Below are 115,343 nucleotides of genomic sequence, written 5' to 3'. Positions count from 1 at the left end.
GAGGTTGTCCGTTACCTGCAGCCCGAGCCGCCTTCCTTTGCGACGGTGGGCGTTATCAGGGGCGTGGAGCGTGTGACCTACGACGTGCCGCGAGTGAACTGAGGGGCAAGAACCGCAAAGCCGGTTCGTGAATTGAGGCAGGGCCGCAAGGCCGCGGGGGGACTGACACATTATGTTGCGATTTGGCCTGAGATATCTGGTTGCGCTCTTGAGCCTGGCTGCGTTGCCCGTGCTCTCGATGCACCCGGCCGCTGCGGCCGACCGGCGCATAGACGTCTCCAGCCCGGGCGTTCACCGCATCTTCCTGCCGGTCTCACGGTCGGTGACGATCCAGGTGAATCAGAACCTGGGCGACATGGTCGTCGCCGACAGCAAGATCGCTGACGCTCAGCCGATGACCGACCGGACGCTCTACGTCATCGGCAAGGCTCCTGGCACCACCTCGATCAATCTGTTCTCGGACAAGCGGCAGTCGCTCGGCGTCATCGAGATCGAGGTGGGCGTCGATCTCGACGACCTGTCCGCGGCCATCAGGCAGGTGGCGCCGCGGTCGCGGGTGACCATCGGCTCGGTCAACGGCCGAGTGCGGCTTGGCGGCCGGGTCAAGGATGGCGCCCAACTTGCGGAAATCCTCAAGGTCGCCCAGCAATATGGGCCGGAGGCGATTATCAACTCGATCGAGGTCGAGGACAGCCAGCAGGTCAATCTGGAGGTGCGCGTGCTGGAAGTGTCGCGCAATGCCGGGCGGGAGCTGGGCGTATCAATTCGAGCAAAGGACGCGGACAACCCGAAGTCGGTGAGCGGTTTCGCTTCCGGTCCTGCGGAGGTTCTCGCCCCGTTCGCCACCGGCAATGTGCCATTTGCATCCCTCATCGCCCGCGTGATCGATTCCGGCATCAATGTCGATGTCATGGTCAGGGCGCTCGAGGACAAGCGCCTCGCGCGCCGGCTTGCCGAGCCAAACCTGACCACGCTTTCGGGAGAAGAGGCCAGCTTCCTCGCCGGCGGCGAAGTGCCGATCCCTGTGGCAGGAGAGACCAACAGCAACGGCATCCAGACCACCATCCAGTTCAAGGAATTCGGCGTCAAGCTGCGCTTCATTCCGATCGTTCTGGACAATGGCAAGATCAATCTGCGCCTCAACCCGGAGGTCAGCGAGGTCGATCCGACGACTTCCATCAATGCCAATGGCCTCGAAATTCCCGGCTTCAGCACGCGCAGGGCCTCGACGGTGGTCGAGCTGCGCGACGGCCAGAGCTTTGCGATCGCCGGCCTGCTGCAATCGACCAATCGCAAGCTGCAGAGCCAGGTGCCGTGGATCGGCCAGCTGCCGATCATCGGCGCCCTGTTTCGTTCGTCGAGCTACATCAAGAACGAAACTGATCTTGTGATCATCGTCACGCCGCGCCTTGTGAGGCCGGCGACGCCGGGACAGCAAGTGGCCACGCCGCTCGACAAGACCCGCCCGACCAACGATCCCGAATACTTCCTGCTGGGCGAGCTTGAAGTCAGCAAGAACATGATCCGTACCTATGAAACCGGACAAGGCGTAGTTGGCCCGTACGGCCACATGCTCGACCTCAAATCCAAGGATCAGCTTGTCTATGTCAAGAAATAGCGCACTAATCATCGTGGCCGCGGCCGCCGCATTGCTTTCCGGCTGCGCGGATTATCTGAACCATTACGACACGGTAACACTCGCCGCCGGCGATGCGCAGAAATACAACATGCTTCTTCACACAGCCGACCCGTTCAACCCGGCCGCGCGCGACAACCATTTCACGACCAGCGGCAGGAAGGTCGAGGCTGTTCTGCTTGGCCCCCCGCGGCCGCTGGCGGCGGCACCGGCGGCGGACGCCGGGGCCAATGGGGACGCGGGAGCGGGGGGCTCATAAGGAAATAGAGGCTGCGAAAGGCGCGCGCGGACGAGGCGCGAGGGGCGTCAGGTTTAGGAAAGAGCTGTCGTCATGCTGCAGACACTTCGAGCGTTTTGGCAAGATCAAAGAGGGATAGCGCTGATCCTGGTGGCAATTATGCTGCCGGTCATCATCGGCTTTTCGCTGCTCGTCATCGACATGAGCCGGGCCAATACCCTGCACAACGACCTGCAAAAGGCGGCCGACGCCTTTGCGCTCGCCGCGGCGGCGGAGCTGGATAGATCGTCCGGTTCCTGGGCCCGGGCCGAGCGGGCCATGGCAACACTGGTAGAGAACCAGATGTATTTTTCCACCGCCAACGAGCCAGCGCCGACGCTGAAAGCAGGCGAGCCAGGCGGAACGGCAAACCAGAATCGGGCCGGCAACATCTCGTGGCGCTTCCTGAAGACACTGCCAGCAAGTGACAGCACTGCGATTGGCAACACCTACTTGGCGAATGCAGACTGGTCCCAAGGAGAGGCAGAGACGCAGTTCATCGAGGTGACGGTCACTCCTACCTCATTTCGCAGTATTTTCCCCGCTTCCTTCCTGACCGGAAGCGCCGCAAGCAACAGTTTCAGTGTCGGCGCTCAGGCTGTGGCCGGCTTCAGATCCAGCGTGTGCGACTACACGCCGGTGTTCATGTGCAATCCCTATGAGGACACGAGCATCACCGGCGGGGTGACGCTCGAACAGGCGGCACAGACAAGAGAATATCGGCGGCGTCAGATCATACTGCGCGGCGACGGCTCTTACGCGCCCGGCAACTTCGCCTTCCTCACTGCGCCCGATGGCAATGGCGCCAACGCCTTGGAAAACATGCTGGCGAGTTCCAAGCCGCTGGCCTGCTATTCGCGAAACGGCGTCGACACCGAACCAGGCCAGAATGCCGGGCCGGTCAAGAATGGGTTGAATACGCGTTTCGGCATCAACACAGGCTATACCGGAGCTGACTACGGTCCGGCGGTCAACGTCCGAAAAGGCGCCAAGAACGGCAACAAATGCGTCAAGGACAACAAGGTTCAGTACGAGACTGACGTCAACAAGGGCGTCGGCTTGGAACGCGACAGCTGCCATATTTCCGGCAATTGCATGATGATGGGCGGGCGTATGGGTGCAGGGGACTGGAACAGTTCACGCTACTGGACGGTCAACCACCCCAAGCGCGGTGTGCTTCCCACGGAACTGATTGGGGCAACCCGCTACGAGATGTACCGCTACGAGATAGACAAGAACATCTATCAGGATGCGGCCGTGGGCGGCGAGACCGGAATCCCGGCTTGTGGCACGCCGGTGACCAAGGTGGACAGGCGGATCCTCTACGGCGCCATCCTCGACTGCAAAGCGCTCCAGGCCTCCGGCGTCAAGTTCAGCGGCCGCTCCACGGGCCTGCCTGTCCGCGCCTTCGGCAGCTTCTTCGTCACCGAACCGATCAAGGATGGCAAGGACATCTATGTCGAGCTTGTCGACATCACCGGCAAGGGCGGGCGCGGCACGCTCGACAACTTCCTGCGCGACGAAGCGCAACTGTACCGGTGATGGCCATGTTTGGTGCGCTCAGGCATATCGCAGGCTGCTTCAACCGCGACAAGCGAGGCACGGCGCTGGTCGAAATGGCGCTCGTGGCGCCGCTGATGATCATCCTATCGGCGGGCGTGTTCGAGTTCGGCAACATGCTGCATCAGAAGCTATTGATGCAGGCGGGGTTGAACGACGCGGCGCGCTTCGCAGCGCGCTGCAACAGCCAGATGTATACGGACTACAACCTGCCCGCGATCAATTGTGCCAACATCGCAAAGAACATCGCCGTATACGGCGTAACTGGTGATCCAACACCAGCGAGCCAGCCCAGGGTCGCCGGATGGTCCAAGAATGACGTAACGGTAGAGATCGCCAGTCCGTTGGGATGCCATGACGCGATCGTTGCTGGCGTCACGAAGTATCGCTCCGTCACAGCGCAGGTCTGTATCGTTAGGGTCACCAACAGCAAGGTCTATCGCGACCTCGGGATGCTTTCGGTCATCAACATTGGTCCGATCACGTTGGGCGGCACCCATGAAGAGCGGCTGATCAGGTTCTGACCATGTTCAAGCGCTTCGCCAAATCGCAGGACGGCGCAACGATGGTGGAAGCGGCCATCGTGATGACGCTGCTTCTTGTGCTGACGCTCGGCTTCGTCGACTTCGGCAATGCGCTCTATCAATGGAATTCCGCCAACAAGGCTGTGCAAGTCGGAGCGCGCCTCGCCTCTATTTCCGACCCGGTGGCGAAGGGGCTCGCAACCGCTGCACCAACGGACACCCCGGGTGCGCCCGTCCGAGCCGGCGCCTATTCCTTCGAATGCGGATATGTCGCGGGCGCGCTTTCGTGCACCAGTGGAGCTGCCGATGCGAACGGGTTCAGTCGAATCTTCCGCGGCGACACAGCTGTAACCAACAACGATGCCTGCCCAGCCCCCACCGGAAGCCAGCGCCCCGGCATGTGCCACTTCTACCCCTTCCTGAAGCGTGAGAACGTGGTGGTGCGGTATGAGGCCACCGGGCTGGGCTTCCAAGGGCGCGGCAATGTTCAAGGCGTCACGGTCCCCGTGCCGACCATCACGGTGAGCCTGCGCAACGTCACCTTCCACTTCTTCTTCCTTCAGGGGCTGATGAACTTCGCCAATATCACCATGTCCTCCATGTCGAGCACGGTAACCGGTGAAGACCTGAAAAGCGGAGCACCAACATAATGAACGCGATCGATTCCACGGTTCTGCCGACCCGCCGGAAGCAGATTGCCGTGTATTCCAGCGATCAGAACCTGAGGCATGAAACAGCCGCCCGGCTCGAGGCTTTGGCAATCTATGATGTCCAGATCGCGGAGCCCGACGCGTTCCTGAAGGGGGCTGCGGCAGGGGGGCGCCCAAACATCATCATCCTTGACCTCGCCCAGGGCGAAATCCTGGATAGCCCAGGACTGATGGAGGCGCGGGCGGCGTGGTCGCAGGTACCGCTGATCGCCATCTCCGGCGAACTGCGACCCGACCAGATGCGCAATCTCATCCGCCTTAACGCTTCGGATTGGCTACATAGGCCGCTCGACGGTAAGGAACTGCTCAATGCCGTGACCTTCCACGATAGCGGAAACCAGGCGAACAAGAGCCGAATTATCACCTTCATCGGGGCAAGCGGCGGTACTGGCGCGACAACGCTTGCCTTGGCCGCCGCAGAGTATCTGGCGGCAAAGTCGCCGGATCGTGCAGCCTCCACCTGCCTCGTTGACCTAGATTTCCAAAGCGCCAATTGCGGGGCCTATCTCAACCTGTTCAACCAGTTCGACCTCGGTGGCATCGTCGCGCAACCCGATCGGCTGGATGTCGAACTGATGGATGTCATCAAGCTTTCGCGACCGCACGGTTTGACGATCTATTCCTTCGAGCGGCCGCAACTGCCGTTCGAGCCGCGTGGAAGCGAATTCGTGTTCAAGCTGCTTGATCTGGCAGCTTACCGATTCAGCGACATTGTCATCGACCTGCCCAACCTCGAAACGGCCTGGCAAAGCCCGGTGCTTTCGACCAGCGACGAGGTCTTCATCGTCTTCGAACTCAATCTGGCAGCTTTGCGCCAGGCCAAACGTCTCTACGGAAGGATTCGCGAATTGCGTGGTAACGCCGCCAGCATCACGCTGGTTGCCAACAAGCAGCACCGCAAATGGTTCGGCAATCATTTTTCCCGCAAGGATTTGGAGAAGGTGTTCAAGGTCTCCAACATCAGGTCGATCAGCTTCGACCAGACGCTGCTGACGGAATCTCTCAATCGCGCCATCCTGCCCACCGAAGTGGACGCTCGCGCCCGCTTTAACAAGGACGTCAAGGCATTGCTTCGCGACAGGCTCGACGGCAATGCAAGCTAGGCGAGGTGCCACGGGGGCGTTGCTGGGAGCTTCCCTTGGAGGGCTTCTTGTTCTGTCCACGACGGTCCTTGAAGCCCAGGGCGAGAGCCGAAAGAATCGCCCGCCGCTGCCGGCGATGGGCCCGAGCTTGCGCAACTCGGTGGCTTTTCAATCCGGCGAATCCGTCGGCACGATCGTCATCCGCAAGAACGAGAAGGCTCTCTATCTCGTCGTCGCCCCAGATCAGGCCCTGCGCTACCGCATCAGTGTCGGTCGCGAAGGGTTTGCCTGGACGGGAACGGTGCGCGTGGGAGACAAGAAGGAGTGGCCGGAATGGCGCCCGCCGGCTGAAATGCGCGGTCGCCAGCATGACCTTCCCGAGTTCGTCCCGGCCGGCCCCTACAACCCTTTGGGTGCGCGTGCGCTCTATCTCTATGACGGTGGCCGAGACACGCTTTACCGGATCCATGGAACGAATGATCCAAAAGGCGTCGGCTTTGACGGCACCTCCGGCTGTTTCAGGCTGACCAATACTGATGTGGTCGACCTCTTCCGGCGCGTTCCAGTCGGCACAAAGGTGATTGTCGAATGACCACGATCATTGATCCTGAGGCACGTCCCGCCGCCAGCGCAGACTCGGTGTTCGATCGCAAGATCACTACTGCTCGGCTGGTCACATGTGTTTGCGCGGCAGCTGCGGTGATGACCGGCATCAATCTCGCCGCCGCGGTCTATTTCTTTCGCGGCATTGCGGAACTGCGCACGGCAGAGGAGCGTCTGCAGGGGCTGTCCGAATTCGAGGCGCGGATCATCGCAAAAATGGACAAGGTGAATGTCGGCCTGCAGACCCGCTTCGAGGACCTCGACCGCAGCCTGCAGGGCCGGTTCAGCGAAATCAATGAGCACTTCGACAAGTTGGAGCGCTTCAGCCCGCTGGGCAAAATGGAAACAAGCTTGCTTCCGCCAGCCGATGATGCGTCGGACGATACCGCGCCGCTCGAAAAAACCACGCCGGAGTTCCAGGTGGCTGTCGAGCCGACGGCTACGCCATCTCCCCAGCAGCAGTCCGTGCCGGCACCGAGTTCGGCCTATCAACGGCTCGAAACCCCCGACGGCAAGGTCTACTATCGCAAGGTGAAGTAGAGGCCGGGGTTCGGGATCTGATCAGAGATCCCGTTCGATCGCCAGCAATGCCAATCTCGTGTCGCGCGCCCGTTGCCTGGCCGCACTGAGGAACAAGAAATGGCAATGGCAGCAAGCGCAGAGACCCATGATCAGCACCATGGCCGTCACGCCGTTCGTCTCGATTGCGACAGGCAGGCGGAAGCCCTCAAGCACCGGAACGCGATCGAAGACGCTAGCGACCATCGATTGCTGGCCGGCAAGCACCATCGCGCCGAACGCGACCAGGGCGGCGTGATTTGCGAGAAATCGGACCGCCACGGGTCTGGCTGCCGAAAGGAGTTTCCAGATGGCGAGGGTTGCAGCTCCAACGGCCGCAATTTCCCAAAAGACGGAAACCGCCACAAGATGATCGATCATAACCCAGAAATTTCTAGACGCTTGGTGGAGAGCTAGCCACACTTGCCACAATTCTGGGCTGTCGGGAAACGTTCCCAGCAACAGCATTGCAAGGCGTTCTGCAGCAATAACAACCGTGACGGTGATAGGAAATGCGACGTCAAGTATTTTGCGTGTAAGCATTGCAAGCCTCCCTGAAATAGAGTGACCTGCGAAATCTACAATTTATACAATTTACAAATATTTAATCACGTCACGGAGATTTTGAACGATAGAGCTAAATGGCAGCGCACGTGCATGACATCCTGATTTCGAGGCCGGTGTTACATTTGTTCGGGCGAACGACAGCTTTGGGAGACGTGCGAAGCTGGTGAGAGACCGCTCAGGGTCAGTTTACGTCAGTGCATCGAGGTGGCCTGCCCCTATGAGGTGGTCCCTCAAGAACGCGAACTCCTGGCGAGGGTCCTGGGGGAGCGGGCCAACGGTACGGGGTATGGTCACGGATATACTCGGGTTGTTACGTGAACCGATAGATAAGGGAGCCTACCCTCCCGGCGCAAGCAGTGGCGCCAGAGGACCTGCCGGCGCTGAGTGTCTGACGCTGCTGCAATGCCGCTCCCTTGAGCAATCACGTCTCACGGCGGGAAAGTCGAACGTTAATGAGCCAGTAGGAGCACCGACCTTGGGCGAATGGACAAGCCAGTTTACCCTAGGCATCGTTGGGTGCGTCACCGCCTTCAGGCAAGCATAACCTTTAGCGGCAACAAGAGACCCGGAGCCATTCACGCTCCCGCGCCCAAAGGCTTCGAGTCTCAACCGGCCATCTAATCGCTAAACCACCATAAACCAGCCCGACCGTCCATTACTGCCTGGTGAGGACGCGCAAGCCGTTCTCGGTTCGGCCTTCCTGATCGGCACCTGATGTGGCTTACAGATGCCGAGTTTGCGGTGGTTGCCGGGAAATTCAGACCGACTGAGGCAGAGCGAATTTGCACGCAGGTCTTGCTATGGCTCGACTTGATGGGCTGAATAGGCGTCCATCACACGTGCCGAATAAATAAGCGCCGCACCGGCATTCACTGCAACAGCCACACCGAGCGCTTCGGCGATCTCTTCGCGTGTGGCGCCATGCTTTATGGCCGCGTCCGTGTGGACAGCGATGCACCCATCGCACTGTCGTGTGACTGCGACCGCGAGCGAGATCAATTCACGAATCTTCGGGTCGAGTAAGCCGGTCTTGGAGCCTGCATCACCGAGCGCTCGATAGCCACGGATTGTCTCGGGGCTAATTCTTCCGATCTCGGCGATCCTCGTCCCAACCTGTTTGCGATAGTCGTTCCAGTCGAACATCATTTGCTTGATCCTCCTGGTGGCAAATCAGGATGACATGCATGCAGGCTGCGGAAAAGCGCCTTGAGTGGCTGATCGTTGGGCTTCCCGGTTTCGTCCTTTGCGTGGTGATGAACCGACCATGAAGATTATGGGCTGGTTCAGCCACTGCCGCTGCCACCGCTAGCAGTATCCAGCCCGCCTCGGTCTCCGGGGCGAGCTTTATTTTCCTAACCTGGCTCTGATCTTCGGCCGGCTTGATGCGACGAAACTGAGCTAGGACCAGCAAGTGATTTTGGCGCCGAGGACAAGGAGCGGTCACGCTCGAAGTGACGCCCCAAATAGCAGCCCTGCCAAGGTGGGGCTGATCGCAGCAGCGAGACTGCGTGGCACTCACGTGATGCCAGCGGATGGGATGTGCGTGAACACCATAGTATTGATGAGCCCTATACGTTGCGAAAGCCAGGCGGCAACGGGATAGGAGGCCGCCGAAAGCAGCCCGGACCAGAAGAAGAATGTGCCCGCTTGCGGGAGCGATAGATTGAACGTTTCGAATGGCCACAGCGCCAGCAGGGATCACAAAGATATTGCATCTCGATCGGCGTATCTGGTGTCGCGTTGAGGAGCGTGGTCATGCGCAAGTATCTCTCCCGCCACCCTGAACAAGGTGGACCTCACTACCCCGAGGAACTGGACAAACTCGACGACCTGGTCCAGCGCGCGGTCAAAGCGTTGCATATCGTCAACGCAGACGAGCGGAATGAGGTCGCAGCAAGGATCATGTCGCTTTACTCGATGGGCAACCGCAGCCTGGAAGAAATTCTGGAGGTTGCGATTCACCTCCATAGGAACGGCTCCGCCATACTGACGCCGAAGCGGAACCGAGCGCCAGCGTAGGATGGAGTGGCCGGCGCGATCATTGCCCCATGCGCGCCGGCCTAGGCAGCCGTACAGCCGCCTGATCCTTCTACGATGCCATCCATCCGCCGATAGGGCCGCGTCTAGGACCACCGAGGCCGCTGACGCAACCTGGCACTCATCGTATTCCCAGGCGGGACAGCGCCCAGCCGTCCCGGGCCTCCGCGCACCAGTAGTTGTTGAAGACCTTGTCTATCGTAATCTGATCCGGCGGGTCCATTGGCGGCGGCAACTCGCGCCGCTCCGCCGGCTTGGCGAGGCCGATGATCACTTGCTCGAAGCCTGCCGGCGTATAGCCGTTGAGCGCCCGGCATAATGGGCTCGTTACCTTGAATCGGTGCACCGTGCCGCGCGGAATCCACAAGGAATCGCCGGCGCGTCCGATGATCGTCTGGTCGCCCAACTCGAGGGTCATCTCCCCTTCCATCACGTAGAACCACTCATCGATCGGGTGGATGTGGGGCACGGGCGGTCCGGAGCCTTGCCGCATCCACTGCTCCATGACGCTGAACGCCCCGCCGGTCTCGTGGCCGTCGACCAGCACAAGCCAGAGGAGGTCGAGTATCCAGTAGGCCGGGGCCGTCTCCCGGTTCCGGGTGAAGCCGACCGCGGGGGCAAACGGCAAGGTGGGTTGGGGCCGCTTCATGACATTTGGCTCCTTCGGGAAATCGATCGTCGCTGCCGCCTAGAAGCGATATAGGGCATCCTGCACTGAGGGTAAGTCGGATCGCCTTTTGGGAATCATCCGACGTGCGGACTTCTGGAGTCCTGGCCTAGGCGAACTGTTGCTGCGGGATGATTGCGTGCCGTGCCATGACATCGATCCACGCTTTCGATCTCGAGCTGGCGAAATCGCCATAAATGCGCCGGACGCTGGCCTCACCAATCTTCGCGATCTCATCGAAAAGACCGTCGATGATCTTCGCGGACGCGTTGTCTGCGTCAATCAGTACAGCAAGGCGCGGGGAGCGATTATCGATAGCCATCACCGGAAGACCTTTCATCCGGGAGTTATTTGCCTCCTATCACGCGTTTCGTTGAACAGCGATGCCTTAAGGTCGGTTCAATCGAGATTCTGCGTTTTGGGGCAGGCCAATGGTGTACGGATGCGCAGTCCAAGCTGTAAAGTTGTCCACTGTCTCCTGGCTCTGTCGCAACGACTGAATGAGACCGCAAAGAGGACCTCATGCGAGGTCAATCACGCGGCGAAGGTATCGAACTGTTCGGCCAGCGATGGTTTCGGATTAAAGCCCTGACGCGGGGTTTCCGAACTGCAGAGTTCAACCATTAGCAAATAGCGTCAGCCCGAGGTAATCGGCCACGACGGCTACAAGGGTAACTCCAGCCCAAAAGGCGACAAAGCCGGTAATGGCCCAAGTCCAACGACGAGCTTGAAACAGGTATATTGCCAATCCGAGCGGAGGTAACAGGGCGGTTGCGAGGCTAGCCGCTCTGCTTCGCGAGAAGCCATGCGCCTCAGCGTCCTCTATCTGCCACCAAGCTATCAGGCAGACGATGCCGACGATCTGGATGAGATCGTTCAAGGATAGCGGCGGGGGATTCAGTCCCCAAAAGTACCTATCGATCAGAATTCCGGCCGCGACAAAGGCAAGAAGACCCGTGTAGATCGTCTCTCGCTTCTTCATCTGTCGTCAGCCGCCTTTCGTGAAATACACTCGAAGGAAACCACAGGTGGCGTTCACCGACAAGGAGAGGTTGCGCTGCTGTGGAATCCCCGATGCAGAAGCGTAGCAAGGGACCGCGTTCAGTTCGCCAGAGCGTTGATCAATGTTTTGTGCTGCGGCCTGGCGGCCGCCCCCACCATTTCGCGGGTCGCGAAATTCTACGGCAGCTTCAACGGGAGAACATCCATCTGGAGGTGGAGGCCACAGGTTCGAATCCTGTCGGATGCGCCATTTCCATCAAAGACTGCGAAACACCCGACTTTTTCGTCTTCTTCCCGGCGACAGGCCGCTCGATCACGCCCCTTGAGCGTATGCTCGAGGCGTTCAAACCATGCTCTGGCACACCGGCAGGAAGCGACTAGCGTATTCGAAGTCCATCGTCTTCAATGTTCCGGTCAGCCCGCCATTGGTGGCAATCCACTGCCTTACCCAGGAAGGGTACTTGCGCATCAGAAAATGCGTGGCTGCCGCGACAGTTTCCGGAGACCCCGCGGATGGCCTGTGAAACCGAAAGTAGGCGCCGGGCTGCACACAGAGTTTGGCGCGCGGCAACCCCAAATACATCGTGCAAGCTGAATCACAGCGGCCTGCAACGCGCACTCGCTTATCGCTACGGGCAAGTCGTTCAACTGTCATTGCGTAAGCAACAACATAGCCACCGCTGTCGTTCTTAACTACGATTTCATTTTTTAACGCACGCGAAATGATGTTGCTCCTGAGCGTACTTGTAAGAGGCTCAGAGATTGCTGAGCAACATCCGATAGCGACCAGCAAAACCGCTACAATAACACGTATCATAATTCCCCCAAACAACTTGAGTTATTGGGCGAAATACTCATGTGAGTTAATTAACTTATCGATAAATGAGAAAATCCAATTGATCAGATATGCCATTTCGACAAGTAGCGCGCGATATATACTTAACGCGCATTATCAAATGTCGGTCCAATTTTACCCATCTCCGGCCCGACACCTTACCATATGTTCTCAGAAAGAACGCCATTAAGGTTACTGCAATATCTGGGCAGCGCTTGCGACAATACCAGTAGACTTTCCGGTTAATAAGGTGTTAACGAGAAGGTGTGTGGGTACATTCTATAGGCTGCGGCGAGGAGTAATCTCCGCGCAGCTCAGATTGATAGGGGTATATTATGTCCAAAATCGGCTTGACTGCCGGAATGGGAGCGTTTGCGGCTGCGATAATGTATGGCGCGACGGTGATCGTGCCGATCCATGCTTTAGCGAATACGGTAAAGCCGGGTGAGCCGAGCCAGGAACAGCTTGCAAGTCTGTGCGCTTCAATCCTTGATTCCGGTTCCGCACAAGCACTCGCGCGTTTCCAACAGCAGTTTCCAAACGCAGATACCATCTGCAATGCGACAGCGTCGACTACTGTCGCTGCTAACCCGTCTTCAGGCGGTGGCGATCACAGCAACAACGGCAACGCAAATCGCAACGCCAACGGCAATGCCAACGGCAACGCCAACGGCAACGCCAACGGCAATGCCAACGGCAACGCCAACGGCAATGCCAACGGCAACGCCAACGGCAACGCCAACGGCAATGCCAACGGCAATGCCAACGGCAATGCCAACGGCAATGCCAACGGCAATGCCAACGGCAACGCCAACGGCAACGCCAACGGCAACGCCAACGGCAACGCCAACGGCAACGCCAACGGCAACGCCAACGGCAACGCCAACGGCAACGCCAACGGCAACGCCAACGGCAACGCCAACGGCAATGCCAACGGCAACGCCAACGGCAACGCCAACGGCAACGCCAACGGCAATGCCAACGGCAATGCCAACGGCAACGCCAACGGCAATGCCAACGGCAACGCCAACGGCAATGCCAACGGCAACGCCAACGGCAACGCCAACGGCAATGCCAACGGCAACGCCAACGGCAATGCCAACGGCAATGCCAACGGCAACGCCAACGGCAATGCCAACGGCAACGCCAACGGCAACGCCAACGGCAACGCCAACGGCAACGCCAACGGCAAATAAGGTGGAGTGGCGCTACACCGAAACGGTGTAGCGCCGTCACGCTCATGCTTTCGAGCCGCCAGAAACGTCTGGGCGCTTTCTTCCAAATCGGAATGTGAGAGAGCTAATGCGATCAATTTCCTCCACGGCGTTGGCGCGAGGGCGACCGGTGCGCACTAACGCAAGGCGACAGGCCGTTCTGCTGGTTGGCTTCCTCAGCCTTCTGCTTCTCTTTGCTTCTGTGCTGACAAACTCCCTTTCCCGGTCCCCGAACATATGTGGCGCCGAAAAGTTCGGAGAGCGGGTCATATGGGGACGCTGGTCCTCGGAGGCGTCCGCGCCGGTCGATCTCGTCGATAAGGCGTCCTGTTCCTGAGAGAGCGTCATGGGTATGCTGCAATCCACACTCGGTGTATCCGCACCGAGCGAGCGGGCCGTCGCGCGTCCCGCGAGCGACAGTTCGCCGGTCACGGTCGGCGCGGGGCTGCTTGCGGTCGCCTTTACATGGTGGCTGTGCGGGCCTTGGGCGATCTCGCCCCTCTACACCTTGGCGCTGTTTGTCGGCGTCCCGGCGCTCGCGATGATCGTCGTAGACGTCGCCGTCGTTCGGGTCCATCGGCGGGCGAGCACCGGTCTCGATTTCAGCCGCTTTTGCCGAGGCGAAACAACGCTGTCGCGCGTCGCCATCAAGGTCCTGTCATTCTATGTAGTCTGGGCCGGCATCGCCCTCGTCTACTGGCTGCTCAAGGAATATGCCCCGTATCGCAGCGGCTACATGCTGACCCTCGCAATTGGGCTCGCCACGGCAGCGGCGGTGCTGACGCCGGTCTATGTCGCGCTCGTCGACCGGCTCCAGGTCGATCCCCACGACGAGGCCTGGCATTTCGGGCAATGGCTGCTGGGACGTCCGCACGATGCCCATCTGGCCCGCATTCATGTCCTGGCGACGGGGCTGCGGGCCTTTTTCCTGCCATTCCTGCTCGGCTCGATCTCGGAACTCTACTTGAACTCGGAAGCGATCGGCTTCGCCGAGGCGAGCCAATCCGCCCACCGGATGCTCTACTACTATCTCGATAAACTGTGGCTGCTCGATTCCATTTTCAGCAGCATCGGCTATCTCATTGCCTCACGACTGCTCGACACCCACATCCGGGACGTCTATCGGCGACCCACGTCGTGGCTCGTAACCTGTGTGTGCTATGCGCCCTACAACACTGTCTTTTTTACCGGCACAGGCTTCTACCAGGTCCGCTACTGGGACTCGGTGATGGCGGTCGACGGCTTGGCTGGCCTCGTCTGGATGACGCTCATCGCAATTACCTGCACGATCTATGTCGGAGCCAACATCTCATTCGGCCTTCGCTTCGCGAATCTGAGCAAGCGCGGCATCATCACGACTGGCCCCTACGCGCTAATGAAACACCCGGCTTATTTCTTCAAAAACATAAGCTGGTGGCTGATGTATGTGCCGTTTGCCGTCATCGGCAGTCCGCTTGAGGCGGTTCGAGCCAGTCTCCTGATGGCACTGGCAAGCGGCGTCTACTATCTGCGCGCGCGCCACGAGGAGATCGAGCTTGCTGCCGATCCGAAATACCAGGACTACTGCGAGTATATCCGCCGCCACGGTCTGCTGGCCCGCCTGCGGCGAGCGGGAAGGGGTTGGCGTGCCGGCAATGGCGACACCATTTCCGGCAAGGAAATAGAGTCCGTCGTAGGCCCCTATCTGGAAGAAGCGCATGCGCTTTTGAAACGAAAAGACAGCATCCGCACAGAGGCGGAATCGCTGGAAGAAGCCCGACAGCGCCCGGATGCAGACTTGGCGGATATCAAAGAGCGGTGACATAGCCAATGGCTAGGGCCTGACCCGCAATAGCGTACAGCCGCGAACCCACCGTGGCGCGTCTGGGAGGCGATGAATTCGCCATCATCCTGCGGTGTGTGCGAATCGCCATGATCGATACAAACGAAATCCGCGCGCCAATCCTGAAGCCCCACTAACGAATCTCTCATTCGTCCACTCAAAGGAGAGTCCCTTGGCGCAGGTCTCCGACGCGATGACCGGTCTTCTCGAGAGTTCTTCGGCTTCGTGAAGCGAACCTCGGAGACTGATCTCAGTCAAGCCGGGGCGACATCACTGATCGGCAGAAGCGCAGGCTCCGGACCACCTCATAGGGGCAGGCCAGTCGAGCGTGCCGGGCTTGCAGGAAAACAGCTCGATCATGAAGGGGAAGCTCTGGTCCGAAGGCTTGTGGAAGCGGTAGAATTCCTTTTCCCCGGTGCTGCGAAAAAATCCTAAGAAAAAATTCCTGTCCTGTTCTCTTCTCCCATCCCGTTGATCGGCCTTGCAGAATCCCGTCGCGGGGCCGGTCAAAGGCGACTTCATGGTCGGAAACGCCCTTTGGGGTGGATTGACTCGTCGACACGCCAGGAACAAAAAAGGAACATATCAGCTTGAAGAGCCGCTGGAAACCCGAGAAGGGAGTGCCATTTCTGTCGTGTCGAAGCCTGCCCTTAATCCTGTGCTTGCCGAGCTTCGAGCGCGCATCGGTCAGCTCGAAGGCGGCGCGGCTCGCACCCAATCCGTGCTGCCGTTTGCGGTTCCGGAGATGGACCGTGCGTTGCCGGGCGGCGGGCTCGCCTTTGGCGCGTTGCACGAGATCGCCGGCGGCGGGGGCGGGACGGTCGACGGCGCGGCAGCCGCGCTGTTCGTGGCCGGCATCGCCGCCCGGACGCGGGGCAAGGTGCTCTGGTGCATGACCCGCCCCGACCTGTTCTTTCCGGCGATCTCGCAGGCGGGACTTCATCCCGACCGTGTCGTCTGGTGCGAGAGTGACAAGGAGGAAGAGGTTCTGTCGGCGATGGAGGCGGGGCTGTCGTTCGGCGGCCTCTCGGCGGTGGTCGGCGAACTGGTCCGTCTGCCGATGAACGCGTCGCGGCGCCTGCAGTTGGCGGCGGAGAAGAGCGGCAGCATGGGCATCGTGCTGCGACGGTGGCGCCGACAGAGCGAGGCGTCGGACTATGGACAGCCGACGGCCTCGGCGACGCGGTGGCGCATCAGCACCCTGCCGTCGGAACGGTTGCCGGTGGCGGGCGTCGGGAGGGCCCGGTGGCTGGCGGAACTGATGCGCGTCAAGGCGGGCGAGTGCGCCGAGTTCGAAATTGGAGCCCCCGATGCCAAGGGTCGTGTCTGTCTACTTCCCGTTTCTGGCGGTCGACCGGATCAGGCGGCGCACTTGCGACGCCTTGCCGGCTGACAAGCCTCTGGTGGTGATCGCCCGCAGTGGCTCGAAGCGCTGGATATCCGCTGCGGACCCGACTGCGCTCAAGCTGGGTCTGAGAGTGGGCATGCCTGCCAGCAAGGCGCAGGCCATGGTCGCTGATCTCCTGGTTATCGACGCGGGGCCGACCGACGACGCGTCGGCGCTGTGGCGGTTGGCGCTTTGGACGCTGCGCCACTACAGCCCTGTCGTTGCGGTGGACGGCGTCGACGGTCTGGTCATGGACACCGACGGGGCAGACCACCTTCACGGCGGCGAGGAGCTTCTCCTGTCCGGTCTCGTCAATCGGATGCGCAGCCACGGTCTGACGGCGCGGGCGGCCATCGCTGACACCTGGGGCGCGGCGCATGCGCTCGCCCGGCTACGGGCAGCGGAGACAACCATCGTGCCCGGGGGCGACGTTACCAAGGCGGTCATCGATCTGCCCATCGTCGCCCTGCGGCTTGCTGCGGAGACCATCCAGGGTCTGCGGGTGCTCGGCATCGACACGGTCGGCCAGCTCGCGGCCATGCCACGCGCGCCGCTGGCGCTGCGGTTCGGTCCGGAACCGGCCCGCCGCCTCGACCAGATGTTCGGCCGGGTCGCCGAGCCGATCGAGCCGATCCGAACCCCGGACCTTGTGGAGGTTTCGAAGAACTTCGCCGAGCCCATCGGTGCGCCGGAAACCATCGCCAGATACGTCCACCGGCTGGTCGAGCAGCTCGCCGCCCGGCTCGCGCAAGAAGGCCTCGGCGCGCTGCGTTGCGACCTCATCATCCATCGCGTCGACAACACGCGCCAGCATCTGCGCGCCGGCCTCGCCAAGCCGGTCCGCGATCCGGCGCGCCTGTCGAAACTGCTCTGCGACCGCATCGAGAGCATCGCGCCGGGCTTCGGCATCGAGAAGCTGGCCGTCGTCGCCATCTTGACCGAGCCGCTGGCGGAGAGGCAGGTCGCGTCCTCGCTGATCGAGGAAGCCGTCGCCGACATCACACCGCTCGTCGATATTCTTGGCAATCGCGGCCATCGGCTCTTCCGGGTCGCACCCGTCGCCTCCGATGTGCCGGAACGGTCGGTCCGACGCATCTCAGCCGCGGCGCCGGACATCGGGCAGGCCTGGGCCGCCAAGTGGCCGCGGCCGTCGCGCCTCCTCGCCAACCCCGAGCGCATCGAGGTCATTGCGCTGCTTCCGGATCAACCGCCTGCGGTCTTCACCTGGCGCGGCAAGCGACGCAAGGTCATGCGCGCCGACGGGCCGGAACGCATCTTTGGCGAATGGTGGCTGCGCCCGCGCGAATTTCAGGCGGTGCGGGACTATTTCGTCGTCGAGGACGAGCTAGGCGAGCGTTACTGGGTCTACCGCGCCGGCGATGGGGTCGACCCGGAAACCGGCTCACATCTCTGGTTCCTGCATGGGGTGTTCGGATGATGCGCTATGCCGAGCTGCAGATCACGACGCACTTCTCCTTTCTGCGCGGCGCGTCGAGCGCCGACGAGCTGTTCGCCACCGCGGCCGCGCTCGGCATCGACACGCTCGGCGTTGTTGACCGCAATAGCCTCGCCGGTATCGTGCGCGCCTGGGAGGCGGCCAAGGCCACCGACGTGCGGCTGGTGGTCGGTTGCCGCCTCGATCTGACGGACGGCATGTCGATCCTCGTCTACCCCATGGACCGCTCGGCCTATGCGCGCCTGACCCGGCTGCTGTCCCTTGGCAAGGCCCGTGGCGGCAAGGGCAATTGCCTGCTCGAATTCGCGGACCTTGCCGAACACGCCGCCGGGATGATCGGAGTGCTCGTGCCCGATGAGGCCGACGAGGCGTGTGGCGTGCAGCTTCGCAAGCTGGCCGAGCTGTTCGGCGACCGCGCCTATGTCAGCCTATGCCTGCGCCGGCGGCCGAACGATCGCCTGCGCCTGCACGGCATCGCCAGCCTGGCCGCCCGGTTCAAAGTCAGAACGATCGTCACCAACGATGTGCTGTTCCATGAACCCGGCCGGCGGCAGCTTCAGGATGTCGTGACCTGCATCCGTACCCGCACCACCATGGACGATGTCGGTTTCGACCGCGAGCGCCACGCCGACCGCTACCTGAAGGCGCCAGAGGAGATGCAGCGGCTCTTCGCCGACTATCCCGAAGCGCTTGCCCGCACGCGCGAGATCATCGAGCGGTGCAGCTTCGATCTCGCCGAGCTGCAATACCAGTATCCAGAAGAGGCGATCGTGCCGGGCCTCGATGCGCAGCAGTCGCTGGTCAAGTTCACCTGGGAGGGCGCCGCTGGCCGCTATCCCGAGGGTGTGCCGGAGAAGGTGCGAAAGGCCTTGCTGCATGAGCTGGAACTGATCCGCGTCATGAACTACGCGCCCTATTTCCTGACGGTCTATTCGATCGTGCGGTTTGCACGGTCGAGGGGCATCCTGTGTCAGGGCAGGGGCTCGGCCGCAAACTCGGCCGTCTGCTACTGCCTGGGCGTGACCTCCATCGATCCGGAGACGAACGACCTGTTGTTCGAGCGTTTCGTCTCCCGGGAACGCGACGAGCCGCCGGATATCGACGTCGATTTCGAACACGAGCGCCGCGAGGAGGTTATTCAGTGGATTTATGACACCTACGGCCGGAGCAAGGCCGCGCTCTGTTCGACAGTGACCCGCTACCGCGCCAAGGGCGCGCTGCGCGACGTCGGCAAGGCGCTCGGCCTGCCGGAGGACATGATCGGGCAGTTGGTCTCGGGGGTGTGGGGCTGGTCGGAAGCGGTGTCCGAACGCCAGCTCCAGGAGAACAACCTCAATGTCGCCGACTATCGGCTGAAGCTGACGCTGGAGCTGGCGCAGCAGCTCATGGGCGCGCCGCGCCATCTCGGCCAGCACCCGGGCGGCTTCGTCCTCACCCATGACCGGCTCGACGATCTCGTGCCGATCGAGCCGGCGCGTATGGACGACCGCCAGGTCATCGAATGGGACAAGGATGACATCGAGGCTTTGAAGTTCATGAAGGTCGACGTGCTGGCGCTTGGCATGCTCACCTGCATGTCGAAGGCCTTCGCGCTGATGGCCGAGCACAAGGGCGATGTTCGCGACCTTGCTTCCATTCCGGCAGAAGACCCTAAGACCTACGCGATGATCCGCAAGGCCGATACGCTCGGCACCTTCCAGATCGAAAGCCGCGCGCAGATGTCGATGCTGCCACGCCTGAAGCCGCGCACCTTCTACGACCTCGTCATCCAGGTTGCCATCGTCCGGCCCGGCCCGATCCAGGGCGACATGGTGCATCCCTATCTTCGACGGCGGGAAGGAAAGGAGCCCGTCAACTACCCGACGCCGGAACTGGAGGCGGTGTTGTCGAAGACCCTCGGCATCCCGCTGTTCCAGGAGAGCGCCATGAAGGTGGCGATGGTCTGCGCCGGTTTCACCGGCGGCGAGGCCGACCAGCTCCGCAAATCCATGGCGACCTTTAAGTTCACCGGCGGAGTCTCGAAGTTCAAGGACAAGCTCGTCTCCGGCATGGTCAAGAACGGCTATTCGGTAGAGTTCGCCGAGCGCACCTTCAGCCAGCTCGAGGGCTTCGGCTCTTACGGCTTTCCGGAAAGCCACGCCGCCAGCTTCGCCCTCATCGCTTACGCCTCCAACTGGGTGAAGTGCCATCACCCGGACGCCTTCTGCGCCGCACTCCTGAACTCGCAGCCGATGGGCTTCTATGCGCCGGCGCAGATCGTGCGCGATGCCTGTCAGCATGGTGTCGAGGTGCGGCCGGTCTGCGTGAACGCCTCACGTTGGGACTGCACGCTCGAGGATGCGGGCGAGGGCGGCATGAAGGCGGTCCGCCTCGGTATGCGGCTGGTGAAGGGGCTCGCCACCGCGGACGCCGCCCGGATCGTCGCGGCCCGCGCCGACGAGCCGTTTGCCTCGGCCGACGATCTCTGGCGGCGGTCCGGGGTGCCGACGGCGGCGCTGGTGAAGCTCGCCGAGGCCGACGCGTTTTGCCCGGCGCTGAGGCTTCAGCGTCGCGACGCGCTGTGGGCGATCAAGGCGCTGCGCGACGAGCCGCTGGCGCTTTGGGCGGCCGCTGCCGCACGCGAAGCCCGCCAGGTCGCGGAAGTGCAGGAGCCGGAAGTTGCCTTGCCGTCGATGCGGGCCGGGCATGAGGTCGTCGAAGACTACGCCCATGTCGGCCTGACACTACGCCAACATCCGGTCGCGTTCCTGCGCCAGGACCTGCAGCGACGGCGCGTCGTCACCTGCGCCGAGGCAATGGCCGCACGCGATGGTCGCTGGCTGATGACGGGCGGCCTTGTCCTCGTTCGCCAACGGCCGGGATCGGCGAAGGGGGTGATGTTCATGACGCTTGAGGACGAAACCGGCATCGTCAACGCGGTCGTCTGGCCAAAGCTGTTCGAACGGCAGCGTCGGCTCGTGCTGTCGAGCGCGTTGTTGGCGATCAACGGCAAGATCCAGCGGGAAGGCGATGTCGTTCATCTCGTCGCCCAGCGGCTGTTCGACCTGTCGGAAGACCTCGGCCGGCTCGGCGAGCGGGATGCTCAGTTTCCGCTGCCGCATGGGCGCGGCGACGAATTCGCGCGCGGCAATGGCGCGCCCGATCCCCGCGAGCGGCCGCAAGCGGTCGCGCCAGCGCGGGACATCTTCATACCCGACCTGCATATCGATCGGCTCAAGGTGAAAAGTCGGAATTTTCATTGAGCCGTGGCCGCAGTGCCTGACGGCTTCGCGCCGATAGCTGCGATGATCAGGAGGTTGTTGGCTTTGTGCCCTCCCCCCGCGATGATATGCCGGTGATCAGTACCGCAATGACACCTGTCAGGAAAACGGCATCGAAGGTTCCCGCTCCACCGAGCGATAAGATGGGAGCACCGAGATCGGCGAGCTTCCCATAATTCAGCAAATCCCCCCCGATCAACGCGCCCAGCGACCCGGCGATGTAAGCAAGCGGTGCGGCGCTCTGGCGTGACAGCAGCAGGGCCAAAACGGTCGCTACTATCGCCGGGATGAATACCGGTACGGCTATCCCCATCCCCGGAATGGCGGACGAGAACCAGTAACAGATCGCAGCCACCACGGCCGTCGCCAACAGCCCTGCCGACCAGAGCTGCCATCGAATGAGTAGGAACACCGACATGACCACCGGAATGATCGCTCCGCCCACATTTATCGCAAGAACGGTGCCGCCCCAGTCGGTTGCTGGCGGGATTGGGTAGCGCATGCCGAAGAACTCGACCATTTGATCCGCCATGACGGAATTCGTCGAAATCACCGTGACGGGAATGTTGATGAAGCTTCCGATCAAGGAACCGATCAGCAAAAACATGGCTTGGGCCGGGGTCAGGCCCAGTTGCAGGTAAGCGCGCCTTATCAGGCAAAAAGCCAATACAAGGAAACAAACCGCAACGAGCACGAAGAAGAATACGGGCGCGACCGGAAGGTAGAAAAACTGAGCGATTTGCATTGGAGCCTCGGCGACAAAGCCTCGTGAGTGGGCTCCGCCAATATTCACGCAGAACGCGAAGAGACACAACACCGCGTCCCGCCAGCTCGAACCCACGCAAGGGATACTGAGCCATGCGCATTGTTATCGCTCTCGACGGCCAGGCCGTGAACCCATAAAGTGCGCGCCGTCGGTCAGGCATTGGTGCTGACCTCGATCACTGTCATCACGACGGCCGGCATTGCGTCCAGCGAGGCAGGCGCGGCTTCCGGCCTGACGAACATGCTGCGCAATCTCGGCGGCGCGGTGGGCACGGCCACGCTGGCGACAGTGTTGACCAAGCGCGAGCAGTTCCATTCGAACATCATCGGCCAGTCCGTCACGGTCTATCGGGATGAGGTACGCGACAGGATCGGCCAGTTCACGCAGTACTTCATGGACCACGGCGTGACCGACCCTGCCGTCGCGCAGCACAAGGCGATTGCCGCGATCGGCGCGAGCGTCCGTCGCCAGGCGCTGGTCCTGGGCTTCAGCGACACATTCGCCGTGATCGGCACAGTGCTTGCGCTCGCCGCCATTGCGCTGCTCTTTACCAAGAAGATCCAGGTCGGTGGTGGAGGCGCAAGCGCCCATTGATCAGCCGGACCGTGGCCTGTGTCGAAACGAGATGGATCAAAGAGGCAGCAATGAGCAACCCCGCACCGACTGATGGTCTCTGTCTCGACGACCTTCATGTCGGACAGCGCTTCAAGAGCGCGACCCACACGATCGACGAGGCGCAGATCAAGGCGTTCGCCACCCAGTTCGATCCGCAGCTCTTCCACACCGACGAGGAGAGAGCCACAAGAGCCTGGCCGAGAGCGGATAGCCCACCGCCGCCATTACCACGCGCCTACCTGCCGCTGGCAGGTGGACTGATCGGGCGGAGGAGAGATCACCTGGCCAGTCCCGACGTCGCTCACCACGTGCTGTATGTCGCCAGGGCGCCTATATTATCGGGGAAACCTAGAACTCGAGGAGATTGTCATGAATGTCGCAAGTGAACGCGCAGTGCTTGCCGGTGGCTGCTTCTGGGGAATGCAGGACCTGATCCGGCGCTATCCTGGTGTGATCTCGACCCGCGTCGGCTACACCGGCGGGCGCGTGCGCAATGCCACCTATCGCAACCATGATGGCCATGCCGAGGCAATCGAGATCGTATTCGATCCGACCAGGACCAGCTACCGCGACCTCCTGGAGCTTTTTTTCCAGATTCACGATCCGACGACGCGCAATCGCCAAGGCAATGATGTTGGCACGAGTTACCGCTCGGCAATCTTCTATCTGAACGACGAGCAGAAGCGCGTCGCGGAAGAGACGATTGCCGACGTCGATGCCTCGGGACTGTGGCCAGGCAAGGTTGTCACCGAGGTGACACCGGCGAGCGATTTCTGGGAAGCCGAGCCGGAGCATCAGGACTATCTCGAGCGCTATCCCAACGGCTACACCTGCCATTTCCCGCGACCGAATTGGAAGCTGCCAAAGCGCGAGGAGGCCCGTCGCGTCTGATAGGCGATCGGTCACAGCGTTGCTGGTCGATCTTCCCAAGAACCCGTGTCGAAGCCGATGCGTGTTCTTGCCATATTGTTTCCCTGATCGCGCAAGCAGTGGCGAGTGAGAGGCAAGTGGAAACGCGGTTCTGGGCCTGCGCTTGAGTTGGGGCGATTCGAAAAGCGCAAGATTCCTTTGCTTGGGCGTTGCCACGGTGTACCGCGGCATTCATTGCCCAGGCGACATGCCCGTCGTCTCACCCGAGGCGGCGGCATTTCTTCTTCCAGCGCATCTAAGTCTCGATGCCGAAGCCGACCGACAATCCCGGTTGTTGGGTACCGCGAGCGAGGAATCGTCAGGCAGTCGTCCGCTTGCGCGCCAATGCCATGAGCGTCCAGCCCAGTCCCATCCGTTCCTTAAGCCTATCAACCGTGTTGCCCATTAGGGTGCGAATTAGCCAATTCAGCTTATGGGAGTTGACTAGTCGCATCACGCCGCGATTGACCCTTGGCGACACCGAAAAGATCTCTTGCACCTCGAACTCCGTTTCAAGCAATTCTTTCAGTTCGTGTCGGTCTACACAGCGACGAAGTTGCCCTGGCGCAGGTGATGGAATGTTATTGAACTTCTCAAGAACGAACCGGTTCTGCGTTGCCATTTCGCCTTTTGCCGCTAGATGGATGGCGCTGTGAGGGCTAACAAAAAAAGCCCCGGCAGAAGCCGGGGCAGCAGAGAACCGAATTAGGTATCTTTCTTCGTGACCATCTTCCTGCTGGATGGCTCGAACTTGACCATCAACGCAAACGAAACGGTAAACCTATCCCCTCCGACCTCGGGACCTTATGCAGGCATCACCATCTTTCAGGGACGGGACAATACTCAGGAACTGAAGATCAACGGTGGCGCGGCATCCAAGCTTAGTGGCTTCGTCTACGCACCGAACGCCCACATCTTCTTTGCCGGAAACTCCGCCTCCGGTTCTTCCGACTGCCTTCGCCTGGTCGGTGACACCATCGAGATGACCGGAAGCTCGGCCATCCAGTCCGATTGCAAGGCGCAGCTTGGCGGGCGAACGATGACTGCAGGCCGATACTTGGCGCTGGTTCAGTAAGGGTGCCAACCAGCGTTCACGGTCACCGCCTCAAACGAGGCTGGCGTCGCTTCTCGCCAGCCTCATTGCCTCGCTCGCAAACTGCCTCGGAACACCCTGCTCCTTAAGCCAGGCGCCGAAGTGGCCACGCGGTAGCTCGGCCTTCTTGTCGAGCAGCTGGTGGCCGATAGCGGCCTTCTCTGCGTCGGTCCGATGGATGCCCATTCGGAACGTCGCCGGCGTCGCTGGTCCATCCCATTGTTCCCGCAACTGATCGATCTGGGCGCGATCGTCCGTGATCCGCAGATAGGCCCGGTGGACGGCCATGCGCAGTTCCTGGGGCAACCGGTTGAATTCAGCCAAGGTACGGCCACATGCGCAGCCCGCCCGGAAGATATCCGCATCGGCGTCGCTTCGCTTGGCGAAGTCGGCTTCAAGGCGACGGTGTACGATGTGTCCTTTGTCGGCGCGCTGGAGCGCATTGCGCTCGGCTTGCCGACTGGTGAGCAGATCGTTGCGGCCTTGCATCCCGATACGGCCGCGGTGATGCCCGGACAGCTGTTGGGCTGCAGGATCGCGCTGTCCGCTATCGATGTCCTTCCCGCCTCCAGACTTCTCCAAATCGCAACTGACGGGTCGACCCGGCCTGTTCAACCCGCTGGACAAGAAATGCCCATTGCCCTTCGTCCCGTAACGGTTCCCGATTTCGGCCTGCCGCTGGAACAGCCGGCCATACCGGCCGCATACGCCGATTAGAAAGGGTTCCGACGAGGCCATCCCATCCGGGGCGCATTATCAGGTCGACATTAGCCCGGCGCCGCTGCCGGAAGGTTCGGCGCTGGTTTGCATCGACAGCATCGCGTTTGCCGACACCGCATTACGCGAAGAATTGAGCAGTCGGCACCCGGCGGTCCATGCTCGCGTGCAGGCGCGACGTGCATTCATGCGCAACGAGATTGGCGTCGATATTGCCGAGAGCGTCTTGCCGCTTTCGTCGGCGCCGCTCTGTCTCCCGCCGTTTTGGCTCACACCAGAAATGCTGCTGACAGAAGACTAGCGGCCGGCTGGTGGAAGCAAGGGCCTAGGCTTCACGGAGCGCCATACCGGCCTTCGAAAAGAAATCGTCGCATCGTCTGATCCGCCTGTCCAACCACCCACCGATTGCTAAGCCTACAGACGCGCCGATCAAAACGAAGCGGCGTTGAGCTCGGCAACGAAGTAGTTCGCCAGGCCTGGTCTGAACGCGGCCTGCCTTCTCCCCGGATGACAGCAGAATGGCATCCGGCTCGACGACACTGCCGCTCGGGAGCGGCAGTGTTCCAACCAATAGGAGGACTCTTGGCGCAGTTCGTGTTTTCGTAGTCAGTGACTGCCGAGCGCTTTTTCTCTTCTCTTGCGAGTTGGCTAACGGCCTTGTCGGCTATTGGAAGAAGGCGCGTCCTTGCTGTGTGCCGCCAGCTTCCTGATGAAATCCTGCATGATGGAATTGCGGTTTATCGATCCGACATAGCGCATCAAATGGCGCGAACGGTCGGTGCTATAGCGCATCTCATTGGTCAGCACAGGTGTCGGCATCGGTACGCTGGGCGCCCAGTCGGGATCCAGCGCCCAGCCCACGGCACCCATGTCCCATATTTCCTTCGCCCAGCCAATGTGGTCGTCGGCGTAGCCCTTAAAGCGCATGGCAAGAAACTTACCGATTTCCCCGAACGGTTCGACATAGCGTTCGATCTCCGGCACCGTGCTATGGAGGATGGACGTGACGCCCTCGCAAGGAACCAGCACCAGAGGCACTCCGCAATCGAAGAGAACCTGGGTCCCGCCCACATCCTGCTGGAGGTTGAATTCCACCTGATGCTGCCAGTCGATCGCATGCCCGCCCAGCCAGACGACCACGATGCGATCGATGATGTCGGGCGCCGCCAGCAGCGCCGACGCGACATTGCTGATGGCGCCGATGGCGATGACATAGAGCGGGTTAGCCGGCGAACCCTTGCGCGCTCGCGCGACGAGATCGTCGATGGCGGGTGCCTTCACGGCGATCTTGTCAGGCCCGACATAGTTCGTGGCGCCACGATGAACGAGACCCTGATGCGGAATGCCGAGGCGCTCGAGAAGCGCGAGGATTTCCTGGTAGCTTAGTTCCATGCCCCGACCGGGATCGGAGCAGGTTTCGTTCATGAAGGGGGCGGCATAGATCGCCTCGACCTCCATTCGCTCCGGCGACAAAAGCGCGTGCACGAGCGCGAACTGGTCGTCGATTTCATTATAGGTATCGGTATCGATCACCACTCGAAGCTTGCCCTTGCGCGGCGTCAGCAATGCCAGTCGGTCGCATTCGGATAAATGCACTTTGCTTTCCTTCATTTGTCTTGGTCAGGCGTTGCGCAGCGCTCGGCGGCGGCGCGCAGCATGCGGTCGAGATTGATGGCGGTGAGGCAGAAGACGATACCGGCGGTGATGCCCAGGCCCGCATCGGCCTTGCCAAGCGAGATATAGATCTGCTGGCCAAGCTCGGCTGTGCCGACGGTGGCTGCGATCGGCAGCATGGTGATCGCGGCCATCACGGTCTGGTTGAGACCCAGAAGCAGCGCCGGACGCGCCAGCGGAACTTGTACGAGCAGGTTGCTCTGCGCCGGCGTACAGCCGAGTTGCCTTGCCGTTTCGAGAATGGTTGCTGGAACGGCCCTCAAGCCGGCTTCGGTGTAGCGGATGGCCGGCACGATCGCATAAAGCGATATGGCGATCAGACCTGCGAACTCGCCAACCTTGAAGAACATCAGCGCCGGAATCAGAAAGACGAACTGCGGCATGGTCTGGAGGGCGTCGTTGATCGGCCGCAGGCCGGCGGAAAGCCAGCTGTTGTGTGCCGCGAGCATGCCCAGAAGGCCGCCGACCAGCGCGCAGAGCGCGACCGAAACGCCGACGAGATAGAGCGACTTCACGAACGGTATCCAGAGTCCGCTCAACAGCGCGAACCCAAGGCTCGCACCGGCAAAGAACGCGAATTTCGGCCCAGAAACACGCAACGCACACCACATCACGAGCAGGATTGCTGCGGGCCATGGGAACCCGACCAGGCCAATGAAGAGCAAGATTGCCAGGGACAGCGTGCCGGCCGCGCCGCCCGGGTTGCCTTTCGCCCATTGGCGGATTGCGAGAAGCAACGCCACGGCGGCATAGAAGGCCGTGACCGGCGGTGTCATCGCAAAGCCCCAGGTGGTGGGAAGCACCGCGCCTGAAAGCCCAAGCCGCAAAGGCAGCACGAGATAATAGAGGATGCCGCTCTTGAGCGCGTCCAGTATGTGGCCGTAACGGCCGACGAAACCGAGCACGGCGCTGTTGACTACGCTGAGGTCGATCACACCCCTTGTCTCGTTCAGGCCTTGCACGAGATCCGGGGCGGCCCACCGCGAAAGCGCGCCCATGCCGAGAATGGCTGCAGCGGCAAGCAGAACCGGGGCCGTTCCCCAGCGCATATGCCAACCGTTCTGTGCGCGTCGCCCTGCGAAAATTCCCGCGGTAATCCGATCCGTGATGATCGAAATCAGCACGATCACGAGACCGGAGAGCAAGCTCTTGCCCAAGTCGGCCTGACGAAGCCCGCTGAGGACCGCCCAGCCGATGTCATCGAAGCCGCCGATGATCGAGGCGGTGATGACCATGCTGAGTGCGGCCATCGTCGTCTGGTTGATGCCGATCATCATCATCGGCTTCGCGCTCGGCAATTCGACCCAGAGCAGACGCTGCAATGGGGTGCACCCGGTCATGTCTCCGACCTCAACGAGTTCTCGCGGAACCTGGGTGAGGCCGCTCAGCATGCAGCGCGCCATCGGCGGTATGGCATAGATGGCGGTGGCAACCAGGCCTGCAATGGGCCCGAAACCGAACAGCAGGAGCAGCGGGATCAGATAGGCGAAGGCCGGGAAGGTCTGCATAAAGTCGAACAGCAGTTCGATTGGGCGTCGGACCCATGGCAGCAGGAAGGCACCGAGGCCCAGCAGGAAGCCGCCCAGCACCGAGATCGGCACCGCAAGGATCACGAGCGAGAGGGTCGCCATGCTTTGGCGCCAGAAGCCGGCAAGGACGATATAGGACAGCGCGCAAAGGCAAAGCGCGAGAAGGCGTAGCCCGCCGGCCTTGAACCCGATCAGCATGACGGCGAGCACTACCGCGGGCCATGGCAGGAATTGCAGGGTGGCGACCAGTGAGCCGAGCATCGTGCCGAGCGCATGGCTGACCGTGGACGTTAGCGGCAGGATGTTGGGAATGATCGAGTTCAGGATCACGTTGATCCCGGCCGCGACAGGCAGTGTCCAGTCGTCCGGAAACTGTGCAATCCAGTTCCACTTGGCGCCCGCCACGACGCAAAGAAGGATCGCGCCGGGAACGGCAAGCGCGCGAATGGCCGCTGGCGAAAACAAGTTCGCGATGTGAGACTTCATGACCGCCTAGTCCCGGCCTTGCCTGGCAAGTTCGGCGATTTCCGCCGCGGTGACCTGGCCGACGATCGCCCCGGCTTCGTCCTGCACGCCGACCAAGGGGGTACCGTTCAGGACAAGCGGCACGATTTCCTCAAGCACTGCGGAGCCTGAAACGACGTGAGCCGGCGACGTGTCCGCCGCCAGTGGCCTCATAACGTCGGCCGCCTTGATGACCCTCAAGGTGGGAATGTCTCGCAGGAATTCGGCGATATAGGCATTGGCGGGCGCGAGCGCGATCTCAGCCGGCGTTCCCATCTGGACGATCGACCCATGCCGCATGATTGCGATGCGATCGGCCAGCCTGAAGGCCTCCTGGACATCGTGCGTGACGAAAACGATGGTCTTGCGCAGCATTTTCTGCAGGCGGATGAACTCGTCCTGCATCTGCCTGCGGATCAGCGGATCGAGCGCCGAAAACGGCTCATCCAGGAACCAGATCTGCGGTCCGACGGCCAGGGATCTGGCAATGCCCACGCGCTGCTGCTGGCCGCCCGAGAGCTGGCTCGGAAAGTGCCCCTCCAGTCCTCGCAAGCCCACAAGCTCGATCATCTCCCGCGCTCGGGCGTAACGCTTGCTCGCCTCAATGCCCTGCACGCGAAGCGGAAACGCGACATTGTCGAGTACGGTGAGGTGCGGCAGCAGACCGAAGTTCTGAAACACCATGCCCATGGCGTGGCGGCGAAGCTCGACCATGCGGTGGCGGCTTGCGGCAAGCAGATCCTCGCCGTCCAGCAACACCTTGCCGCTGGTCGGCTCTATGAGCCGTGTAAGGCATCGCAGCAGCGTCGATTTCCCGGAGCCGGACAGCCCCATGAGCACGAATATTTCCGCCTCGTGCACCTCCAGGCTGGCACCGGCAACTGCCGCGACGTGTCCGCTCCCCGCGAGTTCGGACCGCAGTCGATCCTTGTCCTCGACAAGGGGCATGGCCGCGGCCATCGCATCCCGGGGACGCGCCCCATAGAGTTTCCATAAATCTCGGCAGGCGAGTTTAACTTGCCGCGGCGAAGCGAGCGAGGGCGCTGAACTCATCGGAATTTCCCGTCACAGATCGACAATTGAAGAGGGCTTATTTCTTCGCGTCTTCGATCCAGGGGTTCCATTTCGCAGCATTGTCGGCCACCCACCGGCTGACGACGCTGCCGATTTCCCTGTGGTTCTGGTCGATCTCCATCATCATCACCTGCTGATCTTCCGCGCTCAGCTGGTATTGCTTCATGAAGGAGTAGGCGGCCGGCCATTTGTCGCCGAAGCCCGCGCGGACGACCTTGATGACGGGCGAAGGCAGAACGCAGCGCGCGCCATCGTTTGGATCACAAGGAGGCATCTCAACCCAGTTGAGTTTTGCCTGCGCAAGCAGCCAGTGCGGTGCCCAGAAGCGTAGAAGGAGCGGCTTCTCGGCAGCGATGGCAGACTGCAACTCTGCCACCAAGGCTCCCTCCGACCCGGCCGGCACGGCAGTGAGCGGCAGCTTGAAATCCTCGATCTCATTGGCGGAGGCGGTTCCCCAATCGGCCGGGTAGTCGACAAGACGGCCATTCGGCAGCGTCTCGGCCGTTGCCAGGGCTGCAGCGCAAGACGGCTCCAGCAGCGCCTTCCAATCGGGCAGGCCGGGGCAGATGGCAAGGGTCGCGTCGGTGTAGGCCCAGCCGTCACGGGCGTTGAGCCCGAGGTCGCCCACCGGCTCGACCTTCTTTTCCGCCAGAAGCTTCGGATAGATGTCGCCGAGATTGTTTGTCCACAGTTCCGGCGTCATGTCGAGCGAGCCGTCTTGCATCCCGATCCATTGGGGGAAACTGCCGGCGGTCACGTATTGGACCCGGTAGCCGAGCTTTTCCAGAAGCTGTCCTGCGACGCGAGCAGTGATGTTCTGTCCGGTCCATTCATTAAGCGCGATCTTGATCGGCTCGGAACTGTCGCCCAGGGGAGCCGACAGGGCGGCCGCACAAGGCCAGCTGAGCAATGCGGTGACGCTCAAGCCTGCGGCCAGGTAGATCGATCGGACACGGCGCATGTCATTCTCCTCCTATGACTTCTGCCCAGTTCGCGGTGACCTATATTCCAAACCGTCCAGCCGGTCCATAACAAAAACCGTCCGGTCGGTCGGAAAAATTGTTGCAATCCTGGGTTTTTCGGGGAAGGGTCGGATAGAGGCGGAGTCTTATGAATCAATGATGGCCGAAAAGCCGGTACGCAAAAGAAGAAAGAGCGGCGACGAGATCAGGACGACGATCGTCAATGCGGCAACGCGGATCGTCATGGAGCAGGGCGCCGCGCGCATGACGCTGGCCGACGTCGCCAAGGCCGCGGGCATCAGCAAGGGCGGGCTGCTGCACTATTTTGCCTCGAAGGATGCCTTGATCCGCGCAATGATCACGGCCGGCCTCGATTCATTCGAGGAAAAGACCACGGCAATGATTGCGAGCGACCCGACGCCAGGTTCCTATCTGCGCGCCTACATCACCACCAGTTTTCCTGCCGAGCGGGCCGATGACATAGCGGCTGCGATGATCGCTGGAATTGCCACCGATCCAGACCTTCTGGCCGACTATGCCGTCGAAAGCACGAAGTGGTCCGATCGATTGAGAGACGACGGATTGGATTATCTGCACGCCGAAGTCATCAGGCTTGCAGTCGATGGGCTCTACTTCAACGAGGCGATCGGCTTACCGCCACTTAGCCTCCCCGATCGCGCGGAGTTCTTGAAACGGCTTATTGCGATGACCCGCGTTTCAGCGGAGGTCCAGCGCTAGGCCGGCTCTCGAAGCGCTACATGATAATGAACTTGGCGGCCAGGCCATAAAGCTGCAGCGCAATGGTCACCAGCAGCGTGGCCGAGATGGGCACACCAAAGGGGACGACCCGCTGGCGGTCCAGGTGTTGATATAGGCGCGGAATGCAGGCAACGGCAGCAACATCGCCACGTCCAACCGCGATGCGCAAGCAGGCCGACCTGCTTTGAAAGGGGCCGAATACCAATTCGTTCCGGAAGTCAGTCTAGTTGAGCTCCGGCATTGGGGGACTGTTGCGGCGAACGCTTCTTCTCTGGCGCGCCTTCCGATAACGGGATCAAACACTTATGGTGCCGGCATCAAAGACTTAAATCGTGCCGAGTTCAGCGTAGCTGTCGTGCAGAGCCCGGTCCCCGGGGCCGAAACGGTCGCTGGCGAAATTGTGCTGGTGCCAATAGGGGTAGAGGTAGGGCGGGCGACTGACCCTGTTCAGCGTGTCCAGTTCGTCTTCGGTGAGTTTCAGGTCGACGGCTCCGATATTGTCGCGGAATTGGTCTGCGTTGAGGCCGCCAACCACGAGGCTCGCGATCGCAGGGCGTGACAGGGTCCAGGCAAGCGACACCTGCGCCACGGTGACGTCGCGAGCTTTGGCGATGAGCTCAAGTGCATCGACGATCGTCCACAGGCGCTCTTGGTCGCGGATCGGCGGTTCGCTCCAGCCGGCGGCCTGGCGGGAATTGGCCGGCGTCTTGTCGCGGCCGAAGGCACCTGACAGCAGGCCGGCGGCGAGCGGGCTCCAGACCATCACGCCAAGGCCCTGATCTACGGAAATCGGCAGAAGCTCGTACTCCGCTTCGCGCGCTTCCAGCGTGTAGTGGATCTGCTGGGTGACGAAGCGCGGCAGGTTCTTCGCCTCCGCCACGCCCAGCGCCTTCATGATGTGCCAGCCCGAATAGTTGGAGCAGCCGATATAGCGGATCTTGCCCTGCTGGCGCAGCGTATCGAGTGCCGACAGCATCTCCTCGACCGGCGTCACCCCGTCCCATTCGTGCATGAAGTAGATGTCGATATGGTCAGTCTTGAGCCGCTTGAGGCTGTTTTCGCATTCGCGGATGAGGTGGTAACGCGACGTGCCCTCATCGTTCGGCCCATCACCGATGCGCATGCGAGCCTTTGAGGAGATCAGCACCTTGTTGCGCTTCTCGCCCAGCGCTTCGCCGAGAATCTCCTCCGAACGGCCAAGCGAGTACATGTTGGCGGTGTCGAAGAGATTGACGCCACCGTCGATGCAGCAATCGATCAGACGGCGCGCCTCCGCAACGCCCTGGGTGGCGACCCGCGAAAAGGCGCCAACGCCGCCGAAGGAGAAGGTGCCCATGGCTATGGCCGAAACCTTCAGGCCGGTGCGGCCGAGTGTCCTGTACTCCATGGTCTTGCTCCTGCGGGATTACTCTGCCGGTTGCTGCATCGTGCGTGGCGGGCGGTCGCGCGCCGTCTTTGCGGCGCCGCGTTCATGGCTGGCGCGCAGCACCAGATCGGCGCCGACGAGAATCTTGACCGGCGGCTGCGGCTCGGCTGCACCGATCAGGTCGTTGAGGATGGTGACGGCGAGATAACCGATCTTGCGCTTCGACACGTCGATCGTCGTCAGGCGCGGCTCCATCGTCGCGCTCTGGGGGAGATTGTCGAAGCCGATTATCGAGACGTCGTCCGGTATGGCGATGCCGTGCTCGCGCAGTGCACGGATGAAGCCGTAGGCGATGATGTCATTCGTGCAGAAATAGCATTCCGCAAGATCGAGGCCGTTGGTCAGCAGCTCACGCGTGTCGAGATACGCACCATCATAGGTCGATTCCACCGAGAGGATGTCGGCTTGGTTTACCGACAGGCCGAGGCGCGCCATGTTTTTGAAGAAGGCGTCGCGGCGCAGACGGAAGTTCGTTGTCTCGACATGGGAGGCGACGAGCCCGATGCGCCGGAAACCCTGTTTCTGGAAGTGGGACAGCACCTTGTAGACGGCATCCTCGTTATTCATGTCGACGAAATTGGCGTCGAGGACGTCGTAGAACGTATCGATGAAGACGGTCGGGAGGCCGAGGCCCTGGATCAACCGGATATCGGCTTCAGTCAACTCCGTGCCGAGTGCGATGACGCCGGAAATGGGAGCGCCTGCAAGGGACTCGGCCACGGAACTGATCAGCTGCCCCTCGAAGCTTACAACTTCGAGCGTGTAGTTGCGTCGCGTCGCCTCGGCCGACATGCCGTCGATATAGTCGGAGATGAACACGCTGTGGTCGCGATTGACCGTGTGGCCATGCTTCGCGATCTTGAGGAAGCGCAGTGTTTCGCCGGGTTCCGTGCTGTTGCGCGTCGCGCGCGGCACGTAGTTCAAACTTGCCACGGCTTCCAGCACGCGCGCTCGCGTCACACCGGAAATTTCTCCTTTGCCGTTCAATACGAGCGAAACCGTCGCGGGCGATACGCCCGCCGCCTCAGCGATGTCCCTGATGGTCGGTTTTCCCGGATTTTTCATGCGGAGGTAAGGCGCCTTTTGTGCTGCGACTGCGAATAAATTTACTAAACGATTTAGACGACGCCTGCGAGACGTAAGGCAATTCTGCGCCTTTCGCAACCGATGTGTCGCACAGGCAGGGCTTGCCAGCCTAAAAATCCTTTGCTAGCGTTTTAGTGAATCGTGCGATTGTTTACTAAACGTCGGAGGGGGTAATGCGTAAAACCGGCGGGCAGCTGGCGATGCTGGTCGTCATAAACGGCGTATTGCTTGTTGCGGGCGCCCTGATCTCCGGCGGCTCGTTTCTGTCCATTTTCAATCTTCAGTCCATGGCGAGCCAGGTGCCGGAAATCGGCCTTCTGGCGATCGGCGTCATGCTGGCGATGTGCGCCGGCAATGGCGGCATCGACCTGTCGGGTATCGCTCTTGCGAACCTTTCGGGCGTTCTCTCGGCGGTGATCGTCTCGTCCTTCCTGTCGGCAACCGACAGCGGCACGGCCTTCAGCCTCGTCTTCATCGCGGGCGCGATCCTCACCGGCTTTACTGGCGGGCTGATCAACGGCCTTCTCATTTCGCGGCTTAACATCACGCCGATCCTCTGCACGCTCGGCACGCAGATGGCTTTCATGGGGCTTGCCGTCGTCGTCTCGGGCGGAAAGGCGGTCACAGTCGGCAGCCCGGAGCTCCTTTCCAGCCTCGGCAACGACATGCTGTTCGAGGTCCCGTTCAGCTTCCTTGTCTTCATGGTCGTCGCGGCGGTCGTGGCCGCGGTCCTGAAGTTCACGCCCTACGGCCTTTGGCTGATGCTGATCGGAACCAATCCCAAGGCGGCCGTCTATGCAGGCTTTCCGAGGAACTGGGTGCTGATCGCTACCTACGCCCTCTCCGGCACGCTTTCAGGCCTTGCCGGCGTCATCATCGCGGCGCGCAACGTCAATGTGAAGTTCGATTACGGCAGTTCCTATCTGCTGATCGCCATCCTGATCGCCGTCATGGCAGGGGTGAAGCCGGAAGGTGGATACGGCCGCGTCATTTGCGTCGTGCTCAGCGCCATCGCGCTCCAGCTGATGTCCAGTCTGCTCAATTTCGGCGGCCTTTCCAATTTCGTGCGCGATTTTGCCTGGGGCCTGCTGTTGCTCACCTTCCTGGCCGTCGGCCGCTACGACATCGCCGGCTTCCTGCTCCCGGGGCGCCATTTGCAAACCCCTTCGGTGCCTGTCCCTCAAGCGCCGAAGTGAAACTGGAGGGAAATTCGTGGAGGTAAACATGAAGTCGTTTTCGAAAAAGCTATTGGCTGGAACCACGGTTGCAGCTGTCGCGCTCGCAGGTACGATGGGTGCGCTGGTGGCACAGGAGAAGCCTGTGATCGCCACCGTGGTCAAGATAAGCGGTATTCCGTGGTTTGACCGCATGAACACCGGCGTCGTCGCCTATCAGGAAGCCCACCCGGACGTCGTTGCGAGCCAGAGCGGCCCGGCGACCGCCGACTCGGCCCAGCAGTTGCAGATTGTCAACGACCTCGTCGCCAAGGGCGTCAACGCGCTTGCCGTCGTGCCGATGGATCCGGCTGTCCTGGAAGGCACGTTCAAGCGCGCCATGGACCGTGGCATCGTCGTCGTCACCCATGAGGCCGACAACCAGATTAACACCAATGCGGACGTCGAAGCCTTCGACAACTCCGACTACGGCGCGGCGCTGAACGAGCGTCTGGCCGAGTGCATGGGCAAGGAAGGCAAGTGGACGACGTTCGTCGGCTCGCTCGGCAGCCGCACGCACATGCAGTGGGTCGGCGCTGCCGAGGAGAATGCCAAGAAGTATGCCGGCATGGAGCTCGTAGATCCGAACAACGAATCCTTCGACGACGCCAACGGCACCTATGAAAAGGCCAAGGAAATCCTGCGCAAGCACCCCGACCTCAAGGGCTTCCAGACCTCCGCCGGCAACGACGTTCTCGGCGTCGGCCGCGCCATCGACGAAGCGGGCCTGAGCGGCAAGGTGTGCTTGGTCGGCACCGGCCTGCCGAACCCGTCGGCCGACCTGCTCGAGTCCGGCGCGATCACGGCAATCGGCTTCTGGGATCCGCAGAAGGCCGGCATGGCGATGAACGCCGTCGCCAAGCTTCTGCTGGAGAAGAAGGAAGTGACCGACGGCATGGACCTCGGCGTCGAGGGCTACAACAAGGTCTCGGTCAAGCAGGGTCCCGGCAAGGGCCTGCTCATCCTCGGCAACGGCATGGTTCTCGCCGACAAGGCGACCTATAAGGAACACCTGTTCTAATCCGTCAAACCGTCAGCCGGCCGGAAGCTTAACCTTCCGGCCGGAACCGTCCGGCGTGGCAACTCGCCGGTCAGCATGAGGACAATTTCCGTGGCGGCACAAGCACATAGCGCGAAGCAATCGGCGTCGCTCCTTGAACTCAGGAACATCCAGAAATGGTTCGGCGGCGTCCATGCCCTGCGCGGCATCGACCTGACGCTCCAGCCGGGCGAGGCCTACCATCTGCTCGGCGAGAATGGCTGCGGCAAAAGCACCGTCATCAAGATCATGTCGGGCGCCCATGCGCCGACCTCGGGCGAGATCGTGCTCGACGGCGAGACCTTCTCGTCGCTGACGCCGATCCAGTCGCTCGCCGCCGGCATCGAGACTGTCTACCAGGACCTGTCGCTGCTGCCCAACCTCACGGTCGCCGAAAATGTCGCACTGAGCGAGCAGCTGGTGAACGCAGGTGGCCGCCTCGCGCTCCTCTTCGACCGCAAGCGACTGAAGGAGACGGCCGAAAGGGCGCTTGCCGCCGCGGGCCTGCCGACCGACCGCGCCTTTCTCAACACCATAGTTTCCGACCTGCCGCTCGCTTCCAGGCAGCTCGTCGCCATTGCACGGGCGATCGCGACCCGCGCCAAGCTCGTCATCATGGACGAGCCGACCACGTCGCTGACGCGCCGCGAGGTGGACAACCTCATCCGCGTGGTGGAGCGGCTGCGCTCCGAAAACGTCGCGGTGCTTTTCGTCACGCACAAGCTGGATGAATGCTACCGCATAGGCGGGTATGCGGTGGTGTTCCGCGACGGCCAGTGCGTGGCCCAGGGCCCGATCGAGACCTACAGCAAGAAGGAACTCGCCGAACTGATGACCGGCCGCTCCATCGACGCGCAGCGCTATCGCACGGGCAAGCCGTCCGACGCCGAGCTCCTCAAGGTCGACCGCCTCGTCGCCGAGGGCGTGCGCGAGATGAGCTTCTCCCTGAAGAAGGGCGAAATCCTCGGCATTACCGGCCTTGCCGATTCCGGCCGCAACGAACTCGCAATGGCCCTGGCCGGCGTCGCGCCGGCGACCGGCGGCGTGGTGACACTCGACGGCAAGACCGTTTCCATGCGCTCCCCCGCCGAGGCGATCGCGCGCGGCATCGGTTACGTGCCGGAGGACCGGCTTGCCGAGGGCCTTTTCCTCGACAAGTCGATCTTCGAGAACGAGATCGCGCTCATAGTCTCGCGCCTTGCCAATTCGCTCGGCGTCGTTGACCGGGAGGAGGGGCGCAAGATCGCAGCCCGTCTCTCAGAGGAGATGCGGCTGAACACAAAAGACCTCAACCTGCCGGTTGGAGCGCTTTCGGGCGGTAACCAGCAGCGCGTGCTGATCGGCCGCTGGCTGAGCATCGCGCCCAAGCTCCTGGTGCTGCACGGACCCACCGTCGGCGTCGACGTCGGCTCCAAGGACACGATCTATCGGGTCATCCAAGCGCTTGCCGAAGCGGGCATGGGCCTGGTCATCGTCAGCGACGACCTGCCCGAGCTCCTGCAGAACGCAGATCGCATTCTCGTCATGAACAACGGCCGTGTGGTTGCCGAAATGGACGCCGGGCGGGCGACCGAGGACGAGCTTTACAAGGCAATGCTGACGACCGCGACGGAGAGCGCGCAATGAGTGCTTCACGTACCGAAGACCTTCACGGCGCCGCCGCCCCGGCGCGTGCTCCCTTCAGCCTCGGTGAACTCGTGCGCCGGCGCCCGGAGAGCATCACTTTCGCGCTGCTGGTGGCGATCTGCGTGATCGTTGCCATCGCCAACCCCGCCTTCCTGCAGCCCTCGACCCTCATCGACATCGGCCGCGCCAGCGTCGTCATGGGCCTGTTTGCGCTTGGCGTCTTCGTCATCCTGGCGGCCGGCGGCATCGACGTCTCGTTCACCGCGATCGCAGCGTTCGCCATGTATTCGATGACCGTGCTGGTTCAGAGCTATCTGCCAGGCCTGCCGATAGTCGTCATCATACTCATGGCGACGCTTGGCGGCGCGCTGCTCGGCATAATCAACGGCCTGCTCGTCCATCACCTGAAGGTGCCGTCGCTGATCGTCACCATCGGCACCCAGTATCTGTTCCGCGGCTTCCTGCTGTCCTTCATCGGCACGGTCTGGATCATGTCGCTGCCGCCGCAGATGGGCGCCTTCGGCCGCATGCCGCTCGTCCAGTTCGAGTCCGCAAATGGCGCGCTTATCACGCTGCCGTTCTACTTCCTCGTCTTGCCGGTCGCGGCGTTCGTGACCTGGTGGATCCTCAACCGCACCCTGATGGGCCGCGCCATCTTCGCGGTCGGCGGCAATGCCGACATTGCGAGCCGCCTCGGCTACAGCCTGCGCACCGTGCACGTCTTCCTGTTTGGCTATGCGGGCGCGCTGGCGGGCCTTGCCGGCATCATCCATGTCTGCGCCAACCGACAGGCAAACCCCTTCGATCTGGTGGGCACCGAGATCAGCGTCATCGCCGCCGTCGTGCTCGGCGGCGCGCGCATCACCGGCGGAACGGGCACGGTCCTCGGCACCCTTCTGGGCGTGCTTTTGATCGTCGTGCTCAACAGCGTGCTCGTCCTGGTAGGCATTCCCAGCACCTGGCAGCGGCTCGTCGTCGGCAGCTTCATCCTGCTGGCCGCCGCCTTCTTCGTCACGCGCCAGCGCAAGAAATAACCCCACATCCCGAGGAAACCCATGAAGAAGTTCCTGAACGATTCCGTCAACTTCGTCGACGAGATGCTGGAAGGCATCTACAAGGCACATCCCGCTGTCACCTATACGGCAGACGACCTGCGCTGCCTCGTCACGGCCAGGACCAAGCCCGGCAAGGTCGGCATCGCGACCGGCGGCGGCTCCGGCCACCTGCCGACCTTCCTCGGCTTCGTCGGCGACGGAATGCTTGATGGCGCGGCTGTCGGCGGCGTCTTCCAGTCGCCCAGCGCCGAGCAGATGTACCAGGTGACCAAGCACATCGATCAGGGCGCCGGCGTCCTTTACATCTACGGCAACTATTCCGGCGACATTATCAACTTCGACATGGCGGCCGAGCTTGCCGATCTCGATGGCATCGCTGTCAAGCAGGTCGTCGGCAATGACGACGTTGCCTCGTCGGTCGTCGGCGAAGAGCACAAGCGCCGCGGCGTCGCCGGTATCTTCTTCATCTACAAGGCCGCCGGTGCGGCCGCTGCCGAAGGTCTTTCCCTCGATGAGGTGACACGGCTTGCCGACAAGGCGCGCCTGCGCACGCGCACCATGGGCGTTGCCCTTTCGAGCTGCGTCGTTCCGGAAATCGGCCATGCCACCTTCTCCATCGGCGAGGACGAAATGGAAATCGGCATGGGCATTCATGGCGAGCCCGGCATTAGCCGCAAGAAACTCGCGCCAGCCGATGCCGTCGTCGACGAGATGATGGACCGCATCTTTGCGGAAACGGACTACAAGCAGGGCGACAACGTTGCCGTGCTGATGAACGGCCTTGGTGGCACGCCGCTGGAAGAACTCTATATCCTCTTCCGCCGCGTCTCGCAGCTTCTGGAAGGCCGCGGCGTGACCGCGAAATATGTTTGGGTCGGCGAGTTCGCCACCTCGATGGAAATGGCCGGCGCCTCGATCTCGATCCTGCACCTCGATGAGGAACTCGACCGCCTCATCGCCGCCCCGGCCAACACGCCGTTCTTCCAGCATGTCGCGGGGTGATGGCATGGCCATGCAGACATTGAACACAGCCGGCCTGATCGACCTCTTCAAGAGCTGGAAGGAACTCTTTGCCGAACAGCGCGAGTTCCTCATCGCGCTCGACGGCAAGGTCGGCGACAGCGACCTCGGCATCACCATGAGCAAGTCCTTCGCCGCTGCGGCGGAGGCGCTCGACGCGGAAGGCGAGGCGGCTGGCATGGCCAAGCTGCTGCGCACCGCCGGGGCAACCATGGCGCGTACTGCGCCGTCCACCATGGGCACGCTGACGGCCACCGGCTTTCTCAGGGCGAGCAAGGCCGTCGAGGGCAAGGACACGCTCGGCACGGCCGAAGTGGCCGCCTTCTGGCGCGCCTATCGCGATGGTGTCGCCGAACGCGGCAAGGCAAAGCTCGGCGACAAGACCCTGCTCGACGTGCTCGACCCGATTGCGGCGACGCTCGAGGCGCAGGCTTCCGCCGGTGCTTCCCTGTCCGTGGCGCTGAATGCAACGGCGGCGGTCGCGGAGCAGGCGCTGGAAGCCACCAAGTCCATGCTCGCCCAGCACGGCAAGGCGGCCGCATTCCAGGAAAAGACCGTCGGCTTGCAGGATGCCGGCGCGACGGTGGGCTATTTCCTGATCCGCTGCATGGCGGAAATGGTGGCGGGCCGATAGAGCCTTCGACAATCCTGCAATATCTGTAACACCTTCGTGCACAGCCCTCTCGAACCTGAGTGTTTTAGTGAGGAATTAGAACGCAACTGGTGGTAAATGGCCACATTCGCCACCAGTTCGTTATGAGAGCCTTTCCCGCGGCGCCAAGTGACGAGCCATGAGGTGTATCGTTCGCGGCCCAGTCTCAGAGGAGATTGAGATCGAATTTCATGTACCTTTCGCGATCTAAGCCAGCTTGCTTGATCGGAGCCGTCCAGCCATTCTTCGGGCGTATGACTGCGCCCTTTCTCTCCAGCGAGGGAAGGTGGTTCCCATAGAGGGAGCTTGAATAGCCCCTAGATTTGTGAACGCCTTCTTCCCTAATTTTGAGGCAAGGAGGCCATGATGGGGACCGGCAATTTCAGTGATGATTTCAAACGTGATGCTGTGGCTCAGATCACCGAGCGGGGCTATCCGGTAGCGGAGGTTTCGCAGCGTCTGGGCGTGAGCCAGCATTCGCTCTATGCGTGGAAGAAGAAGCTCTCGAGGCCTTCAGGCTCGGGCGACGCGGATCAGGCTGCCGAGATCCGGCGGCTGAAGACGGAGCTGGCGCGCGTCACCGAGGAGCGCGACATCTTAAAAAGAGCCACCGCGTATTTCGCCAAGGATGCAAAGTGAGATACGCGTTTGTTGCCGAGCATCGCCCGCTGTTTTCGGTGCGGGCGATGTGTCGTTGCCTGCGCATCCAACCCAGCGGCTTCTATGCGTGGCTGAAGAGCCCGTTGAGCAAACGCGCCCGGGAAGGCGCGCGCCAGACCGAACTCATCGAGACGGCGTGGAAGGACAGCGGCAGGGTCTACGGCTACCGCAAGCTGCACGATGACCTTCTGGAGCAGGGCGAGATGAGTTGCCCAAACCGTGTTGCTCGCCTTGCAAGGCTTGCCGGCATCAAGGCCCAGATCGGCTACAAGCGTCGGCCCGGCTCCCATGGCGGCAAGCCATCGGTGGTCGTCGACAACACGCTGGCCCGGCAGTTCGATGTCGAAGCCCCGGACAGGGCGTGGGTGACCGACATCACCTACATCCGGACCATGGAAGGCTTTGCCTATCTGGCGGTCGTGATCGATCTGTTCTCTCGCCGGGTCGTCGGCTGGTCCATGCAGAGCCGCCAGACCACAGACGTCGTGTTGCAGGCTTTGCTCATGGCGGTGTGGAGGAGAAAGCCGACGTCCAGGGTGCTCATCCATTCCGACCAAGGCTCCCAGTTCACCAGCATGGACTGGTCGTCTTTTCTGAAGCACCACACCAGATATCAAGCTGAGCTTCGATGTTCACGCGTCTCGCCGGGGCGACCATCAAAAGTTGCCACAGCTGCAAAATTGGTAACGTTTTGTGCAAAACCGCCGAGGCTACCCGAGGCTACCAACGCAAAGCTCGATCAGCAGACCTGTCTGGGTATTGGCTGACAGAAGCAGCGTCGTCGGCTCGTCGATATCGGGTCTTTTATCCGGCGGGCAGAAAAAAGCCCCGGGCAGAGCCGGGGCCAAAAGTCACTGCGGGAGTGCAGATCAGAACTTGTAGGCGACGCCAATGCGGATGTCGTTTGTCCGCAGCTTGATCCTGCCCTCGTCTTCGAACCACAGGCCGTGGAAGGTCTTGCTGCCGAAATCAGTGTAGCGGTATTCCGCCCGCAGGATCACGTTATCCGTTGCCGCGTATTCGATGCCGGCGCCGATGTTCCAGCCGGTCATCGTGGCCTTCTCGGAAAATTTGACGTCACCGTAGTTTTTGTGGATGAGGTCGAACTTGAGTTCTCCGAACGAAACGCCGCCGGCGATGTAGGGCAGGACGCGATCATAAGCATATCCAACTCGCGCGCGCACCGCACCGTTCCAATTCATCTTCGATGAGGGTGAAACGTAGTCATATACCGAGCCGTCAGTGTAATCGTAATAATCGCCGCCATTGCGCTTAATATCGGCAGCGTTGATATCAGCATCAACGCCAAGAACAATGTTGTTGCTCAGCTGCTGGTTGTAGCCACCGTACACGCCGCCAAAGAAGCCACGGGGGTCGAAATCCGTTCCCTCGACGTAATCGTCTGAACGGTTTCTAAAGGGAGACTTGCCCCAAGCATATCCAACTTGCGCACCAACATAGAAGCCCGACCAGTTGTATGCGGCGACCGGCTCTTGTACGACCACGTCGGCAGCAACGGCGCTCCCTGTCAGAGTAAAAACAGCCAATCCGGCTAATAGGATCGATTTCATCAATGGCCCCTCTTTGTTGCCTGCTAGTGATCAACTGGAAAAGGGCCTGCGCCGCAAAAAGCTAACGCCGAGATCTGACAATATGAGCCCGCCACGGATGTCGCCACCCGCGTCCAGGCCCAGGCCGGATGAACTACCTCATCCGGATGAGGTCCACGTACATCTGAGCGGTGAAAGCCTTTTGCGATCTTGGCCGGATTGTCAACGGAGCTCGCCGGACCAGGTGCCAGTTGGAATTGGGTTGACGCAGAAAGGCAACACCACTGCTCGGCCAGGTCTCTGTTGAAGCATGTCAGCCCGTCGTCTCACCCGAGGCGGCGGGCTCTTATTTGCATTTCATGACATGCTCAGGGTCAGGGTCGTTGGGGAGCCTTTTGCCTCGCCCTTTCGGCAATCACGAACCATTCGGGCGCCAACCCACTGTCCCCGCCGGTTCTGAGCGAGGCAAGGGGAGGAGCTCCGATCAACCGGAGATATCGAGGAATTCCGGCAATACCCGCTTACCCTAACGGCAGGTGTGAGCTTCTGTTGATGGAGACCATTGCAGTCGCTCTAACTGGTTAAGATTGATGACGGCGCTCGTACGATGCCGGCAGGCAAGAGCGCCGGCAAGAACACGAGCGCACTGATGGCAAACAAATCCGTGTTTGCGACGATAGCATCGGCTGCTGTCCGGCTTGACAGCTAAAGGCACCGGCGCCGCCCTATCCCCCTTCGAGCGTCCACCGGGCCTCATTTCCACGGCGCCAAACTGGCCACCTACCCGCGAGAGTTGCACTAAATGCGGATCGGTAGCATCATCTTCAGACAAGCGAGTGGGGTGCGGTAATGGCTGAGACGGCAGGGCTAAGGGCTAAGGTCCTGGAAGCTGTAAAGGCTCGGGGGCCGATCAGCGTCGTTCAAATTTGCAAAGTCGTCGCGGCGGAAGACAAGCCGATAAGGACTGCGATCGATGCGCTGCGCGGGGGCGGCGAGCCAATTTGGCTGGATACGAAATTAGGCTTTTGGTGGCGCGACGATCAACAGCCGTCGCCAGTTCCTGGAAATGATCGCTGGAAGCGGCCCCATTCGCCAGCCTCCTGAGAGGGGACGAAGCTGAAGACGGTATTGCCGTCGCCAGCTTCCATGTTGATTGCGGTCTATGCGCAGGCGTCGGGATTTCCAACTCTACAACGGCAGCAGACGACGGCGCAGGCTTCCGCATGCGGTGCGCCGGCATGTTGCTCCCCTGGCGATCGTCCTTGGAGTGTTCGCCGTCCAGCAAATCAGCCATGGTGGTGCTGGCATTAGCCGCTTCGTCGAGAGCCTGCGCTCACTTTGGCCGCGCGCTGCCGCTGAACCCATCGAAGGCCGAGCGTCCGTGATTGATGGCGACACGATCGAGATTGCCGGCCAGCGCATCTGCTTCAACGGCATCGATGCGCCAGAGAACTCGTAATACTGCGAGGATGCCGAGGGCTTTGAATACCCATGCGGCCGCGTTGCCGCGAATGCCTTGGACGATGTGCCTCTACCAATCGGCAACGATCATCGTCAGGGAGTTGGCGCGAGAGAATGGCGACGGACCTTGATTTGAAGCACTGCGCGACGAAATCAGAGCGACCATCAAAGATTCCGTGCCTGCCGCACCTAAGTCGGAAGGCGAGACAGCTGCCCTTCTCGCGGGAATGACAGCAGTGCATGCCGTGTCGACTGCGTTGCATCGAGTGAGCAGATGGCGAAGCTGAAGTTTAGAAACGGCGACCTTGTCAACGCAGGCAAGGCAGAATGTAGTGACTCGATGAGCCGGCGCTTATCAATTTCCCTGAACATCCACCTGGAAGTATTGCGATCTTAAGCTTGGCTTGTAAGCTGGGGCCAATAAGATTTGGGTGGGGGACCTAATTGTGAAATCGTGGTCGGATTTTTCCGCGACCCGCGTTGGTGTCGTGGCTCTTAGCCTTTGTGTTGCGACAACTAGCCCGGCGCTGTCTCAGAACATCAACGGCATCTTCGACCTGATGGGTCGCGTTATCGAGAACGATATGCGGCGTCAGGAATTTGAGCGGCAGCGTCGCCATGAAGAGAGCCAAAGGGCGCTGGAGCAAAAGCGGCTGCGGGCAGAAGAGCAGGCCCGCAAGGACGCCGAAAGGGAACGCGAGATTGCGCTTACAAAACGCATGCAGGCGGCTCTGAACTCGCTCGGCTTCTACAATTCCAAGATTGACGGCGATCGCGGGCCAGGCACGCGGGCGGCAGAGATGGCGTTCGCCGCGGCTTTTGGCATAACATCGTTGTCTCTTACTGACACCGATGTCGAAGAACTCGAACATATTGCGGAGCTCGGTTTTCGCAGTCGCGATGAGATGAACCGCGCCGTGCGAGGCGGATTCCAGTCGAGGCAGGAGTTTCTTGATGCAGAGGCGGGTGGGTTCACCAATGCGTCCGAAATGGCTGCGGCGCATCGGGTGGGCTTTGACACAGCCGCATCCTATGCCGCTTTTCAGAGTTCCAATTTCGAAAATCCGGACGAGTTCCGGGCCGCGGCGCGGGGCGGCTTCCCCGAGCCAACCGAATTCGCCGCTGCCAGAGCAGCCGGCTTTGCCGAGCGCGATGAATACCGCGAGTTCGTGAAGTCGGGACTACCCGATCGCGCCGCGTTTGAAGCACATCAGCGCGCCGTCGCAGCCGCTGAAGAGGCAGGCGAAGCCTGCACCAACCACAGCGGCGATATGATTGCGGGACTGGATTCATGTCTGCTTGCCATTTCGCTGGGCGCACGTGGCCCTGACGTGGCCGCTGCGTTCGACACGATCGGCCGTCGGCTCCAGACGCATAGGGCCGAACTGGCCGCGGGCAATCCCGGAACGGAAGTGGCCAGCACTGAAGGAGCGCCTAGCGCCGGTACATTCCTGCAGGAACTTGCTCTCGTCGACGCGGCGATCAAGCGACATGGTTGCGGCATGGATGTGCTCCGTTCCGCGTGGTCCGACGCGGAGGTAAGCTGTAAGCAGACCGATACCGCAGCGGATAGAGTGGTCGCCGCCCTCAATTCCGTTGCCACAGAGGAGGCGGAGGCCAAACGCGTAGCCGCAGAGTCGGAGCGCAATCGCCTTGCCTTGGAGACTGCACGAGCGCGCGTTGCAACCCTGGTCGAGAACCTGACGGCCTTCATGGAAGCCAAGCGTGAGCTCACACAGCCACTCGAGGTTGCCAAGGCATTCGTTGCGCTGAAGAAGCAGCAGGAGGCGACGGACTTCCGCCCGATCGAGCAAGCATTGACGCATCTGGACGAACTCTTGGGTGCAGAGGCGGATTTTCAGAAGTTCCTGGAAGAGAAGCGTCTCTCCGAGGCCGTTGCAAAAACGAACGCCCGGGCCACCGCCGAAGCCGAGATTCGCCGGATGGAAGCCTTCGTCGAGCAGTATGTTGCGAGCAACCTCCTCGACGACAATGTGGCGGAGTTGCTCGCCCTGAAGTCCACTTTGACCGACGCGCGGGTCTCGGGCCAGGATTCGAGGATCCTGAACAGCCAAAAGGAGGCCAAGTCGGCCCTTGAGCGGCTGGGCCTTTCCGAGACGCTGGCCGCCTTCGTTCCCGCAAGCGATGAGAAGAAGCCCAGCGGTGTCCAGCAGGCCGGCAACGGCCTCGCACTCACTGACGAGAATCGGCTACTGCTGGAGGGCGCGCCTAAGGACATTCTGCTCTTGGGCAATTTCAGTCCAAAAGCTCCGCATCTCATCCTCAATCTGGTCGGCAAGGTTGCGTTCGATGGCGCGGTCGCAAACTATTGCTGGCAGGGCGGTGCTCCGGCCTCGCCCGACGGCGAAATCCGTGTCGTGCAGGCACTTCGGCGAATTGGTGCTGAGACCTTCAATTTGGCACCGAATTGCGGCGCTACTGCCATGGTGAGTCAAGATGTCATCGTCCTTGAGCGCGGTCGGTTCCTGCAGAGCGATATTATCGAAGCGTCAGCACTGGTCGAAGCGTTCGAAAAGCAGGACCTGAAGCTGCTCGAATCGATCGCTTGGGCAGACGTGGGAAAGGAGTCAGAGCGGGACACACAAACCGCGGAGACCATCAGAAAGGAGGTTATTGCCGGTCTGAGGACAGGATACGGCTTCGTGCAGTTGGACAACGACGCTAATGGCATATGCCTGGCGGTGGAGGAGGAAACGCTTCCTCTGCATCGATACCTCTTCGACTCCAACAACACAGCGCTGACAAAGTACCTTCCAAGGGAAGGGGCCACTTCCGTCATGTCGCTGGAAAGAGCCTTCGTCGGCATTCAGAAGCAGGATTGCGGTGTGGTCTATGCCGAGGCGGCCGATCTACAGCAACTCCTGCAAGGCCTTGGCAAGGCCCAAATTTCTTACACGATGTTGCCCGTCTGGATGGATACGCAAGTCGTAGCTGCCGCCCAGACCGCCCTTACAGATGCCGACACAGCCCAACAGCGCGAAATTGCCGCCAAACAGCAGGAACAGGAAGCGCAACGGACACTCGCCGCAAAGCAGGCAGCGGATGCGGAAACTGTACGTGCAAAGGCTGAAGTCGACTTGCGCGCGCGCTACTCGCAAGAAGCCAAGGCTGCGTTCAATCGCCTGTCTAACCTGGGCGATGCATATATTCGAAGCAAAGAGATCAGTGGTGACTTTGCCACGCTGTTCCCCAGCATAGCCCAATGGAAGCAGGAGCGCCTGCAGGGTGGCTGGGAAGTGGACGATTATGACGGGACATTGCTGGACTACGGAACCGCAGACTGGCACGGGCGACGCGCCGAGGCCGTGTTCGTGGAGATTGTTGCGAAATCCAAAAATGCGCTTCGCGGGGAGTATGCTCAGCACTGTTTCGCGGTCGGTTACCTCATCGACGATGAGTTCAACATGCTGCGGGACCCCATTGCCACCACCTGCGATAAGTCCTCGGAGCAAGTATCTGCGTGGCAGGTCAGCCGAGCCTTCGAAAGCCGCTGGATCGTGCGGTAATGTATGCAGGGCTCCAGATGCACCCGGGGGATGGATCAACACCCGCCACGTGGTCGAGATTGCACGCGAAGAGATCGATCGAATGGCCGACTTCGTTGGCAGTTTCGATACGCAGCAGCGGCCTGCCCCGCAAAACATGTTCGCCCGTACAGCCGGCGCCGCGAAGAAGTTCGAGTTCTACCGTTCGCCGGCGCCACGACGCATGAGAAAAGCGTCATCAACGTAGACGGTCGCTAAATCCGTTCGATCGTTACGCTAAGGTTTTCTGGTCAGAAACAATGGCATCTGTACGCATCAATCGCTGATTGGAAATGTTGTGAGATAATTGGGCACGAAATCGACTTGAGGGGTATCAGCGATGACCCAGGGCTACATCTACATCTTGTTCAACCCGACATACCGAGCTAATCAATTCAAGATCGGAAGAACCACCAAGAAGCCTGAGTGGCGGGCGCGCGAAATATCGTCAGGCACAGGTGTCCTGGGGCAATTCGAGGTCCTGTACGAAGAACGAGTTGTTGATTGCCATCACGCGGAGCGTCTTATTCACCAACTTTTGAGCGCACATCGCATCTCAACAAACCGGGAGTTCTTTGAGCTCCCGCTGAAGGACGCCATTCGCATCGTCAGCGACGTAGCCGCAGAAGTGGGACGGATTTCGGCGCCTGAAGAAAATGAGCTTCAGGAAGACTTGACCATTCCTGATCGGGCCTCATTGCTCGACAGCATCGAAGTAAGTTCAATTGAACGACACGTGCACACACTGGTGCGGAAAAGAAAAACGTCCGTCACTTTTGATGATCATGCTGCTTACACTGATGAACCCCGACGCAAGATCTTTCACGATCTCCGCAAAACCATACTGCGCCTTGATGAACGCTTGGCCAATGGCGAAACCTGCACTCCCGGCAACCGAGTAGCATACAAGCTTCCAGGCGGAAGGACATTCCTTGAGGTGAAGGTCCAGCGTAGTGCTATCGTCCTTCATTTGGTCGAGTCGGGTGTACCCAATCCTGACCACTTTGCGCAGGCAATCCCCGAAAGCCATGGCTGGCGACATCTGAAACTGCGTATCAAGATCACGAACGTCGAAGACGCGGATCGAGCTCGTCCTTTCATAGAAGGCGCATTCGCAGCCGCCTAAGAGTTCAGATTATCCCGCTGCTGTATGCCTGGCCTCCGGCACGCGAATTTGCCATGCACTTGGTCGTGCGCTGGCGCGTGACGTCAATGCCGACCGCGCAAACCGTGTCGGATCTCTCAAATCTGCTGAGAGCATGGACTAGTTGAGGGCATAATGAATCCGATACTTTCTCGCTACAACCCAATCCTCCCCTTCTCTGTGCAGGAGCGCGACATCGACTTGCTCCTGATTGAGCAACTGCATGTGTCTCGGGCTTTCGCCAAGTGGCTGACTGGGCGTCTAGATTTGTCGGGTGCCACCGTCGAAACAGCGCGCCACAGCGTCTACCGGGAGTATGGCGAAACGGATGTGCTGGTGATTATCCGCTTCGGGAACGAAAGTATCGCCGTAATGATCGAAGACAAGATTGGCGCTCCGATGCAGCCTGATCAATGCGAGCGTTATCATCTAAGGGGCAATATCCTTTGCGAGGAGCGTGCCGTCGATCGTTACACAACGGTTCTTTGTGCACCGGGAGGGTATCTCGCCGGCGTGCCCAAGGACCAGCGCTGGGATCACCGCGTTTCTCTCGAAGAAATAGCCCAGAGCTTGGAAAGTGCAGCGTATCCCGGCTGGGAGTGGCGGCACGCGATTCTCATCGCTGCGGCCTCGCGTCAGACTCGAGCGCGCGAGGCCGACAATCGAGCCAATCACGCTTACGATTCGGTCATCGCGCCTCTCAAGAAGGCCTATCGCGACTTTGTGAAGACGAGGTATCCGCAATTGCAAGCTTCGCGCCAGGAGGGCAGAGACCGCGAATACTATCTTAAGGCAGCAGGGCTACCGGGTGGCATCAGATTCAAGCACGCCTTCTTTCGGGGTGAGGTCAGTTTGATCTTCGAAAGGGCCTGGACTCCGGTCGCTGAGCGTCACTTGCAGGGAAATTTACCGGAGGCTGCATGGACTGTTCAACATGGCGGCGAGCTTCATGTCCGCATGGCAGTTGAAGTCATGGACCCGCTACTTCCGTTCGAGAAGCAAGAAGAAATCGCGGCCAAGGCTCTCGACCAGATTTGCGCGATGATGAGCTTGGCGCAGGCCATCGCGAAAGCTCATCCGTGATCCACTCCTATTCGATCACGGGGTAAAATGGCTTGCCCCAGTCGTTGGTCGGATGATCCATCATCAGATCGACAAACACCGGCATCAGGAAACCGAGGATGGACGCGCCATCGCGCACCTGCGCCCGGTTCACGCCGCTGTTCCAGGTTGATCCGCCATGGACCAGCTGGTTCCGAAGCACATAGAGCCGGTCGAAGACGAAGCTCAACACCCGCGCGGTGTCACCGCCCTGAAATGCTTGGGCGAAGGCGCGCGCCGAGGTCTTGAAACGATCCTCCCAGTCCTCGAACCCATCGATCCCATTGTGGTGCTGCCAGAACGGATTAAAGACATAGCGGTTTTCCATTAGGAGCCGAAGCGGCCCCGAAAACCGCTGCCAGATCGCCCTGTAGATGCGCCGGTCCTTGTCCAGTGCGACTAAGCGGCCGAAGAAATCAAGGAAGGCTGCCCGCTCGCCCTGTGGAAAGGCCTGAAACTCGCGCTCGTCGGCATAGGCCGCGTTGAACGCGATCCATAGAAAGATGAAACGGGCGTCATCATCCTCGTCACAAGCTTCGGCCCGACCGATCCAACTGATTGCCCGGTGCGCGCGCAGGCCCATGGTTTGGGGAAAACCTACACGGATCGCCCGCTGCTTCTCCTTCAAGGCACTGAAGCTGAGAACATCCTTCACCGACTCCCCCTCCCTCTCAAGAATACGTCACGGCAGCGCATCGAAATCGGCCCGGCGGTGCCCTTCGACCAGCGCGCGCAAACCGTTTGGCGCCAACACCTCGACCTTGTCGCCCCATTGATAAAGGTGCCAAGCCATCTCCAGCCAGCCTGCCGCGTGAAACCGAACGATCAGGCTTCCGTCGTCTTGGGGTAACACAACCTGTGTCGGGTGAAAGCGGAACTCGGCGGCACGAGCGGCGGCTTCGGGCGCGAAGCGCCAGATCACCTCGCCATATTGTGCCGGATCCTGCCAGACGCCAAAGGCCTGTGCCGCATAATCCTCCAGCGAAAACCCGGACGCGAAGGCAAAGCTCTGGTCAATTGTTTCGGCTGCATAGATGCGGTCCATCCGGAAATTCAGAATCGTGTCACTGCGCGCAGGCTGACGGGCGACCAGATAGGTGCGGTGCCCCATCAGCACGCCATGCGGTTCCAGGATGCGCTCTGCTGCATCCGGGCTGCCGTAGCGAACCCGCAGCCGGAAGGGGCCCCGCAGAGATTCGATGATGGCATCCAGGACAGCGGGCTGCAGGTTTACCTTTGGGCCGGGGCGTGTGACCTGGCCCATCGCCGTCAGGACAGCCTCTGCATCGGCCTCTGTCCGAAGTGCGTCCTTGGGCACCAGGCGCGCGAGCAGGCCGTCGCGCAGGTCGTTCAACGCTCGCAGATGGCGCAGTCGCCCGTCAGCCTGCGCTGCGCGTGCAGCAATGTCCAATGCCTCTACCGCCGTCTCCTGACGGTGCTGGAGACGATCGAGCAGAGGATCGGTAAGCCACCACCGACGTTTGCGGTCAGGTCCGTCCACGGCCTCGACATTGGCGAAGCTCGTCTCCAGCGCATCGGTCATGCGCTGCGCCGTCCGGTGGGCGGTCCCGAATTCATCGCAGATTTCCTCGAGGCTGATCCCGCCGCGCCGGGTGGCGGCCAGTCTTGCTAGGCGGATTAGATCCTGCGCCTTCGAAAAGGACATGCGGGCCCCTTGATGCACTATGTGACAGGGTTTGACACCCTTTCAGGCTATTGAGGCTTTTGCGACCTGTCGAGGCGATTCGCATCGAGATAAGCGGCCGTCGCGTCTGATCGCATCAAGGAGGCCTCGTTCGGGCTACGAGCCTTGGCGTCGCAAATATCAGGGGGTGAAATGACGGGGAAGGTTATCAGGATCGAAAGGATTGCGCCGCGCGATGGCGCAATCGAAGAACCCGAGCTGACCGCGAAAGGCTACTGCTTGGGTGATCCGAAATTCGGGGCACAGAAGCATCACGCCAAGAACGCTGTCTATGTGAAAACCTTGGACGAGGCAGCAGAGCTTGTGTTGCAAGGTTTTTCGCTGCGGATGGTCGGTAAGGGTAAGAGGGCATCGCTTGTAGCGCCAAGGAGCCTTAGTCTTGTCCGTGCCTGATGTGGCAACTCTTGCGGGCAAGCGAGCCTAGAGGCGCGCCGCTATCCAACAGCTCATCTTGCCAATAGCGAATTCAAATGGGGGCAATTCCGCCCCCATTTTTTCGCTTGTCGTCAAACCGTCGGTCGGCAACGCCAATATATGTCAAGTATTGACACCCTTATAAGCTATTGATGAACATGCAACCAGTCGAGGCGTGTCCCGTGCGGGTTGCGTTTGGATCAATTGGGCGCAAGCATGCGGGATATTGGCGGAGATATTCTTTTTTCGGCATCGGATCTGATGCGGTTCATGGGCTGTCCCCGTGCGACCACGCTCGATCTGGCGCATCTTCGAGGCGAAGGCCCCGAGCCGGGCGAGGACAGCGAGGATGCGGCGCTCTTGCAGAAACAGGGGGACGCCCATGAGGCCGCCCATCTGGCACGGCTGAATGCGGCGGGCCGCGGAGTGGTCGAGATCGCGCGCGGCGATCTGGCGACCAATGCCGAGACGACCCGCGCGGCGCTGGCGACCGGTCCAGAGGTGGTGTTTCAGGGAGCGTTTCTTTCGGGCAACTGGGGCGGTTGGTCGGATTTTCTGGAACGGGTTGACCGCCCATCGGCACTTGGGAATTTCAGCTACGAGGTTGCCGACACCAAGCTCAAGCGCCGCCCGCACCCGAAGCATGTGCTGCAGCTCGTGCTCTATTCCGACTTGCTGACCGATATTCAGGGCGTGGCCCCGGAATATGCGCATGTCGAACTTGGCACTGGCGAACGCGCGACGCTGCGGCTGGCAGACTACGCGCACTACGCCCGGGCGGCGCGGGCGCGGCTGGAGCAGTTCGTGGCCGACCCGCAGCCGACGCGCCCCATCCCCTGCGCCGATTGCGGGCTGTGCCGTTGGGCGGCGCATTGCGACAGCATCTGGCAGGCCGAGGACAGCCTGTTCAACGTCGCGAACATCAGTCGGGGTCAGGTGAAGAAGCTGGAAGCCGCCGGGATCACGACAATGGTGGCGCTGGCGGACCTTGACCGACCCGTGCGGGGCATGGCCGAAGGCACCCGCCTTCGGCTGGTGACGCAAGCCCGGCTGCAGCACGCCCGCAAGACCGGGGCGCCCGCCTTCGAACTCCGCGACCCGGAACCGGGCAAGGGCTTTGACCTCCTGCCCGCGCCGCAGCCGGGCGACATCTTCTACGACATCGAGGGCGACCCGCATTACGAGGGCGGCCTCGAATACCTGCACGGCATATGGTGCGACGGGCATTTCCGGGCCTTCTGGGCGCACGACCATGCGGCCGAGGCGCGTGCGCTCATTGATCTGTTGGAGTTCTTCCGTACGCGGCTCGCAGCCTATCAGGACGCACGAATCTACCACTACGCCGCCTATGAGATCACAGCGCTGCGGCGGCTGACCACGAAATACGGGATCGGCGAGGCCTTCCTTGACCGCCTGCTGCGCGAGCGGCGCTTTGTCGATCTGTTCGCCGTGGTCCGTGGCGGGCTGATCGGGTCCGAACCGAACTATTCCATCAAGTCGATGGAGGCCTTCTATGGCCGCAAGCGCGACGGGGAGGTGAAGACCGCGGGTGGGTCTGTTGTCGCCTATGAACAATGGCGCGAGACGGGCGACCAGCACATCCTGGACGAGATCGAGGATTACAACCGCATCGATTGCATCTCGACCGAAGAATTGCGCGACTGGCTAGTGAGCATCCGGCCCGCAGGCGCCTGGCCGCAGCCCGGCCAGGATGCCGGCGAGAAGGAGGTCGAGGAGGATGCCGGGACGCAAGCGCTGCGCGCCAGCCTCGCTGCGTCGAGTCTGCCCGAGGACGGGCAGGCGATGCTGTTCAACCTTGGCCTATTCCACAGGCGCGAGGCCAAGCCCGCTCAATGGGCGGTGTTCGACTCGGTATCCAAGGACGAGGACGACCTGATCGACGACCTTGACGCGCTGGCGGGGCTGGAAGCGATCGGCCCGGTGGAACCTGTCAAGCGATCCTTCGCGCGCAGCTACCGCTTTCCCTCGCAGGAGACCAAGCTTCGGGGCGGCAAGAAGGCTACGGTGCCGGTCTTTGATGGTCCGCCGGTGACGGTCAGCATCGAGGAGATGGACCGCAGAGCGCGGCAGATCACTGTCAAGGCCGGGCCAGGCAAGGACTACCTGCTGGCCGACCGGCTGACATTGCACCCCGACTGGCCGCTGAAGACCGACGTGATCGCCGTAGCACTGCGCGACGTGATTGCCGACCAATGCGGCCCACGCGTCTATCGGGCCGTCGATGACCTTCTGTCCCGTTCAGCGCCCCGCCTGACCGCCGGTCCTCTGGGGCCCGTCGCCGATCCGGTCGCAGGCACCATTGACGCTGTGGGCGCCATGGATGAAACGGTGCTGCCGATCCAGGGGCCGCCAGGCACCGGCAAGACCTACGTCACCGCGCGGGCGATCCTGTCGCTGGTGCGGAAGGGCGCGCGCGTGGGTGTCACCTCGAACAGCCATGAGGCCATCCGCAACGTGCTGATGGGCTGCCTGAGCGCGCTTGAGGATGACGATCCCGACCTGACGCTGGACCTGGTCCACAAGACCTCGGGCGAGGATGACGGCTATCCCGAGGATTGCCCCGTCCGCCGCACCACCAGCAATGACGAGGCCGCGGACGGCATGCATGTGGTCGGCGCCACCGCGTGGTTCTTCACCCGTGACGAGAACGTACAGGCCTTCGACTGGCTCTTCGTGGACGAGGCAGGCCAGGTGGGTCTCGCCAACATGGCGGCGATGGGTCGGGCCGCGCGCAACATCGTGCTGGTGGGCGACCCACGCCAGTTGCCGCAGGTCATACAGGGTGCGCACCCGGACCCAGCAAACCTCTCCTGCCTCGACTGGATGCTGGGCGACCACGCCACAGTGCCGCCGGACCGTGGCATCTTCCTGCCCGTCTCACGGCGCATGCACCCCGAGGTCTGCCGCTTCATCTCGGATCAGGTCTATGAGGGGCGGCTGATTAGCCATCCCGACACCGCGCGCCAGGTCGTCCGCGGCACAAGGTTCCCCGAGGCCGGGGCCTTCTGGGTGCCGGTGCCACACGAAAGCAATGCGCAGGTGGCGGCAGAAGAAGTGGAGGCTATCCGCACGGTCTGCGGCGATTTGCTGGCGGGCCGGTGGACCGACAAGGAGGGCAGCACCCGTCCAATTCAGGAGAGCGATATCATCGTCGTCGCCCCCTACAACGCGCAGGTAAACGCGCTCCGTGAGGCGCTCCCCGAAGCGATCCGCGTCGGCACCGTGGACAAATTCCAGGGACAGGAAGCGCCCATCTGCCTCGTGTCGATGACCGCCTCCTCGACCGAGGAAACCTCGCGGGGCATGGAATTCCTGTTCTCGCTCAACCGTATTAACGTGGCGGTCTCGCGAGCAAAGGGGCTTGCAGTGGTCTTCGGTGCACCGCGGCTGCACGAGGCCAAATGCGAGACGGTTGAACAGATGCGGCTTGTGAACACGCTTTGCGCGCTGCCGGTATGGAATGTGGACTGAATGTAGGCGGAAATTGAGGAGCACTTTGCCGAGAATTAAGAGCAAGAATGCCGTGTCCTCGGCGTCATGTCCTGATGAAAGCTAACCACGAGAGCGGCCTGAGCCTATGTTGTCGGGTCCACCTTCTGGGACACGGCCCCCCAAGCTCGCGCTACTCACCTTGGGCTTCGTCAACTGTACTCCCGATCTCAAGCTCGGCAGAACTGCTGACGAGCCAGTCGGCCAGAAGGAGGGCACTCGTTTCGACCTGCTCCGGTTTCCTGAGTGCACATTCCCACACCGTCGCTACGCGCCATCCGCCTTTCAGAAGCGTCGTGCGAACGACGCTGTCCCGAGCAACGTTCGCCTCGAACTTCGCCCGCCAGAACTCCGGGCGTGTAGATGGGGTGCTGGTGTAGCGACAGCCCTCATGGCGATGCCAGAAGCAGCCATGTACGAAGACGACGGCGCGATGCTTTGGAAGCACAAGGTCCGGCCGCCCGTGAACCTTTTTGGAATGTAGCCGGAAGCGAAAGCCGCGCGCATGCAGTTCCCGCCGAAGTGCCAGTTCGGGCTTCGTATTCTTTCCCCCTATTCCCGCCATCATCCGGGAACGGGTCTGCTGGTCCACGATATCGGTCACGCGCGCCCTGGTTTTCGTCCTGAAACTTGGTATACACCAGCTGAATGGATTTCGTCAGGAGCCTGATTTGCCTGCTACTTTCGGCATTGTCGATCTGTTTGCTGGTCCGGGCGGACTTGGCGAGGGCTTCGCCTCGCTCGTCGAGGACGGGCATGTGCCGTTCCGGATCGGCATCTCGGTCGAGAAGGAGGCATCGGCCCATCGCACCCTCACGCTGCGTGCGTTCCTGCGCGAATACCGGGTGCGTCACGACACCTTACCCAACCAGTTCATCGATTTCCATGCAGGGCTTGTCCCCGAGCCGGATTGGTCAACTGTCGACGCCGAAGCGTGGCGGCTTGCCATCGACGAAGCTCGTGCGCTCGAGCTCGGCACCGAGGCGGCTGCGACCGCGATCGATGGCGCCATCGTGAAGCTGCGAGACAGTTACCACGACACGATCCTGATCGGTGGTCCGCCCTGTCAGGCCTATTCCCTCGTGGGCCGCGCCCGGGCCAAGGGCAAGGTCGGCTATGTTCCCGAAGAGGATGAGCGGCACTACCTTTTCCGCGAGTACATCCGGGTGCTCGACAGGCTTCGACCGGCCGCCTTCGTCATGGAAAACGTCAAAGGCATGCTGTCCTCCACCATCGAGAGCCGACTTGTCTTCGAAATGCTGATGGAGGACCTGTCCTCGCTCGGCACGGGCCATGGTCACCATTACGAGCTTCGGGCGATCCGGGTGGAGGATGGAAAGGCCAGCCTGCAAGAGGCGGCCCAGCCGCCTGATTTCATCGTGCGCGCCGAAGAATTCGGAGTCCCGCAGCGTCGCCACAGGGTAATCATCGTCGGTATCCGCTCCGACCTCGCAGGCAATGCCACCGGCGCCCAGGTCGCCGTTTCCGGCAGGGCGCGGGTGGTCAGCGATGCCATCGGGACGATGCCCGCTCTCCGTAGCGGTATCAGCTCCGGTCGAGATGATGCATTGGCGTGGCGGCGCGAGGTTGTCGAAGCGGCCAAACAGCTGGTTGGCATCTACAAGGGGAAGGACGACGGCTCGCTTGGGGATGCGTTCGCGTCCGTTGCCAAGCGACTGGAAGACGGAACAGCGAGCCTTCGCGCGGCGTCGTGTCTGCCGGAAGGCTATGGCAGTTCGAACGACGAACTGCTGCAATGGCTTGAGCGGCCGGCATTGCGCGCCATCGCCCAGCATGAGACGCGCGGACACATGACTTCCGATCTCGGGCGTTATCTCTTCGCCGCCGCGTTCGGAGAGGTCCGCGGGTACAGCCCGAAGGCCGCCGATTTTCCGCTCGCGCTCAGCCCGAATCATCGCAACTGGCACAGTGGCGTCTTCAATGATCGCTTTCGAGTCCAGCTGGCCGACCAAGCCTCAACCACGGTCACGAGTCACATCTCCAAGGACGGACATTACTTCATACATCCCGATCCGATGCAGTGCCGCAGCCTGACCGTGCGCGAGGCCGCACGGCTGCAGACCTTCCCCGACGACTACCTGTTCCTCGGGAACCGGACACAGCAGTACGTTCAGGTCGGAAACGCCGTACCACCGTTCCTTGCACGGCAGATTGCGGCCCTGATCCACGCATCCGTGACAAAAGCTGGCACCCACCCCGCTTGAGTGTACTGTTTGGCTTGTTGTGCGCCTTGTAACGCCATCCCTTTCGCGCAAGAGTAGATCAAATGGGTTAGGCAAGGGCTGCATGAAGGAAGTAAGTGTTTCAAGGCGGGCTGATGCAACCCCGCATGCGTCGGCATTGATTGAGGGACTTCGGGACATCGGGTATTCGCTCGAAACCGCAATTTCTGACATCATCGACAATTCCGTTACGGCTGGCGCCGGCCGAATCCAGATCATCACCGAGACTTATTCTGACGAACCATACATTGCGATCGTCGATAATGGTGAAGGCATGACGGAAGATGAACTTGTCGCCGCCATGCGCCCCGGGAGCCAAAACCCGCTGGTAACCCGTAGCGCGCCTGATCTTGGGCGTTTCGGTCTCGGCCTGAAAAGCGCGAGCTTCTCGCAATGCCGACGATTGACAGTTGTTTCCAGAAAGGCAGGTCAGACGTGTGCGGCCATCTGGGATCTTGATGACGTTGCGGAACGGAATGAATGGGCGGTGCAATTGCCTGATGACGCCTCCGGGATCCCGGCAGTTGGTCACTTGGGCACAACCGGCACGCTCGTTCTCTGGCAGAAGTTGGATCGACTGACCGGCGGCTTTTCCCGCAATGCTGCCAAGCGCGCCGAAGTCATCAACCAGAGGATTGCTGAAACCGAAAGGCACTTGCGCCTCGTGTTTCATCGATTCATGGAAGAAGCTAAGCCACTCCGCATTCTGCTGAACGGCCGAATCCTGCGGCCACTGGATCCCTTCGCCAGGAAGAGCCCCGCAACCATTGCGGATCCGGAGGAACGACTGAACCTCATCCCTGGTGATGTCGATATCCAGAGCTTCACGCTTCCGCATTATAAGCAGATGAGCAAGATGGATTGGGAGGACATAGGCGGCCCCGAAGGCCATCTGAAGTCCCAAGGGTTTTATCTGTACCGCGGCAAGCGCCTGATTCTCTACGGAACCTGGTTCGGCCTGTGCCGTCAATCCGAGCTCACCAAACTGTCGCGCGTCAGGATCGATATCCCCAACAGCATGGATGCCGACTGGAAGATCGACGTCAAGAAGTCCTCCGCGCAGTTGCCTCCCATCGTCCGCGACCGCCTGAAGAAGGTGATCGAGAGGATTCAGGCGGGGTCCAAGCGGACTTTTAACAAGCGCGGGCAGAAGTTGGTTGACCACGAACGACTACCGATGTGGCATCGTATCCAGGCCGATGGACAGATCAGATACCGACCGAATATCGAGCACCCCGCTTTCGCCGCCTTCGCCGAAAACCTGCCATCGGACCTTCGGCGCGGCTTCTTCAACTGCATTGCGCTAGTTGGGGCATCGCTTCCGATTGAAACCGTGCACGCAGACATGGCGGGCGCGGCTGAGGAGATCGTGCCCGACCGGGTGGATGAGGATACGTTGGCCCAAGCTGTTCGGGCGACCCTTTCTGTCCTCTCGGAGGCCGGGAAGGACATGAAGGTAATCTTGTCGCTGATGAAGGACGTCGATCCCTTCCGTTCGGCGTGGGAAGACACCCAGCGCATCATCGCGGCAACCATCGAGACAAAGGAAAAAGAGTGGAGCCCCTGCTGAGTAGCCTTGAAGGCATGACGTCGATGTTCATGGCGTCACAGACAGGGCCCCACACGGCCCAGTCGATCCGGGACATCATTGAACAGCTTCGCGGTACGCCAATGTTTGCCGGGAAGGTTGAGGATGACGAGGCTGAAGAACTCGCTCGCCTGATCGAGGAGAAGTATGGCATCAGCATGGGCCTCGGCGCGGTCGTCGATGCCGAGGACTTTCGACCATGGTTGCATGACGCCCGAATCAATGGCGAGGTCGGGGACTTCTATTGGAGCCGCTATCGCAGGCTTTTGAACCTGAAGGGCCTGCCCAAATCGGTGATCGACGCCACGGATGAGGTGACGGATCGGGTCTTGGATCGTCTCGGCGATCCACGCAACAACAGCCGGTGGAACCGCCGGGGCATGGTCGTCGGCCATGTCCAGAGCGGCAAGACTCAGAACTACACCGGCCTCATCTGCAAGGCAGCTGACGCGGGCTATCGCCTGATCGTGGTGATTGCGGGCATCCACAACAACTTGCGCAACCAGACCCAGGTGCGGATCGACGAAGGTTTCATCGGCCGCGACACAGGGCGGCTGGCCCATGCCAACAAGGCGCAGCGGCAGAAAATCATCGGCGTCGGCCAGTTTGACCAGCGCGAGTTCCCGGTCTCGCTGACGAACACGCTGCGCGATTTCAACAAGGCGACGGCCACGACGAATACAAGCCAGATCGGGCAGTACAATGTGCCAGTGGTCCTGGTGCTCAAGAAGAATTCCAGCACACTGAAGAACCTGCTGGAGTGGCTGAAGGAGCACTCTGTCCACCAAGGAACGCAGATGGTCAGCCAGCCGATGCTGCTGATCGACGACGAGGCAGACAACGCATCGATCAACACCGCATATGCTCGCGACGAGGTCACTCGAATCAACAGCCAGATCCGCGAACTGCTCTCGCTGTTCCACCGCAGTTGCTATGTCGGTTACACCGCAACGCCCTTCGCCAACATCTTCATCGACCCCGATACGGATGACGAGGCACTGAAGCAGGATCTGTTCCCGCGCCACTTCATCATTGGGCTGGATGCGCCATCGAATTACTTCGGCGCACAGAAGGTGTTCCTCGACGCTCGAGACCGGCACGTCAGGCTGATCGACGACAACGAGGATATTCTGCCGATGAAGCACAAGATCGACCATCCGGTCGATGTGCTGCCGGGCAGCTTAGTGCGAGCGGTGCGCGCCTTCATCGTCGCCCGCGCGATACGCAACGCGCGAGGCCAGCAGGCCGCCCATGCCTCGATGCTGGTCAATGCCTCGCGCTTTACGGATGTCCAAGGGCGGATGCGGTCCCGGATTTCCGACGTTGTCAGCCGCATCCGGGACGCCGTTGCTGTCGATGCGGGCAAGGGCAGAGCTGCCTTGCGCAATCCCGAGATCGCTGCGCTGCACATGATCTGGGAGCAAGAATATGCCGTAGCCGACGGCGCCGACTGGCCGGAGGTACAGGCAAGACTGCACGAGGTTCTGGTTGCCGCCCGCGTGGTCGAGGTCAATGCGTCAAAGAGGTCCCAGGCTCTCGACTACGACCACGGAGGCGAACACGGCGTGACGGTGATCGCCGTCGGCGGCTTCTCCCTTTCACGAGGGCTGACGCTGGAAGGATTGACTGTCAGCTACTTCCTCCGGAACTCCATGATGTACGACACACTTATGCAGATGGGGCGCTGGTTCGGCTATCGTCCCGGTTACGAAGATCTGTGCCGCGTGTGGATTCCTGCCGACGGTGTGGGCTGGTATGCCCACATCCATGAGGCGATGGACGACCTCCAGGCGCAACTGAAGCGCATGGAACTGGCAAAGGCCACTCCTGAGCAGTTCGGTCTCGCCGTGCGCAGCCATCCTGAATCACTGATCGTGACCGCCCGAAACAAGATGGGGACCGGCAGGGAGTTCCCCGTTAAGGTCGGGCTCGCAGGCAAATTGGTTGAGACGACGCGCATCCGCACGGACCGAGAACAGCTCGATCGCAACAGGAAGGCTGGGCAGGCGCTTGCAGCGGCGGTCAAGGCGAGCGGACTTGCCGCAAATCAACCGTCAAGGGGCACCCTTTATAGGTCAGTCAACGTCGATCTGGTGCGTGATTTCCTTCGGGTGTTCCGCGCCGATGCCGCCGATCCCCTTACCGATCCGCGTCTCATGAGCGACTATATCGACGCCCGCGCCGACAACGAGCTGAAGGAATGGGACGTCCTGTTTGCTAGCGCACAGAAGGCAGAGGCAATCGAGGATGGCCTTACAGGGGTGGTAATGAAGGCATTCGGCAGGGCGGTCGGCGAGGACGATCTGCGCCAGGGCGTCCTTGCCATCAGCGGAACCAGCAGACGAGTTGGATCGCCCGGTGACGAGCGCGTCGGCCTGACTGCGGAACAGATAGATGCCGCGACCAAAGCCTTCCGAGAGGAGTGCGACCGCCAGGGGAAAGAAGCCCCGAAAACTCTTCCGCCGCGGATCTTCTGCGAAGTACCAGGGCGCCGTCCGCTGATCATCCTTCGCTTCGTGGCACCCGACGTTGCCGACAACGCATTGAGGGGGAAGCTGCCGGGCTTGGTTCTGGCTTGGAGCATCTGCTTCCCGCCGTCGGAAGTTCAGGGCGGTACCGTCGAGTATGTGGTCAACACGATCCGCATACGCGAGATGTTCGGCGAGGAGGAAATCGAGGAGGAGGCGCTCGGTGATACCGAATGACACGCCATGGTCGGGCCTCGAGGCAGGAAAGGTCGACACTCGGCGCGTTTCTGCGTCGGCAAAGTGGAACTGGTTCTGGGCTGTGATGCCGCGCGCAGATGTCGCGTTGGTGTTGCAACTGACCGACCTGCCGAGCCCGGCGCCCGATCTGCCGAAGCTGAGAAACCTCGAAATACGGTTCCAAACGCTGCCAGGCGGCCCGATTCTCTACATTCGGCTCACCGACAACGGGCAGCTTGAATTGTTCGAAACCCTGTGTCGAGACGTGATTGCGGCGGGCGAGCTCGCCGAAACCGAGCCCGAGGCGCTGGAAAGGGCCATCGGGCGCACCTTCCGCTGGCACTATCTGCTGAGAGGCGGAAAGCCCGAAGCCCTGTCGGAGGAGGCGCAGAAGGGCCTGATCGGTGAGATCGAGGTTCTGAAACTACTGATGGCCAACATCGGCGCGAAATCTGCCCTCACGGCCTGGACCGGCCCGTCCGGGGCTCCGAAAGATTTCGAGCTCAAGGCCGATTGCATCGAGGTCAAGGCGCGGCGCGGGGCATCCCAACCCTTTGTGAAGATCAGCAACGAGTTCCAGTTGGCCGATGTGCCCGATCGTCGCCTTTGGCTGGCGATCCTCGCGGTCGACAAGGTTCAGCCGCCCCATGGCAGAACGTTGACCGAGCACGTGGTCGAGGTCACCGATTTGCTTGAGCGGACGGAGCCGTCCGCCATCATGTATTGGGATCTGCACCTTGCCGACGCAGGATACGACGCGCTGCACGACTATTCGACGTGGCGCTGGATCGCCTCCCCCCCTGATTTCCACACCATCACAGAGGGCTTTCCCCGGATCGCCACCCCTGTTCCGCTCGGTGTGTCAGGCGTGACGTATGCCCTAGCGCTGTCTGCCTGCGCACCTTTCCGGACGGACTGGGACGACGTGCGATCGGGACTTGTGGATGAGGACCAGCAATGAAGGAACTTGAGGAATACCACCAGAACCTGATGGCCGATATCGGCCGCGAGGCTGACGCAAGTGGCATCCTGATGGTCGAGGCCTTCTTCGACCGGATGACCGAACGGCTGACTGAGGCGGGCGAGCTCGAGGTGGCCGACCGGGCGTACTACCAGAGCGGCGAAGGTGCCCAAAAGCTTAGGATCGACGGATATGCAGGCGACCCGCGCGACAGCGAGGGGGTTCTTGGCCTGATCGTCTGCGACTTTGTCGACAGCGACGGTGTTCAGACCTTCGGCAAGGGCGACGTTGCACCTATCCTCAACCCATTGATCCGCTTTCTGAAGAAGGCCCGGAACGAGGCGTTCCGCGATGCGCTGAATGAGGCAAATCCCGCTTTCCAGATCTCCGACCTGATCATCACAACTTGGTCACAGGTCACCAAGGTCAAGCTGATCCTCGTCTCGAACCGCCGATACATCGGCCGCGATGACGCCGTGAAGCTGGCGGAACTCGAGGATGTGCCGGTCACTTGGTCCGTTTGGGATCTGGCCCGGTTCGAGCGGTTCGACAGATCCGGTCAGGCGCGCGAGGACTTGGTGATCGACTTCGCGAGCGACTTCGGCGCCCCGCTTCCAGCGCTAAAGGCCTCGCAGACCGGCGCAGCGCTTGAAAGTTATCTGCTGATCGTGCCGGGCGAGCAGCTGGCCGCAATCTACGACCGGTGGGGCGCGCGCCTCTTAGAGGCCAATGTCCGCTCCTTCCTACAGGCAAGGGCCAAGACGAACAAAGGGATCCAGAAGACCATCAGGGACGAGCCTGAGCTGTTCTTCCCCTACAACAACGGGCTGTCGGCCACGGCCGACGACGTGAGCTGTGTCCGGACCGACAAAGGGTTCGCGATCTCGTCAATCAGCAACTTACAGATCGTGAACGGCGCACAGACAACGGGATCGATCCATGCCGGGTTGAAATCTGCGAAGGAGCAGCTTCCGCAGGTCTTCGTTCAGATGAAGTTGACGGTTGTGCCCCCCGAACGATCTGAAGACATCGTGCCGAAGATCTCGGAATACGCCAACACCCAGAACAAGGTGAATGCGGCCGACTTCTTCTCGAACCACCCGTTCCATATCCGGATCGAGCAATTCTCGCGGGATGTCATCTTCACTGCGCGCGAGGGGGAACGCCACGACAGCAAGTGGTTCTACGAGCGGTCCCGCGGGCAGTTCATCAACGCGCGCGGCCGACTGACAGCTGCCCAGCAGAAAAAATTCGATCTGGAGTTTCCAAAGGCGCAGCTTTTTAGCAAGACTGATCTAGCCAAGTTCGCTCACTCAGCCACCGGGCGGCCTCACATCGTCTCACGGGGCGCGCAGAAGAACTTCGCCGAATTCGCGAAGGAAATAGGCGAAACGTGGTCGAAAAGCGACACGGAGTATGACGAGCTCTGGTACCGTCGGCTGATCGCCAGGGCCGTCATCTTCCGCAAGCTCGAGGCAGAGGTTCCGAAGCAGCCCTGGTATGAGGGTGGCTACCGCGCGAACATCGTCACCTACGCAATGGCAAAGGTATTCCACGATGCTAACGGTGAAAAGCAGGTGCTAGACCTCGACACAATCTGGCGGCGACAGGCGGTTCCCGACGCCCTGCAGCGCGCGCTGCTTCTTGCCGCGGCCGAGGCTCATTTCGTGATCACCCATCCTCCTTCTGGCGTGCGCAACATGTCGGAATGGGCCAAACAGCAGGCTTGCTGGAATGGCCTGAAGGGACGAAAGCTAGACTATGGCGCCGAATTCGATGGCTGCCTGGTTCTGAAGGAGATTGCGCGTACCAGCGAGCGCGATGAAAGGAACAAGAAGCGGGAGATTGACGGTATTTCTGCCCAATCCGAAGTCGTGAATCGCGGACCCGAATTCTGGCGGGAAATCTTGGCCCGGGGTGTTGCGGACCGAAAACTCACCCCCAAGGATCAGCAGATCCTTGGGGTCTGTGCCTCGATGCCGCGCCAGCTGCCAAGCGAACTCCAGTCCAAGCATGCCATTAATGTTCTCGGACGAATGAGGGAGCAGGGACTCGTATCCGGTTGAACTGAGAGGCACCGACGCTGGACCCGCCCCGCCCAGACCCCACAGGGTTGGCCCAGCGTGGAGTGGCGATGCTTTGGGTTTGTGGAGAGAAGGTTCGATCTCGGTTCCCTCCCCTCCACCATCTACGAACCCGTAGCTCAGCAAGGTAGAGCAGGGCCCCTGCAAAGGGGCAACGTTTCATCAATCTTGTCGTCATGACCAATTCGGAATGACCGAGGCCAGGAAAGGAAGCAAGAAAGCGCGGCGAATGCCGGACGGAACTACAGCACATATTTGGAATGTCCGTGAGGTTCGACTCCTCACCTCGCAGGCGCTCTCTGGCATGGGCGGGGCATTCCGGTTTCGTTCACTCTAGTCGCCGCGGGTATGAAACGACTGGCGAATGCAGGCAGGACTACAGGTAGCGCGCCCGCCGCAAGGCGGGAGGTCGGGTGTTCAAATCACTCCTTCGTTCCAGAGAGAGCGGAGTGGCGCAGGTATAAGGTGTCTTGCCGCTTCTTGTCGCCAGACCGGCGGGCGAATGCGCGCGGGACTACAGGGATAGAGCGCCTGTCACGGAAGTGACAGGCGGTCGGGTGTTCAATCCATCCCTTCCGGCGGTAGCCGGAAGTAGCTCAGCATTGTCTCGCAAATTCTTGTCGCCCTGAGCATCGGGTAAGGCGAATGCATGCAGGATTACATCGGTATTGGCGGTTCGAATCCGCCCGGCGGATCTACGGATCTGCCGATAGTCTTGCAGATTCTTGTCGCCTTTCCTGGCTGAATGACGGATGCAGGTGGGACTACAGGTAGACGCAGCCCGCGATAGCGGGTGGCCGAAAGGCGTGAAGGTTCATGTCCTTCCTTCGCGAGTTGCGAAGTGGCGGAAAAGATTGTCTCCCGTTTCTTGCCGTCTTTCGGTTCTTTCGAACAATTTTGATGGATGGATATGATGGTTGAGGTTTTGAGCGGGCAGGATTTGATCGACGCCGGAATGGCGCAGGGGAAGTGGTTCGGCAAGGCACTGTCGGCTGCGAACGCCGTTTTGGAACGTGGCGGTTCTTTTGAACAAGCGCTGGAGACTGCGCGAGGTTTCGCGCCGCCTCCAGCACGAACGCTACATGCGTCGGACGCTGTTCCCTTTCACATGAACATCGAAGCCGAGACGCCCGAGGAAATGGCCAACGTCGAGGCCGTGACACACTCGATGCGCGAGTTGCTGCGCACGCCTGTCGTTCGTGCGGGCGCGGTTATGCCGGACGCGTGTCCGGCCGGGCCCATCGGCACGATACCTGTCGGCGGGGTCGCTGTTTCCGAGGCGATCCATCCCGGCATGCATTCGGCTGACATCTGCTGCTCCATGGCGATCTCGACATTTCCCGGCGTGGCGCCGGCTGCGCTGCTCGACGCAGTGCAGGCGGTCACTCATTTCGGCCCTGGCGGGCGCCCGCGCGGGCACCAGATTCGGCCGCCGCTGGGGGTTGTCGAGCGCATCGACGCCAATCCGTTTCTGCGCGACATGATGAGTGCCGCGATCGAACATTTCGGCACACAGGGCGACGGCAACCACTTCGCCTATGTCGGCACCATCAAGTCGAGCGGCGAGACGGCGCTGGTGACGCATCACGGCTCGCGTGCGCCGGGCGCTCGTCTCTATGCAAAGGGCATGAAGATCGCGGAAACCCATCGCAAGCTGCTCTCGCCCGAGACGCTGCCGCAGAACGCCTGGATTCCTGCCGACACGCAGGAAGGCGAAGACTATTGGGATGCGTTGCAGATTATCCGCGACTGGACGAAGGCCAATCATGCGCTGATCCACGATCTTGCGGCCGAGCGGCTTTCGGCGAAGGTCGCGGACCGCTTCTGGAATGAGCACAACTTCGTCTTCCGGCGCTCGGACGGCCTGTTTTATCACGGCAAGGGAGCGACTCCGGCCTTCGACAACTGGGCCGGCGATGCGACGGATCTGACCTTGATACCGCTCAACATGGCCGAACCAGTGCTTATCGTGCGAGGCAGGAATGCGCCGAATGGTCTGGGGTTCTCGCCGCATGGCGCTGGACGCAACTTTTCGCGCACCCAGCATCGCCGCATGCAGGCGGGCCGCAGCGACGCCGACATCTTTGCCGAGGAGACGAAGGGCATCGATGCGCGTTTCTTCTACGGCGTGGCCGATATTTCGGAACTGCCCAGCGCCTATAAGAATGCGTCTGCGGTGCGCCGCCAAATCGAGAGCTACGACCTGGCAGAAATCGTGGACGAGGTGCAGCCTTACGGCTGCATCATGGCTGGCGACTGGCAAGCCAACGCGCCATGGCGAAAGAAGAAGCAGGCACGTTCGTAGATCCTAGTGTCACGGCGATGGCTGGGTGCAGACCAAGCCATCGTCGAACTGCTTATGGGAGTGGCGGGATAGTGCCGAGGGCGGCCCAAAAGCACTATTCCAATCTCGGGTTCCCAGCGGTTCTGAGCATCCCGGACTGTCAAGTCCGCTCCATTGCGGTCACTTCGGAGGGCAGCGCTCTATCCAGTTCAGCTACGGGTACCTGGCCGAAGCTGAAGAATCTTCTCGACGAATATCAGTCGCTGGGCGACCGATCCCGCGCCACCTGCCCTCATCTCTGTGCGCCAACGTTTCGTTCCCTCGATACTGAGACTTTACCCGCAGGGCACAAGGACCTGAAATCACGGCCCAGCGCACATTGCTATGTGGCCTTCTTGAACCGAACGCCGACACCGCCACCGTTCTCGGGGATGAATTCTATCCCAGCTTCCTCCAGCACCTGTCTGATGCGCTGAAGCGTGCCTTCTCGGAGTTCCTCGCCTCTTTCAAGGCGACTAATCGTGTGCGTCGAGACGTCGGCAGCCCTTGCAAGATCGCGTACACCCCAATCGAGCGCTGTACGCGCCAACTTGCATTGAATTGCATTCATTTCGCAACACTGTAGCGTTTTTAGTTGCCTGGCTTTGGCTGATATTGTAGGTTCACTAACTGAATTCGGCCGGATGACGTGTTGGAGCACGCCGTCCGGCCTAACCACAACCAAGCTGTCAGGAGCTCGGATCATGGCTGATTCTGAGAATAGCAGAACTTTGCCTGCGATCACGCCTAGAAACCTTCTTCCAGTCACGCCTAGAAACCTGCTTGCAGTCGCCGAGAGCTTCTTGCAGGCAAAGGTCGCAGAGCAGGAAAGCGCTGATGCCGACGATGTCGACCATACGCTCACCAAATGGAGCGTCTGGCTGGACGCCCATCGTGAGTTCGGCCGGCTGTGCCGTGTGCAGCAGCGGCTCGAAACCGAGTTGCTTCGAACGATCGAGAGCCCCCAGGTAGCGCTGCGCCTCCCTGACCGAAAAAACCCGATCATCGCCCATACGGAGGACGAGATCGAAGCCTGGCTGGCGGGTGACGAATGTGCCGAGGCGCGCGCACGCGCCAGGGAGGAACTGGCGGCCCGCCGCCGAACGTGGAACGCAGGCGACGAGGTCATCGGCTTCAGCCGCGCCAAGGAGGCCGAGGCCATCGCCTCCGATCTCGAAGTCGGCCTGGTGGAAGAATTGTGGGCCACGCCGGCCGGCACGGTGACGGCTGCGGCGGCGAAGCTGCACTCCATAATAAAGCAAGGCGCGCCTGAACCCGACACCGACGACTTCCCCTGGCCGCAGGTCCGCTCGGTGCTTATCGATCTGCTGGGCATGAGCGGAGCAAGCAGGTCCGTTACTCGGGATCCTGGATAAGGTCATCGACTTTCACGCCGAGCGCCTCTGCAATCCTCGCCATGTTTTTCAAGCTGGGCGAGTGTCTGCGAGACTCCAGGTTGTTGATCGAGGTTCGGTGCATGCCGACCTGGAAGCCAAGCTCTTCCTGGGAGAGCTTTCGCTCGTTCCTCAACCTCCTGAGATTCCTGGCAAAATTTTCAAGGCTTTTCATCCTCGAACTTATTGCGCTCTGTAGAGTATTCCACTGCAGAGTAAACTCTACAAAACGCAGCGCACCCAACCTTCGGAACGAAAATGTATCGTTTCGCGGGAACGGAAACGTGCGCGATGAAGAGTCTCTTCATCGCGACCGGTCCGCTGCAAAAGCCAAGGAGGGAACATCGCAATGCCATCACTGCATCAATTCCGCTCGACCTTGCTCGCCGCGGCTCTCGCAACGGTGATTTCAGCCGGACCGCTGGGTGCGGCCGCCTTCGCGGAAGAACTGCGTATCGGGACGTCGTACAAGTTGATGACGCTCGATCCGCACTATGCGGACCTAAACGAGAACACCTCACTGCTCTCCCACATCTACGAGCGCCTCGTGAATCAGGACGAACGCCTGAATCCTCAGCCGGGTCTTGCGATTTCATGGAAGCGGCTGTCCGAAACGCAGTGGGAGTTCAAGCTGCGGGAAGGCGTCCATTTTCACGACGGCTCACCCTTCACGGCACAGGACGTTATTTACTCGATCGAGCGCATCCGGGATTTTCTGAAGCCGCCGAGCGGGGGGTTCCAGTCATACACACAGGCAATCAAGTCGATCACGGCGCCTGATCCGTTGACTGTCGTCATTGAAACAAACGGCGAAGCCCCGACGCTCCCGCTTTCGCTCACGTCCATCTTCATCATGCCGCATAAGACGGACGGCTTTGCGACCACTGAAGAGCTCAATTCGGGAGCGCAACCCATCGGAACCGGGCCGTACAAGTTCCAGAGTTGGCAATCGGGTGAAGTCCTCAAGCTGGTGCGGAATGACGCGTATTGGGGAGGAGCACCTGCCTGGTCGGACGTGACTTTCCGGATCATCGAAAGCCCCGCTGCACGCGTCGCTGCTCTGACGACGGGTGATGTCGATGTCGCGGACTACATCCCGGCGCGCGACGTCGAGGGGCTCGAGCAACGCGGATTGAGCGTCGAAAGCATCAGTGCCGCCCGGTCGAACTTTCTGCAGTTCGATATTGGCCGGGACGAGCCGCCGGGCGTGACCGGCAAATCCGGCAACCCGATACAAAATCCCTTTCGTGACAAGCGTGTACGTCAGGCCCTGACGATGGCGACGGACCGTGCGTTCCTCGCCGAGAAAATCCTGCTCGGGTATGGGACAGCGGCAGCCCAGCTCTTTCCGGCTGGCTTGTCGGGAACATCGGCGACCCTCAAAGTGGAGCCGCCGGACTACAACGGGGCAAAATCGCTTTTGGCAGAGGCAGGTTTTCCGGACGGCTTCAATGTCGTGCTTGCCGGCCCGGCAGGACGATACCCGGGCGACAGCGAGTCCTTACAGGCTATCGCGCAAAACTGGGCCCGGATCGGTGTGAGCGTTCAGCCTGTCGTCGCGCCGTTCTCGGTTTTTGCGACGCAACGGTCGAATGGCGACTATCCGGTCTGGTACGGCGGCTGCTCAGGCGAGGCAGTGACGCTTTGCCTCGACGCGGTTCTCGCTTCTCCGAACGCCGAACTGGGGACTGGGTCGTTGAATTACGGCAAGTACCAGAACCAGGCATTCGACGAGATGCTGGCGAAGGCAAGGACGCTCGAGGAAGGTCCGGAGCGGAACGAGGCGCTCGCCCGCGCAACCGAATTCGTCATGGCCGACTATCCCATCCTCCCGCTTTATCACTTCCACCTGATCGTCGGGCATGGGCACAAGGTTGGCTCCTACGCGGTGCACCCGCGCGGATGGACAACCGCCATGCAGGCCGTTCCGTCTGAAGAGTGAGAGCCATGTCCATGATGAGCACTGTCACGGGAAGGCTTTCACAAGCCTTCCTTCTCCTCCTTGTCATGTCGCTGATCGGGTTTGTCGGCATCCATAGCGTGGGAAACCCCGTCTACAACATCGTCAATATCGAAACCGCCACTGCAGAAGACATTCGCAAGGCAACCATCGCTCTCGGATTGGACCAGCCGCTCTGGCGACAATACGTCCTCTTCATCGGCAACGTCGTCACCGGAAACTTCGGGACATCGTATATCTATCACCTGCCGGCCTTTCGCCTGGTGATGAGCAAGCTTCCCGCGACACTCGAGCTTGCCTCGATCGCCATGTTGATAGCGGCTCCTGCCGGAACTTTGCTAGGGCTGCTTGCCGGCCGCCGGCAGGGCAAGCCAGCGGATAGCGCGATCCTCAAGGCGAGCGTGTTTGCGCTGAGCATCCCCTCATTCTGGCTAAGTATGATGCTCATCCTGCTTGGCGCGATCATGACGGGCTGGTTTCCATCGGGCGGTCGCGGACCGACGGTCTCGCTGCTCGGCCAGGATTGGAGTTTCCTGACGCTGGATGGCCTAAGACAGCTTACGCTTCCTGCATTGGCGCTTGCCATTCCGAACATTGCGCTCATTGCACGGCTTGCACGGTCGGGAACGATCGAGGTGGAGAGCCAGGATTTCACCCGGTTCTGCCGAGCGAAGGGCCTTTCATCCCGACGGATTTTGTTCAGGCACACGCTGCCGAACATCAGCGTTCCCATCGTGACGATTGTCGGCATGCAGTTCGGAGGAATGCTCGCCTTCGCGGTTGTGGTGGAAACAATCTTCGCATGGCCGGGTGTAGGCAAACTGCTGATCGACTCCATCCAGCTCCTCGACCGACCCGTTGTCATGGCGACTTTGACATTCGTCTCCGTCGCCTTCGTCGGCCTGAACGCGCTTGTCGATCTCTTCTACGCCCTGCTCGACCCGCGCGTGCGCCGCTCCGCATGAAAGGGAATCCCATGAAGGCCGAAACAATCCTTGCGCTGTGGAAGCGTCCCATGGGACATGGCCCCAGCCTGCCCAAATTCCTGCTCGGTGCCTACATGCTTCTGGCGATTGTGGCGCCGCTCATCGCGCTGCAAAATCCTTATGATCCGTTGCAGATCTACGGATGGGAAGCTTCATCGCCTCCCGGGACAGTTGGAACTGGCGGTTTCATGTACTTGCTGGGGACGGACGGTCTCGGGCGGGACATAGCGAGCACCATCCTCTATGGTCTGCGCATCAGTCTCGTCGTCTCCATTACCAGCACCGCTATCGGTGCCCTGGTTGGCCTTACAGCAGGCGTCAGTGCAGCGTACTTCGGCAAGTGGGTCGATGTCGTTATCATGCGCGTCGTCGACCTCCAGCTTAGTTTGCCAACAATCCTGGTGGCACTTATCGCGATCGTCACACTCGGGCCGGGGATCGATCGCATCATTCTGGCACTCATCATCGTACAGTGGGCAACCTACGCCAGGATCGCGCGCGGTGTCGCGCTAAGTGAGATCAACAAACCGTACCTGGATGCAGCGCGTTTGTTGCGGCTGCCCATCAGTCGGATCATTTTTCGGCACCTGCTTCCGAACAGCATCGCCCCGGCAATCACCCTTATCCCGATCGAACTGGGGCACGCTGTGGCGCTCGAAGCAACCTTGTCATTCCTGGGCCTGGGCGTTCCGATCGACAAGCCCTCGCTTGGATCTGCCGTCGCGAACGGCTTCCAGTATCTGTTGACCGGCCAATACTGGATCAGCCTGTTCCCCGGCCTCGCCCTGTTCGGTCTCATCGCAAGCATCAATTTCGTCGGCGAAGACATCCGACGCCGCCTGGATCCGAGGAGCCGCTCAATATGAGAGAGGACATCTGCCAAGAACCCCTGCTGGTGGTCAACAATCTCACCCTGAAGCATAGAGCGATGGCTGGGTCGACGACAATTCTGCGCGATGTGAGTCTGAACCTTCAGCGTGGTGAAATCCTTGGACTTATCGGTGAATCCGGAGCCGGTAAGTCCACGCTCGGCAATGCGATCCTCGGCTTGCTCCCACCAGGTTTCGAACGGACCGCCGGCGCGATCCTCTTCGACGGAAAAGCACTCGACGGCATGGACGAGCGGCAATGGGACGCCATCAGGGGGCGCAGGATATCCGCCATCTTCCAGGATCATACCGCCTCGCTCGATCCGCTGATGACCGTCGGCGCTCAACTCGAAGAGACGATCCTGGCCACCAACGAAAATGTTTCGAGACAGGATGCTCGTACGCGCGGTGTTGAACTACTGAGGCGCGTAGGCATTCCGGAGCCCCGTGAAAGATATCACAGCTACCCTCATCAATTCTCCGGCGGCCAGCGCCAGCGTGTCGTGATCGCGATTGCACTTGCAGGGACGCCGGACATTATCGTCGCGGATGAACCGACCTCGGCTCTCGACGCGACAGTTCAGAAGCAAATCCTTCGCCTCCTTCGCCAGCTTGTGAACGAAACCCAGGTGTCGGTCATCCTTGTCACACACGACATGGGGGTAATCTCCGAGATCGCCGATAGGGTGGTCGTCATGAAGCACGGGGAGGTCGTGGAACAGGACGTCACATCGGCGATTCTGGATACACCTCGCGAGGAGTACACGCGCAGCCTTCTCGCGGCGGTGCCGCGGCTGCGAATCTCTGCTTCCGAGGATCGAAAGGAGGCCGCCGAGAACTCCGACGGCCGCCCTTCACGCGATGAAATGATTGAATCGGACGCAACGGCGCCGATCCTCCTCGCACAGGACATCACGAAAACCTTTGCGGGGCAGGGGCTTCGATGGTTTCGCAAGAATGCGCGGAAGTCTGCGCTGCGGGACGTTTCGGTTCGATTGGGCCGCGGCGCAATTACGGGGATCGTCGGCGAAAGCGGCAGCGGCAAGAGCACGATCGGGCGAATTATCGCTGGCTTGGAAACTGCCGGCGAGGGAAAGCTTGAGATCGACGGCACGTCGTTCGACATTTCACTGCCTGGGCGGCGAAGCGGCTTGCTGGGCCAGGTTCAGATGATCTTCCAGGACCCGGCGGTGTCCTTGAATCCCCGAATGTCGGTCGGCGAGACGCTGCAGGAAAGTGTCCGGTTTGGCAGCCGCCAGCCGGGGGATGAAAAGCCGAACGTGGCTGTGATGATGGATCGTCTCGGGCTACCACGGAGTCTACTGACCCGGTATCCGCATCAACTCTCCGGTGGGCAGAAACAGCGGATATGCATCGCCCGTGCACTTCTCGCCAGCCCGCAGATCATCGTTGCTGACGAACCCACGTCCGCTTTGGACGTGTCCGTGCAGGCTGAGATCGTCAAGCTTTTGAAGGAGAGCGTGGTCGAGCAGGGCGTATCGATGCTCTTCATCTCGCACGATCTCGCCCTCGTGCAGGAGCTTTGCAGTTCGATCTACATCTTCAAGGAGGGCAGGGTCGAAGACGCGGGACCAGCGGAGTTCATCTTTTCACATTCGCAGAACCCGTACACGCGAAGTCTCATCGATGCGCGTCCACGGCGGTTCACACGCTGACCGCTGCGAGTTCCGGGGAGGGACATTGGCCTCCCTGGCAACGCGTGCAGTTTCATTCACATTTGAGACGGCGGCCGTTCGCGGCCCAGAAAGGCAATTCATGTCAAATACGTTCACGCTGGCCGTAACCGGGCAATCGCTCATCAAACACGATATTCGCGACGTCGGAACCCCCGGATTTCGAGGCGTGCAGGAGGTGCTTCGAAAGGCCGATCTTTCGTTCACCAATTTCGAAGGCACGATCCTCGGCAATCATGGTGGATGGCCGCTCAAGGGTTCATTTTTCGGAAGCAGCGAACCGGTTGTTCTCGACGCACTCCAGGCTCTTGGATTCCAGGCGGTTTCGCTATCAAACAACCATGCATTCGACTTGGGCCCGTCCGGTGTCCTTTCGACGCTGGAAGAGGTGGAAAAGCGCGGTTTTCTTCATGCCGGCGTCGGACGCAACCACGCCGAGGCGGCTTCCGCCGGAATAGGTTCGTTTGGCGGCAGGAAGGTGGCACTCGTGGCCATGGATGGAGGGCCGGGGCCGGATTTCATGTACGCCGCCGACGCCACAGACAGCCGCCCCGAGCGGCCCGGCGTGAACCGGCTTAGGCTGACCCAGGTTATCGAAGTCGACGACGACGCCTTCGAACGGCTGCGCACGGTTCGCGACAAGGTTGGCTACACGGCGATGGACCTGACGAATGACAGCCAGCCCGACGATCCTCCTCACATCGAACTCGAAGCCGAAATCGGCATCGCCCGCGCAATCTTCAGACGATCCGCCAAATTCGGCCGAAACGTCAAAATCGATGAACGCGATATGTCACGAAATCTCGCTGCGATCGCGTCTGCGGCAGAGGAAGGTTGCCTAGTGGTCGCTTACTTGCACCACCACCACTGGGCTTCAGACTGGTATCGGGTTCCCGAGTGGGTAAGCGCTGTTGCGAAACAGTGCATCGACGCGGGCGCAGCGATGTTCGTCAGCCACGGAGCTCCAGTTCTCCAACCTGTCGAAATCTATCGCCGTAGGCCGATCCTCTACAGCCTGGGTAATTTCATATTCCACGTGAGATCCGAGAAATCCCTGTGGACGGCACCGGAAGTGTGGGAGAGCGTGATCGGGCTATGCTCTTTCGGCGTGGACGGCAACATAGTCGGAATGACTTTCCATCCGGTTGTCATCGGCGGCAGCGAAGCGTCGAAAAGCAACATCCTGGAGCGACGGCTTGTCCCTGAGCTTGTTGGCGAAGCGAACGCCGACAGGATCTTGCATCGCTTTCGACAGCGTTCCGCGGAGCTCGGTGCGGATATCGAGATCTCGGGTGGCGTTGGTTTTCTAAACCTCTAGCTCGGTTTTTTGCCGGTCTTGGCCTTGAGAAGCTCAGCGGCTTCCACTCCGAGGATCCTTGCAAGACTATCTACCATATCAATAGTCGCGCTGTATTGGCAGCGCTCCAGTGAGCTCACATAGGTGCGATGGATGTTGGCGCGATGAGCAACCTCCTCTTGGGAAAGCCCCCTTTCATGCCGCAGCGCTCGAAGGTTTGACGCAAGAATCTCTCGTATGTTCATAACGGAAGCATGCGCCGTGTAGCGCATTCATCTACCGAGTATGCTCTGCAATCGCAGTCTCTGTCGCGGCGAGACGGGTTCCGCCTCTTCGGCTTCGGACCCGGCTCGCTGGTCGCGGTGACTGCGAACGCGCTCCGTAAGAGCTAGCTCACTAAGCTGGCCAAGAACCCATGCCTATGTACGTGAAGCTTTATCCCGGCATGCCGGTCGATGTGTCGATCGTGACGGGGGAGCGCGCGTTACTCGAGTATCTCTTCCAGCCTTTCGCCGACACCTTTGCTCACACGTTCAAATCCTGAAGTTTATTCAACTTACGCCCGCTCGGTCTCCGGGGCGGGCTTTTGCGTTTCAGGGCTTCCGTTTCCCCTGACATGACTGCGTGCCCAGTTGGCGATAGATACCAGCTGTCGCCCATGCAGGTTGCGATCAAGGAAGCACTAGCGCTCGCTCCAACACAGCGGAGATAACAATGAGACGCTATCTATCATTACTCGCAGGTTCCGGGTTGCTGAGCTTTGGAGCGCTCGTCGGCGCGCCAGCGCTCGCCGGGGACGTTCCCGGCTCCATTCCGGACATCGTCCCGACGATCGACGCGGCCGGCCAGGCATTCCACACTCTACCGGAATGGCTGCTGATCGGCGCGGCCGGCTACTACGGCGCCTATCACCCTGCATACTATCTTTCCGAATTGTCCCATGCGCATGTCGCCTGGTGCGCCGCTCACTATCAGTCCTATCGAGCTTCCGATAACTCATTCCAACCCCTTTATGGCCCGCGTCGGCCGTGCATATCGCCTTGAGCGAGGGTGGCGGCGCTCCGTTTCCCCGCTCGGAGCGCCTTTCTCAGTGTCTTCCCCTCATTAGGGGACAACGGGCATGGGAACTTCAGCCATCACGGAAAGTTTGGTCTCTGTACGCTATGGCTACTCGCACGCGGCGTCACGCCTGCGGTCAAAGCGCCCGTCATCTTGTGGGTCCGCTTCAAGGGTGGCGGGCGTTTTGCGGTTACTCTTGGTCGTGGCTTTCTTCGCACGCGTCGTCCATTTGTTCATCTTTGCGGGATGGTGGCTATGCTCATGTGTGGCGACATCCACCGCCAGATCATGCGATTGTACGAGCGCCAAGTACACAAGTTGATCGCGATCGACTTTGATAGGAGCGGACTACCCGACGAGCTCCGAAAGACCGCACCGGTCTGGGTCGAAAGTCTGCTGAAAGAGGTAGCGCCTGCGGCAGGCTCCAACGAAGATAGTTATCGAACCAGCTGACCAAGCGGAAATCCTTCTGCTTCGTGAACCCCCGCGCTTATGCCTTTGCTATCGCAACGATGACGGCTGCCAGCCTTCGGAAGGGATGCCCTCCGCCGTGAGGTTTTTGCATTTCCGTAACGCCATCGCGACACCACTGCTGGTGACGCGCGAGGGTTTGGCACTCGAGTTGGTTGGTCCCCGTCTTCGGCTCAACAGCTGAAAACCACATATTTTCAATAATTTGGAAATATAGCGCACTCGAAGAGACATAGGTTGGCACCGTGATGGAGATGGCGTGCCAGTATCGGATGAACCTGCCACATAGCCGCCATTCGACTCCCAATGTTAAAAATACCACATGTGACTTGACCTATGTGATTAATATCACATAACCTTCTCAAGGGTCCTGACGGACCCCAACGAACAGTTCCGGAGGAGGACAAGATGAATTTTTGGAGCAGTTCCCGCGCGCGGGCGTCGGGCGCGGCGATGCGTGGCGTAGCCCTCCTGGCGATAGGCCTGGGCTCGGCGGTGCCGGCTCTGGCGGCCGATGTCATCCGCATCGTTTCACCCTACCAGACCACCACGCTCGATCCGATGCGCTCGGCAGCCGCCGGCAATATCGAGACTTATGGCCAGCTCTATTCGCGCCTGCTGCGGCGTGACCCCGAATCCGGCGCTTTGGGACCGGCGCTCGCCGAAAGCTGGGACATTTCGGCCGACGGCCTGACCTACACCTTCCACCTGCGCGACGCGCAGTTCTCCGATGGCTCGCCCGTCACCGCCAATGACGTGGCCTTCAGCCTTGAGCGCATCCGCAGCGACAAGAAGTCGGCCTATCCGGCACCGCTGGGCGCGGTGGAGTCCGTGACTGCGGCCGATCCGAAGACCGTCGTGGTGAAACTAAAATCGGCATTCGCACCCTTCCTCGGCAATCTGGAAATCTGGAATATGGGCATCGTGTCCAAAGCCGATGTCGAGAAACAGGGTGAGGAAAAGGCGTTCTCCACCGCGCCGGTGACCTCCGGTCCCTATGCGGTCAAGGAATGGAAGCCGAACGAAAAGCTCGTGCTGGAGCCCAATCCGCACTACTGGCGCAAGGGCTATCCGAAGTCGGACGCCAATGTCGAATTCATCGAGATCGCTTCGCCAGAAACCCGTGTCGCCATGCTCAAGGCCGGCGAGGTCGACGTGATGCGTTACGTGCCATGGGCGCAGATCGACGATCTGAAGACTGTCGAGAACATCGACATGCGGCTCGAGCCTTCGACCACCATCTACATGACCCTGCTCAACCACAAGCGCGAGCCCTTCTCGAACCTGAAGGCGCGCCAGGCGGCCGCCTATGCCATCGACAACAAGGCATTGGCCAAGGCCGTCACCCGCGGCTACGCCGAGCCTGCCAACACGACCTTGCCTGGCAGCATCGATTTCCACGACAACGAATATCCGGGCATTCCCTACGATCCAGCCAAGGCGAAGGAACTGCTGGCCGAGTCCGGCATGGTTGGCCATGAGGTGAAGATCCTCGCCACAGCCGCGGCGACTGAGCAGCAGATGGCGCTGCTGCTCCAGGCGCAGTGGCAGGCAATCGGGCTGAAGCCGGTGATCGTCAATGTCGACGGCGGCGCCTGGTGGGACTCCACCGGCAAGGGCGACTACGATGCGGCGGCCAACTGGTGGTATAACGAGACGCCGGATCCCGACCTGGCGGTTCGCTGGGCAGTGTGCGGGTCCTGCGGCTCGAACTCCTACAACACCTTCTATGAGAACCCGAAGGTGGACGAGCTGGTCGAGCAGGGTACGACCGAGACCGACACAGCCAAGCGTGCGGAGATCTACAAGGAGATCCAGAAAATCACCACCGAGGAGGTCGCGCAGATTCCGCTCTACTACGCGCCGAACGCAGTGGCCTATTCGAAGCGTCTCGAGGGTATCAAGCTCACGCCTTCCCTCCAGTGGACGCTGGAAGACACCTCCATCGCGAAGTGAGCCAAGACGAGCGACGCGCTTTCAATCGAAAGCGCGTCGCCTCTGCTGGAAACGGAGAACCGGATTGGCCCTTTTGCAACTCATTGCGCGGCGCCTGATACAGCTCGCCGGGGTGCTGCTCGGGATCAGCATCGTGACGTTCCTGTTGTTGCACATGGCACCTGGCGATCCGGCGCGGCTTCTCGCCGGCGATCGGGCAAGCGCCGAGACCATAGCGGTGATCCGCTCTCAATACGGGCTGGACCTGCCGCTCTGGCGGCAGTTTCTCACCTACCTCATGAACCTCTTTGCCGGTGACATCGGCCAGTCGCTGCGCTTCCAGCGGCCGGTCAGCCAACTCATCCAGCAATTCATGTGGCCGACCCTGTTCCTGACCGTCTATGTCGTGTGCCTCGCCGTGCCGCCGACGGTCGCGCTTGCCATCATGAGCGCGCGCAAGCCCGGCGGCACCGCCGACCAGGTCATCCGCCTCATCGGGATCGCCGGCTTGACGATCCCGGTCTTCTGGTTGGGCATCATGATGTCGCGCTTGTTCGGCGTCAGCCTCGGCTGGTTCCCGGTGTCGGGCTACGGTGTCGGGATTTCCGAGCACCTCCATCACCTCTTCCTGCCGGCGCTTTCCACGGCCATCTGGCTAGTGCCGGTGCTGACGCAGAGCCTGCGAGCAGCCCTGATTGAAAAGACCACAGCGGATTTCGTGACTGCGGCGCGCGCACAAGGGGCGAGCGAACGGGAGATTTTCTGGCGTACCATCCTGCCCAACGCCGTGCTGCCCACGCTCAACCTGCTCGGCGTCATGGTGGCCTTCATGATCGGCGGCGCCATCATCGTCGAGACCATCTATGCCGTTCCCGGCCTGGGCACGCTCATGATCGGCGCGCTGCTGGGGCGCGACTACTATGTCGTGCAGGGTCTTACGCTGGTCTTTGCAATGTCGACCGTTCTGGTCACGCTCGCCGTCGACCTTCTCACCGCCTTTATCGACCCGCGCGTCCGGCTTTGAGGAGACCGGAAATGGCCAATGCCTCGACACTGCCCGAAGCCGCTCCGCCCGTCAGAGGGATGACACTCTCGATGATGGTGGCGATGGCCATCCTTGGTGGATGGCTGTTCCTTGCGCTGACGGGTCCGTTGATCGCGCCCCACGAGCCGGACGCGATCGACATCATGAACATGCTTTCGCCGCCGAGCGCGGAACACTGGTTCGGAACAGATCAGGTCGGCCGCGACATCTTCTCGCGCGTCCTGTTCGCGAGCCGGGTCGATCTGTTCCTGTGCGTGATCGGTGTCTTGCCGCCGCTTCTGATCGGAACGACGATCGGCCTGCTCAGCGGCTATTTCGGCGGCGTGGTCGACAGCCTGTTCATGCGCGTCTACGATCTGACCGTCGCCTTTCCCTTCTTCGTGCTGGTACTGGCGATCGTGGGCGTGCTTGGCCCCGGGCTGGTCAATTTCATCATCGCGCTCACGCTCGTCGGCTGGGTCAGTTATGCACGGCTGGTGCGGGCGGAGGTACTGACGATCCGCGAGAGCGAATATATCCAGGCGGCCAAGTGTCTCGGCTATCCGCCCGTCGCGATCCTGACCCGCCACGTCCTGCCCAACGCCATCGGGCCCATCATCGCCTATGCGGTGAGCGACGCAGTGCTGGTGATGCTGGCCGGTGCGAGCTTCGGCTTCCTCGGCATGGGTGCGCAGCCGCCGCTCGCCGAATGGGGCGTCATGATCGCTGACGGGCAGGCCTTCGTGCAGCAGGCCTGGTGGATCTGCCTGTTTCCGGGCCTGGCGGCGATTTCGCTCGGCCTCGGCTTCGCCTTCCTGGGCGACGGGCTTGGACAGATGCAGCGCAGGCAGGCCACGGCATGAGCAGGACAGAAGACGTGACGCGGCCATTGCTCGAGGTCGAAAACCTTACCGTCGGCCTTGGCGAGTTCGACGCCGTTAAAGCCGTGTCGTTCCACCTGCAGCCGGGAGAGATACTGGGCATCGTCGGCGAAAGCGGCTCGGGCAAATCCGTCACCTGCCGCGCCGCAATGGGCTTGTTGCCCGGCGCAGCGCGGGCCAGCGGTCGGGTGACGCTGGAGGGGCGTGACCTGCTGACGCTCGGTGAAGCTGACTGGTGCGCCATTCGCGGCCGCGACATAGGCATGATCTTCCAGAACCCAGCCTCGCATCTTGATCCGCTACGACGCATCGGCAAGCAGATCGCCGCACCGATGGTCCGGCATCTAGGTATTGGCCGGCGCGAGGGAATGCGCCGGGCGATCCAGCTTCTCGACGATGTCGGCATCCGCGAACCGGAAAAGCGCGCCCGTTCCTACCCACACGAATTCTCCGGCGGCATGAAGCAGCGCGCCATGATTGCTGCAGCGATCGGCTGTGGGCCGAAGCTGCTGATCGCCGACGAGCCGACCACCGCTCTCGACGTCACCGTTCAGGCCCGCATCCTCGGGCTGCTCAAGGACCTCAACCGTGAGCGGGGTCTCGCGATCATCCTCATCTCGCACGATCTCGGTGTTGTCGCCGACATCTGTTCGCGCGTAGTGGTAATGCGCCATGGCGAGGTGGTGGAACAGGGGCCGATCGACGATGTCATCAACCGGCCGCAGCATCCCTATACGAGGCTGCTGATCGATTCCCAGCCGAGCCGCAAAACCTATCCCGGCACGAAAACGGAGCCGGAGCAGGCCGCTCCGCTCCTCAGCGTAGAAAAGCTGTCGGTATCCTTCCCCGTTCGTCGCGACCTGATCGGCGGCCTTGCGAGCAACGGCGAGTCATTTCTTGCTCTCGATGGTATCGACCTGCAGATTGCCGCCGGCGAGACGGTCGGGATCGTAGGCGAAAGCGGATCGGGCAAGAGCACGCTGGCCCGCGCGATCATTCGCCAGAACAGGCCGAGCGAAGGTGCGATCCGCCTCGACGGGCAGGATGTCCATGCCCTGGGCGGCGACGCGCTCACGGGTTTCCGCCGGCGCGTGCAGATGGTGTTCCAGAACCCCTATGATTCGCTCAACCCGCGCATGACGATCGCCGAAGCCGTGGCTGAGCCGATCTGGCGGCATGGGCTTGCCGACCGCAGGACAGCACAGATGCAGGCCAACGAACTGCTGGAGATGGTCGAGTTGCCGCGCGCCCTTGGCGACCGCATGCCGCGCCAGCTTTCCGGCGGGCAGTGCCAGCGCGTCGGCCTTGCGCGGGCACTGGCGCTCAAGCCGCAATTACTGATCGCCGACGAGATCACCTCGGCGCTTGACGTCACAACCCAGGCGCAGATCCTCGAACTGCTGCTTCGGCTGCAACGGGAACGAGCGCTCACGCTGCTTTATATTTCCCACGATCTCTCCGTCGTCAGCGGCATCTGCCAGCGTGTCTACGTCTTTAAGGGCGGCCGTATCGTTGAGAATGGCTCGGCCCGGCAGGTGCTTTCCGCTCCGCAAGATCCGTACACGCAGGAACTCGTGAGATCGCTGGCCCAACTGGGGCCTGTGAACCCCGCTCCCGTCTTTTTACCGGTTTAGAACAATGCGACTCGATGAATATGTCACTTTTGACGGAACTGGCCTCGCCCAGCTGCTAGCCAAAGGAGAGGTCACACCAAGGGAACTCGGTTTTTGCGTCGAGCAGGCCGTTGAGGCGATGAATCCGACGCTCAACGCCGTCATCGAACTCTACCCCGATGCACTAAAGGCCCTGCCGGAGACCGCTTCAGACGGGCCTTTCCATGGCATTCCAACCCTGACCAAGGACTTCCCGATCGAGGCGGGGCGCCCGGCCGAGTTCGGCAGTCGGCTTGCCCAGGGCTTCCGTGCAAGCGTCGACGCCGTCTATTGGAAGCGGCTGCGCGAAGGCGGATTGGTCAATGTCGGCCGCACGACGAGTTCCGAGTTCGGCGTGCCCGCCACCACAGAGTCGCCTCTCTATGGCGCGACCCGCAACCCCTGGGATCCGGCACGCGGCGTTGCCGGATCGAGCGGCGGCGCAGCAGCGGCAGTCGCGGCCGGGATCGTTCCTTTCGCGCAGGGCAGCGACGGCGGCGGCTCGATCCGCAATCCGGCTTCGTTCTGTGGCCTGATCGGCCTGAAGCCGTCGCGCGGCCGCGTGACCGGCGCGCCGAATTCCAACGCGCCGCTGCTGGGGCTTTCGACGGCTTTCATGTTGACCCGCTCTGTGCGCGACACGGCGGCGCTCCTCGACCTCTGCCATGGCCCCGATGCCGGCGACGGGTACGAGATTGCGCCGCCCGAAGGCACCTATCTGGAGGCCATGCAAAGGGCGCCGAAGGAGCTGTGCATTGCGCTCTGCACGCAATCCTGGTCCGGCACGCCGATCGACCCTGAGGTCGCGGCCGCAGCCAGATCCGCGGCCGAGCGGCTCGCCTCCTTAGGCCACCACGTGGAGGAAGCGTCTCCGAGCTTCGGCTATGCCGCCTTCCTCGAGGCACAGAAGATCATCTGGGCGGCCGACGCCGCCGCCGACATGCCGGCGATGGCGAAGCAGATGGACCGCAACCTTGAGGACACGCTGGGCGCGACCGTGGTTGGGCTCTACCGATGGGGACTAGGCCTCAGCGCAGCACAACTTATCGATGCTCTTGCGGTCTACGATCAGTTGACGCGCCAGGTCGGCCGTTTCCTGGCCGGCTACGATCTGCTGCTGACGCCGACCGCCACCATCGTGCCAGAGCCGATCGGCACCTTCGATCCCAACCGCGCCGGGATCGACGCGGACGGCGTGTTCGACGATCTGGCGCCGAAGGAGACTTTCACTGCGCTGTTCAACGCCACTGGGCAGCCGGCCATTTCACTTCCCCTTGGGCGCAGCCAGGCTGGTCTGCCGATCGGCATCCAGCTCGTGGCCCGCTTCGGGCGGGAAGATCTGCTGCTTGCGGTTGCGCGGCAACTGGAAGAAGAGTTGGGAAGCGGCCCGGGCATTTGGGGGCAGGGCCAGCCGGTCGTGCATGCCGGCAACTTCTAGGAGCGGATATCGTGGCTAAAGCGCGGAACGGCAAGGGTGCCAAGGAGGCAAACGCCAACGAGGAGAAGATCGACCTCGAGGCGATGCTTCGCGCGCGCATGTCCGAATTCTCGCCGTCTGAGCAGAGCTTGGCCGCCTACATGCTCGACAATATTCAGACGCTGCCTTTCGAGACTGGCTCCAGCATCGCGCAGGCGGTCGGCGTCAGCGAGATGACTGTTTCGCGCTTCGTTCGCGGCCTCGGCTTCGAGAACCTGCGCGACCTCAAGAACCGGCTGCGCGTCACGGTTGCCGAGAAGGACAGCGACATCGATGACTACATGGCGCGTTTCCAGATGCGCGACGGCCGGCAGCAGGTGCTGCAGGAAAGCCTGCGCCTCGAACTGGACGCCATCGTCAAAGCCTACGCGCTGACCACGACCGAAATATGGGACGAAGCCGCATGCGCACTGGCCAAGGCGCGTACCGTCTACGTCGTCGGCTTTCAGGCATCCAAGGGCCTTGCGATGGATTTTGCCAGCCGGCTGCTGTGGGCCAGGCCGAACGTCATCTTCGTTGACAATGCGACGGGCACTTTCGGTGAGATCATAACCGCCGATCCGAAGCAGAGTCTCGTGGTGATGGTCGACACCGCTGCTTATGCTGCTCGCGGCATAAAGCTGGCCGAAAAGCTGAAGGCGATGGAAATGCCGCTCGTCATCGTCACCGACAAGTTCAGCCATTGGGCCTTTGCCTATACGCGTTTCGTGTTCGAGGCGCACACGCATGTAAAGACGTTCTGGGATTCAACGGCCAGCCTGAGCGCCGTTCTCAACCTGATGATCGATGCGGTGGCGACCAAGCTCGGGCCGAAGGCCAAGCGAAACTTCGCGATGATGAGCGACATGGGCAGCCTGTTCGGCGAGTTCGTGGGTGGCAGCTATCTGCGCCGGAAGGACTGAGCCGTTGGCTGCCTCAGAATGAAACAAAGCGAAAGACATCAAACGATGACCTGCATTCCCCCGTTCCGCGACCCGACCAAGCCGGGAGCAGTGATCATCCCCCGGCAGGACTGGGACCGCGCGCCGTGGAACCGCTGGACCTTCCAGCATGTGCGGGACCTGGTGCCGACGAGCCAGGTCTGGCGCGGCCAGGGGCCGGCGAGCCCGCTGCCAGAAAACTTGCAGGACATCGACGCGGTCGGGTTCGAGCTGGACGGCCAACGCGACACTATCGGCGGCTTCCTCGAGACCAGCTATGCCGATGGCATGCTGCTGCTCCATCGCGGCAAGGTAATCGCCGAGCGCTATCTGAACGGCATGACGCCGCGCACGCCGCATCTGTCACAGTCGGTGGCGAAGTCGGTGGTCGGCACGGTCGCCGGCATTCTGATCGGTCGCGGCCTCGTCGACCCGGCCGCGCCCATCACCCAGTACCTGCCGGAACTCAAGGCAACCGCCTATCGCGGCGCGACGGTACAGCATGTGCTGGACATGACCAGCGGCGTCGTCTTCGACGAGACCTACACCGCGCTCGACTCGCATATGGCGCAGATGGACGCCGCTTGCGGATGGAAGGAGCGGCGGAATTCGAGCTGGCCTTCGAATGTCTGGGAGCTCATCCTGTCGCTGAAGGAAGTCGAGTGCACGCACGGTTCGTCTTTCCGCTATCGCTCGATCGAGACCGACGTCCTTTCCTTTGTCCTGCAGCGCGCCGCCGCAACGCCGCTCGCGGAACTGGTGAGCCGCGAATTGTGGGCACCGATGGGGGCGGAAGAAGATGCCTATTTCACCGTCGATCCGGCGGGCTATGCGCTCGGCGACGGCGGCTTCAACGCGACGTTGCGCGACTATGCCCGCTTCGCCCTGCTGCATCTGGGCGGCGGCGAGATCAACGGCCGGCGCATCGTTCCGGCCGCCTGGATCAAGGAAACGCGAACCGGCGCCCTGCCGGAACTCTTTGGCGGGGTCTATCACGAGGTCCTGCCGGAGGGGGCCTATCACAACCAGTTCTGGGTCGAGGACAGCAAGCGCCGCGCCTATATGGCTCGCGGTGTCTTCGGGCAGCTGATCTATATCGACCCGGAGGCGGACTTCGCCGCCGTTATTCTCTCGAGCTGGCCTGAATTCGTGAGCACAACGCGCACCCGCACCTCGCTTGCGGCGGTCAGGGCAATCCGCGAAGCGTTGTCGTTGTAGAGCCAGCCTTACAATTGCGATGGAATCCGATGCCGGCGGAGGTCCGGGCGTGGGACCCAGCAAGTTGAGGACTTAGCGGTTAGCCCAAATGCTTTCCGTAGCTGCAATCTCAAGGTTCAGCGCATAAGTCTTCTCCCCTTCTTCGACCGGGATCGGGGTGAGTTCTGCATACTCTGGAAGATCGCGCGTGCCCAGCTTGCGCGAAAGCAGCTCGATCAAGCTCTGGTCCGAAGGCTTGTGAGCGGTGTCGCGGGCGTCTGGTTACATCAAAAAGTTGGCCGCGCGAATGCCCGCTTCGCCCGCTAATCAACTGAAGCGGACAGTCCGCATCCGGCCCCCAATTGTCCGAGTGCCATGTGGCTCAACTGGGTGGAATACGGAACCGAAGCTATCGGACTGCAAGCTTGCGAATGCTGGCGTTCGTGTCGACCGGCCCACATCTTGCGACGATTGGCTGTGGGCGCTGTTCTAAAACTCTCAAGCATCCCGCTCATGACTGGGTATTGACAGCTCGCACCAATCAATAATTATACGTCGTAGAATTTTGGGAGGCGCGAGATGATTTCCGGCCATATATTTATTGCAACCAGCCTGGACGGGTTCATCGCTCGCGATGACGGCGACATTGAATGGTTGCTTGAGCATGACGCTTCAGGCGAGGACCACGGCTACAATGATTTCATAAAGGGCATCGACGCCATAATAATGGGCCGAGGCACCTTCGAAGCGATGCGCGACGTGAAACCGTGGTTCTATAGTCGCCCGGTGCTCGTCCTTTCAGCCACCCTGGCGCACCAGTCGGTTCCCGCTGATCTTGCCGGTAAGGTCCGTTTCACGGAAAAGTCGCCACAGCAAGCCATGGCGATGCTCGAAGCGGAGGGATGCCGTCGTGTCTATGTCGATGGGGGACGTGTCATTCAATCCTTCCTTTTGGAAGGATTGATCAGCGATCTGGTCGTCACGCGTGTTCCTATACTGCTCGGCAGCGGCCGTCCCTTGTTCGGCCCGCTCACGCGCGACATTCGTCTCAATCATGTGAGCACCCGCCCGTTTCCATCCGGGCTGGTGCAATCGACCTACACTATAGCGCAATGACCAAGCGAAGCCGAGGCAGGCCGCGCGCCGATACCGAAAGCGTCTCGCCGGCAAAGATCCTTTCGGAGGCGCTGGCTCTGCTGGACAGTGAGGGGTTTGAAAGTGTCACCATGCGCGCAGTAGCCGTGCGTGCGAACGTCAGTCCGATGACGATCTATCACCACTTCCACAATCGTGACGGCTTGATCCGAGCATTGGCGGACACCGTCTATGCGGATGTTACTTCGCCTATAGATGGAACTGTTCGATCTCGCATAGAAGGCCTGTTGCGGGCATATCGGTCGAAGGTGGTACGCCATCCGGGTTTGACCCTTGCCATTTTCAACCGGCCGGCTTTGTTCCCTCAACACGCAAGACGGATCACCGATAACCTCGCGAACCTCTTGTGTGACCTTGGCCTTTCGCCTTCGCGGGCTCTGGTATGGGTCCATATTCTGGTGGACTATACTCACGGCGCGGCGCTTGCCGTGGCGATAGACGGGACGAGCGGCAGCGCGCCGCAGGCAGACATCGATCCGGAGTATGGAAACTACGAACGGGCGGTTTCTGAACTGCTGGCCCGTCTTGACGAGTAGTGTGAGTGACGGCTTATGAGGACGTTCGGTACCAGACAGCAGTGACCGTTATGCGGTCGGTTGCCGAACGGCAGCTTATCGCGAGGGCGGACTGAAACCGAATGGTCTGGTACCGGGGTAGGGCTGTTTGGGGGTGGTTTCCTGCCCGTCCCGTTCAGGAACCCTCTCAGGGGGCCGCCCAACTTTGACTGCGGCACGCCCTCACGCATACGGGAGCGCTTCTCCGCTGGCCTTCACCGCTGGAACTTTGCTAGATCGGCCTTCTAATTTTCAACGTCGATCCGAAAGAACCAGCACGGCAGCGACCGTGACAGGCTTTCATTCTTGCGACCAAGGTAGCGAAGATGAACAAGCCTTTTGTTTCGTTGCGTCCAGAAATCACTCGGACACACGCACTGATCCTGATGGACTGGTTAGAAGATGAACGCGTCACTCGCTACCTGAGCGATTCCCGCAGTGTGTCTCGATTCATCGCACAGGCCGTCGACCGAGCTCAGATGCCGATCCTGACACATCTGTTCAATCAGGGCGGCCGCTTCTTTATGGCTTACGACCGAAACGATATCCCGGTCGGTTTCGTCCGCCTGGTCAAGACAGGCGCTGAGTGTGAAATAGTCTTGGTCGTCGGGGACCATGACAACTGGGGGCGCGGACTTGGCGCCAGCACAATCCGCGAAGGTTTGAAGCTCGCCTTCCTCGATATGCGAGCCGAGAGCGTCATCGCCAAAATTCACCCGAACAATACGCGCTCGCTAAAGGGTTTTGAACGCTGCGGTTTTCTTCTCAAACTCGAAACATCAACGCTCAATTCCCTGTCCATGACCGCTGGCCGGTATCTCCAACTCCTGCGCGAAGGCGCCATGGCAAAATCTGCCGATATCTACGTCACGGAGATCGACAAAGCACGACTCCAGAGCCTGATTGAGTTCGAGCAAGGGGCGGCAATTGTCGAGCTTGAACACGAGATCGAGAGAGCCATTGTCGTTGATCCTCAGCACGTCGCGCGCGATGTCGTGACAATGAATTCCAGGGTCGTGCTGCAACTTGACGATGAACAAAAGGAAGTGGCTCTTGTCTACCCGCAAGACGCCGACGAACGCTCTGGTAAACTATCGGTCCTCTCCGACGTCGGCGCCGCGATCCTGGGCTATCAGGAAGGCGATGCCATCGACTGGAGGGTTACAGATCGTACGCGACGTATCCTGATCGAAAGGGTGATCTACCAACCGGAATCGTCCGGTGATTTTCATCTCTAGTTGCACTGTGGCAAGCCTGCCTGTCGAGTTCGTCAGCAGCCTGACAAGCAGGAGAGACGGGCGGGGCTTCCGGTCACGCAAAGTTCTTCGGAGGAGGAGCCGAACCCCGAAAGGCTTAAGGCCTGCCCGCTGGCCCGCCGCGTACAAAGCGAAGGACAACAGCATGGACGATCAAGAACTGCAGCACGCCGCGGCCATGGAGGTCGCGCGAAAGTGCCTCGAAACTCGATTCATTGGCGCCAGATACCTCTTCGCCACCGGTTCCATTTTGCGCGGGCAAGGGACCAGCTTTTCCGACATCGACCTTGTTGTCGTGTTCCCGAAACTGGAGCGGGCGTGGCGCGAGTCCTTCATACTCGACGGATTCCCGGTCGAGGCATTCGTCCATGATTCGCAGACGCTAGCCTACTACATGGAGAAGGATGTGGAAGGCGGGTGCCCGACCATGCTGAGCATGGTTGCGACAGGAGCGATAGTGGGCCCCAGCCTCAAGACAGCTCTGGCGATCCAGACTGGGGCCCGACGCGCCCTGGCCGAGGGACCGAGGCCGCTCGCCGGACCAGCATATGATACCATGCGCTATTTGCTAAGCGACCTGGCCGACGATCTCCGCGGGGATCGCCCCGGCGACGAGATCGCCGCGATCGCCGCTTTGCTTTATCCGCTGCTCATTGATTTCATTTTGATTGGACGCGGGCAATGGACTGGGCGCGGCAAATGGGGCCCCCGGCTGCTACGGCAGTTCGACGCCCACCTGGGCGCGGCTATTACGCAGGCCTTCGCGGCTGCCACACGTGGCGACAGTGAAGCATTGCTCGGGTTGGCCGACGCTGAACTCGAACGCCATGGCGGCCGATATTTCGATGGCTACAGGATGCTCGCCCCACTGGACGCTCGAATACAAGAATCCGCCAGCTAGATTTACGGTGGCGCCTTCGCCTGCAGTTTCCGAGCTACAGCGACGGCTTTGGGTGAACGACGGAGATGGGTCCGGCGACCGACACGGTGCGCGAAACCGCCATTGTTGCGCGTCGGTGAATGACTGGTTCTGGATTTCGCAGGTTCAACGGCGAATGGCTTACTTGAGGTCGGTTGCCGAATGTCCGCTTAAGCCAAATCTGTTTTGAAAGCGGACCGGCAGATTTCGGCCCCAAAACTGCCGGTCAGCATCGCGCCTTCATGTTGGCCGCAGAGATCAGCTTTTCCGCTTCCTGGAAAAAGTTACTGCCGCGATCAAGCTGGAGATCGTGGTTGTGCCAGAGCCAGACATCATCACGTGGCATCAAAGCTCGGTAAGAAGACCAGTCAGCAGCCCGCGTTGGGGAGACCACCGACCATCGATGATACGCGACAGAGCCAAGAGGAAGCGATTGAGGAATGCAGGTAGCCCTTTAAGGAATGTGGGCGACGGCGGGCGTAGGCGCCGGACTAGAGCGACCAGAGTTTCACCTTCTCAATTGCCGCTTGCATGTCCGTGACAGGCTGCGCCGCCTGATCGACTGGCCACGGCCCTATTACACAAAGAATGCGGACCGCTGACCAGTAATCCTCTGGAGCTAACACCAATGACGCGTTTGGTCGAATAGGGCGTCTCGAAATGCCTAACGCGAGCGCATGACAGTGCCGCTCAGCGCTGCGGTGTCCATAATGGTTAGGACCACGACTGGGCCAAAGAACAGCCCGTCATAGCCAAAGCCTGAAACTGCCGGCGTGCTGAGCAAAGGAGAGCAGAACTGCCCGATGAAAACCGAGGCCGTGAGAATGCCGCCTGCCACCCCTTGTCGATGTTAGTCGGCGTCGTTGGTCGGTTCGGCGAGCTCAACAGTCTGCGTTTGGAGCGCCTCGCGGACTTGGTCGATTTTGCCGTAGGCTTCTCCTACGCCCAGCACATTCTTTGCCCAGTCCACCATCTCTTGATCGACCACCCGGTTCGGATTCGTGCCTGACTGCAGTGCCGCCGTGAGCGCCTCGTCCGTGATGGCCTCCTTCTGCTCTGCTTGCTTGGCCTCGAGATCGGCGACTTGTTTTTTCGCCTCGCTGACGGCTGCAGCGCTATCAAGGACGGAGTTGAGGGCACCGATTTCCGCTGCGACTGCTGCAGCCGCACCAGCGTCCAGCGTGGAGGGATCGATCGCCTTGAGATCACCAAGGCGAGCCTCCAGATCTGCGGTCGTCAGATCCGGGGTGTAGGAGAAGTCGTCATGCGGCTGGATCGCGCCGACCGACGCAGCGAATTTCGCATCCGCAGCGGCCAGCGCCGCAGTGGCCTTCGCGAGTTCGGCCTCCGTCAGGTCATAATTGGCAGATGCCATCACATAGGATCGGATCGCCGCGAATTTCGGATCTTTCGCGTTGAGGAAGGCGTTGAAGTTCCGCTTCAGGGAATTGAGGCCACCGAGCTTGGCGTGCAGGTTTTTCTCCTTCACCTTGGCAGATGAGGCCTTGCCGGGCTTGCGACCAGTGTCCTTGGCCGACACCGCTGCCATTTGCGACTTCGCCGCGCCTTTGGCCTTGCCCTGCGAAGCACCGGCGCCACCACCGGAAAGGTCACCCAGGCCCTTCGCGTTGCCGTGCTCGCCAGCTTTCGCGGCGCCACGTCCGGCTCCTTGACCGCCACCTTTGCCGGCGCCGTTATTTCCAGCGTTGCCGCCCCCCTTGCCGCCGCCCTTTCCTCCGCCTTCGCCCTTGGCATAGGCCTGATGGGAAAAGCCATCGAAGGAGAAGCCGGTGCTTCCGGTCAGGAGCGGCAGAAGCATGAGGGCCGTAGTACAGCCTAGAACGACGGATGCGCGCGTAAGAGTGGTTTTCGCAACGTTTGCTCGCATTGGAGAAGACATGGGGAGTTCCTCCGATTCGTTAGACGCGGATCCTAGCGTGCAGAACGTCACCGATCCGATAAATTATTCTTTCAGGTTTGTTTTAATGCCAGTGCAAGTCAAGGTAACGTCCTGGACGTGCGACCTGACACTATTGGTCGCGCGGTATCTAAACGGCGGTCACTCTCACCTCCCTCCGAGGCTCCCGTCTACCCAATCGAGGTGCGGGACTGGGACCGCAAATGGCGCACAAACTTCAAGTGCGATCGAGGTAGGGAAGGCCGCATCTCTGCCCTCCACTTGCCGAGATCTGTGCCGACACGCCTGCAAGGCAGAGCAACTTGGTCAAGCGGCTCTTGTTTCCATAGCACCAAGCGTCCGCGGCTTGGACCAGCTCTTGTCCAACAGGCTAGCCACTGGCAAACCCTGGGGGAGCGTATTTGGCATCAGGTCAAAGGTGGCATAGCTGCGATGTGCGGAACTGCGTCAAGTCGGGCTGGAGTGGATAGACTGACGAACTGCCAAAAGCTGCACCACAAACTCGTTGACGATCTTCGGTGGATGGCGGTTTGGGGGCAGCAACAACAGGGTTCGGAAATATATCTCCGGTTCGAATGGCCTAAGCACGACGTTGCCGTTCAGGTAGGGCAAAGCGGTGAGCGGATTGACCATGCCGCACCCCAATCCGGCGTCTACCATCGCGCAGATGGTGGTCGAATAGGGCGTCTCCAGAACGATCTTGGGCCGGATTCCATGGTCGGCAAAAATCGCTTCCGCCTGGCGTCGTGTGGTGTCTTCCGGCGCCAGCGCGATGAACGATTGGCCGTCTAGATCGACCGGTTGGATAACTTCCCTGGCGGCCAGCGCGTGTCCTTTGGGTATTGCGATCTCCACCCTGTAGTTCTGGAAAGTGCGGGCGTCCACGCCAGCAAGATCGATCTCGTCGGCGGCAAGTCCTACATCGAATTGTCCAGATGCGACCAGTTCCTTCACTTCCGAGGAAAGCCGCGCCTGGAAGGTGACGGCCACATCCGGATGCCGCGATTGAAAGCCCTTCAACGCCTTCGGCACGACATTCGTACTGAGTGCTGACAGGCTGGCGATCCGGATTTCGCCGGACCCGAAATCCCTGATCCGCGCCGCAGCGCCTTTGAGATGGACCAGCCCCGAGAATGAGGCCTCCACCTCGCGGAAGAAAAGATTGCCTTCTGCTGTGGGCGACATCCGACCCTTGATGCGATGAAAAAGCGGGAAACCGATGCCACGCTCGAGTTCTTGGATCGCCTTGCTAACGGCGGGCTGCGATATCCGCAGGATCTCTGCCGCTCGCGACGCCGTGCCTGTCTTCATGACAGCGTGAAAGACCTCGATCTGCCGTAGATTCATCGACATACTATAACCTCATGGAATAGTGAGCCTCGATCTTAGTATTGGACTGAATAGATTTAGACGTGGTCTGTTCGGGCTGCAAGTCGAGGGGATTTTGACGATGGATGACCAGACCCGGTGCGTGATCACGCCCAATGTGAAGACGGACGGTTTCGACGCCTTGGGTAGGGCCGTCTACCGCGCCTCGACGATAGTGTTCGCAGATGCCGCATCCTATGCGAACAGAGGCCAGCGGGGGCCTGACGGCTATTCCTACGGCCTTTACGGCACGCCGACGACGCGGACGCTGGAGCGCAAGATCACCGAACTCGAGCAAGGCTATCGCACGCTTCTCGTCTCGTCCGGCCAGGCGGCGAACGCGATCGCGATCCTTTCCCTGCTGAAGGAGGGCGACAGGATCCTGATCGCAGACGCGGCCTATCCACCGGTGCGCGACTTTGCCAACAACGATCTTCCGAGGTTTGGCATTAGCGCTGCCTACTACGATCCGACGTCGCCGGATGAGGTCGAACGCCAGATCGACGCGAGGACGAAGATCGTTTGGTGCGAGTCGCCGGGCTCGACGACCATGGAGGTACAGGATCTTCCCCGGATCGCCGAGATCGCACACCGGCACGGTGCGCTGGTCGGATGCGACAACACCTGGGCGACGCCGCTGAACTTCAAGCCTTTGCTTCACGGGGCAGACATCGTCACGGAAGCGCTGACGAAGTATATTTCTGGGCATTCGGATGTCCTGATGGGTTCCATCACGGTCGCGGCCGAGACCCATTATCAGACCATTCGTTCCACGATGGGGCGTCTCGGCATCGGAGTCTCCCCTGACGATGCGTCTCTTGTTCTGCGGGGCATGGAAACGCTGGGCGTAAGGATGAAGCATGCGCATCAGGGTGCGATGGCGGCGATCGCCTGGCTTGAACAGCATCCGCTCGTGGAACGCGTGCTTTATCCGGCTCTTCCGAGCTCGGTCGGCCACGATATCTGGAGGCGGGACTTCGCCGGAGCAAGCGGCGTCTTCAGCGTCGTCCTCGTGCCCAAGGCAGTCGCCCACATTTCCGCAGCCCTCGACACGCTGAAAACCTTCGCCATCGGCGCATCCTGGGGCGGAACGCGAAGCCTCGTGGCCCCGATGCCGGTAAAGGCGAACCGATCTGCGACCACCTGGGAGGGTGACGATCTGGTTCTTCGCATGAGTATCGGGCTCGAGGCCGAGGAAGACCTTATGGCCGACCTTCGGCGCCTCCTGGCTACGATCGAAGAGCGGATCGATCTGGATCGTTCCGCCTCGAGGGTACATTCGGCAAGTCAAACCACAAATAAAAAGGGGAATGAGAATGACCAACATCAAGGAATTCATGCCGATTGACCGGCGCTTGTTTCTATCCGGCGTATCGAAGTTTCTGGCAGTATCGGCGGCCTCATCATTCATCCCATCGATCGTATCAGCCGCCGAACTGAAAGAGACGCTGCGGATCGCCATCGCCAAGCCAGCCGGTGACCTGAACCCGCACAAATACACCGGTCTATGGGGCGTGCAGGACCTGCTGTTCGAGCCGCTGGTCAGATATGGCCATCACGGCAAGATCGAGCCGGGCCTTGCAACCGAGTGGGTCGTCGAGGACGGCGGAAAGCGTCTCAAGCTCACCTTGCGGCAGGGTGTTACCTTCCACGACGGCGCGCCCTTCGACGCCAAGGCGGTCGATTGGAACCTGAAGCGCTGGATCGGACTCGAAGCGAACAACTGGATGAATTCGTCCCGGCTGTTCGATGGCACGGAGATCGTCGACGATCGTCACATCAATATCCGCTTCAAGGAGCCGGTTCTCGGCCTCCTGCAGGAACTTGCCTATGTGCGTCCCGTTCGCTTCCTGAGCCCCCAATCGGTGGGGTCCGACGGCGCCTACAAGGAGCCGATCGGCACCGGTCCCTGGCGTCAGTTGAGCGCCAGCAACGAGGGCAGCGGCTTCGAACGCTATGACGGCTACTGGGGCGATAAGCCCACTTACAAAAACCTGGAAGTAAAAGTCCTCCCGGACTCCCGTGGCAGAGTGGCGGCGCTGCGTGCTGGCGACGTCGATCTGATCGGCGGTGCATTCGTGTCGCCTCTTACGGCGACAGAAGCCCAGAGCCTCAAGGCTGCTGGCGTGGACGTGGTCGTCGAGCCCGGCACCACGACCATGGTGATGGCCTTCAATCCCGACCGGGTGGCCGCACTGAAGGACCCGCTCGTCCGCAAGGCAATCAATCTGGGCATCGACCGAGATGCCATCTCGAAGGTGCTCTATCGCGGGCTGGCCGAGCCGACGGGCAACCTGTTCTCCGAAGTCGTACCGCTCTCGGGCAAGCGCTACGAGGTTCCGCAGCGGAACGTGGAGTCGGCAAAGTCGCTGCTGGAAAAGGCAGGGTGGGTGGGAAGCCCCGTTCGCCAGAAGGATGGCAAGGACCTGGCCATCGAAATCGTGGTCAGCGAGGAGCAGGTTCCCGGCTCACGTTCGGTTGCCGAAGTGATGCAATCCGAGCTGCAGGAACTTGGCATCGCCCTGGCTATCCGGTCCGTCGACCACGCCTCACGCCACAGCGACATCCCGGAGCGCAAGTTCGACCTGGCGTTCTTCCAGACCTTCGGCGCGCCCTACGAGCCGTTCGGCACCGTGGTCGGCCTGTTCCTGTCCACCTACGACAATGGCGTGGACGGCAAGCTGTTCATAGATCCGGAAAACCTCGATCCGCTCGTCACGGCCGCCATGTCGGCGCCCGAGAGCGAGATGCAGGCTGCCCTCCAGAAGGTCTACGACTGGCTGCATGACAACGACGCGATCGCGCCACTGTTGTATGTTCCGGGTATTTGGGCGCATTCGAGCCGTGTGAAGGGCTTCGACGGTCCTGCGACGGAATACGACATGCCCTACAAGAACATCACCCTGTCGGAGTAGGATACCAGCGTGCTCGTCTTCATTGCAAAAAGGGCGCGCAACGCAGTGCTGCTCTTGTTCTTGGCGTCCGTCCTCTGCTTCACGCTTGTGGTTTCCGCCCCGGGCAATGTGGCAATCCTGATCGCCGAACTTCGAACGCCGACCGCCACCAAGGAAGATATCGCCAAGGTGGAAGAAGAGCTGGGGCTGAACAAGCCCCTGCTCGAACGCTATGGCTTCTGGCTCCAGGGAGCACTGAAGGGCAACCTGGGCATCTCCTACAAGACGGGCGAAGACGTTGGCGCCGCGCTGCGCAGCAGGCTTTCGGTCACCGCTACGCTCGTGGCAGGCGGTGCCGTGGTCGCCTTCGTCCTCAGCCTGTTGGTCGGCTTCATCGGCGCGCTCTGGGCCCACAGGATGCCGGACTACATCATGCGTGGCATCGCTCTTCTCGGGGCTTCAACGCCTTCCTTTTTCGTCGGTGCGCTGCTGGTCTACGCCTTCTCGGTGAACTGGCACCTCCTGCCCACCTTCGGCTTTTCGGGGCCGGCAAGCTGGGTGCTGCCCTGGCTGACGCTCGGCTTCCTGCCCGCGGCCGTGCTTAGCCGCGTCGTCAGGGTCGGCTTCGAGGATGCGATGGCCAAGCCCTACGTGCTGACCGCCCGCAGCAAGGGCCTTTCGCAGACGCGCATCTTGTTTCGCGACGCGTTGCCGAACATTGCGCCGACCTATCTCAATGCGCTCGGAACGCAGATCGGCACGATGGTCGTTGGTGCCGTGGTCGTAGAGCCGCTCTTCGCCTGGCAGGGACTGGGCGACCTGTTCCTTGCCGGCGTCAGGTTCCGCGATTTCATGGTCGTCCAGGCTTGCCTGCTCGTCTTCATCACCTTCTTCGTCATCCTGAATGTCGTGGTCGATATTGGCATCACGCTGACCGATCCCCGCCTGCGGCGCCAAAGGAGCTGAACATGCAGTCCATCAAGGCATTTGCGAAAGCCGTCGCAGCATTGCCCAGAGCCGCGGTGTTCACGATCGGTGCATTCATTCTCCTCGGGCTCTTCGCACCCTACATCACGCCTTACGATCCCAATGCCCAGAATCTGCTCATGGCCGGGGAAGGGCCGAGCTTGGCCCATTGGCTGGGCGCCGACCACCTCGGGCGCGACACGCTCAGCCGGCTGATAGCGGCGGCACGCACTTCGCTGGTTGGTGTCTGTCTGGTCCTTCTCTGCGCGCATTCCATCGGCATCGTGATCGGAACGATAGCAGGCTATCGGCGCGGCTGGACGGACGAGGTGCTGATGCGCGTTGTCGACGTCGGCCAGGCCATCCCCAGTCTCATCGTCTCGCTCGCTGTCATCGGCATCTTCGGGGTCAGCTACTGGAACATGATCCTCGCGCTGGCGCTCGCCTGGTGGCCGAGCAGCGCCAGAATTAGCCGCGCGGTTGCGGTCAACGTCATGAACAAGCCGCACATGGAAGCTCTCAGGGTGCTCGGCGCAAGCCCGTTGCGCATCTATTTCGTGCATCTGTTTCCGGCGACGCTGGGTGCCGTGCTGGTCTATGCGACGGCGGACGCCGGGGCCGTGGCCCTTGCAATCGCGACGCTGAGCTTTCTCGGGCTGGGCATCCAGCCGCCAACGCCGGAGTGGGGGCAAATGCTCGTCGATGCTCTTCCCTATCTCGAGGCCGACCCCCGGCAAGTGATCCTCCCGGGCCTTACGCTCACGCTCGCCGTCGTCGGCTTCAACATCCTCGGCGAGGCTGTCGCCCTGAACCGTGTACCGAAACCTCTGGGCGCGCGCCTTGTCGCCGCACGGCGCCGGATCACCGCAAGCTGGGCAACGGAGACGCGCTCATGACTGCCGAACCGATCCTGATCGTCAAGGATCTGACGATAGATCTCCTGACCGCTCACACGGCCGTCAGGCCCGTCGATAGCATCAGCTATCAGTTGCGACGCGGCGAGACGCTGGCGATCGTCGGCGAAAGCGGCAGCGGCAAGACCGTCACCTGTTTCGCGCCGCTCGGCCTCATGCCTGTCGGCGTCAAGGCGGACGTCTCCGGCTCGGTGCTGTTCGAAGGCACCGAACTGGTAGGCGCAAACGAGGAGACCTTGCGCAGCCTGCGCGGAAAGTCCATCGGCTTTATCTTCCAAGACCCGATGAGCGCGCTCAATCCCGCCCGCCGGATAGGGCACCAGATCGCCGAGGTCGCGGAGCTCCATCTCGGCATCACTCCTCGCGCGGCGGAGGCGCGGGCGCTCGACCTGATCAAGATGGTCGGCATGTCCGATCCAAACGCCCGGCTGAAGCAATATCCGCACGAGCTCTCGGGCGGCCTGCGGCAGCGCGTGATGATCGCGATCTCGATCGCCGCTGAGCCGAAGCTCCTGGTTGCGGACGAGCCAACCACCGCGCTGGACGTGACGGTGCAGGCGCAGATCCTGCGGCTGCTTAAGGAGATCCAGGCTCGGATGGACATGGCCATGGTGCTGATCACGCACGACATGGGCGTGGTCGCAGGAGCCGCGGACCGCGTGCTGGTCATGTATGCCGGGCGGCAGGCCGAGGTGGGGCCGACGGAAAAGGTGCTGGTCGCGCCAAGGCACCCCTACACGATGGGCCTTATCGATGCCATTCCACGGCGCGACGACGCCATCGGTTCGCGGTTCCGCGGCCTATCTGGGCTGCCGCCGATCCTCGGAGCTCCGATCAAGGGGTGCGCATTCACGCCGCGCTGCAGGCACTCCGTCGAAGGCTGCGGCGCCCAACGTCCTCCGCTGAGGACGACCGCAGACCCGGCCGTTATGGCCGCCTGTCCCGTTTTGAACGCCTGAACCGCAGGAGCCAGAAATGAAAGCAGTTCTCGAAGTCGAGCATCTGGTGACCAGCTTCCCCGGCGTTGGGCGCGGCAAGACGGTCAGAGCCGTGAACGATGTTTCGATCGTTCTTCATTCCGGCGAGATCGTCGGCCTCGTGGGCGAATCCGGTTGCGGGAAATCGACCCTCGGCAGATCGATCGTCGGGTTGGAAAAGCCGGAATCCGGGCGGGTGATCTTCGACGGTGTCGATCTGGGCAGCCTGAGCGGAAATCGCCTACGCGCTGCCAGGCGGGCGGTCCAATATGTGTTCCAGGACCCCTATGCGTCGCTCAACGATCGCCAGACCGTCGGCGAGGCGATCGATGAGGCTCTCATTATCGTCGGTGTTGCGTCAAAGGCCGAGCGGTCTGCAAGGATCGGGCAGCTTCTCGATCAGGTCGGCCTTGCCTCGGCCGTTCGGGACCGCTTCACACGCGAGCTTTCGGGCGGCCAGCGACAGCGCGTTGCCATTGCCCGTTCGCTGGCCGTCGAACCGCGCGTGCTGATCTGTGACGAGCCGGTCAGCGCGCTGGACCTCTCGATCCGTGCCCAGGTAATGAACCTGTTTCTTGATTTGCGGGACCAGCTCGGCGTCGCATGTCTGTTCATCGCACATGACTTGGCTCTTGTTCGGCAGGCGGCGACAAGGGTCTATGTGATGTATCTCGGCAAGATCGTGGAAGGTGGTGGTTCGGACGAAGTTTATGGCCGACCCAGCCATCCCTACACGCAGATGCTTCTTGCCTCCGTGCCGGAGGCGGACCCGATGATCGAGCGTCGGCGTAAAATACCACTCATCAAAGGCGAAATTCCGAGCCCGACCAATCCGCCATCCGGGTGTTTCTTCCGGACCCGCTGTCCCTTAGCGGTCGGGGAGTGTGCTCGAATTGAACCGCCGACCATCTTCTTGACGCCCACACATCGCATTGCGTGCAGATTTGCAAACGAAATCGCCCAAAAGAGTCTCACGGATGCTTGATCAAAGTCGCCCTCCCGAAGCACTTCCGAACAGAAGATGAAATAGAATGTCTTGGAAGGGTCGTTTGCCGAATGTCCTCTGTGGATGGCTCCCGCGGCGTTGCCATTGACGCCGCACGACGTGCCGGGATCGAGCTTCTTGGCTTATCGGCGCTGCATGCCACCGGCGACGGCAAAGCGGGATTCCTGATGGGCATTGCCGCCTACACCCCGGCCGAGATCGAAATGGCGGTCGGGAGGCTGGCGAATGCGCTTCGGGCCGTGGCGAAGGCGTAAATTGCTCTGTTTTGAGCTTGAATCAGAGTTCGGCACGATATGAAAGCCACCAGTCTGCACGCCCCCTTTTCGCCGTTCATCCATAAATTGGGCGTGCCCGTAAACGGTCCTTGGCGATGTTCCGCGACCCGTGACAAAACCGCAAGATCGGTCGAGCGCGTCATGTCTGCGCGCGCTTGACTGGTGCTGCCACGGAGGAGGGACGATGAAGGCGGCGCTTCAGAACTATCATGTCCGGATGCAACGGGTGCTCGATCATATCGATCGGAATCTTGACGGTGAGCTTGACCTGGATGCGCTGAGCGGTGTTGCAGCCTTCTCGAAGTTTCATTTCCACCGGCAGTTCACGGCGACCTTCGGGTTGTCCGTGCATCGCTATGTCCAGCTTGCCAGTATGAAGCGCGCTTCGCACCGGCTGGCCTACATGGACGCCCAAAGCGTCACGGACATAGCGATGGATGCCGGCTATGCTGCACAAGGATGTCGAACCCCTGGTCGACGTTACTCATGACACGCAACTGCCATCGCGCTCGATGTTGACAGCGAAATTGCGAGCGCTGCGCCATATATCATGAGAATCTTAAGCATGACCGTTCTCCTTTGTGGATAGGGTCACTGCTATTGACGATCGCATCCTGGATCAAATTGGATCGATTGCAATTTGACGGCTATTGTTCCTCGGTGCCAGCTTGTGACGGGGCATACACGAAGCCATGCTTTTGAGCGATTTCCTTGCGCGCCTGCAAGAAGATCTGGCCGATCTCGAACAATCTCTGGGTTGGCATCAGAAGCAGACGGCGACGATCCTTGGGATCTGGTGTACGGACAAGCGTGCCTGAAGCCACCATGTCGTCGATGTGCCGTGTAATGGTGACTTCACTGGTGAACGCATCGAAATAAGTCGCGACCTGCTTCACCGTCAGTACTTCTCCCTCCAGCCATTTGTGGCCGATCAAAGTGAAGATCATGTCGGCTTCGAATATGCTGCGCCAAGGGTGCTTGAGGAAGCCACCTTTGATCATTTGACGGCGGAATTCCGCTCGGTATTCAAGCCAAGAAACATCTGATGCAAGCAGCGCGCGCTGCGCCTGGTCGAGCTCGACTTGAGCGCGATCTTCAATCAAGAGCACGTCATCAAATGCTCGTTCGGGAGTGTTTTCTCCATCATCATTCTTCATATGGCCGAGTCCAATCGTAGCGAAACGATGTAGCCTATAGTCTATATTCTGGGTGTCGCAACAAATTGATGTACTTTTCGGTCGCTTAAGTCTTTTACGCAAGTGATCAGAGCGCGCGCGAGTAATCAGGGGAGGGTGCGGTCGAGTTCCGATCTGCGTTTTCCTTGCGACAATCCGGGGCGCTCCAGCTCAGAAATTAGCACGCAAATTGAAACTAACTGGCTCTTCGCCCTGACAAGCGGCACCGCTATAGCTCGAGCGAAGTCGTCTTAGCGGCCGCCTACGGCAGGTCCCCGCGAGTGTGCATTCGCGCCTGTGACAGGAGCGGGGCACCACACGAAACAATTGTTTTTATTCTTCGGACGCCCCCGCGTCCGTCGCTGGCGGAGCTTTGTCTGCAGCCGGCAAAGCAAGGAGCATGGAATTGCAGGGTAGACCTTTCGATTTATTTGAGGTGAGGGCAACGAACATCTCGCGCCTTCGGCGCGTACAGTCACTTCTCGCCGGTGCCTCGCTCACCGTGCTCGCACTGGCCGCGTCTGCCCGGGCAGAGACGACCACCTATACCGACGGCCAGAACGCGACGACGCCAGTCGCTATGACGGTGGACACTGAGTTGAACGTCGCCGCTCCGTCATCTGCTCAACAGAACGGCATCATCAGCGGCGACTATCATGTGACCAAAACCGGAGGCGGCACTCTGTCCCTGAATGGCGCGAACACCTATTCAGGAGGGACCACGATCGCGGACGGGGCGGTCATTTTGGGCAGAGCGTCTTCTCTGGGAACCGGATCGGTCGAGATTACCAATGGCGCTAAGTTATGGACTATGGGCGGCGTCGGCACGCTAGCCAACGACCTGGTCATCAATGGTGAGGGAGGGATCGGGTCGGCCTACGAAACGAGATTCGTAGGAACGATCAGTGGCGACGGCAGGCTTCTCCTGTCCAGCAGCGGAAATCTCCTCCGCATCGCTGCGCTGGATCTTGGGGATTACAACCTCGAAACCGGCGGTCTAGACCGCAACACGGAATTCGTGGGCAAGATCACCGGTTCGGCAGGTTCCTCGATCATGAAGACAGGAACGGGCGCCTTCACGCTCGGAGGCGACAACAGCGGATACGGTGGTTCGTTGTATCTCCGCGACGGAAGAACGTTTATCAACGACGACTATCGGAATATGAACACCGTCGTCACCGATGGTGTATTCGGCGGGTCCGGCCGGATTGGCGACGTCATCATGACAGGTGGCACGCCCGAAGGCTCCCAGAACCAGCCGTTCACGATGGCCTCGCTCTCATTGGGTGCGGAGTCCCACGTCTTCGTGCGCCTGGAGGCAGGCTCGGATCAGGCGCCTTTCAATGTGACCGGAGATCTGACGCTCAACGGGACGGTCGACGTAGAGGACGCAGGTGGCTTCGGTCCCGGGATCTATAGTCTGTTCAACTATGGCGGCAAGCTCACGGATCTGGCGGCATCGATACGCCCAGTGCCTGACGGCTATGACAGGGGCGATCTGAGCATTCAGACCGCCATGGAAGGACGCGTGAATCTGGTCGCGGCAGGCGAAGAACACGGCCCACTGCTGTTCTGGGACGGCGACGACAAGGCGAATTGGGACAACGGCAAAGTTGACGGTGGCGATGGCCAATGGCGGACAGGTGGTCGCGCCTTCACCGATGCCAAGGGGGCTGAGAACGGGGCGATGAACCCGCGTCCCGGCTTCGTGGTGTTTGGCGGCAAGGCCGGCAATGTGGAGGTCTATACGGGAACCGGGCAGGTGCAGGCGACCGGCATGCAGTTCGCGACTAGCGGCTACAAGCTTTATGGTGACATGCTCACCATTGTCGAAGGTGAGGCGATCATCCGTGTTGGCGACGGGAGTGCTGCCGGTGCGGACTATGTCGCGACCATCTCCAATAGGTTGGACGGGGGCGGGCGACTGACCAAAACCGATCTGGGGAGGCTTATCCTCGATGGCGAGAACGCCTATTGGGGCGGCACGGAAATCCGCCAGGGCACCCTTCAGATCGGCAGCGGCGGGACGTCAGGATCGATCGTTGGTGACGTGGTCAACAACGGGGTCCTAGCATTCAATCGCTCCGACGAAACCAGCTTCGACGGCGCTATCTCAGGCACGGGTGCCGTGCACGTTCTAGACGGCGAGCTCACACTGACGGCCACCAACAGCTATACTGGCGGGACAATCGTTGACGGCGGGAGATTGCGGGCCGGGACTGACGGCGCTTTCTTCGCCGACACGGCCTATGTCGTGAACGACGGTACGCTCGATCTCAATAATTTCGATCTTAGCATGTCGTCGCTATCCGGCGCAGGCGGTACGGTAGCGCTCGACACGGCGACTCTCTCGCTCAATCAGGGCAACGACACCGCCTTTGCAGGCTCGCTCACCGGTTCGGGCTATTTCTTGAAGGCTGGGTCGGGGAAGCTGACGCTCTCGGGCGACAGCGCTGGATACAGCGGCCATACCTCGCTCGGTGAAGGCACGCTTGCCGTCAACGGTCAGCTTGGTGGTTCGCTCGATGTGCTGGACAACGGCCGCCTCACCGGTACAGGCACGGTCGGCCGCACGATTGTCAACGGCACGATCGCGCCGGGTAGTTCGATCGGGACACTCAACGTGGCGGGCGACATAACATTCAACGGCGGATCGGTATACGAGGCCGAGGTGAATGCGGCTGGCGATTCCGACAGGATCGTTGCCACGGGTTCGGCTGCGCTCAACGGTGGCTCCGTTCGCGTGCTGGCGGGAAAGGGCAACTATGCAGCCTCCACGCAATACATGATCCTGTCCGCGGATGGTGGTGTCACCGGCACCTTCGAAGAAGGTGTCACCTCGAACCTCGCCTTCCTCGATCCCTCGCTCAGCTATGACGACAACAACGTCTATTTGACGATGACCCGCAACGGCACCACGTTCGAGAATGTTGGCCTTACGCGGAACCAGATTGCCACCGGCGGCGGCGTGGAGAGCCTCGGGGCTGGCAATGCGGTCTATGACGCCGTGCTCAACCTTTCGGCCTCTCAGGCGCGCGGCGCCTTCGACCAGCTCTCGGGCGAGATCCATGCCTCGGCCAAGTCGGCGATGATCGAGGACAGCCGTTTCGTTCGCAGCGCGGTGAACGACCGCCTTCGTGCGGCCTTCGACGGCGTGGGCGCGTCGGGCACAGCCGTCACTTATGAAAACAGTGCGCCGCAGCCGGTTGCAGCCAATACCGATCGCTTTGCGCTCTGGAGCCAGGGCTTCGGATCCTGGGGGCATACGAATGGTGACGGCAATGCCGCCCGCCTCAACCGCTCTACCGGGGGCTTCTTTGTCGGTGCGGACGCGCCGGTGTTCGACACCTGGCGCTTCGGCGCGGTGGCCGGCTACAGCCACACCAGTTTCGATGCGAAGGATCGCCATTCCTTGGGGTCGAACGATAGTTACTATGTCGGCCTCTATGGCGGCACGGCTTGGGGTGATCTCGCCTTCCGCACGGGTTCGGCCTATACGTGGCACGATATCTCGACCTCGCGGAATGTGGCCTTCCCTGGTTTCTCGGACAGTCTCAAGGGCGACTATAACGCCGGCACGGCGCAGGTCTTTGGCGAACTGGCCTATGGCTTCAGCATGGGCGCTGCCCGCTTCGAGCCCTTCGCCAACCTTGCCTATGTGAACCTGCATACTGACGGCTTCCGCGAGACGGGTGGCGCGGCAGCTCTGACCAGCGCCTCTGCCAACACCGATACGACCTTCACCACGCTCGGCTTGCGTGCCTCGACGAGCTTCGAACTCAACGGTGCTTCGGTCACCGCCAGAGGCACGCTCGGCTGGCGTCACGCCTTCGACGATGTGACGCCGACGTCGACCATGCGCTTCGCAGGTAGCGGCAACGCCTTCACCATCGCCGGAGTGCCGGTCGCGCGTGACGCCGCTGTCGTGGAGGCTGGTCTCGATTTCGCGCTGACGCCGAACACCGTGCTTGGCGTCACCTATGACGGCCAGTTCGGCTTGGGTACGATCGACCAGTCGTTCAAGGCCAGCTTCAGCGCCAAGTACTGAGCTTAGTGCATACGATAACACGTTGTCGACCGCAGGTCGGCATCGTCCCTTTTTCCAAATAAGGACGGAAATATTATGAGCTTTGAAACCACCAAAAACGACGGATATGGAGCTTCCCGGTCCACACCCGCGCGCATCATTGCAGCCGCCATCGAGGCTTCCATGAGCATGTCATGGTTCGGCTATCTGGGGCGAACCGTGCTGACCTTCATGTTTTGGTCCAGCGGACTGGCGAAACTATTCGACTCTGATGCGGGCCTGGCGGAAATGCGGCATTTCGGGTTGGTGCCGGAAGTGCTTTTCTACTTTGCGACGGTGATTACCCTTCTCGCCGGTTCCTTGCTCGTCATCCTTGATCGATGGGCGTGGTTCGGAGCGGGAGCCTTGGCCGTCTTCACCACTCTGACGATCCCGATCGCTCACAATTTCTGGGCCATGGAAGAGCCTCTGAAAACCATGGAATTCCATGTGGTGATGGAGCACATCACCGTCGTGGGTGGCCTGATCGTTGCTATCTACGCATCTGCGATCCGGAAGGTGCGGTCTCATTCGTCCAAGTTGCCGAGGTGATTGGTGCGCGGTGGTCCTACCGCGGGCTTTTTGCGTGCAGGACGCCGCAGCCCCGGACGATCGACCCCGTGCCCTAAAAGGGGCATCCAGCATGAGCATAAGATACTTCTTTGCGGGCGCGTTTTGCCTGCTTGTGGCCGGTTGCAGCGCTGGCGATGCTCGGATGAGCGCGCTCCGTGCGGACATGGCCGGTCGCCAGGCGGCCGCGGAATTGGCGGCCAGCCGTCCCGATGCAAAACCTGAAGATCGGGAACGTGCCAGGGCATATGCCTCCGCACAATCCTGCGTCGATCAGATCCAGGCACATTCTCGGAGCGTTCAGGCAGCCAATATGGCGGCGAACACCGCCATGGCGGCCGTCAGTTTGGCGGGGCCAGGCGGCGCCCTCGCGGCACGTGCGATGGGGCCGATGCAGGGCATGGCCCTGCGGAGCCAAGGCGAGTTCAGAGTCGCCTGTTATTAATTAGTCTATCAAACGCTTTGAGGGCGCAATTTGTGCATAGATATGAAGAACTACCCTATTCGTTTTGCTGCTGTATTACTTGCGACAGTCGGGATGGCTGGATGCCAGGGTTCGCAATCCAGCTTCCAGGGGGCAAATTTCTCAGGCGAAACGAGAGCCCTGGAGCGGCAGCTAGATGCCGAAGCCGCTGCGTTTGGCGCCGCTCAAGGCGCCACAAGCATCGCGGCGAGTGCTGACCCGACGGGTATCTCCAGCTTTGTCAAAGCGCCCGTTGCGCTCGCCGCGCGAAATGCGCTGGCGAGGAGTGCTGACGCGCGCATGGACGCGCAGTTGGCACGGGACGAACAAGCGCTCTATCGCCGTTACGGCATGAACCCTGACGGCACCCCCTCCGGGAAAAAGCCTATGGGCAGCAACTGATGATCAACGGCATCGAAATTCCAGCAACGTCACTTCTGTGCCAAAGGCTGCAACGCGTGGGGAAGGCATATCGAAGAAGCATCGTATTGTGGAAGTGGCGACGAACCATTGCACGTTTACGTTTATTGAGAAGAGCCTCAGTAGGCATGAGCCCATTTCCGAGCATGTCGACGTGATGTTTGCGACGCGACTGCTTGATACCTATCCGGAGGTCTATCGTTTTCTTGCGATTGATCTGGAGCCGCAGGCGAAGAGGCTTATGCCGACACGGAAACTAGTGGTGGGCCTTCTTCCGCAATTCGGCGCGTTGCGCCCATCGGTTCGTGCTTTGGCATGCTCACGCAAAGTTTGCCGCATGGTCGATGCCCACTATCAGCCGATCAGTGAGACGCTGCTTTGGACACTTCGACGCGACCTCGGAAGCAGCTTCACCTCTGAAGTCGAACACGCGTGGCATGAAGTGCTCCTGCTGCCGAGATGGGCGCTAGGCACAAGATCGGCCAGAGACACAATCAGCTCAATTGTCAACTTCGTGACTGTGCGATCGGACAAATCCGGGACGGCACGCGCCTCGTCAATGTCAGCTTCGAAGCGGCAACGCATATGGCGTTGTGGACAGGTGCGGCGCTGAAAAACAAGGCGACCGTAGATGGCGGCGCGGCGGTCGAACCGTTCTCGATTTCGCACCATGGCTTCGGGACGGCAGTTGATCGCGTGGCGGCGCTGTGGCGGTGAAGTGGGACCTTGTGGAGAACCACGCCCCCAGGTTCCTCCCAGGGAGGGTTCCCGCGACCGATGCGCTTTGGCGCTGGTCGTGGGAACCGACTGTTGAAACCCACACTCGCACCATTGTGGTAACGGCGGTGCGGCGCCCCAACAAACGCTCTGATCCCGATCGATTGCCCTCACGCCTCCGTACGCTGATTCCCATGGTCTCGCTGATCCATGTTCTGACCGTCGCAGAATTTCTGCAGGCGGAGGCGTTGGTGCTGACGTGTATTGGATATTCCCAGCTGACGGCCTTGATTGTGTTTGTGTGCCGCTTCGTGATGGCCGCGACCGTCACCAAAGCCACAGAATCCAGAGCTGTGCCATCTTCAGGCAAGGCCAAGTGGTCCCAGGCGCACAGATCGAACGACGGAACGCCATCTGTAGGAACGTTTACTGTTTCGTGCAGTTACCTCTACCGGGCCGCTTGGCCCTCGTCACATGGAGGAGTTCGTCATGGGTCGCGGCATTCTTCTTTGGCTTCTCGGTATTCCGATTCCGATCATCATCCTCATCCTGCTATTCGTGCGATAGGAGGCCGTGATGCCGCCAAGTGTTTCTACCGTTGAGGTGATCCCGCCGGTGGCGGGCTTACAGGAGTCGTCCGCTTCTGCTGTCGCCTGGGGGCCGATCGTTGCCGGTGCACTGACGGCAGGCGCCGCCACCTTGATCCTCATGCTGCTTGGTTCGGGGCTGGGCCTCAGCATCGTATCGCCATGGTCGTCGCAGGGCGCATCGGCAACCACACTCGCCGTCTCGGCGGCAGTCTGGCTCATTGTCGTGCAATGGCTGTCGGCCGCGCTCGGCGGCTACCTGACCGGGCGCCTGCGCACCAAATGGGTCAATGTCCATGACGATGAGGTCTATTTCCGGGACACCGCGCACGGCTTCCTCGCCTGGGCGCTCGCCACGCTTTTGCTGGTTGGCCTTCTGGGATCGGCACTGACCTCGGTGATCGGCGGCGGCGTCCAGGCTACTTCGACCGTCGTCTCGGGCGCGGCACTTGGCGCCAGCGCCGGCGCCGCCGGCAAGGGGCAGGCGAGCGCGCAGGGCAGCGACGTGACCGGCTATTTCGTCGATGCGCTGTTCCGTCCCGCCAATCCGGCTGCGGCGAGCACACAGGGGCCGGAAGGTGCGGCCGCGGCCACCGATGAAGCGACACGCATCCTGCTGTCGAGCGCCGCATCCGGCGAAGTGTCGGCCGATGATCGCACCTACCTGGCGCAGCTTGTCAGCGCGCGCACCGGGCTGTCCCAGGCCGATGCCGAGGCGCGGGTGAACGCGGTGCTAAAGCGGATCGATGACGCAAAGGCCAAGGCAAAGGAAGCCGCCGACACCGCCCGCAAAGCCGGCCTGACGACTGCGCTCATCGGGGCGCTGTCGCTGTTCATCGGTGCCTTCATCGCGGCAGTGGCGGCCGCCATCGGAGGCCGCGAACGCGATGAGAAGGAGAACCTTCTGGTCGTCGGCTGAGCGCCTCCTGTCATAGCGTTGCAACGCGAAGTGCCCGGCGAACCGGGGTGAGCGGGCAGGCGGGTGAATCGCACTCGGCGGGGCTCTGGATTGGCGACGGCGCTTAGCGACGTCCGCATCACCGCCGAATTGAGTTGGAGATCGCCCGAGCACCATTGTTGGGGGGTAGCGCTATGACAGGGGCGGCATCCCATTCACACAAGATACCGTCGGCGCAATATTAGAAAGCTGCCGCGACCGCTTCACATTGCCGGCGAGTTGGGGCGGAAGCGGACATCTTTATGCTCGTCCTCTCGGCGGGTCTGCGCTAACGGCAGCGGCTTCTTTGCGTTGGGTGTGTCCGCATCGCCACTGCACCTCCATTACGGAGCCTGCTATCCTGGAAACCATCCGCGATATTAAGCGCGTCCGATAAGGTCGGCCGCGTCTTGCGGTTCAGGCCATCTCTCCGCCAAGCACTAGCCGCCGTCTCACCCGAGGCGGCGGGCTTCTTTTTGCGTTCGTTTGAGCTTCGACAGATTTCGCCGGCCGAGCTCCGGCGGGCTTCCGGGAAAGGAGGCCCGCGGGATCGCTGAGACGTCAGTTATCTGCGCCGGCGCGGGCGCGCTGCATGGCCTGATGATCCTCGCCAGTTAGCTGCACCGGCCAGACCTGCACGGTGAGCTTGTCGAGCTTGCCGGTGAAGCGGAATGGGACCTGATAGTCATTGTCGTCGACCGGGGTACGGGTGTCGACACCCACGTCGAAGGTCTCCTCGAGGGCAATGATGAAGGGAATGGTGTGCGGGATGTCTCGTCTGGCGACCTCCTTGTCGTCCACCTTCAGGACGCCCGTGCCGCCCTTACCGAAGCCGGGCCCATCATATTTGAAGTCGAACACGATGGTGTGCTTGCCCGGCGTGAGCGCGTCAGGGCCTTCCCAGCGGTAGCGATCGAGGCCGACGAAATTGTAAAGGAATACCGGCTTGCCCTTGAGCAGATACAGGCCATAGCCGCCGAAGCGTCCCCCTTGCGTGACGAGCATCCCTTCGCTGCTGCCCTGCGAAGCCGCGCGCCCAGTGGTGCCGTTGGCACTTGCTGGAATGTCGATCTCGGCGGTGATCGTATAGGACCTGTTCAGGATGCTGGGCGCATCGCTCTCGGGCAGGCCTGACAACTCGCCCGAGTAGGTGAAGGTGTTTCGACCTGCAGTCGCGCTTGGCCTTGGTGTGATGACGCGCGAAAGGACCGAGTTATCGAGCGGAAACACGTTGTACTTCGCCGCCTCCACCATGAACAGCTCCTGCAGCTCGCGCAGCTTGTCCGGCATGGTGGCCGCGAGGTCGTTGTTCTCCGAGTAATCCTCCGCAATGTTGTAGAGTTCCCACTTGTAGCCGTTGATCACGTCCTCGGGCAGCTTGGCTGTGCCTAAGAGCCACGGCGGCGCAGGTGGCGTGGTCGCCGCGATCCACCCGTCGTGATAGATGGCGCGGTTGGCAAACATCTCGAAATACTGCGTCGTTCGCGTTGACGGCGCGTTGGCGTTCGCCTTGTCGAAGGTGTACGCCATGCTCACCCCTTCGATCGGCTTCTGCCCGATGCCGTTGACCATTACCGGCGCGGGAATGCCGGTCACCTCAAGAATGGTCGGCACGATATCGATCATGTGGTGGAACTGGGTGCGGATGCCGCCGGCATCCTTGATCCGGTTCGGCCAGGCGATGGCCATGCCCTGGCGGGTGCCGCCGAAGTGCGACGCGACCTGTTTCGTCCATTTGAACGGCGTGTCGAAGGCCCAAGACCAGGCTACCGCCATATGCGGGTACGTGGCGGCCGAACCCCAGGCGTCATAGGCCTTCAACTGCTCGGCGATCGGAAGGTCCAAGATGCCGTTGTAGGCCGTATACTGGTTCGGCGTCCCGACCGTGGTGCCTTCCGCGCTCGTGCCGTTGTCACCGCTGATATAGATGATCAGCGTGTTGTCGAGCTTGCCTTCGTCCTCGACTTCCTGGATCACGCGGCCGATCTCATGGTCGGTGTATGCCGCATAGGCGGCGAACACCTCCGCTTGCCGCGCGAACAGCTTCTTTTCGTCGGCCGTCAAGCTGTCCCACTTTTGCAGGTCGTCCGGCCAGGGCGTGAGCTGCGTGCCCGGGGGGATGACGCCGAGCCGCTTCTGATTGGCGAAAATCTGTTCGCGCAGGGCATTCCAGCCCATGTCGAACTTGCCCTTGAACTTGTCGATCCATTCCTGGGTTGGCTGATGCGGCGAATGGGTGCCGCCGGGCACGTAATAGAGGAAGAACGGCTGATCGGGAGCGGCGGCATTGAGCTGTCGCAGGTGGGCGATCGCGTCGTCCGCAAGGTCCGTGGTCAGATTGTAGCCGGGCTTGCCGATCCAGGGAAAAACCTGGGTGGTGTTCCGGAACAGGTACGGCGTCCACTGGTCGGTCTCGCCGCCCATGAAGCCGTAGAAGTAGTCGAAGCCCATGCCGATGGGCCATTGATCGAACGGTCCCGCCACGCCGTACTGATAGCTCGGCGTGTTGTGGTTCTTGCCGAACCAGGAGGTGGCGTAGCCGTTCTGCTTCAGGATGGTGCCGATGGTGGCGCTCTCCGGTCCGATGACGCTGTCGTAGCCCGGATAGCCGGTCGATTGCTCCGAAATGATGCCGAAGCCCACCGAGTGGTGATTGCGGCCGGTGATCAGCGCCGCCCGGGTCGGCGAGCATAGCGCCGTGGAGTGAAACTGGGTGTAGCGCAGCCCCATCTGCGCAATGCGGTCCATCGCAGGTGTCGGGATGACGCCGCCAAACGTCCCCGAAACGCCATAGCCCTGGTCGTCGGTCATGATCAGCAGCACGTTGGGCGCGCCCTGCGGCGGCACCACGCGGGCCGGCCAATACGGCTTCGACTGGCTGGCCTGGAGGCCGATCTCGCCGCCGAACTTCGGCGGCGGCGGCGGCAGATACCTTCCATCGATGGTCGTCGTCGCGCCAGGTGAGCCCGGTGTGCCGTTGATCTGTTGCGCCGATGCGGGCAAAACCGACATGGTCGCGATGGCAGCCGACGCCGGTAGCCCGAGCCAAACGTTCCGTGTCGTGCTCATGCTTCTCTCCTTCGACTAGTGGACGGAGAGCATAAGCCTGAGAGCGGTTGGCGCGCATGTCGGGGAATTCACGACTGCTATTGCGCAGATGAGACTTGCCATCGGCTAGAAGAGCGTTGCCTGGGCAAGTTCCGGCTTGGCAGTATCACTGACAACAGTCAGCCTTTCGTCGGGGAGGGGCGTTGTCGGCGCGACCACCGCGTTCGGAACCGTCGTCAGGAACGCGTAAAGCTCATGGACGCCGGGTCGCGGGCCACCGCGACTTAGCCCGCCTCGACATGGGGCCGGTCCGAAACCAGACGGTCCGCCATCGGCCCCTGAACGGCCAGTCCGCAACGCGCCCCATGTCGGTCATAGGGGCAAGTTTTGCCGTTGCCCAAAGGCAGACATCATCGGCGAAGGCGAGTCTTATTCGCGACGGACCTGCTGTTTCCCCTGACATGACCGCCAGTTCTGTCGAAGCTAAGGTTCACTTGAGAATGAGCCTCGCCCACCTGAACGCCTCGGTCGCCGTGGCGGGCGGCACGCTCATGAAAGCGCCTCAGGAGCGTCCAGTTCCGGGGAACTATTCCGTTCGCGATGCGTTCGCTTGGGACGTCCGATTTGGGGCCGGCCCTCACGGTTATCGCGTAACCCATCTTCCCCACGATCATCGTAGGCCTTGGCCGAGCGGACGGTTTTCCGTTGGAGAAGGACAATGAGACGCTATCTCTCAACACTTGCATGTTTGGGGATGCTGACCATTGGCGCGCTGTCGGGATTTTCAGCGCCAGCAATGGCCACTCCAGCCTTCAATCCAAACATTGCGCCGAAAGTCGCTGCGGGCGACGAGGCGCGTACGCTTCCAGAGCAACCGACGACCGATGGCACCATCTGGAATCTGGCTTGCACCGCTGCAAGTTGCGACCAGGGTGGCCTGCAGTCGGCCGTTCTGTTGGGAAAGCCCGGTGATTTTGGCGGTCGCGTTCAGCTTATCCGTGATGGCGGCGATCGTGCCCACTACCTGCGTGGCGGCGGCCGGTATGGCATCGGCGGTGTCGGCTGGCGCGGTAACTACTGGCGTGGCGGCTGGCACGGTATCGGTGGCTGGCGCGGCGCGTACTGGCGTGGCGGTCGATACGGTATCGGTGGTTGGCGCGGTGTCGGCTGGCGTCCCGTCGGCTGGCGCGGCGCCTACTGGCGCGGTGGCTGGCGCGGCGCGTACTGGCGCGGCGGTCGATACGGTATCGGTGGTTGGCGCGGTGTCGGCTGGCGTCCCGTCGGCTGGCGTGGCGCCTACTGGCGCGGGGGCTGGCATGGTATGGGCTGGCGTCCCGTCGGCTGGCGCGGCGCGTACTGGCGCGGCGGCTGGCATGGTATGGGCTGGCGTCCCGTCGGCTGGCGTGGCGCCTACTGGCGCGGCGGCTGGCATGGTATGGGCTGGCGTCCCGTCGGCTGGCGTGGCGCCTACTGGCGCGGTGGCTGGCATGGTATGGGCTGGCGTCCCGTCGGCTGGCGTGGCGCCTACTGGCGCGGCGGCTGGCACGGTATCGGCTGGCGTCCCGTCGGCTGGCGTGGTGCCTACTGGCGCGGCGGCTGGCCTGGCGTAGGCTGGCGCGGCAGCTACTGGCCCGGCGGCTTCCGCGGCTTTGGTGGCAGCGGTGCCATCCACAGCTTTGGTGGCGGCGGTGGCTTCTACGGCATGGGCGGCGGCAACTACTCCGGTTGGGGAAACGGATGGCGCTCGTACGGAATCGGTACCGGCTGGGGCAACAACTGGGGCGGTGGCTTCTTTGGCTTTGGCCGGCCGCTCGTCGGCTGGGGGTCGGGCTGGTGAAGGCAGCGTTGCAACTAACTGACGCCCGAGCAGAAAAATTGTGGCCGGCAGTTGAGCCGGCCATAAGGGCGCAGGCCGAATCCCGGCGCGTGGCTACCTTGCACGAGACCGGAGATTGGATCGCAGAGGAAGGCGGCAAGTAACCTCGGCGCAATCGACCACTCTCCTAACTGCGTCAGAATTGGCCGAAAACAGCCCGCCCCGGTCTCCGGGACGGGCGTTTTTGTTTCGCCGTTTCAACCAACGGTCAGGCGGGACGATATTTCTGACGCTGCGTTGGACGCTGTGCGCTTTGACTCCGAAGCGTTGCGCATCGCACCTGTGGCCGTCTCACTCAGGACGACGGACTTTCTTTTCCGACCAATGGAACATCAAAGGTCATTACGAGTTTGGTTGGGTTCCAGCTACGGTTCTGGCGTCCTACTCCTTCTCCTTCGACGCCAGGGAGCGCCCGTCACCAGCTCGAGGCGGCGGGCTTCTCTTTTGGGGCGGGAACTGTCAAGCGCAAGAAAGTACCCCGGATAGCAAGCTCCAGGCTCTAACGATGAGCACAAAGGATCGTGTCAGCAATTCAGGTGCTGCCGCGTGGTGCTT

At 61.1% G+C, this 115,343-nt stretch carries 99 protein-coding genes, 1 tRNA gene and 5 pseudogenes (1 of these 105 running past the window's edge); 75 read left to right on the top strand and 30 right to left on the bottom strand.

What is annotated here, in order from left to right:
• The 9 genes from cpaB to C7I85_RS22040 all read left to right on the top strand — a co-directional run.
• Positions 1 to 102: the 3' portion of a Flp pilus assembly protein CpaB gene (gene cpaB, locus C7I85_RS22080; RefSeq protein ID WP_106726180.1), read on the top strand. The gene continues 906 nt to the left of window position 1, outside the view; 102 of the gene's 1,008 nt are visible here — the last part of the coding sequence; the start codon falls outside the window, past its left edge; it ends in the stop codon at positions 100 to 102.
• 70 nt (positions 103 to 172) lie between these two features.
• On the top strand, positions 173 to 1,618 hold the full coding sequence (locus C7I85_RS22075; RefSeq protein ID WP_106726179.1) for a type II and III secretion system protein family protein: 1,446 nt from the start codon (positions 173 to 175) through the stop codon (positions 1,616 to 1,618).
• Positions 1,605 to 1,895, top strand: coding sequence for a hypothetical protein (locus C7I85_RS22070; protein ID WP_106726178.1), 291 nt, complete (start codon positions 1,605 to 1,607; stop codon positions 1,893 to 1,895). Before C7I85_RS22075 ends, C7I85_RS22070 begins: the two co-directional genes overlap by 14 nt.
• A gap of 72 nt (positions 1,896 to 1,967) precedes the next feature.
• Complete coding sequence (locus C7I85_RS22065; protein ID WP_106726177.1) at positions 1,968 to 3,455, top strand: pilus assembly protein TadG-related protein; 1,488 nt, start codon at positions 1,968 to 1,970, stop codon at positions 3,453 to 3,455.
• Positions 3,456 to 3,460: 5 nt separating this feature from the next.
• Entirely contained in the window at positions 3,461 to 3,997 is a 537-nt protein-coding gene (locus C7I85_RS22060) for a TadE/TadG family type IV pilus assembly protein (RefSeq protein ID WP_106726205.1), read from the top strand.
• Between the two features lie 2 nt (positions 3,998 to 3,999).
• Positions 4,000 to 4,647, top strand: a complete 648-nt coding sequence (locus C7I85_RS22055; protein ID WP_106726176.1) for a TadE/TadG family type IV pilus assembly protein — start codon at positions 4,000 to 4,002, stop codon at positions 4,645 to 4,647.
• The gene (locus tag C7I85_RS22050) at positions 4,647 to 5,810 is read left to right on the top strand and encodes an AAA family ATPase (RefSeq protein ID WP_106726175.1); all 1,164 of its coding nucleotides are present in this window, start codon (positions 4,647 to 4,649) and stop codon (positions 5,808 to 5,810) included. Before C7I85_RS22055 ends, C7I85_RS22050 begins: the two co-directional genes overlap by 1 nt.
• Positions 5,800 to 6,381, top strand: coding sequence for a L,D-transpeptidase (locus C7I85_RS22045; RefSeq protein ID WP_106726174.1), 582 nt, complete (start codon positions 5,800 to 5,802; stop codon positions 6,379 to 6,381). The genes C7I85_RS22050 and C7I85_RS22045 overlap by 11 nt, the downstream gene beginning before the upstream one ends.
• A gap of 110 nt (positions 6,382 to 6,491) precedes the next feature.
• Complete coding sequence (locus C7I85_RS22040) at positions 6,492 to 6,932, top strand: hypothetical protein (RefSeq protein WP_146148915.1); 441 nt, start codon at positions 6,492 to 6,494, stop codon at positions 6,930 to 6,932.
• Between the two features lie 21 nt (positions 6,933 to 6,953).
• Here the strand turns inward: C7I85_RS22040 and C7I85_RS22035 are convergent, their stop codons facing one another.
• The 3 genes and pseudogenes from C7I85_RS22035 to C7I85_RS31705 form a co-directional block, all read right to left on the bottom strand.
• Positions 6,954 to 7,493, bottom strand: coding sequence for a hypothetical protein (locus tag C7I85_RS22035; RefSeq protein ID WP_106726172.1), 540 nt, complete (start codon positions 7,491 to 7,493; stop codon positions 6,954 to 6,956).
• 822 nt (positions 7,494 to 8,315) lie between these two features.
• A complete protein-coding gene (locus C7I85_RS22030; RefSeq protein ID WP_106726171.1) occupies positions 8,316 to 8,660 on the bottom strand; it encodes a carboxymuconolactone decarboxylase family protein in 345 nt (114 codons plus the stop codon).
• A 220-nt stretch (positions 8,661 to 8,880) separates the two neighbouring features.
• Positions 8,881 to 9,215, bottom strand: a pseudogene (locus C7I85_RS31705) (MFS transporter); the annotation flags it as partial.
• A gap of 57 nt (positions 9,216 to 9,272) precedes the next feature.
• Between C7I85_RS31705 and C7I85_RS22020 the strand changes: the two are divergent.
• Positions 9,273 to 9,536 carry a hypothetical protein gene (locus C7I85_RS22020; protein WP_106726170.1) on the top strand — a complete coding sequence of 88 codons (264 nt, stop codon included), beginning with the start codon at positions 9,273 to 9,275 and terminating at the stop codon, positions 9,534 to 9,536.
• Positions 9,537 to 9,675: 139 nt separating this feature from the next.
• Here C7I85_RS22020 and C7I85_RS22015 read toward each other — a convergent pair whose 3' ends face one another.
• The 4 genes and pseudogenes from C7I85_RS22015 to C7I85_RS32055 form a co-directional block, all read right to left on the bottom strand.
• The gene (locus C7I85_RS22015) at positions 9,676 to 10,203 is read right to left on the bottom strand and encodes a cupin domain-containing protein (protein ID WP_106726169.1); all 528 of its coding nucleotides are present in this window, start codon (positions 10,201 to 10,203) and stop codon (positions 9,676 to 9,678) included.
• A 130-nt stretch (positions 10,204 to 10,333) separates the two neighbouring features.
• Positions 10,334 to 10,543: pseudogene (locus C7I85_RS22010) on the bottom strand (NYN domain-containing protein); the annotation flags it as partial.
• Positions 10,544 to 10,837: 294 nt separating this feature from the next.
• Complete coding sequence (locus tag C7I85_RS22005; protein WP_106726168.1) at positions 10,838 to 11,203, bottom strand: hypothetical protein; 366 nt, start codon at positions 11,201 to 11,203, stop codon at positions 10,838 to 10,840.
• A 363-nt stretch (positions 11,204 to 11,566) separates the two neighbouring features.
• Positions 11,567 to 11,692 carry a hypothetical protein gene (locus C7I85_RS32055; protein ID WP_280954411.1) on the bottom strand — a complete coding sequence of 42 codons (126 nt, stop codon included), beginning with the start codon at positions 11,690 to 11,692 and terminating at the stop codon, positions 11,567 to 11,569.
• 701 nt (positions 11,693 to 12,393) lie between these two features.
• Here C7I85_RS32055 and C7I85_RS31060 point away from each other — a divergent pair.
• Together C7I85_RS31060 and C7I85_RS21990 are read left to right on the top strand one after the other, a co-directional pair.
• Positions 12,394 to 13,254, top strand: coding sequence for a hypothetical protein (locus tag C7I85_RS31060; RefSeq protein WP_181257269.1), 861 nt, complete (start codon positions 12,394 to 12,396; stop codon positions 13,252 to 13,254).
• A gap of 364 nt (positions 13,255 to 13,618) precedes the next feature.
• Positions 13,619 to 15,073, top strand: a complete 1,455-nt coding sequence (locus C7I85_RS21990; protein WP_106726167.1) for an isoprenylcysteine carboxylmethyltransferase family protein — start codon at positions 13,619 to 13,621, stop codon at positions 15,071 to 15,073.
• Positions 15,074 to 15,364: 291 nt separating this feature from the next.
• On the opposite strand, the gene C7I85_RS21985 is transcribed toward C7I85_RS21990, so the two are convergent.
• The gene (locus C7I85_RS21985) at positions 15,365 to 15,616 is read right to left on the bottom strand and encodes a hypothetical protein (protein ID WP_146148914.1); all 252 of its coding nucleotides are present in this window, start codon (positions 15,614 to 15,616) and stop codon (positions 15,365 to 15,367) included.
• A 112-nt stretch (positions 15,617 to 15,728) separates the two neighbouring features.
• On the opposite strand from C7I85_RS21985, the gene C7I85_RS21980 reads away from it, so the two are divergent.
• Genes C7I85_RS21980 through C7I85_RS21970 form a run of 3 tightly spaced genes read left to right on the top strand, consistent with a single transcriptional unit; the run spans position 15,729 to position 21,179 of the window.
• Entirely contained in the window at positions 15,729 to 16,487 is a 759-nt protein-coding gene (locus tag C7I85_RS21980; RefSeq protein ID WP_106726165.1) for an ImuA family protein, read from the top strand.
• Positions 16,405 to 17,919: a Y-family DNA polymerase gene (locus C7I85_RS21975; RefSeq protein WP_181257267.1), complete on the top strand. Its 1,515-nt coding sequence runs from the start codon at positions 16,405 to 16,407 to the stop codon at positions 17,917 to 17,919. Before C7I85_RS21980 ends, C7I85_RS21975 begins: the two co-directional genes overlap by 83 nt.
• The gene (locus C7I85_RS21970) at positions 17,919 to 21,179 is read left to right on the top strand and encodes an error-prone DNA polymerase (RefSeq protein WP_106726204.1); all 3,261 of its coding nucleotides are present in this window, start codon (positions 17,919 to 17,921) and stop codon (positions 21,177 to 21,179) included. The genes C7I85_RS21975 and C7I85_RS21970 overlap by 1 nt, the downstream gene beginning before the upstream one ends.
• A gap of 46 nt (positions 21,180 to 21,225) precedes the next feature.
• On the opposite strand, the gene C7I85_RS21965 is transcribed toward C7I85_RS21970, so the two are convergent.
• Positions 21,226 to 21,942, bottom strand: coding sequence for a DUF1614 domain-containing protein (locus C7I85_RS21965; protein ID WP_106726163.1), 717 nt, complete (start codon positions 21,940 to 21,942; stop codon positions 21,226 to 21,228).
• A gap of 159 nt (positions 21,943 to 22,101) precedes the next feature.
• Between C7I85_RS21965 and C7I85_RS21960 the strand changes: the two are divergent.
• The 3 genes and pseudogenes from C7I85_RS21960 to msrA all read left to right on the top strand — a co-directional run.
• Positions 22,102 to 22,557, top strand: a pseudogene (locus C7I85_RS21960) (EmrB/QacA family drug resistance transporter); the annotation flags it as partial.
• A 50-nt stretch (positions 22,558 to 22,607) separates the two neighbouring features.
• Entirely contained in the window at positions 22,608 to 22,964 is a 357-nt protein-coding gene (locus tag C7I85_RS30595) for a hypothetical protein (protein ID WP_146148913.1), read from the top strand.
• Positions 22,948 to 23,469: a peptide-methionine (S)-S-oxide reductase MsrA gene (gene msrA / locus C7I85_RS21955; protein ID WP_106726162.1), complete on the top strand. Its 522-nt coding sequence runs from the start codon at positions 22,948 to 22,950 to the stop codon at positions 23,467 to 23,469. The genes C7I85_RS30595 and msrA overlap by 17 nt, the downstream gene beginning before the upstream one ends.
• A 337-nt stretch (positions 23,470 to 23,806) precedes the next feature.
• On the opposite strand, the gene C7I85_RS21950 is transcribed toward msrA, so the two are convergent.
• Entirely contained in the window at positions 23,807 to 24,109 is a 303-nt protein-coding gene (locus C7I85_RS21950; RefSeq protein WP_106726161.1) for a hypothetical protein, read from the bottom strand.
• A gap of 99 nt (positions 24,110 to 24,208) precedes the next feature.
• On the opposite strand from C7I85_RS21950, the gene C7I85_RS21945 reads away from it, so the two are divergent.
• Complete coding sequence (locus C7I85_RS21945) at positions 24,209 to 24,562, top strand: hypothetical protein (RefSeq protein WP_106726160.1); 354 nt, start codon at positions 24,209 to 24,211, stop codon at positions 24,560 to 24,562.
• Positions 24,563 to 24,592: 30 nt separating this feature from the next.
• Here C7I85_RS21945 and C7I85_RS31055 read toward each other — a convergent pair whose 3' ends face one another.
• Positions 24,593 to 24,766, bottom strand: coding sequence for a hypothetical protein (locus C7I85_RS31055; protein WP_181257265.1), 174 nt, complete (start codon positions 24,764 to 24,766; stop codon positions 24,593 to 24,595).
• A 33-nt stretch (positions 24,767 to 24,799) separates the two neighbouring features.
• Between C7I85_RS31055 and C7I85_RS21940 the strand changes: the two genes are divergently transcribed.
• Positions 24,800 to 25,297, top strand: coding sequence for a TOBE domain-containing protein (locus C7I85_RS21940; RefSeq protein WP_245445044.1), 498 nt, complete (start codon positions 24,800 to 24,802; stop codon positions 25,295 to 25,297).
• 648 nt (positions 25,298 to 25,945) lie between these two features.
• Here the strand turns inward: C7I85_RS21940 and C7I85_RS21935 are convergent.
• From C7I85_RS21935 to C7I85_RS21920, 4 genes are all read right to left on the bottom strand, one after another.
• Entirely contained in the window at positions 25,946 to 26,893 is a 948-nt protein-coding gene (locus C7I85_RS21935) for a nucleoside hydrolase (protein ID WP_106726202.1), read from the bottom strand.
• A gap of 11 nt (positions 26,894 to 26,904) precedes the next feature.
• Positions 26,905 to 28,986 carry an ABC transporter permease gene (locus C7I85_RS21930; RefSeq protein WP_106726159.1) on the bottom strand — a complete coding sequence of 694 codons (2,082 nt, stop codon included), beginning with the start codon at positions 28,984 to 28,986 and terminating at the stop codon, positions 26,905 to 26,907.
• Positions 28,987 to 28,992: 6 nt separating this feature from the next.
• Positions 28,993 to 29,952 (bottom strand): quaternary amine ABC transporter ATP-binding protein, encoded by a 960-nt coding sequence (locus C7I85_RS21925; protein ID WP_428832886.1) that lies wholly within the window; start codon positions 29,950 to 29,952, stop codon positions 28,993 to 28,995.
• Positions 29,953 to 30,094: 142 nt separating this feature from the next.
• Positions 30,095 to 31,039 (bottom strand): ABC transporter substrate-binding protein, encoded by a 945-nt coding sequence (locus C7I85_RS21920; protein WP_106726157.1) that lies wholly within the window; start codon positions 31,037 to 31,039, stop codon positions 30,095 to 30,097.
• Between the two features lie 157 nt (positions 31,040 to 31,196).
• Between C7I85_RS21920 and C7I85_RS21915 the strand changes: the two genes are divergently transcribed.
• A complete protein-coding gene (locus tag C7I85_RS21915) occupies positions 31,197 to 31,778 on the top strand; it encodes a TetR/AcrR family transcriptional regulator (protein WP_181257263.1) in 582 nt (193 codons plus the stop codon).
• A 16-nt stretch (positions 31,779 to 31,794) separates the two neighbouring features.
• Here C7I85_RS21915 and C7I85_RS31050 read toward each other — a convergent pair whose 3' ends face one another.
• From C7I85_RS31050 to C7I85_RS21900, 3 genes are all read right to left on the bottom strand, one after another.
• Positions 31,795 to 31,968 carry a hypothetical protein gene (locus C7I85_RS31050; RefSeq protein WP_181257262.1) on the bottom strand — a complete coding sequence of 58 codons (174 nt, stop codon included), beginning with the start codon at positions 31,966 to 31,968 and terminating at the stop codon, positions 31,795 to 31,797.
• A 156-nt stretch (positions 31,969 to 32,124) separates the two neighbouring features.
• A complete protein-coding gene (locus C7I85_RS21905; RefSeq protein WP_106726154.1) occupies positions 32,125 to 33,186 on the bottom strand; it encodes an aldo/keto reductase in 1,062 nt (353 codons plus the stop codon).
• Positions 33,187 to 33,204: 18 nt separating this feature from the next.
• Positions 33,205 to 34,290 carry a LacI family DNA-binding transcriptional regulator gene (locus tag C7I85_RS21900; protein WP_106726153.1) on the bottom strand — a complete coding sequence of 362 codons (1,086 nt, stop codon included), beginning with the start codon at positions 34,288 to 34,290 and terminating at the stop codon, positions 33,205 to 33,207.
• 194 nt (positions 34,291 to 34,484) lie between these two features.
• Between C7I85_RS21900 and C7I85_RS21895 the strand changes: the two genes are divergently transcribed.
• From C7I85_RS21895 to C7I85_RS21865, 7 genes and pseudogenes are all read left to right on the top strand, one after another.
• Positions 34,485 to 35,507 carry an ABC transporter permease gene (locus C7I85_RS21895; RefSeq protein WP_106726152.1) on the top strand — a complete coding sequence of 341 codons (1,023 nt, stop codon included), beginning with the start codon at positions 34,485 to 34,487 and terminating at the stop codon, positions 35,505 to 35,507.
• Positions 35,508 to 35,535: 28 nt separating this feature from the next.
• Complete coding sequence (locus tag C7I85_RS21890) at positions 35,536 to 36,546, top strand: substrate-binding domain-containing protein (RefSeq protein WP_106726151.1); 1,011 nt, start codon at positions 35,536 to 35,538, stop codon at positions 36,544 to 36,546.
• Between the two features lie 75 nt (positions 36,547 to 36,621).
• Complete coding sequence (locus C7I85_RS21885; protein WP_106726150.1) at positions 36,622 to 38,190, top strand: sugar ABC transporter ATP-binding protein; 1,569 nt, start codon at positions 36,622 to 36,624, stop codon at positions 38,188 to 38,190.
• Positions 38,187 to 39,224, top strand: a complete 1,038-nt coding sequence (locus tag C7I85_RS21880) for an ABC transporter permease (RefSeq protein ID WP_106726149.1) — start codon at positions 38,187 to 38,189, stop codon at positions 39,222 to 39,224. The genes C7I85_RS21885 and C7I85_RS21880 overlap by 4 nt, the downstream gene beginning before the upstream one ends.
• A 21-nt stretch (positions 39,225 to 39,245) precedes the next feature.
• Complete coding sequence (locus C7I85_RS21875; protein ID WP_106726148.1) at positions 39,246 to 40,247, top strand: dihydroxyacetone kinase subunit DhaK; 1,002 nt, start codon at positions 39,246 to 39,248, stop codon at positions 40,245 to 40,247.
• A 4-nt stretch (positions 40,248 to 40,251) separates the two neighbouring features.
• On the top strand, positions 40,252 to 40,899 hold the full coding sequence (locus C7I85_RS21870; RefSeq protein ID WP_181257260.1) for a dihydroxyacetone kinase family protein: 648 nt from the start codon (positions 40,252 to 40,254) through the stop codon (positions 40,897 to 40,899).
• A 384-nt stretch (positions 40,900 to 41,283) separates the two neighbouring features.
• Positions 41,284 to 42,182 (top strand): annotated as a pseudogene (locus tag C7I85_RS21865) (IS3 family transposase); the annotation flags it as partial.
• A gap of 264 nt (positions 42,183 to 42,446) precedes the next feature.
• Here C7I85_RS21865 and C7I85_RS21860 read toward each other — a convergent pair.
• Positions 42,447 to 43,148 (bottom strand): outer membrane protein, encoded by a 702-nt coding sequence (locus C7I85_RS21860; protein ID WP_106726147.1) that lies wholly within the window; start codon positions 43,146 to 43,148, stop codon positions 42,447 to 42,449.
• A 1,246-nt stretch (positions 43,149 to 44,394) separates the two neighbouring features.
• Here C7I85_RS21860 and C7I85_RS32050 point away from each other — a divergent pair.
• From C7I85_RS32050 to C7I85_RS21840, 5 genes are all read left to right on the top strand, one after another.
• Positions 44,395 to 44,586: a hypothetical protein gene (locus tag C7I85_RS32050; RefSeq protein WP_181257259.1), complete on the top strand. Its 192-nt coding sequence runs from the start codon at positions 44,395 to 44,397 to the stop codon at positions 44,584 to 44,586.
• A gap of 448 nt (positions 44,587 to 45,034) precedes the next feature.
• On the top strand, positions 45,035 to 48,115 hold the full coding sequence (locus tag C7I85_RS21850; protein WP_146148912.1) for a hypothetical protein: 3,081 nt from the start codon (positions 45,035 to 45,037) through the stop codon (positions 48,113 to 48,115).
• Positions 48,116 to 48,197: 82 nt separating this feature from the next.
• Positions 48,198 to 48,341, top strand: coding sequence for a hypothetical protein (locus C7I85_RS31040; RefSeq protein WP_181257258.1), 144 nt, complete (start codon positions 48,198 to 48,200; stop codon positions 48,339 to 48,341).
• A 132-nt stretch (positions 48,342 to 48,473) separates the two neighbouring features.
• Complete coding sequence (locus tag C7I85_RS21845; protein ID WP_106726145.1) at positions 48,474 to 49,259, top strand: GIY-YIG nuclease family protein; 786 nt, start codon at positions 48,474 to 48,476, stop codon at positions 49,257 to 49,259.
• A gap of 153 nt (positions 49,260 to 49,412) precedes the next feature.
• Positions 49,413 to 50,360 (top strand): PD-(D/E)XK nuclease family protein, encoded by a 948-nt coding sequence (locus C7I85_RS21840; RefSeq protein WP_106726144.1) that lies wholly within the window; start codon positions 49,413 to 49,415, stop codon positions 50,358 to 50,360.
• A gap of 7 nt (positions 50,361 to 50,367) precedes the next feature.
• On the opposite strand, the gene C7I85_RS21835 is transcribed toward C7I85_RS21840, so the two are convergent.
• Together C7I85_RS21835 and C7I85_RS21830 are read right to left on the bottom strand one after the other, a co-directional pair.
• Entirely contained in the window at positions 50,368 to 51,033 is a 666-nt protein-coding gene (locus C7I85_RS21835) for a HEPN domain-containing protein (RefSeq protein WP_245445042.1), read from the bottom strand.
• Positions 51,034 to 51,060: 27 nt separating this feature from the next.
• The gene (locus tag C7I85_RS21830; protein ID WP_106726142.1) at positions 51,061 to 52,044 is read right to left on the bottom strand and encodes a helix-turn-helix transcriptional regulator; all 984 of its coding nucleotides are present in this window, start codon (positions 52,042 to 52,044) and stop codon (positions 51,061 to 51,063) included.
• Between the two features lie 669 nt (positions 52,045 to 52,713).
• On the opposite strand from C7I85_RS21830, the gene C7I85_RS21820 reads away from it, so the two are divergent.
• Positions 52,714 to 55,989 carry a TM0106 family RecB-like putative nuclease gene (locus tag C7I85_RS21820; protein ID WP_106726140.1) on the top strand — a complete coding sequence of 1,092 codons (3,276 nt, stop codon included), beginning with the start codon at positions 52,714 to 52,716 and terminating at the stop codon, positions 55,987 to 55,989.
• Positions 55,990 to 56,140: 151 nt separating this feature from the next.
• On the opposite strand, the gene C7I85_RS21815 is transcribed toward C7I85_RS21820, so the two are convergent.
• On the bottom strand, positions 56,141 to 56,611 hold the full coding sequence (locus C7I85_RS21815; RefSeq protein ID WP_106726200.1) for a very short patch repair endonuclease: 471 nt from the start codon (positions 56,609 to 56,611) through the stop codon (positions 56,141 to 56,143).
• 67 nt (positions 56,612 to 56,678) lie between these two features.
• On the opposite strand from C7I85_RS21815, the gene C7I85_RS21810 reads away from it, so the two are divergent.
• The 7 genes from C7I85_RS21810 to C7I85_RS21785 all read left to right on the top strand — a co-directional run bounded on the left by C7I85_RS21810 (position 56,679) and on the right by C7I85_RS21785 (position 67,893).
• Positions 56,679 to 58,232, top strand: coding sequence for a DNA cytosine methyltransferase (locus C7I85_RS21810; protein ID WP_181257257.1), 1,554 nt, complete (start codon positions 56,679 to 56,681; stop codon positions 58,230 to 58,232).
• An 82-nt stretch (positions 58,233 to 58,314) separates the two neighbouring features.
• Entirely contained in the window at positions 58,315 to 59,820 is a 1,506-nt protein-coding gene (locus C7I85_RS21805) for an ATP-binding protein (protein WP_106726139.1), read from the top strand.
• Positions 59,805 to 62,543 (top strand): Z1 domain-containing protein, encoded by a 2,739-nt coding sequence (locus C7I85_RS21800; RefSeq protein WP_181257256.1) that lies wholly within the window; start codon positions 59,805 to 59,807, stop codon positions 62,541 to 62,543. The genes C7I85_RS21805 and C7I85_RS21800 overlap by 16 nt, the downstream gene beginning before the upstream one ends.
• Positions 62,530 to 63,504 carry a PD-(D/E)XK motif protein gene (locus C7I85_RS21795; RefSeq protein WP_210203065.1) on the top strand — a complete coding sequence of 325 codons (975 nt, stop codon included), beginning with the start codon at positions 62,530 to 62,532 and terminating at the stop codon, positions 63,502 to 63,504. Before C7I85_RS21800 ends, C7I85_RS21795 begins: the two co-directional genes overlap by 14 nt.
• Entirely contained in the window at positions 63,501 to 65,570 is a 2,070-nt protein-coding gene (locus tag C7I85_RS21790) for an AIPR family protein (RefSeq protein WP_106726137.1), read from the top strand. The genes C7I85_RS21795 and C7I85_RS21790 overlap by 4 nt, the downstream gene beginning before the upstream one ends.
• 368 nt (positions 65,571 to 65,938) lie before the next feature.
• Positions 65,939 to 66,026 (top strand) — tRNA-Cys (locus C7I85_RS31035).
• Positions 66,027 to 66,501: 475 nt separating this feature from the next.
• Positions 66,502 to 67,893, top strand: coding sequence for an RtcB family protein (locus tag C7I85_RS21785; RefSeq protein WP_181257254.1), 1,392 nt, complete (start codon positions 66,502 to 66,504; stop codon positions 67,891 to 67,893).
• A gap of 361 nt (positions 67,894 to 68,254) precedes the next feature.
• Here C7I85_RS21785 and C7I85_RS31695 read toward each other — a convergent pair whose 3' ends face one another.
• On the bottom strand, positions 68,255 to 68,482 hold the full coding sequence (locus C7I85_RS31695) for a helix-turn-helix domain-containing protein (protein ID WP_106726136.1): 228 nt from the start codon (positions 68,480 to 68,482) through the stop codon (positions 68,255 to 68,257).
• 232 nt (positions 68,483 to 68,714) lie between these two features.
• Between C7I85_RS31695 and C7I85_RS21775 the strand changes: the two genes are divergently transcribed.
• A complete protein-coding gene (locus tag C7I85_RS21775) occupies positions 68,715 to 69,287 on the top strand; it encodes a hypothetical protein (RefSeq protein ID WP_106726135.1) in 573 nt (190 codons plus the stop codon).
• Here the strand turns inward: C7I85_RS21775 and C7I85_RS21770 are convergent.
• Positions 69,268 to 69,480, bottom strand: a complete 213-nt coding sequence (locus C7I85_RS21770) for a helix-turn-helix transcriptional regulator (protein WP_106726134.1) — start codon at positions 69,478 to 69,480, stop codon at positions 69,268 to 69,270. The genes C7I85_RS21775 and C7I85_RS21770 overlap by 20 nt on opposite strands.
• A gap of 174 nt (positions 69,481 to 69,654) precedes the next feature.
• Between C7I85_RS21770 and C7I85_RS21765 the strand changes: the two genes are divergently transcribed.
• The 5 genes from C7I85_RS21765 to C7I85_RS21745 all read left to right on the top strand — a co-directional run bounded on the left by C7I85_RS21765 (position 69,655) and on the right by C7I85_RS21745 (position 76,132).
• Complete coding sequence (locus C7I85_RS21765) at positions 69,655 to 71,247, top strand: ABC transporter substrate-binding protein (RefSeq protein ID WP_106726133.1); 1,593 nt, start codon at positions 69,655 to 69,657, stop codon at positions 71,245 to 71,247.
• A gap of 5 nt (positions 71,248 to 71,252) precedes the next feature.
• A complete protein-coding gene (locus C7I85_RS21760; protein ID WP_106726132.1) occupies positions 71,253 to 72,230 on the top strand; it encodes an ABC transporter permease in 978 nt (325 codons plus the stop codon).
• Positions 72,231 to 72,241: 11 nt separating this feature from the next.
• Positions 72,242 to 73,117: an ABC transporter permease gene (locus C7I85_RS21755; protein WP_106726131.1), complete on the top strand. Its 876-nt coding sequence runs from the start codon at positions 72,242 to 72,244 to the stop codon at positions 73,115 to 73,117.
• Positions 73,114 to 74,796, top strand: coding sequence for a dipeptide ABC transporter ATP-binding protein (locus C7I85_RS21750; RefSeq protein ID WP_106726130.1), 1,683 nt, complete (start codon positions 73,114 to 73,116; stop codon positions 74,794 to 74,796). The genes C7I85_RS21755 and C7I85_RS21750 overlap by 4 nt, the downstream gene beginning before the upstream one ends.
• A 100-nt stretch (positions 74,797 to 74,896) precedes the next feature.
• On the top strand, positions 74,897 to 76,132 hold the full coding sequence (locus tag C7I85_RS21745) for a CapA family protein (RefSeq protein WP_106726129.1): 1,236 nt from the start codon (positions 74,897 to 74,899) through the stop codon (positions 76,130 to 76,132).
• Here the strand turns inward: C7I85_RS21745 and C7I85_RS21740 are convergent.
• A complete protein-coding gene (locus tag C7I85_RS21740) occupies positions 76,129 to 76,356 on the bottom strand; it encodes a helix-turn-helix domain-containing protein (RefSeq protein WP_106726196.1) in 228 nt (75 codons plus the stop codon). The two genes, C7I85_RS21745 and C7I85_RS21740, sit on opposite strands and share 4 nt — an antisense overlap.
• A 176-nt stretch (positions 76,357 to 76,532) precedes the next feature.
• On the opposite strand from C7I85_RS21740, the gene C7I85_RS32045 reads away from it, so the two are divergent.
• The 9 genes from C7I85_RS32045 (at position 76,533) to C7I85_RS21695 (ending at position 86,748) form a co-directional block, all read left to right on the top strand.
• Entirely contained in the window at positions 76,533 to 76,655 is a 123-nt protein-coding gene (locus C7I85_RS32045) for a hypothetical protein (RefSeq protein ID WP_280954406.1), read from the top strand.
• A gap of 170 nt (positions 76,656 to 76,825) precedes the next feature.
• Positions 76,826 to 77,155, top strand: a complete 330-nt coding sequence (locus C7I85_RS32310) for a BA14K family protein (RefSeq protein ID WP_106726128.1) — start codon at positions 76,826 to 76,828, stop codon at positions 77,153 to 77,155.
• Positions 77,156 to 78,049: 894 nt separating this feature from the next.
• Positions 78,050 to 79,597 carry an ABC transporter substrate-binding protein gene (locus tag C7I85_RS21725; protein WP_106726126.1) on the top strand — a complete coding sequence of 516 codons (1,548 nt, stop codon included), beginning with the start codon at positions 78,050 to 78,052 and terminating at the stop codon, positions 79,595 to 79,597.
• Between the two features lie 64 nt (positions 79,598 to 79,661).
• Positions 79,662 to 80,600: an ABC transporter permease gene (locus C7I85_RS21720; RefSeq protein WP_106726125.1), complete on the top strand. Its 939-nt coding sequence runs from the start codon at positions 79,662 to 79,664 to the stop codon at positions 80,598 to 80,600.
• A gap of 11 nt (positions 80,601 to 80,611) precedes the next feature.
• Positions 80,612 to 81,463, top strand: a complete 852-nt coding sequence (locus C7I85_RS21715; RefSeq protein ID WP_106726124.1) for an ABC transporter permease — start codon at positions 80,612 to 80,614, stop codon at positions 81,461 to 81,463.
• Positions 81,460 to 83,115 (top strand): dipeptide ABC transporter ATP-binding protein, encoded by a 1,656-nt coding sequence (locus tag C7I85_RS21710; RefSeq protein ID WP_106726123.1) that lies wholly within the window; start codon positions 81,460 to 81,462, stop codon positions 83,113 to 83,115. Before C7I85_RS21715 ends, C7I85_RS21710 begins: the two co-directional genes overlap by 4 nt.
• 4 nt (positions 83,116 to 83,119) lie before the next feature.
• Positions 83,120 to 84,571 carry an amidase gene (locus tag C7I85_RS21705; protein WP_106726122.1) on the top strand — a complete coding sequence of 484 codons (1,452 nt, stop codon included), beginning with the start codon at positions 83,120 to 83,122 and terminating at the stop codon, positions 84,569 to 84,571.
• 11 nt (positions 84,572 to 84,582) lie between these two features.
• Complete coding sequence (locus C7I85_RS21700) at positions 84,583 to 85,512, top strand: MurR/RpiR family transcriptional regulator (protein WP_106726121.1); 930 nt, start codon at positions 84,583 to 84,585, stop codon at positions 85,510 to 85,512.
• A gap of 45 nt (positions 85,513 to 85,557) precedes the next feature.
• Positions 85,558 to 86,748, top strand: coding sequence for a serine hydrolase domain-containing protein (locus C7I85_RS21695; RefSeq protein WP_106726120.1), 1,191 nt, complete (start codon positions 85,558 to 85,560; stop codon positions 86,746 to 86,748).
• A gap of 72 nt (positions 86,749 to 86,820) precedes the next feature.
• Here the strand turns inward: C7I85_RS21695 and C7I85_RS31030 are convergent, their stop codons facing one another.
• Entirely contained in the window at positions 86,821 to 86,967 is a 147-nt protein-coding gene (locus C7I85_RS31030; protein WP_181257252.1) for a hypothetical protein, read from the bottom strand.
• A 339-nt stretch (positions 86,968 to 87,306) separates the two neighbouring features.
• Between C7I85_RS31030 and C7I85_RS21690 the strand changes: the two genes are divergently transcribed.
• From C7I85_RS21690 to C7I85_RS21675, 4 genes are all read left to right on the top strand, one after another.
• Positions 87,307 to 87,843 (top strand): dihydrofolate reductase family protein, encoded by a 537-nt coding sequence (locus C7I85_RS21690; protein WP_106726119.1) that lies wholly within the window; start codon positions 87,307 to 87,309, stop codon positions 87,841 to 87,843.
• On the top strand, positions 87,840 to 88,418 hold the full coding sequence (locus C7I85_RS21685; RefSeq protein ID WP_106726118.1) for a TetR/AcrR family transcriptional regulator: 579 nt from the start codon (positions 87,840 to 87,842) through the stop codon (positions 88,416 to 88,418). The genes C7I85_RS21690 and C7I85_RS21685 overlap by 4 nt, the downstream gene beginning before the upstream one ends.
• A gap of 344 nt (positions 88,419 to 88,762) precedes the next feature.
• Positions 88,763 to 89,674: a bifunctional GNAT family N-acetyltransferase/nucleoside diphosphate kinase regulator gene (locus tag C7I85_RS21680; RefSeq protein ID WP_106726117.1), complete on the top strand. Its 912-nt coding sequence runs from the start codon at positions 88,763 to 88,765 to the stop codon at positions 89,672 to 89,674.
• Positions 89,675 to 89,837: 163 nt separating this feature from the next.
• Positions 89,838 to 90,593, top strand: a complete 756-nt coding sequence (locus tag C7I85_RS21675) for a nucleotidyltransferase domain-containing protein (protein WP_106726116.1) — start codon at positions 89,838 to 89,840, stop codon at positions 90,591 to 90,593.
• 868 nt (positions 90,594 to 91,461) lie between these two features.
• On the opposite strand, the gene C7I85_RS31025 is transcribed toward C7I85_RS21675, so the two are convergent.
• Together C7I85_RS31025 and C7I85_RS21665 are read right to left on the bottom strand one after the other, a co-directional pair.
• A complete protein-coding gene (locus tag C7I85_RS31025; RefSeq protein WP_181257251.1) occupies positions 91,462 to 92,562 on the bottom strand; it encodes a hypothetical protein in 1,101 nt (366 codons plus the stop codon).
• A gap of 414 nt (positions 92,563 to 92,976) precedes the next feature.
• Complete coding sequence (locus C7I85_RS21665; protein ID WP_245445040.1) at positions 92,977 to 93,882, bottom strand: LysR substrate-binding domain-containing protein; 906 nt, start codon at positions 93,880 to 93,882, stop codon at positions 92,977 to 92,979.
• Between the two features lie 97 nt (positions 93,883 to 93,979).
• On the opposite strand from C7I85_RS21665, the gene C7I85_RS21660 reads away from it, so the two are divergent.
• The 8 genes and pseudogenes from C7I85_RS21660 to C7I85_RS21625 all read left to right on the top strand — a co-directional run.
• On the top strand, positions 93,980 to 95,245 hold the full coding sequence (locus C7I85_RS21660) for a trans-sulfuration enzyme family protein (RefSeq protein ID WP_106726114.1): 1,266 nt from the start codon (positions 93,980 to 93,982) through the stop codon (positions 95,243 to 95,245).
• Positions 95,214 to 96,812, top strand: a complete 1,599-nt coding sequence (locus C7I85_RS21655) for an ABC transporter substrate-binding protein (protein WP_245445039.1) — start codon at positions 95,214 to 95,216, stop codon at positions 96,810 to 96,812. Before C7I85_RS21660 ends, C7I85_RS21655 begins: the two co-directional genes overlap by 32 nt.
• Before the next feature lie 9 nt (positions 96,813 to 96,821).
• Positions 96,822 to 97,757: an ABC transporter permease gene (locus C7I85_RS21650; protein ID WP_106726113.1), complete on the top strand. Its 936-nt coding sequence runs from the start codon at positions 96,822 to 96,824 to the stop codon at positions 97,755 to 97,757.
• Positions 97,758 to 97,759: 2 nt separating this feature from the next.
• Positions 97,760 to 98,653, top strand: a complete 894-nt coding sequence (locus tag C7I85_RS21645; protein WP_106726112.1) for an ABC transporter permease — start codon at positions 97,760 to 97,762, stop codon at positions 98,651 to 98,653.
• Positions 98,650 to 99,630: an ABC transporter ATP-binding protein gene (locus C7I85_RS21640; RefSeq protein WP_106726111.1), complete on the top strand. Its 981-nt coding sequence runs from the start codon at positions 98,650 to 98,652 to the stop codon at positions 99,628 to 99,630. The genes C7I85_RS21645 and C7I85_RS21640 overlap by 4 nt, the downstream gene beginning before the upstream one ends.
• 16 nt (positions 99,631 to 99,646) lie before the next feature.
• A complete protein-coding gene (locus C7I85_RS21635; RefSeq protein WP_106726110.1) occupies positions 99,647 to 100,633 on the top strand; it encodes an ABC transporter ATP-binding protein in 987 nt (328 codons plus the stop codon).
• A gap of 71 nt (positions 100,634 to 100,704) precedes the next feature.
• Entirely contained in the window at positions 100,705 to 100,908 is a 204-nt protein-coding gene (locus tag C7I85_RS21630; protein ID WP_428832885.1) for a hypothetical protein, read from the top strand.
• A gap of 205 nt (positions 100,909 to 101,113) precedes the next feature.
• Positions 101,114 to 101,383 (top strand): annotated as a pseudogene (locus C7I85_RS21625) (helix-turn-helix domain-containing protein); the annotation flags it as partial.
• Positions 101,384 to 101,576: 193 nt separating this feature from the next.
• On the opposite strand, the gene C7I85_RS21620 reads toward C7I85_RS21625, so the two are convergent.
• Positions 101,577 to 102,086 carry a MarR family transcriptional regulator gene (locus C7I85_RS21620; protein WP_245445037.1) on the bottom strand — a complete coding sequence of 170 codons (510 nt, stop codon included), beginning with the start codon at positions 102,084 to 102,086 and terminating at the stop codon, positions 101,577 to 101,579.
• A gap of 424 nt (positions 102,087 to 102,510) precedes the next feature.
• Here C7I85_RS21620 and C7I85_RS21615 point away from each other — a divergent pair, with 424 nt between their 5' ends.
• The 6 genes from C7I85_RS21615 to C7I85_RS21590 all read left to right on the top strand — a co-directional run bounded on the left by C7I85_RS21615 (position 102,511) and on the right by C7I85_RS21590 (position 109,846).
• Positions 102,511 to 106,152 carry an autotransporter domain-containing protein gene (locus C7I85_RS21615; RefSeq protein WP_181257250.1) on the top strand — a complete coding sequence of 1,214 codons (3,642 nt, stop codon included), beginning with the start codon at positions 102,511 to 102,513 and terminating at the stop codon, positions 106,150 to 106,152.
• 75 nt (positions 106,153 to 106,227) lie between these two features.
• Positions 106,228 to 106,722: a DoxX family protein gene (locus tag C7I85_RS21610; RefSeq protein ID WP_245445036.1), complete on the top strand. Its 495-nt coding sequence runs from the start codon at positions 106,228 to 106,230 to the stop codon at positions 106,720 to 106,722.
• A 91-nt stretch (positions 106,723 to 106,813) separates the two neighbouring features.
• Positions 106,814 to 107,185: a hypothetical protein gene (locus C7I85_RS21605; protein WP_106726107.1), complete on the top strand. Its 372-nt coding sequence runs from the start codon at positions 106,814 to 106,816 to the stop codon at positions 107,183 to 107,185.
• 42 nt (positions 107,186 to 107,227) lie between these two features.
• Positions 107,228 to 107,605 carry a hypothetical protein gene (locus C7I85_RS21600; RefSeq protein ID WP_106726106.1) on the top strand — a complete coding sequence of 126 codons (378 nt, stop codon included), beginning with the start codon at positions 107,228 to 107,230 and terminating at the stop codon, positions 107,603 to 107,605.
• A 603-nt stretch (positions 107,606 to 108,208) separates the two neighbouring features.
• Complete coding sequence (locus C7I85_RS32040) at positions 108,209 to 108,340, top strand: hypothetical protein (RefSeq protein ID WP_280954405.1); 132 nt, start codon at positions 108,209 to 108,211, stop codon at positions 108,338 to 108,340.
• A gap of 576 nt (positions 108,341 to 108,916) precedes the next feature.
• Positions 108,917 to 109,846, top strand: coding sequence for a hypothetical protein (locus C7I85_RS21590; protein WP_106726104.1), 930 nt, complete (start codon positions 108,917 to 108,919; stop codon positions 109,844 to 109,846).
• Positions 109,847 to 110,425: 579 nt separating this feature from the next.
• Here the strand turns inward: C7I85_RS21590 and C7I85_RS21585 are convergent.
• Positions 110,426 to 112,876: an arylsulfatase gene (locus tag C7I85_RS21585; protein WP_245445045.1), complete on the bottom strand. Its 2,451-nt coding sequence runs from the start codon at positions 112,874 to 112,876 to the stop codon at positions 110,426 to 110,428.
• A gap of 754 nt (positions 112,877 to 113,630) precedes the next feature.
• On the opposite strand from C7I85_RS21585, the gene C7I85_RS21575 reads away from it, so the two are divergent.
• Positions 113,631 to 114,749 (top strand): hypothetical protein, encoded by a 1,119-nt coding sequence (locus C7I85_RS21575; RefSeq protein WP_146148911.1) that lies wholly within the window; start codon positions 113,631 to 113,633, stop codon positions 114,747 to 114,749.
• The last annotated feature ends 594 nt before the right edge of the window (positions 114,750 to 115,343 follow it).

This window comes from Pseudaminobacter soli (ex Li et al. 2025) (genome assembly GCF_003012705.1).
Lineage (GTDB): Bacteria > Pseudomonadota > Alphaproteobacteria > Rhizobiales > Rhizobiaceae > Pseudaminobacter > Pseudaminobacter soli.
The sequence above is the reverse complement of the archived record's forward strand: the minus strand, read 5'-3'. Positions and strand labels throughout refer to the sequence as shown.

Coding starts and splice junctions, on each gene's coding strand:
- C7I85_RS21725 (WP_106726126.1), top strand. CDS start 78,050: ATGAATTTTTGGAGCAGTTCCCGCGCGCGGGCGTCGGGCGCGGCGATG.
- C7I85_RS31040 (WP_181257258.1), top strand. CDS start 48,198: ATGGCCGACTTCGTTGGCAGTTTCGATACGCAGCAGCGGCCTGCCCCG.
- C7I85_RS21640 (WP_106726111.1), top strand. CDS start 98,650: ATGACTGCCGAACCGATCCTGATCGTCAAGGATCTGACGATAGATCTC.
- C7I85_RS21930 (WP_106726159.1), bottom strand. CDS start 28,986: ATGAAGTCTCACATCGCGAACTTGTTTTCGCCAGCGGCCATTCGCGCG.
- C7I85_RS21605 (WP_106726107.1), top strand. CDS start 106,814: ATGAGCATAAGATACTTCTTTGCGGGCGCGTTTTGCCTGCTTGTGGCC.
- C7I85_RS32040 (WP_280954405.1), top strand. CDS start 108,209: ATGGCGTTGTGGACAGGTGCGGCGCTGAAAAACAAGGCGACCGTAGAT.
- C7I85_RS21575 (WP_146148911.1), top strand. CDS start 113,631: ATGAGACGCTATCTCTCAACACTTGCATGTTTGGGGATGCTGACCATT.
- C7I85_RS21790 (WP_106726137.1), top strand. CDS start 63,501: ATGAAGGAACTTGAGGAATACCACCAGAACCTGATGGCCGATATCGGC.
- C7I85_RS22065 (WP_106726177.1), top strand. CDS start 1,968: ATGCTGCAGACACTTCGAGCGTTTTGGCAAGATCAAAGAGGGATAGCG.
- C7I85_RS21870 (WP_181257260.1), top strand. CDS start 40,252: ATGGCCATGCAGACATTGAACACAGCCGGCCTGATCGACCTCTTCAAG.
- C7I85_RS21905 (WP_106726154.1), bottom strand. CDS start 33,186: ATGGAGTACAGGACACTCGGCCGCACCGGCCTGAAGGTTTCGGCCATA.
- C7I85_RS21760 (WP_106726132.1), top strand. CDS start 71,253: ATGTCCATGATGAGCACTGTCACGGGAAGGCTTTCACAAGCCTTCCTT.
- C7I85_RS21830 (WP_106726142.1), bottom strand. CDS start 52,044: ATGTCCTTTTCGAAGGCGCAGGATCTAATCCGCCTAGCAAGACTGGCC.
- C7I85_RS21985 (WP_146148914.1), bottom strand. CDS start 15,616: ATGAAGTCGCCTTTGACCGGCCCCGCGACGGGATTCTGCAAGGCCGAT.
- C7I85_RS21820 (WP_106726140.1), top strand. CDS start 52,714: ATGCGGGATATTGGCGGAGATATTCTTTTTTCGGCATCGGATCTGATG.
- msrA (WP_106726162.1), top strand. CDS start 22,948: ATGAATGTCGCAAGTGAACGCGCAGTGCTTGCCGGTGGCTGCTTCTGG.
- C7I85_RS31055 (WP_181257265.1), bottom strand. CDS start 24,766: ATGGGCATCCATCGGACCGACGCAGAGAAGGCCGCTATCGGCCACCAG.
- C7I85_RS21950 (WP_106726161.1), bottom strand. CDS start 24,109: ATGGCAACGCAGAACCGGTTCGTTCTTGAGAAGTTCAATAACATTCCA.
- C7I85_RS22045 (WP_106726174.1), top strand. CDS start 5,800: ATGCAAGCTAGGCGAGGTGCCACGGGGGCGTTGCTGGGAGCTTCCCTT.
- C7I85_RS21675 (WP_106726116.1), top strand. CDS start 89,838: ATGGACGATCAAGAACTGCAGCACGCCGCGGCCATGGAGGTCGCGCGA.
- C7I85_RS22060 (WP_106726205.1), top strand. CDS start 3,461: ATGTTTGGTGCGCTCAGGCATATCGCAGGCTGCTTCAACCGCGACAAG.
- C7I85_RS22055 (WP_106726176.1), top strand. CDS start 4,000: ATGTTCAAGCGCTTCGCCAAATCGCAGGACGGCGCAACGATGGTGGAA.
- C7I85_RS21600 (WP_106726106.1), top strand. CDS start 107,228: ATGAAGAACTACCCTATTCGTTTTGCTGCTGTATTACTTGCGACAGTC.
- C7I85_RS21705 (WP_106726122.1), top strand. CDS start 83,120: ATGCGACTCGATGAATATGTCACTTTTGACGGAACTGGCCTCGCCCAG.
- C7I85_RS21680 (WP_106726117.1), top strand. CDS start 88,763: ATGAACAAGCCTTTTGTTTCGTTGCGTCCAGAAATCACTCGGACACAC.
- C7I85_RS21875 (WP_106726148.1), top strand. CDS start 39,246: ATGAAGAAGTTCCTGAACGATTCCGTCAACTTCGTCGACGAGATGCTG.
- C7I85_RS21620 (WP_245445037.1), bottom strand. CDS start 102,086: ATGAAGAATGATGATGGAGAAAACACTCCCGAACGAGCATTTGATGAC.
- C7I85_RS22050 (WP_106726175.1), top strand. CDS start 4,647: ATGAACGCGATCGATTCCACGGTTCTGCCGACCCGCCGGAAGCAGATT.
- C7I85_RS21630 (WP_428832885.1), top strand. CDS start 100,705: ATGTCCTCTGTGGATGGCTCCCGCGGCGTTGCCATTGACGCCGCACGA.
- C7I85_RS22070 (WP_106726178.1), top strand. CDS start 1,605: ATGTCAAGAAATAGCGCACTAATCATCGTGGCCGCGGCCGCCGCATTG.
- C7I85_RS22040 (WP_146148915.1), top strand. CDS start 6,492: ATGACCGGCATCAATCTCGCCGCCGCGGTCTATTTCTTTCGCGGCATT.
- C7I85_RS21610 (WP_245445036.1), top strand. CDS start 106,228: ATGAGCTTTGAAACCACCAAAAACGACGGATATGGAGCTTCCCGGTCC.
- C7I85_RS21895 (WP_106726152.1), top strand. CDS start 34,485: ATGCGTAAAACCGGCGGGCAGCTGGCGATGCTGGTCGTCATAAACGGC.
- C7I85_RS21695 (WP_106726120.1), top strand. CDS start 85,558: ATGACCTGCATTCCCCCGTTCCGCGACCCGACCAAGCCGGGAGCAGTG.
- C7I85_RS21715 (WP_106726124.1), top strand. CDS start 80,612: ATGGCCAATGCCTCGACACTGCCCGAAGCCGCTCCGCCCGTCAGAGGG.
- C7I85_RS21755 (WP_106726131.1), top strand. CDS start 72,242: ATGAAGGCCGAAACAATCCTTGCGCTGTGGAAGCGTCCCATGGGACAT.
- C7I85_RS21915 (WP_181257263.1), top strand. CDS start 31,197: ATGATGGCCGAAAAGCCGGTACGCAAAAGAAGAAAGAGCGGCGACGAG.
- C7I85_RS21990 (WP_106726167.1), top strand. CDS start 13,619: ATGGGTATGCTGCAATCCACACTCGGTGTATCCGCACCGAGCGAGCGG.
- C7I85_RS32045 (WP_280954406.1), top strand. CDS start 76,533: ATGTACGTGAAGCTTTATCCCGGCATGCCGGTCGATGTGTCGATCGTG.
- C7I85_RS21745 (WP_106726129.1), top strand. CDS start 74,897: ATGTCAAATACGTTCACGCTGGCCGTAACCGGGCAATCGCTCATCAAA.
- C7I85_RS21925 (WP_428832886.1), bottom strand. CDS start 29,952: ATGCCCCTTGTCGAGGACAAGGATCGACTGCGGTCCGAACTCGCGGGG.
- C7I85_RS21635 (WP_106726110.1), top strand. CDS start 99,647: ATGAAAGCAGTTCTCGAAGTCGAGCATCTGGTGACCAGCTTCCCCGGC.
- C7I85_RS21880 (WP_106726149.1), top strand. CDS start 38,187: ATGAGTGCTTCACGTACCGAAGACCTTCACGGCGCCGCCGCCCCGGCG.
- C7I85_RS21750 (WP_106726130.1), top strand. CDS start 73,114: ATGAGAGAGGACATCTGCCAAGAACCCCTGCTGGTGGTCAACAATCTC.
- C7I85_RS21740 (WP_106726196.1), bottom strand. CDS start 76,356: ATGAACATACGAGAGATTCTTGCGTCAAACCTTCGAGCGCTGCGGCAT.
- C7I85_RS21805 (WP_106726139.1), top strand. CDS start 58,315: ATGAAGGAAGTAAGTGTTTCAAGGCGGGCTGATGCAACCCCGCATGCG.
- C7I85_RS32055 (WP_280954411.1), bottom strand. CDS start 11,692: ATGCGCAAGTACCCTTCCTGGGTAAGGCAGTGGATTGCCACCAATGGC.
- C7I85_RS21845 (WP_106726145.1), top strand. CDS start 48,474: ATGACCCAGGGCTACATCTACATCTTGTTCAACCCGACATACCGAGCT.
- C7I85_RS32310 (WP_106726128.1), top strand. CDS start 76,826: ATGAGACGCTATCTATCATTACTCGCAGGTTCCGGGTTGCTGAGCTTT.
- C7I85_RS21965 (WP_106726163.1), bottom strand. CDS start 21,942: ATGCAAATCGCTCAGTTTTTCTACCTTCCGGTCGCGCCCGTATTCTTC.
- C7I85_RS21890 (WP_106726151.1), top strand. CDS start 35,536: ATGAAGTCGTTTTCGAAAAAGCTATTGGCTGGAACCACGGTTGCAGCT.
- C7I85_RS21645 (WP_106726112.1), top strand. CDS start 97,760: ATGCAGTCCATCAAGGCATTTGCGAAAGCCGTCGCAGCATTGCCCAGA.
- C7I85_RS21690 (WP_106726119.1), top strand. CDS start 87,307: ATGATTTCCGGCCATATATTTATTGCAACCAGCCTGGACGGGTTCATC.
- C7I85_RS21685 (WP_106726118.1), top strand. CDS start 87,840: ATGACCAAGCGAAGCCGAGGCAGGCCGCGCGCCGATACCGAAAGCGTC.
- C7I85_RS22075 (WP_106726179.1), top strand. CDS start 173: ATGTTGCGATTTGGCCTGAGATATCTGGTTGCGCTCTTGAGCCTGGCT.
- C7I85_RS22015 (WP_106726169.1), bottom strand. CDS start 10,203: ATGAAGCGGCCCCAACCCACCTTGCCGTTTGCCCCCGCGGTCGGCTTC.
- C7I85_RS21660 (WP_106726114.1), top strand. CDS start 93,980: ATGGATGACCAGACCCGGTGCGTGATCACGCCCAATGTGAAGACGGAC.
- C7I85_RS30595 (WP_146148913.1), top strand. CDS start 22,608: ATGAGCAACCCCGCACCGACTGATGGTCTCTGTCTCGACGACCTTCAT.
- C7I85_RS21920 (WP_106726157.1), bottom strand. CDS start 31,039: ATGCGCCGTGTCCGATCGATCTACCTGGCCGCAGGCTTGAGCGTCACC.
- C7I85_RS22020 (WP_106726170.1), top strand. CDS start 9,273: ATGCGCAAGTATCTCTCCCGCCACCCTGAACAAGGTGGACCTCACTAC.
- C7I85_RS22030 (WP_106726171.1), bottom strand. CDS start 8,660: ATGTTCGACTGGAACGACTATCGCAAACAGGTTGGGACGAGGATCGCC.
- C7I85_RS21590 (WP_106726104.1), top strand. CDS start 108,917: ATGCCGCCAAGTGTTTCTACCGTTGAGGTGATCCCGCCGGTGGCGGGC.
- C7I85_RS21765 (WP_106726133.1), top strand. CDS start 69,655: ATGCCATCACTGCATCAATTCCGCTCGACCTTGCTCGCCGCGGCTCTC.
- C7I85_RS31695 (WP_106726136.1), bottom strand. CDS start 68,482: ATGAATGCAATTCAATGCAAGTTGGCGCGTACAGCGCTCGATTGGGGT.
- C7I85_RS21785 (WP_181257254.1), top strand. CDS start 66,502: ATGGTTGAGGTTTTGAGCGGGCAGGATTTGATCGACGCCGGAATGGCG.
- C7I85_RS31060 (WP_181257269.1), top strand. CDS start 12,394: ATGTCCAAAATCGGCTTGACTGCCGGAATGGGAGCGTTTGCGGCTGCG.
- C7I85_RS21585 (WP_245445045.1), bottom strand. CDS start 112,876: ATGTCGGTTTTGCCCGCATCGGCGCAACAGATCAACGGCACACCGGGC.
- C7I85_RS21770 (WP_106726134.1), bottom strand. CDS start 69,480: ATGAAAAGCCTTGAAAATTTTGCCAGGAATCTCAGGAGGTTGAGGAAC.
- C7I85_RS21840 (WP_106726144.1), top strand. CDS start 49,413: ATGAATCCGATACTTTCTCGCTACAACCCAATCCTCCCCTTCTCTGTG.
- C7I85_RS21885 (WP_106726150.1), top strand. CDS start 36,622: ATGAGGACAATTTCCGTGGCGGCACAAGCACATAGCGCGAAGCAATCG.
- C7I85_RS21970 (WP_106726204.1), top strand. CDS start 17,919: ATGCGCTATGCCGAGCTGCAGATCACGACGCACTTCTCCTTTCTGCGC.
- C7I85_RS22005 (WP_106726168.1), bottom strand. CDS start 11,203: ATGAAGAAGCGAGAGACGATCTACACGGGTCTTCTTGCCTTTGTCGCG.
- C7I85_RS22035 (WP_106726172.1), bottom strand. CDS start 7,493: ATGCTTACACGCAAAATACTTGACGTCGCATTTCCTATCACCGTCACG.
- C7I85_RS21710 (WP_106726123.1), top strand. CDS start 81,460: ATGAGCAGGACAGAAGACGTGACGCGGCCATTGCTCGAGGTCGAAAAC.
- C7I85_RS21975 (WP_181257267.1), top strand. CDS start 16,405: ATGCCAAGGGTCGTGTCTGTCTACTTCCCGTTTCTGGCGGTCGACCGG.
- C7I85_RS21655 (WP_245445039.1), top strand. CDS start 95,214: ATGACCAACATCAAGGAATTCATGCCGATTGACCGGCGCTTGTTTCTA.
- C7I85_RS21860 (WP_106726147.1), bottom strand. CDS start 43,148: ATGAAATCGATCCTATTAGCCGGATTGGCTGTTTTTACTCTGACAGGG.
- C7I85_RS21900 (WP_106726153.1), bottom strand. CDS start 34,290: ATGAAAAATCCGGGAAAACCGACCATCAGGGACATCGCTGAGGCGGCG.
- C7I85_RS21665 (WP_245445040.1), bottom strand. CDS start 93,882: ATGTCGATGAATCTACGGCAGATCGAGGTCTTTCACGCTGTCATGAAG.